Here is a 111,063-nt window from a genome sequence, read left to right as displayed (position 1 = left end):
TCGTCCGCGCTCATGTTCTCCTGGCCGGCCAGTCGTTCGAACTCCGTCTCGTTGGCGATGACGATATCCGCGAGCCGACCGAGGCGCGCCGCATCGTCGATCAGCGGCGCGAGGTTGAGAACCGATTGGACGCCTTTCGCCCTGGCCGCAGCGAGTGCCCGCTCGACCGCGGCAACCGGAACCTCCAGCTGTAGCATCAGGATATCGCCTTCGCTCATCGCGCCGACAGCTCTGTCGGCGTCGTCAGCCGTCACGGTGCCGTTCGCGCCCGGTACCACCGCGATCATGTTCTCGCCGTCGCCGCCGACGAGGATCAGTGCCGTCCCCGTGGGCTCATCGACCGTCTTGACGGTTTCAAGTTCCGTGCCGGCATCTTTCAACAGCGCGAGCGCCGGGACCGCGAAGCTATCCTTGCCGACCGCGCCGGCCATGCGGACACCACATCCCGCGCGACGAGCGGCGAGCGCCTGGTTGGCGCCCTTGCCGCCTGCGGCCGTCGAAAAGCCATTTCCCGCGACCGTCTCGCCGGGCTTCGGCAGCCGTTCGGTGGTGGCAATGAGGTCCATGTTGATGGAGCCGAAAACTGTGATCATGAAGGTGTCCCGTCCGATGCTTCTTTGGCGGCGACACTGCCCGAAGGGCTCACTCGTCGTCAACTACCCTGAGCTTGAGGAGACCGGTGCGGCTTTCGACGGATTTCGTCGCGGTCTCGCTGTCGCGATCAGGTTTGCCGCCGTCGCCGCCCTCGAATTCCAGCGCCTCGATCTTGGCGCCGCGCTTGTTGAGCTTGTCGGCCGAAGTGACGATCATGTCGACATCCTTCTGCGCCATAGCGAAATGGCCCTGCAGCTTGCGCACCCGCTCATCGAGCCGGCCCAGATCGTCCATCAGATTGGCGACTTCGCCCTGGATCACATGCGCCTGCGCCCGCATGCGCTGATCCTTCAGCACCGCCTGTATGACCTGGATCGACAGCATCAACAGCGATGGCGAGACGATGACGATCCGCGCACGGTGTGCCTTCTGCACGATCGCTTCGAAGTTTTCGTGAATTTCGGCGAAGATCGATTCCGACGGGACAAACATGAATGCCGTGTCCTGCGTCTCGCCCTGGATCAGGTATTTCTCCGAGATATCGCGGATATGCGTTTCCATGTCGCGGCGGAACTGCTGTGCTGCGACCTTTGCCTGGTCGGGACCACCCGCGTCACGAATGGCATTCCATGCCTCCAGGGGGAATTTCGCATCGATGACCAGAGGCGGCGCGCCATTCGGCATGCGAATGGTGCAGTCCGGGCGTGATCCATTGGAAAGCGTGTGCTGGAAGGTATAGACCCCCATCGGCAGGCCGTCCGCGACGATCGTTTCCATGCGCGACTGGCCGAAGGCGCCGCGCGTCTGCTTGTTCGACAAGATGGCCTGCAGACCGACCACGTCCTTGGCCAGCGTCTGGATGTTGTTTTGCGCGGCATCGATAACCGCCAGCCGCTCCTGCAGCCGCTGCAGGTTCTCGTGTGTCGACCTCGTCTGTTCGGTGATCGTCGTGCTGACCCGCTGCGACATTCCGTCCAGGCGCTGGTTGATCGCCTGATTGAGTTCCGCCTGGCGAGAGCCGAACACCTCCGCCATCGTCGACATGCGGCCGTGCATCTCGGCCTGGATCTTTAGAAGCTCGGCCATGCGGGCATCGGCCTCCATGGCGCGCTGGCTCGCTTCGTCAGCCTGCTCCCGCCGCAACTGGCTGCTGCGCATGAGGAAAACGAGCATCAGCACGATCACGGCGGCAATTGCGCCGCCAGCCAGCGCCAGCATGACAGGATTGATCTCTGAGAGGATGGCTGAAAACGAGTCGGGGGTAGCGTTCATGGCGTCAGCATAGCAAACTCGCCAGACTTGGCTAGATCAAAACGTGAACATTGAGCTGGTCCGATGATGGAAATCGTGAACCGAAGCAATCCACTAGTCGACAATTCGGATGCTTATTTAACGTTTGCGAAACTATATTCGGCAAAAGCTCTGCTCAAATTTCTCTTTCAGCACCAATCATAAAGCAGAGATATCATGAGCAGCCAGCCAGCCGACAACGCCCTCAAGCAACGCCTCGATTTCATCGAGCTGGATGATGGGGCCCGGGCGTCGTTGCGCGAAATGCGCCCGACGATCTCCGATCTGCTCAGCGGTGCACTCGACAAGTTCTACGGTAAGCTGGCAAAGACGCCGGCCGTCGCCAGCTTCTTCGCCGACAAGGCGCATATGAACCACGCCAAGAAGCGCCAGGAAGATCACTGGGCCAATCTGGCCGGTGGCAATTTCGATGAAGCCTATGTCAAGGGCGTCATGGCCGTCGGCCGCACGCATGCGCGCATCGGCCTCGAGCCCCGCTGGTATATCGGCGGTTATGCCCTGCTGATGAGTGATCTCATCAAGGGTTTGATGGAAAAGCAGTGGCCGTCGATGTTCGCGCGCCAGCAGGGCAAGATCCTTGCGGAAAAGCTCTCCGCCGTGGTCAAGGCCGCCATGCTCGACATGGATTACTCCATCTCCGTCTACCTCGAAACGCTGGAAGAAAAGCGCCTGAAGCTCGAGGAAGAGCGTGCGAAGGCGGAAGCGGACCAGGCACTGGCCCTGACGCATCTTCGTCGCGGCCTCGAGGCTCTGTCGAACGGTGATCTGGAGGCAACGCTGCCGGATCTGCCGGGCAACTTCAAGGACATGGCCGACGACTATAACCGCGCCGTTGCCGCATTGCGCACGTCGTTTGCCTCGGTTCGGGCAACGTCCGGTGAAATCCTGCAGGGAACCGACGCAATCGCCAAGGGATCGGACGATCTCGCCCTGCGTACGGCGCAGCAGGCGGCTGGCGTCGAGCAAAGCTCGGCTGCCCTGCAGCAGCTCTCCGTCAGCGTCGGCCAGACGGCCGCCAATGCCGAGAAGGCATCCGGCGCCGTGCGCGAGACGCAGCAGAAGGCCAAGAACTCCGGCGAACTCGTGACCAGCGCCGTCTCCGCGATGGCCGGTATCGAAAAGTCCTCGACCGAGATCGCCAAGATCATTGGCGTGATCGATGAAATCGCCTTCCAGACGAACCTGCTTGCCCTGAATGCCGGCGTCGAAGCAGCGCGCGCCGGGGAAGCCGGCAAAGGCTTTGCCGTTGTCGCGCAGGAAGTCCGCCAGCTGGCGCAGCGCACCGCCGACGCAGCCAAGGAGATCAAGAACCTGATCTCGGAAAGCTCGACCCAGGTCAACGAGGGCGTTGATATCGTCAGCAGCACCGGCGAGGCGCTGAACGACATGATCACACGCATCGATATCATCAACAGCTTCGTGGCCGATATCGCTGCCGCCGCCCGCGATCAGGCAACCGGTGTCAACGAAGTCAGCGTTGCCATCCGCAACATGGACACCATCACCCAGCAGAACTCCGGCATGGTCGAGCGCACCTCCGCCGAAACCCGCCGCCTGAGAAGCGAGGTGGAAAGCCTTGTCGGTCTGCTGCAGCGTTTCCGCACCGGCGACAGCACTCGTATGGGATCGGCACCCGCTCGCCGGGCCGCCTGATATAAAATGCGGTGAAATTCGGGAGGCAGCGCAAAAAAGCGCCGCCTCCTGCTTCCGGATAATTCCATCGGGCAAAAAGATGGGTTATGGGGAACGCCATGACCATCAAGCCACTCATCATTCTTCCCGACCCGCTGCTCCGTCAGGTTTCCAAGCCGATCGAACGCGTCGACAGCGATCTCCAGCGTCTTGCCGACGACATGCTTGAGACGATGTACGATGCCCCAGGCATCGGCCTTGCCGCGATCCAGATCGGCGTACCGCGCCGCATGCTGGTTATCGATGTCGCGCGCGAAGGCGAAGAGAAGCAGCCGCTCGTTTTCATCAATCCCGAGATCGTCAATTCGTCCGACGAGCGCTCGGTCTACGAAGAGGGTTGCCTCTCGATCCCGGACTACTATGCCGAAGTCGAGCGCCCAGCGACGGTGACCGTCAACTATCTCGATCGCGACGGCAAGGAGCAGACGGTCGAAGCCGACAGCCTCCTCGCCACCTGCCTGCAGCACGAGATCGACCACCTGAACGGCGTGCTCTTCATTGACCACATCTCGCGGCTCAAGCGAGAGATGGTAATCAAGAAGTTCACCAAGGCGGCGAAGTCCACCAAGGCTCTCTGAGCGGCCGGTTGAAAACACCCCATCGGCCATTCTATGATATCAGTGATATCAAATAGGAGGTGCCAATGGGTGATCTTCTGATCCGCAACATCTCGGACGCGATGAAGCGCGATATCGCGCTGCGCGCCGAGAAAAACGGCAACAGCCTTTCCGACGAGGCGAAGAGCCTCTTGCAGAAAGCGATATTCGATACGCCAGGCGCGGACGCGCCGGCTCGGTCGGCATGGGACGCCATGCGCGAAATCCTTGCACCGAAGAACGAGGCGGAAGCACGCGAAGCCGAGGAATACGCGAAAATCATGGACGAGATCGAAGCGGAGCGAAAGAAGAATTTCGGACGCCCGTTCGAAGGTCTCGAATGATTGTTCTGGATACGAACGTCATATCCGAGACGACCAAACCAAAGCCAAGCCTCTTCGTCGAAGCTTGGTTCGCGGCGCAAAGCGTGTCGTATCTCTACCTGACCGACGTGACCATCATGGAGCAATCCTTCGGCGCCGAGCGCTTTTGGCTTCGGTCCGGGTCATTGCGATATAAGAACATGCTCGACGAGTTGTTGGCCGCCTACAGCGGACGTACCCTTGCGCTCGAGCGGCAGATGATAATTGAAATAGGCAAACTCCTCGCCCGCCGGGAATCCGTCGGGCGGCCGATCTCGGTGCAGGACGCCATGATCGCCGCGATCTGCCTCGCGCATGGCGCCACGCTTGCCACGCGCAACACAAAAGACTTCGAAGGGCTTGATCTCAAGCTCGTAAACCCGTTTGAAGGCGGCTGATCTTCAAGGTTGGCCTCGAGCCAGGAATTGGCGGCATACAATGTCTCTTCGCATCATCTTCATGGGCACGCCCGAGTTCTCCGTTCCGACGCTGCGCATGCTCGCAGACGCCGGCCACACGATTCTGGCGGTCTATACCCAGCCACCGCGCCCGGGTGGGCGTCGGGGTCTCGATCTGCAGAAATCGCCGGTGCATCAGGCCGCCGAGCTTATGGGCATTCCTGTCTTCACCCCGGTCAACTTCAAGGATCCGGAAGAACGCGAGCGTTTTGCCGCGCACAAGGCCGATGTCGCCGTCGTCGTTGCCTACGGTCTACTCCTGCCCGAAACAGTCCTGAACGGTACCCGTTATGGCTGCTACAACGGTCATGCCTCGCTGCTGCCGCGTTGGCGCGGCGCCGCTCCCATCCAGCGGGCGATCATGGCGGGCGATGACAAGAGCGGCATCATGGTCATGAAGATGGACAAGGGGCTGGATACCGGCGCCGTCGCGCTGACTCGCGAAGTCGAGATCGCTCCGAACATGACGGGCGGCGAACTGCACGACAAGCTCATGCACACCGGCGCCAAGGCCATGGCCGAAGCGATGGTCGAGCTGGAAATGGGCACTCTCACGCTGACGCCCCAGCCGGACGAAGGCGCGCTCTACGCAGCCAAGATCGACAAGGGCGAGACGCGTATCGATTTTTCCAGGGATGCGGCCGCGGTTCACAATCATATCCGCGCACTAGCCCCATTCCCCGGCGCCTGGTTCGAGGTGGCCATCGGTGGCAAGCCGGAGCGCGTGAAGGTGCTCGGCTCCGAGCGGGCGGAAGGGACCGGTGTATCCGGTGAATTGCTGACGGATGATCTCGTGGTCGCCTGCGGCTCAGGCGCCGTTCGGCTGACGAAGCTGCAGAAGGCCGGCGGCAAGCCGTTGCCGGCAGCTGATTTCCTGCGTGGCACGCCGCTGCCGGCAGGCACGAGGCTGTCCTGATGCATCGCTATCGCATGATCGTCGAGTATGACGGCGGGCCCTATGTCGGTTGGCAGCGTCAGGACAATGGCGCCTCTGTCCAGGGGGCGATCGAGAAGGCCATCCTTGCGGCGAGCGGTGAAACCGTCTCGATCCGTGGCGCCGGACGAACCGATTCCGGCGTGCATGCGATGGGGCAGGTGATCCACGCCGACCTCGCCAAATCATGGGCGCCCTTCAAGCTGCAGAATGCGCTGAACGCGCATCTGAGGATGGCGCATGAGCGCGTATCGATCATCGATGTCGAGAGCGTCAGCGAGTTCTTCGATGCGCGCTTTTCCGCGCAGCGTCGCCACTATCTCTATCGGATCATCAGCCGCCGCGCGCCGCTGGCGCTGGAGGCCGGCAAGGCATGGTGGGTTCCAAAGCCCCTGGATCATGAGGCGATGCACGCCGCCGCGCAGACGCTGGTCGGCAATCATGACTTTACGACGTTCCGCTCCGCTCATTGCCAAGCCAACAGCCCCGTTCGCACGCTCGACCGGCTGGACGTCAGCCGCAGCGGCGAACTCATCGAAATCCGTGCCACGGCGCAGAGCTTCCTGCACAACCAGATCCGCTCGTTTGCCGGGACGCTGAAGCTCGCAGGCGAGGGCAAGTGGACGCCCGCTGATGTGCGCGCCGCGCTGGAAGCTCGCGACCGAAAGGCGTGCGGCCCTGTCGCGCCGCCCGACGGGCTCTATTTCATGCAGGTCGATTATCCCGAGGTGATCACCGATCGCCGCAGGGACGCGGAGGCACGCAATGACGACGACGATCTATCATAACCCCGCCTGTGGCACCTCGCGCAACACGCTTGCCATGATCCGCCAATCCGGCGAGGAGCCCGAGGTCATCGAGTACCTGAAGACCCCGCCGACACGCGAACGCTTGGTCGAGCTGGTCGCGGCGATGAATATCCCGGTCCGCGCGCTGCTCCGCCAGAAGGGTACGCCTTATGAGGAGCTCGGACTGGGCGATCCATCGCTCAGCGACGACGAACTGCTGGACGCGATGATCGCGCACCCGATCCTTATCAATCGCCCGATCGTCGTCACGGAAAAGGGCGTCCGGCTTTGCCGGCCATCGGAGGCGGTGCTGGATATCCTGCCGAATGCCACCATCGGCATCTTCACCAAGGAAGACGGCGAAATCGTCCACGGCAAATAGCTGGCAGAGGCTCAGACCGGATAGATGCCGAGGAAGCGCTGAAGATATTCCGAAAGCATCAGCGACGGCACCAGCAGCACCAGCGTCAGGGCGCCGACCATCAGGCCGTTGCCGAAGAAGATCATCCGCAGGATGCGGGCGATCGCAAAGACCTGGGCGAGCATGAAGGCAAGCAGCAGCAGCGAGACGAGGCCGACGAGGCCGGGCACGAAGAACACCAGCGCCAGCAGCAGCCCGTTGATATAGGCGAGTGGTACACCGAGCCAGTTGACGCTGACGATGACCGGCGCGAAGCGCTCCCCCTTCTTGAAGGCAAGCAGCAGTAATCCCGCAAGGATCAGCGGCACGACCCAGTTGACACCCTCGACAAGCCCAAGGCGGAAGTAGAAGAGCAGACCGACGTCGGTATTCGGCGGCATGGTCTGCAGGAAGGCCTGGCGCCACCAGAGCCACGAGATCCCCATCGGCGGCAGGCACCAGAAGATCGCCCAGAAGGAGCGATTGGCGCCGCGCTCGGACATGTCGAGAAAGCGGAAACCGCGCGGATCCATGCGGATCAGCAGCCAGATCCCGGCCAGATAATATTGTACTTCCCTAAAGCCCGGCATTCGCAAACCAGCGCTCGATGAACGTTTCGTAGATCACCGTCAGCCGCTCGAGATCGGATACGGCGACACGTTCGTCCACCATGTGCATGGTCTGGCCGACAAGGCCGAATTCCACGACGGGGCAGTATTCCTTGATGAAACGCGCGTCGGAGGTCCCGCCCGTGGTGGAAAGCTTCGGCGACTGGCCCGTCACGCCCTCGATTGCCGAAGAGAGCGAAGCGATCAGCGCATTGTTGCGCGTCAGGAAGACATGGCTTGGACGCTCGGCCCAGACCATGTCGTATTTGAGCGGCGCGCGACCGGGTCTCAGCGCGCCGTCGGCGGCTGCGGCATCGAGGCGGCGCAGGATCTCCTGCTGCACGCTGTCGGCCGTCCAGGTGTCGTTGAATCGGATGTTGAAGCTCGCCATCGCCTTCGCGGGTACGACGTTCGTCGCCGGATTGCCGACGTCGATGGTCGTCACTTCGAGATTGGACGGCTGGAAATTGTCGGTGCCGGTGTCGAATGGCGGGTCCATCAACGCCTGGGTCAGTTGCAGGATGCCGCGCACGGCATTGTCGGCGAGATGCGGATAGGCGGCATGTCCCTGCACACCGTGCACGGTGATCTTGCCAGACACCGAGCCGCGACGGCCGATCTTGATCATGTCGCCGAGCTTGTCGGGATTGGTCGGCTCGCCAACGAGGCAGGCATCCCAGCGCTCGCCGCGCTCGGCGGCCCACTTGAGCAGCTTGATGGTGCCGTTGACTGCAGGACCTTCCTCGTCACCGGTGATCAGGAACGAAATGGAGCCTTTGGGCGCGCCGTGCTTTTCGATGTGGCGCGCGACCGCCGCAACAAAGCAGGCAACGCCACCCTTCATGTCGACAGCACCGCGGCCGAACAGTTCGCCACCAGCGATCTCGGCGGCAAAGGGAGGATGGGTCCAGGCGGCTTCGTCGCCAACCGGAACCACGTCCGTATGCCCGGCAAACATCAGGTGCGGTCCGTCATTGCCGAGCCGGGCGTAAAGGTTTTCGATATCGGGGGTTCCCGCCTCCGTTTCCGTCACCTTGTCGACCTTAAAGCCGAGCGGCGACAGCATCGCGTCGAGCGCCGAAAGCGCGCCGCCTTCGGCTGGCGTGACGGACGGGCAGCGAATCAGGGTCTGCAGATTGGCGACGGGATCGGTAGCGGTCATGGCAGTGGAATTATCCGGCGGTAGTGGCAAAGAAAAGGCAAGGCGGCGCGGCCGCCCTGTTGGAATGTGCCGTCGATTTTGCCGGCACATCGTCCGGCTGTCAGCGACCGGCAACGCACATCCGTTGACGCGTCATCGCCGACCGTTCGAGCAGTATCAGTCGCGCAGCAGTTCGTTGATGCCGGTCTTCGAGCGGGTCTTCTCATCGACCGTCTTGACGATTACGGCGCAGTAGAGATGCGGCGCGGCAAGACCGTTCGGCATGGTGGCATTGCCCGACGGCATGGAGCCGGCGACGACGACCGAGTAAGGCGGTACTTCGCCGTAGAAGACTTCGCCGGTGGCGCGGTTGACGATCTTGGTCGACTTGCCGATGTAGACGCCCATGCCCAGCACCGAGCCCTCGCGGATGATGCAGCCTTCAACGACTTCCGAGCGGGCGCCGATGAAGCAGTTGTCTTCGATGATCGTCGGGCCGGCCTGCATCGGCTCAAGCACGCCGCCGATGCCGACGCCGCCCGAAAGATGCACATGCTTGCCGATCTGCGCGCAGGAGCCGACCGTCGCCCAGGTATCGACCATCGTGCCCTCGTCGACGAAGGCGCCGAGGTTGACGAAGGACGGCATCAGCACGACGTTCTTCGCGATGTATGCCGAGCGGCGCACGACGCAGTTCGGAACGGCGCGGAAGCCGGCGGAGCGGTACTCGCTCTCACCCCAGTTCTCGAACTTGGAAGGCACCTTGTCCCACCAGGTCGAGTTCCCCGAGCCGCCCTTGACGACTTCCATGTCGTTCAGTCGGAAGGACAGGAGAACGGCCTTCTTCAGCCACTGATTGACCTTCCAGACGCCGTCGCTGCCGCGTTCTGCAACGCGCGCCTTGCCGCCATCGAGAAGTTCGAGCGCGGTTTCGACCGCATCGCGAACTTCGCCCTTGGTCGAGGTGTTCACGTTGTCGCGGTTGTCGAATGCGGCTTCGAGGGTCTTTTCGAGGGAAGAAAGGTCGGTGGCGCTCATGGGAATTCCTTAAACTTCGATCTTTATCGTGGAGACCGAAGCCTCCGGGAATTGTGATAGGCGGGGTGCGATCTGCTCTATCGCATGCACGGGTAAAATGGAATGATTTTTCGGGACAGGATCACTCTCCCGATCAACGGCATGAAACGACATACCGGCAGAGGCTGCCGGCGGTACTGAAAGGCATTTCGACATGGCAAAGGGAAGGAACGGCAGGCTGAGGCGCAAGGATGGCGTCTGGGATCCGTTGAAGACGAGCGAAACCGACAGGCAGCGCGCCGAGGCGGTGCCGAAGACACCGCAGACGCTGTCGCCGGCCTATCGCCTTGCATATGCCGACGAAGATTTCCTCTGCCGGGAGGAGCTGCGCCCGATCCGGCTGCAGCTTGAATTGATGAAACCGGAAATGCTGCTGACGGAACGCGGCATCAAATCGACCGTCGTCATGTTCGGCGGTGCCCGTATCCCGGCACCCGGCCAGAGCGCCTGGGCCGCGCGCAACGAGACGCAGCGCGCCAATCTGGAAGCCGCATCGGTCTATTACGACGAAGCGCGCAAGTTCGCCCGGTTATGCTCGAAATATTCGGCCGGCTTCGATTTCCATGAGTATGTCGTCGTTACCGGCGGCGGTCCGGGCGTGATGGAAGCCGGCAACCGTGGTGCCGCCGACGAAGGCGCGCCGTCGATCGGTCTCAACATCGTGCTGCCGCACGAGCAGGCGCCGAACGTCTATGTGACGCCGGAGCTCAGCTTCAATTTCCACTATTTCGCCATCCGCAAGATGCACTTCATGGTGCGCGCCAAGGCGATTGCCGTCTTTCCCGGTGGCTTCGGCACGCTCGACGAGTTCTTCGAGTGCCTGACGCTGATCCAGACGGGCCGCATGGAGAAGATGCCGCTCATTCTCTTCGGGGAAAAATTCTGGCGCAGCATCATCAATTTCGAGGCGCTGGCCGAGTTCGGCACGATCGCGCCCGATGATGTCAATCTCATCAGCTTCGTCGATACGGCCGATGCAGCCTGGAAGATCATCCAGGACTTCTACGAGCATCACGAATAAGAAAAGCCCGCCGCGCTGGTCGCGGCGGGCTCCGTTTTCGGTAAGCGATTGCTTACGGGAACGGGCGATCGGGCATGTCGGCGATCGAAATCACGCCGTCCTTGTTGCGATCCATCCACGTAAAGAACTTCTCGAAGGCGGCTTCGGCTTCCTGCTTGGAAATCTGGCCGTTTTCGTCGGTATCGATGCGCTGCATCATCATCATTTCGCGCATCATGCCACCGCCGCGCATGCCGTGGCGGCCGGGGCCACCATCAGGTCCACCCGGAGGCGGGGCAGGCTGGGCAGTGTCGGCGTCGGCCGGCGGCGGCGCGGGTGCTCCGTCATCCGACGTCATGTCATCGTCGGGTGCCTTGGCCTTCGCCATCTGCGCTTCACGATACTTGCGGATTTCGCCGGGGGTCAGCGACCCGTCATTGTTGGTGTCGATCGCGGCAAAGATTGCTTCCATGCCGGTCTTCGCTTCATCCTTGGAAATCTGGCCGTCCTTGTTCGTGTCGAACTGCTGGAGCATGCGGACGAACACGACTTCACGGATCATGGGCAAGGGCGGTCCGCCGCCCATCATTCTCATATGATGCGGCTTCGGCGGATGCTTGTGCTTGTCGCCGGCCGCGGCAAAACTGCTGCCGGCTGCAGCACCGACAATCAAGACGGAGGAAAGTGCGGCCAGTATCAGCTTGTTCCGAGACATCTGAGTTCCTTTCAGTATGCAATCTCGTTGGGATCACAGACGAAAAGGTAGGGCCGATATCGTATTTTGCCCAATTAAAGATCGGTAAGCTGGGTGAACTTTCTGTAACTTAGCCGATAATCTTTCCAAGGAAATCAGCAAGATCGTCGGTGACGTAATCGACATGGTCGTCTTCGCCGCTGGTCTTTTCCCACCATTCGACGACAGTCTCCTCGAGGTTGTTCGGTACCAGCAGAACCGTCTGCATGCCGAGCGCCTTCGGAACCTTGAGGTTGCGTGGCAGATCCTCGAACATCGCAGCCTTGCCTGTTTCCACGCGCTTCAAGGCTGCAAACTTGTCATAAGTCGCCTGTGCCGGCTTCGGCACGAAATCGGCGGCAACGATATCGAAGATGTCGTCGAAGTGATCGAGAATGCCAAGAGCACCGGCCGTCATTTCGGCATGCTTGACACTGCCGTTGGTGAAGATGAACTTGCGGCCGGGAAGGGCCTTGATCGCAGCACCCAGTTCCGGCTGCGCGGTCAGGCTCGAATAATCGATTGCATGTGCCTTCTCGAGGAAGTCGTTGGGGTCGATGCCGTGATGGATCATCAGCCCCTGCAGCGTCGTTCCATGGTCGAGGTAATACTGCTTCTGCAGCTTGCGCGCCTCGTCCCGCTCCATCTGCAACAGCGTCGAGACATAGCTCGTCATGTTCTTGTCGATCTGCGCGAACAGATTGACGTGATGCGGGTAGAGCGTGTTGTCGAGATCGAAAACCCACTCGGTCACGTGAGAGAAATCTGTCTTGGATGGGGTGCGCTCAATCTTTGTCATGGCCGCGTTATGCCACGGCTTGCTGCGCAAGGAAATCGGCAAGAAAAAATAGACGCCCGATTTGCGGCGGACGCAGTCGGGAAGGGATGGTAGAACGCTTCATGCTCTTCGATCTGCCCAATGACGACGCGCTCTACGATGCGCTGATTGCCCGCAGCGCGGCCTATGAGGGCCGCGCCTATGTCTGCGTCAAGACAACAGGCATCTTCTGCCGTCTGACCTGCCCGGCCCGCAAGCCGAAGCGTGAGAATACGCTGTTCTACGATTCCATCTCCACCTGCATGCAGTCGGGATTTCGGCCCTGCCAACGGTGCCGGCCATTGGAAGAGGCGAGCAGAGAGCCGATCGTCGACCAGCTGCTCTCGGCGCTTGACGGCGATCCAGGTGCGCGATGGACGGAAGATGATCTGATCGCGCAGGGTTATGATCCCTCGACCGTACGGCGGGCGTTCAAGCGATCCCTCGGCATGACCTTTCTCGATATCGCCCGCTATCGGCGTCTCGGCGAGGCGGCCAGGCAACTGGCGAACGGCGCGCGCGTCATCGACGCGCAGATCGAGGCGGGCTATGAATCGGGCAGCGGCTTCCGCGCCGCGTTCCAGCGATTGATCGGCAAGGCGCCTGCCATGTCCCAGAACCGCGATCTTCTGTTGGCCGATTGGTTCGAAACGCCGCTTGGCCCGATGGTCGCCGTGGCCGATCAAACGCATCTGCATCTCCTTGAATTCCACGACCGGAAGGCGCTGCCTGCCGAACTGGGGAAGCTGCAGCGCAAGACGCGTTCCTCGGTTGCGGCTGGCCGCACGCCGGCGATCGATCAGATCGAAGCCGAGGTGACGGCCTATTTCGCGGGCAAATCGGCAATCTTCCGTACACCCCTCGCGCTCGGTTTCGGCACGTCGTTCGAACGCGAGGTCTGGTCGAAGCTGGTGGACATACCGGTTGGTGAGACGCGAGCCTATGGTGATATTGCACGCGGCATGAACAACCCGCAGATGGTGCGTGCTGTCGGCCGCGCCAATGGCGCAAACCAGATGGCGATCGTCATCCCCTGTCACCGGTTGATCGGCGCCGACGGGTCGCTGACCGGCTACGGTGGCGGCCTCTGGCGCAAGCAATGGCTTCTGCGACATGAAAATGAGATGAAAACCAGAACTTTGTTTATGGAGGAGATCCAATGAATCAGGCTGAAAAGGCGAGTGCGTTCGGCGCGCTGCACCAGAAGGGCAATCCTGTCGTTCTCTACAATGTGTGGGACGCTGGAACGGCAAAGGCCGTGACTGAGGCCGGCGCCAAGGCTCTGGCGACGGGAAGCTGGTCGGTCGCCGCGGCGCAGGGTTATGGCGATGGTGAGAAGATCCCGATGGAGGCATTGGTCGCCACGACGCGCCAGATCACCGCGGTCAACGATCTGCCGCTCTCTGTCGATTTCGAAGGCGCCTATTCCACCGATCCGGCGGGCGCTGCCGCCAATGTCGAAAAGCTGATCGACGCCGGCGCTATCGGTATCAATTTCGAAGATCAGGTGGTTGGCGGCGAAGGGCTGCACCCGGTCGAGAAACAGGCCGCCCGCATTCGCGCCATCCGCGAGATGGCGGACCGTCGCGGCGTGGCATTCTTCATCAACGCACGCACCGACCTGTTCTTGCGTGAAGGCGATCTTTCGAAGCACGCCGGTCTGGTTGAGGAAGCGATCGAGCGCGGCAATGCCTACGCTGCCGCCGGCGCCAACGGTTTCTTTGTCCCCTGGCTGATCGATGAGGGGCTGATCGAGAAGGTCTGCGCCGCGTCGCCGCTGCCTGTTAACATCATGATGCGGCCGGGTGCGCCTGACGTGAAGACGCTGGCGAAGCTCGGCGTCGCCCGTGTCAGCTACGGACCGGGACCATATCGGGCGATGATGGAGAAGCTGAAAGAGGCAGCGGCGGCGGTTTACGGGACGCTATGAAATAGTCCCCTCCCCAACCCCTCCCACAAGGGCGAGGGGCTAACTCGTGGCGCCCTCTGTGCCATCTCATACTATCAGCGTCTGTCGAGAGGCTTCGGTTTCGTGGAGAGGGTGCGCCCAGCAAGCCCCTCCCCCTTGTGGGGAGGGGTTGGGGAGGGGAATTCATCCCGTCCGAGAATGGCAAAGACCGCCGTTACGGAACGATCAGCGTTCCCGCGCCGTGCTCGGTGAAGATCTCGAGCAGGACCGAATGGGCGGTCTTGCCGTTCAGGATGACGACGCCCTGGACGCCCGCCTCGATCGCATCGATGCAGGTCTCGACCTTCGGGATCATGCCGCCGGAGATCGTGCCGTCGGCGATCAGTGCATGTGCCTGTGCGACGGAGAGTTCCTTGATCAGGTTGCCCTGCTTGTCGAGAACGCCTGGAACATCCGTCAGGAAAAGCAGGCGGGTGGCGTTCAGCGCACCGGCAATCGCGCCAGCAAAGGTGTCGGCGTTGATGTTGTAGGTCGCGCCGTCGCGGCCGGGAGCAACCGGAGCGATGACGGGGATCATTTCTGAACGGGCGAGCAGATCGAGCAGCGTGCGGTCGACTTCAACCACTTCGCCGACGAAGCCGAGATCGAGCACGCGCTCGATGTTGGAATCCGGGTCCTTGATCTTCTTCTGCGCCTTTTCGGCGAAGACCATATTGCCGTCCTTGCCGCAGAGGCCGATCGCCCATTCGCCCGTCTGGTTGATGAGCGCCACGATCTCCTTGTTGATCGAGCCGGCGAGCACCATTTCGACTATCTCGACAGTCTTGGCGTCGGTAACGCGCAAACCGCCTTCGAATTTCGATTCGATGCCCATCTTCGTCAGCATCGCGCCGATCTGCGGCCCGCCGCCGTGAACGACGATCGGATTGACGCCGGATTGCTTGAGAAGCGCGATGTCGCTTGCGAAAGCCTTGCCGAGTTCGGGGTTGCCCATGGCATGGCCGCCGTACTTCACGACGATGGTCTTGTTCTCGTAACGCTGCATGAAAGGCAGAGCCTGCGCAAGCAGACGTGCCTGGGTTTCGCTTTCGGACTGGTTCATGGGATACCCCGTGGAATTGTTCGCGGCCTTTTATCCCAAGTTTTTGACAGATGGAATAATCCACACTGCATTAGTTGCCGTATCTGATCGCATTCGAGCGCGTTGCCGGGCACGGCGATTCTCGTTTGGGTTGGTCGCATGGCAGGGAAGAGGCGCTGCATGGGGAGCGAAGACATTGCAGGGATGATCGGCCGCGTTGCGCTCGGCGATCGAAAAGCGTTCGCGTCGCTCTATCGCGACACCAGCCCGAAACTTTTTTCCATCTGTCTGCGTATCCTGAAAGACCGCGTGGAGGCGGAGGAGGCGTTGCAGGAAGTCTATATCAAGATCTGGCAGCGGGCTTCAGTCTTTGCGGTTGATACCGGCGCGCCGTCGCCATGGCTGGCGACAATTGCGCGCAATCAGGCAATTGACGCGCTGCGCAGTCGAAAGCCGGTGGCGGACGAATTGGACACGGCGTACGATCTTGCGGATGGCGATCTTGATCCCGAAGCGCAGACTGTGCTGCGCGATGAAGGAAGGCGGATTGACACCTGCATGGAAGAGTTGGAAGCTGAACGTGCGACGGCGGTCCGACAGGCCTATGTCGAAGGGCTGAGCTATCAGGAGCTCGCCGATCAGTTTGGCGTACCCTTGAATACGATGCGCACGTGGCTGCGACGCAGCCTCTTGAAGCTGAGAGAGTGCATGGAACGATGACATCATCGGATCAAAGCAAGGGAGGCCGCTCGCGCGACGAAGTACTCGCAGGCGAGTATGTGCTTGGTGTTCTCTCCTTCAAGGATCGGCGGGTAGTCGAAGAGCGAATGCGCCGCGACCGACAATTTGCCGCCATCGTCAGTCGCTGGGAAACAAATCTCTCAAGCTTCAATGAAGACTACGACGTCGTGTCTCCCACCCAGGAAACCTTCAAGCAGGTCGAAGCACGCCTGTTCGGCGTGCCGGAAGCGAGCGGCGCGCCTGCGTTGGGCCTCTGGAATTCGGTCGTGTTCTGGCGGTCGCTGACTGCCGCGTCGCTTCTGGTGGCGGCTGCGTCCCTGGTTCTTGCATTCGCGACGGTCTCCCCACCCAAACCGGGGGCGCCACTCGTCGCTGAACTGTCCGCGCCGAACAGCCAGATCAACCTGATGGCTTCATACGAGACGGCAAGCGGCCGGATGAAGATCATCCCGGTTGCTGCGGGCAAACCGGAAGAGAAGTCGCTCGAGCTCTGGATGGTGCCCGCCGATGGAGCGCCTAAATCGCTCGGCATATTCCCGCCGGGACAGGCCGGGGAACTTGTCATACCGGCCGATATGCGTGCGACCCTCGGGGAGGGCACCACGCTTGCGGTCAGCCTCGAACCGTTCGGTGGATCACGTACGGGCGCGCCGACCGGCCCGGTGGTTGCCAGCGGCGCTGCGCACAGGCCATAATTATTTCTGAAACTCTTTTTGCGGGCGCTCCGTAGATCCTCAAGTCCTCGCGGCATTCAGGCATTGGGCTTGGCCGACGTGGACGCAAGAGGAGAACAATTATGCTCAAGTCCGCATTGCGCATCGTCGCGCTTTCCACCGCCGTTTCCACGCTCGCCTTCGCCGCACAGGCAAAGAACCCGATGGTAGGCGGCGCCGCAATGTATCCGACGAAGAACATCGTCGAGAATGCCGTGAACTCCAAGGATCACACAACGCTGGTTGCTGCCGTCAAGGAAGCCGGGCTTGTCTCGACGCTCGAAGGCAAGGGCCCGTTCACAGTCTTTGCGCCGACCAACGAAGCTTTCGCGGCCTTGCCTGCCGGTACGGTCGATACGCTGCTGAAGCCTGAGAACAAGGCCAAGCTGACAAAGATCCTGACCTGTCATGTCGTTGCCGCTGATGCGATGGCCAAGACCGTCGCAAAGATGATCAAGGCAGATGGCGGCGAGCACGATATCAAGACCGTTGGCGGCTGCGTGCTGAAGGCCAGGGAGAGCATGGGCAAGATTACGCTCACCGACGAAAACGGTGACGTTGCACATGTGACCATCGCGGACGTCAAGCAGTCGAATGGCGTCATTCACGTGGTCGACAAGGTTCTGCTGCCAAAGATGTAAGCAAGTTCAGGCAGCCCCGAGAGGCGCCCTATTCCACCCCGGGGCGCCTTTCACTTCCAGTTGGCGACCCCGACCGTCTGGGCGATGGCAGCTCGGAGATCGTCCAACCCTTCGCTCTTTTCCGACGACGTTGCGATGATTTCAGGATAGGCCGCGGGGCGCTTCTTGATCTTCTCCGCTGTCTCGGCAAGCAGCTTCACGACAGCCGGCGGCTTGATCTTGTCCGTCTTGGTCAGGACGACCTGATAGGAAACGGCCGCCTTGTCGAGAAGGTCGAGGACTTCGTCGTCGTTCTTCTTGATGCCGTGGCGGCTGTCGATCAGCACGTAGACGCGCTTCAGCGTCGCGCGGCCGCGCAGATAGTCGAAGACCAGCTTGGTCCAGGCGTCCACGTGTTCCTTCGGCGCCTGCGCATAACCGTAGCCCGGCATGTCGACGAGCGCCATTGGCGGCAGGTCGCCGCCTTCGCCGGAATACCCGTCCGGAACGAAGTAGTTGAGTTCCTGCGTGCGGCCCGGCGTGTTCGATGTCCGCGCCAAGCCCTTGTGGCTGACAAGCGCATTGATCAGCGACGACTTGCCGACATTCGAACGGCCGGCAAAAGCCACTTCCGCTGGTCCTTCCGGCGGCAGGAATTTCAGGGAGGGCACGCCGCGGATGAAGATCCACGTGCGGCCGAAGAGCGGCTTGTCGTTGTTTTCGGTCATTCGGCCTTTTCCAGCACGTCCAAATCCAGTGAACCTATGGCATTCAGGTTTCGGGTCATTTTGTCAACCGGCCGCGCGAACACCGTCACCCCACGGGAGCAGGTAGGGTCGCGCAGCCATAAAAGAAAAGCCCCGCCGAAGCGGGGCTTTCCATCATTTCTCGGTGGGCGCCGGCTTTCGTTTGAAGAGCCCCTTCAGGTTGCTGAAGAGCTCGATCTTCACGCCATGGCGCTTCATGATCACCGACTGCTGGATCACCGATAGCGTGTTGTTCCAGGCCCAGTAGATAACGAGACCGGCCGGGAAGCTTGCCAGCATGAAGGTGAAGACCAGCGGCATCCAATTGAAGATCATCGCCTGCGTCGGATCCGGCGGTGTCGGGTTCATGCGCATCTGCAGGAACATCGTGACGCCCATGATCAGCGGCCAGACGCCGAGATGCAGGAAGGTCGGAGCGGCGAACGGCAGCAGGCCGAACAGGTTGATGAACGAGGTCGGATCGGGCGCCGAAAGGTCCTGGATCCAACCGAAGAACGGCGCGTGGCGCATCTCGATGGTGATGTAGATCACCTTGTAGAGCGAGAAGAAGATCGGGATCTGCAGCGCGATCGGCCAGCAACCGGCGATCGGGTTGATCTTCTCTTCCTTGTAAAGCGCCATGGTCGCCTGCTGCAGGCCCATGCGGTCGTCGCCGAACTTGGCCTTCAGCTCTTCCATCTTCGGCTGCACGCGCTTCATGTTCGCCATCGAGGCGTACTGCTTGCTGGCGAGCGGGAAGAACAGCGCCTTCACGACGATGGTGGTCAGAAGGATCGCCACGCCGAAGTTGCCGAAGTAACGGAAGAAGAAGTCCATCAGTTTGAACATCGGCTTCGTCAGGAAGTAGAACCAGCCCCAGTCGATCAGGCGATCGAAGCGCGGGATCTGGTAGCTATCCTTGTAGCCGTCGATGACGGGAACTTCCTTGGCGCCGGCGAACACGAGGTTCTTCAGCTCGAGCGACTGGCCTGGAGCGACGGTAACGGCGTTCTGCTTGTAGTCGGCCTGGAAACGCGGCTGACCATCCGTGAAGTGCGTGAAGCGCGCATCATACGGGGTCTGCTGCGGCGGAACGATCGTTGCCGCCCAGTACTTGTCGGTGATGCCGAGCCAGCCGCCGGTTGCCGTTGCCGGCGTCACGGCTTCCTTCTCGACAGCGGCGTACTTGCTCTCGAGCAGGCTGTCGCCGATCACGCCGATGAAGCCTTCGTGCAGCACGTAGGTCGAGGCGACTGCAGGCTTGTTGTAACGGGTGACACGGCCATAGGAAGACAGCGCCGCCGGAGCCTGGCCCGCATTGGTGACCTTGTCGGTGACCGTGAACATGTAGTGCTGATCGACCGAGATCGTGCGGGCGAAGGTGATGCCCTTGTCATTGGTATAGGTGAGCGTAACCGGCGTCGTTTCGGTCAGCTTGGCGCCTTCCGGTGCGGTCCAGACGGTCGAGGGACCCGGAACGTTGCCGGTGGCGGCGTCGCCAATGTAGCCGAGTTCGGCGAAGTAGCCGTCTTTCGTCTCAGACGGGCTGAAGAGCGTGATGATCGGGCTCGAGTCATCCACGGTCTCGTGGTAGCCCTTGAGCTTCAGGTCATCGAGGCGGGCGCCGACGAGGTTGATCGAGCCGGCAAGAGCGGCGGTATCGATCGTAACGCGCGGGTTCTTGGCAAGCGCGTCGGCGAGCGATGTCGTCGCGGCAGCCTGGCCGGAAGGAGCGGCACCGTTCGTCTGGGCCGTGCCCGCGCCGCCGGCGGCAGGCGTCTGCACCTGCTCGGTCTGCTGCTGGGCCTTCTGAGCCAGTTCGGCCTTCCGCTGCGCTTCGATGCGCGGATTCATATAAAGGAATTGCCAGCCGAGAACGATCAGCACCGAGAGGGCGATCGCAATGAAGTAGTTGCGGTTGTTTTGCATCATACGTTCCTGGAGCGTCCGTCTCCGGACCGCTTGTGTTTCGGCTTGGTCTCGACGCGAGCCTTGAGCTCTGCGGCTAATTCTTTGAAGGATGCCTGAAGCACGTCCCTTCGCGCGACAACCACATAGTCGTGTCCGGGCTGCATTGCAAACCCCGCATGAAGTCGCACTGCCTCTTTCAGGCGTCGCCTCATCCGGTTTCGTTCGACCGCATTGCCGTGTTTTTTGGTAACGGTGAAGCCGACGCGGGCTTCGGTGTCGGGTTCTTTCCGGTTGAGCACCTCAAGCAGGAAGAAACCACCCTTGCGTTTTTCGCCCTGGCGAACAGCAAGAAACTGCGGGCGGCTTTTCAGCCGCCCGGCAGTCATTTTTTCATTCTTGGTCGTCAATTCGCCCGCCATCACTTATCGGGCAATTCCGGCCTTAGGCCGAAAGACGCTTGCGGCCGCGACCGCGGCGAGCAACGATGACCTTACGGCCGCCCTTGGTAGCCATACGTGCACGGAAACCGTGGCGACGCTTGCGGACAAGCTTGGATGGTTGGTAGGTACGCTTCATTTATTTAAACACCGCGGAGTGCGGCCCTTCTTGAATTTGCATATTGCAAGGAGCGTTATTTTTCGAACGGGCGGGGGCTAAAAGCCACTATGACCGGACGTGCGGCGGCTTATACGGATGAAGATCCAATAAGTCAATTATCGCAGGCCGAATCCGCCAGTTTCGCCTATAGGATGCTAAATCTCGCGCGACCCGTTAAGGTTTGTGACAGTGCCTAAACCTTTGGCAGTCACAATTTTTTTCTCATGCTGCAATCTTTCCGCGCGGATATGGCGCGATCCGCTCGCATCTGCTGCAAAAATATACGCAGCAACCACTAAGCACGGGTAATTTATTATAGTTCTCCCGCCAACCATCCGAAATCTAACGTTAATTTATTTGAGCCAAATTTAGCTATCAGCCGGAGGAGTGCTTTTCGGCGCGTTGTGGCTAGTGGGGGTTTTCAGTGAAGATTAGTGGCAAGATCAATTTGCTCGTTTCGGCAATGTGCGGTGTCGCACTGCTGATCGGAGCGACGGCGCTTTATGCAGTTCATGAATATAACGACAACCTGTCGGCCTATGAAGATGCCGCCGCGCGCGCCTACTCCGGCGAGCGGTTGAACCGTTTCGTGACTGCGACCGTCATGGAGGCCCGCGGGATCTATGGCGCGCCGACGACGAAGGATGCCGGCGCATTCGCGAAAGGTCTGCTGGCGGACCTCGATCAGATCGATCAGGTCATTGCCTCCTGGCAGCCTCTCATTCCGGAAAGCCAGAAAGAGTCCTTCGGCAAGCTGATGGATCGCGCCAAGGAATTCCGCTCGTTCCGCGCCGAGACCGCACGGCTTGGCACCGAGGTCAGCCCGCAGGCTGCCAACGAGCAGGGCAACAACGACGCCAACCGCGCGAACCGCAAGGCCTTCCAGGCTGAGATCGATGCGATCGTGGCGACAGACAAGGCGACGCTTGATGCCGTCAACGCGCAGGTCGAGAGCTTCCGCTCGTCGATCCTGTGGCTGGTGCTTGGCATCACGGGTATCGGTATCGCCGTCGGTGTTGGCCTCGGTCTTTATATTGGCAGCGTGCAGCTCAGCCGTCCGATCAAGAAGGTCACGGATGCGATCAAGAACGTTGCCGATGGTAATTTTGATGCCGAAGTTCCGTTCGCCGGACGCCAGGATGAAATCGGCGAGATGGCAGCAGCCGTCGCCGTCTTCAAGGAAAACGGTCTGGCCGTTCGCCGCATGAACGCGCAGGAAGCCGCCATGCGCGCCAAGAGCGACGACCTGCAGTCCAGCATGTCGGTCGTGGTCGCAGCCGCTGCCGCCGGTGATTTCAGCCGCCGCATCGAAAAGGACTACGGCGACGAGAACCTCAACCAGTTCGCCGGCAACATCAACAACCTGCTGTCGGGCGTCGATGGCGGTGTCGGCGAAACCCGCCGCGTGATCGCCAGCCTTGCGGATGGCGACCTGACGCAGACGATGCATGGCAATTTCCAGGGTGCCTTTGCCGAGCTGCAGAAGAACGTCAACAGCACCTTTGCGACGCTGCAGACGACGATGCGCGAAGTTCGCGAAACTGCCGAAGCCTTCAACGGCAACACCAACGAACTGCGTTCGGCAAGCGACGATCTCTCCAAGCGCACCGAACAGCAGGCCGCTGCTCTCGAGGAAACCTCGGCAGCGCTCGACGAGATTACCGCCGTCGTTAACAACTCGACGGAACGTGCTCAGGAGGCCAGCGTGATGGTCACCGAAGCCAAGGATGATGCCGGCAAGTCGGGTGTGGTCGTGCGCAATGCCGTTGAGGCCATGGGCCGCATCGAGCAGGCATCCCGCGAGATCAGCCAGATCATCAACGTGATCGACGAAATCGCCTTCCAGACCAACCTGCTCGCACTGAACGCCGGTGTCGAAGCTGCGCGCGCTGGCGAAGCCGGCAAGGGCTTTGCGGTCGTTGCACAGGAAGTCCGAGAGCTGGCACAGCGCTCGGCGACGGCGGCCAAGGACATCAAGGGCCTGATCACCAAGTCGGGTGACGAGGTTCAGGTCGGCGTCAAGCTCGTCCAGGCGACCGGCGAGGCACTCTCGCAGATCGAGCGCCGCGTCAACGCGATCAACGATCACATCCATTCGATCGCAACGGCTGCCAAGGAACAGTCGACCGGCCTCAAGGAAGTCAACACCGCCGTCAACCAGATGGACCAGGTCACGCAGCAGAACGCCGCGATGGTGGAAGAAACCTCGGCTGCGACCCACAAGCTTTCGGCCGAAGCCGATGGCCTCGTACGCCTGATCTCGCGCTTCAAGGTCTCGAGCGGACATGCGGCAGCACCTGTGGCGGTCGCGCGTTATGAAGAGCACCGCCCCGTCGCTTCGCCTGCACGCCGCGCCATGAACAGCGTCGCCCGTGCATTCAACGGCAACGCCGCCGTCGCCGAGCAGAACTGGGAAGAATTCTGATTTCCGACGCGCCTGATTGGATAGAGAACGCCGCCTCCGGGCGGTGTTCGTGTTTTTGCTGTCAGGATCGCGCCACTTGCTCGCAAACATTTGAAAACGCGTCTCCATAGTTTATTATAGAAGACCGATCTGTGGCGCTGGACGCCGAGTGGACAAATGCGATGCCGGCCCCTGACGAAGCAGACAAACTTTCCGCAAGCACGACCGTCTCCGACGGCGGCAGCAATGCGCGCCGCCCCCTGGGCCTGTTCGGTGGTCTTTCCGGCAAGCTCCTCTGGCTGATCGTCGTCTGCATCATGCTGGCTGAAGTGCTGATCTTCTTCCCGTCGGTCAGCGCCATGCGCCTGCGCTGGCTGGACGAGCGGCTGAGTGCTGCTGCCGCAGCGGCCATCGTGATCGACGGCCTGCAGCCGGTGGAGCTCACGCGCGCGCTGCAGAAGGAAACGCTCGAAGCGACCGGGACGAAGGCGATCGTCCTGCGAAAGGACGGCACCTCGCGCCTCCTGGCGACTTCGGATATGCCGACCTCCGTCGATGAGCAGTATGACCTGACCAATGTACCGGCGCTGACGGCCATCGGCGACGCGCTCGATACGCTGATCTTCGGCGGTGACAGGATGATCCGCGTCTATGGCCCCGTCCAGGATACAAACACCGGCGTTGAAGTGGTGATGAAGGACAAGCATCTGCGCAATGCGATGCTGCTCTATTCCCGCAACGTCTTCCTGCTGTCGATCCTGATTTCGCTGTTTACCGCGACGCTGATCTTCTTCGCGCTCAACCGCATCCTGATTCATCCGATCCGCCGCCTGACCGGGAGCATGCAGGAATTCTCCTCCGATCCCGAGAAGCCGGAGCATGTTTTCGCGAGCGATGGCGGCCGCGACGAGCTCTCCGTTGCCGGCCGGCATCTGAGCGCCATGCAGCTGGAATTGCAAAAGACGCTGAAGCAGCAGAAAAATCTTGCCGCCCTCGGGCTGGCCGTCTCCAAGATCAATCACGACATGCGCAATATCCTCGCCTCGGCGCAGCTCATGTCCGACCGCCTCGTCGATGTCGACGATCCCATGGTGAAGCGTTTCGCGCCGAAGCTGCTGCGTACGATCGACCGCGCCGTCGGCTATACGACGGAGGTGCTCTCTTATGGTCAGGCAACCGAATCGGCCCCACGGCGACGCGCGGTCAGGCTCTCGGTGCTGATCGAGGATGTGAAGGACATGCTGGCGATCGACGTGCAGAGTGGCGTCGAGTTTGTCGAGCAGGTGGGCTTGGACCTTGAGGTGGACGCCGACAACGAGCAGCTCTTCCGCGTCATCCACAATCTCTGCCGCAACGCGCTGCAGGCGCTGACGGCCATGGGCGACGCCGGCAATGCCGAGTTGGTCAAGCGCATCACTGTTTCGGCGCAGCGCGTCGGCAGCGTTGTCAGCATCATCGTCGACGACACGGGCCCCGGCATGCCGCCAAAGGCCCGCCAGAACCTCTTTGCCGCGTTCCGTGGCTCGGCCCGTTCGGGCGGCACGGGACTGGGGCTGGCCATCGCGCGCGAACTCGTGCTGGCGCACGGGGGAACAATCGCGCTTGTGGAAAAACCATCGGTCGGAACCCAGTTCCGCATCGAGATTCCGGATCGCCCGGTTTCGCTGGAGGATTACCGCAGCCGCACCCTGCATGAAAAGTAATGCAATTTCCGGATTCCAGCCTCGTGTGACAAGAACTGTTATTTTTTGAAAAAGCCTATTGCAATCGCTCAAAGGACCCTTTAGAGAACCGCTCACGCCAGCGGGACACACCGCTGCAGACGCACCCGTAGCTCAGCTGGATAGAGCACCAGACTACGAATCTGGGGGTCAGGAGTTCGAATCTCTTCGGGTGCGCCATTTCTTCCAAACACTTAGCCAACAGCCTTGAAGTTCCCAAAAGGGCTGGCGCGCGCTGGGGCAGATTGAGTGTCTGAGACTGCTTCTACTAGCCCCCACCGTAGCCCGATTGGCTCAAGCAATATTCTTCTGCCATGATCGATGACGTGGACGAGGCGGCCGGTCTCGCGAAGGCCATCTTTTGGGCGCTAGCACTTGGGCCGTCTTTGACGCCAGGAAAGCAGGTCCGGCACCAAATCTATCCCACCTAGTTCTGGCGCGGCGGTGTAGCCTCAGATTTGGCCAAGAGCTTTCTAAGCAGCTGATACCTGTCTCTAAAACGTTTATGGTGATCGAGCTGCCCGCCAGCGTACTCTTGCCGACGAGGGTTCTACCAGGCGTCGCTCACTGCGCTTCGATTTCCCGGATTGCTGCAACGTGGCGCGATCCAAGTATCTGAATGTTTCACTGCCGCTCAAAGTCGAACTCTGACATCACGTTTCCTCTCAAACGAAAGGTGATTCCCCGATGTGCCGCGGGCGACTCGGGAGCGCGCCACAACGGATCGACAGGGTGGCCAGCGCTGGAAACGACCGAATGATTTTAGGCAATCGGCTGAGCGTCCGAGCTCACCATGCAGAACGGTCCCATCGCCATTTTAGACGTTAGCCGCGTTAGTTGCTTCGGACAGCGTTACGCGCTATCTCCCCGCAGCGCGTGTTCGACGGCGGCGCGCATTGCCGCGCGCCCGCGTTCCGATTCTGGATCGACGTTGTCATCCGAGCACCAACGACGAACAACATCGGCAACCGATTGGAAGTCGTCATCGTCCAAGTCAACGAAGTTAAGAAGTGACATCGTGCCGCTCCTGGCTTTGGGCAAAAGCGCGTCTAATCTCTCAAGCGGTCTCTGCCGGAGCAGTGTACGCTGATTTCGCCATCTAGCAATAAAACCGGTATTCGGGATGCTGGTCGCCGCTTTAAGCTGCTTGGAAGTACACGCCCGCTTCTACGGCTGCGAGAAGAAACGCCGCGCGCGCCTCTGGGAAGGAAACACCACCGCCCTCTGTGCCAGCGCACGCTTCCAGAGCTGATATATAGGCGATCCCTTCAAAGTTGGGCCAGTCCGAAATCAAAATGAGCAGCGCGTCTTGGGGAGAGCCAATCGAGTGTAGTTCACCATGCCGGTGGACGATGACCGTAACCCAATTCGATGATGGCACCACGCTCCCCAATTCAACTACTATTGATTGAGGTGAAACTGTTTCTGCGCTTGAAGGTTCCAGGGCCGTCAGAGTGTCGGGAGGCGGCACAAAAGAGCCCCGCTAGACATGCGGGGCAAAGTTACTACGTGCAAACTACGTCGGGGAAAGGCGCCGACGTGATGGTGATAGAACGCACGCGACCGCCAGCGGTTCCGTCACTCGAGTGCGTGTAAATCAATGTGATGAACGACCCTGCCGACGCCTGCAGAGGTCCGGCAGGGTCGCCGGCACTTGGACCTGAACCGAATGGTCTTGCGGGCATTCGATCGAGGCCAAGCTTGACCGCCCCCGCGCGGTCATACGGGTTGTCTGAATAACCGTTGTTTCGTTGGAGGAAGACCTCGGAAGAAAGTGGGAGTGGCAATCTGCCATCAAGGGATTTTACCGGTTAGCCGGTCGCGTTCTAGACGAAGTGCTCGTAGGTGACTGCTCTTCTCGTCGCGATTCGTCTTTTCACCGAGGGTTATCGCTTTTGAGATGACCGAAGTTTGATCTCGATTGGCTAAGCCGCGAGCAATAGTCTCCATGCGTGTAAGGCTTTTACGCCAGGCCATTTTGTTTCTCCGAGCGCCTTACCTTCACGTGACGCGTCTCTAGACCACGAATTGCATGCCGATGAAGTCCGCTCGAAGAGGCCAGCACTACCAATGGTTCTTGTCGCCCAAAACGGTGCTCCAGTTCTGCCGTGAAATTTCGTGGGTCCCTCATACCGTCGTGGAAGAGACGGACCAAAAGCGTGCCAGCTACATTCATCCTGGTACCGCACGGTAACAGGCCCCCCGTATATCCGGCATCAGCTAACACCTTCCGTAGAAGGTCGATATCCTTGGGCGTAAGTTGTTTGGATAGTAATTCGGAAGACATGAGTCCTCCTTTCAGTCGGGGCAGAGATATGGAGATCCCTAAGCAGTAGCGCCCTGAACATAGCTATCTGAAGAATTGACTATGCGCGCTCCTGCACAGATGCGCAACTAGAAACTAAGTGACGATGAATCTAGGAAATGTTCAGTCAATGCGAAGTATCCGACCGCCGTAGACACATATATCAATGACGTCGAAGCAACGATGGGCAGGGCTGTTGAGGGGGGATCCATGCCACGGCGCTTGGCGCTTTCGTATGAGCAGCCCTGGATTGCGCGCTTTGATCGCGGTTCTACTTTTGCGGAAATTTTTGATTAACTTTGCCTCGAGGAACTTCAGCACGTGGAAGTTGTTTCTTGTAGTAACCGTCGCCAGTTAGCAGAATACTGGGGAAGCGTGCATGTTGATGAAGACCAATACGTCAGGTGTTCTTGGCGATCGGGCAGATTTGTATCGTCCGGAAGTGGATGGCCTTCGGGCCGTTGCTGTTCTCCCGGTGATCCTTTTTCACGCGGGCGTTCCGTTGTTCAGCGGCGGCTTCATCGGCGTGGATATATTCTTCGTCATCAGTGGATTTCTCATCACCTCGATCATTGCCCGCGATATCGACAGCAACCGGTTTTCGATCGTCGATTTTTACGAGCGACGCGCCCGGCGCATTCTGCCCGCGCTGTTCGTGGTTATCCTTGCCTGCCTGCCGTTTGCATGGCTGTGGATGCTGCCCATGGCCTACAAGGATTTCTCGCAGAGCCTGATGGCCACGGTCAGCTATGCGTCGAACATCCTCTTCTACATAGAGACCGGCTACTTCGACGTGACGTCGGCACAAAAGCCGTTGTTGCATACCTGGAGCTTGTCGGTCGAAGAGCAGTTCTACGTCGTCTTTCCGCTGCTGCTGCTCGCCATCCGCACTTTCGGCCGGCGGCTGACCCTTCCGCTGCTGGCGGGCCTGACGCTTGCGAGCATCCTCTGTTCGCAATGGCTGCAATCGATCGATCCGGAAGCCGGTTTCTACATGATCGTTTCGCGTGCCTGGGAGCTTCTTGCCGGAGCGATCGGCGCGCTCGCGCTGCGCAATCGCTCCGCCGACGCGCCCTCCAGACATGGTGACTGGTTGTCGCTCGCGGGCCTCGTCCTGATCGTCGGATCGCTGGCATTCTTCCCCGCTGGCGGGCAGACGCCGAGCCTGCTGGTCCTGCCCTGCGTTATCGGTACGGTGCTGGTGCTGATGTACGCACGCTCGGGCTCGCTCGCCGGTCGTCTGCTCAGCCTCAGGCCGCTGGTATGGGTGGGCCTGATCAGCTACAGCGCCTATCTCTGGCACCAGCCGCTGCTCGCATTCCTGCGGCTCAGAATGTTGAACGAACCGCCGGTTTGGCTAAGTCTTGCCGTCGCGCTGATCTCCTTGCCGATCGCATGGGCGAGCTGGCGTTATGTCGAGCGCCCCTTCCGGGATCGCAGCAGGGTGAGCCGCAGGACGATCTTTGCCGGCGCGGTTGCCGCAAGCACGGTGATTTTCGTGGTCGGCGCGGCAGGTCAGCTCAAGCAGGGCTTCCCTGGACGGCTTTCGGACGAGGCGCTGAATACCGCGGCGATCTTCAAGGAAGAGAGTGCGATGTTCCAGCCATGCCTGAGCACGGAAAGGAACTATATCGAACCGCAGGATACCTGCCGGCACAACACGACGCTGCCGGAAACCGTGATGATCTACGGCGATAGCCATGGCGCGGCGATTTCGTTGGAGATGGCCAAGGTCCTCGCTGCGCGAGGCGCGGGCGTCCGGCAGTTCACCCATGCCGGCTGCATGCCGGTTCCGGGGCTGGAAAGCTCGATCCCGGGCGAAAGCTGCCTGCGCTTCAACACCGACGCGATGAGCTACCTCGACAGCCACCCGGCGATCGACACCGTAGTGTTGGCGTCACGCTGGACGGCGCATCTCGGCGGCTATCTGTTTAACAACGAAGAGGGTGGCAACGAGGGCACGATCGTTCGCTACATGCAGCCGGTCGCCGGAGATGCGCGGCAAGACAATTCTGGCGCCCGTATCCGGTCGGTCGCTGGCCTTGTGCAGCAGCATATCAAGGACCTGCTTGCGCGCGGCAAGAAGGTTGTGCTGGTCTATCAGATCCCTGAAGCTGGCTGGGACGTGCCGGCCTACCTGTCCAAGGAAATGTATTTCGGCCTGAAGCACGACGTCGATCTTTCCACGGCTTCGGCAGTCAACAAGAGGCGCAACGCCGGCTCCGATGCCATGCTCGACGGCATCGGCACTCACCCCAATCTGCTCCGGATCAAGCCGAGGGAGCTGTTCTGCGACACGCTGCGTCAAGGCCGTTGCCTCCTTCAGATGGAAGGCCGCGCTCTCTATATCGATGACGATCACGTGAGCCAGCTGGGCGCCAGCATCATTGCGGGCCGCCTATCCACTGTCGTCGCCTCAAGCCTGTAGCCGCAATCGCTGACAAGTACCCTCCGGAAGTGCAGGTGTGCGACTTGGCAGTCTTGATTTACAAAGCTCTTTGTAAATCGGTAGAGAGACGGACTTGATGGGTGAAAATCTGAAAATTGCATATCTCGTTCCACAATTTCCTGGGCAGACCCACATCTTCTTCTGGCGTGAAATCAACGAACTGAGGAAACGCGGTGTCGATCTCAGTGTGCTGAGCACGCGTCCGCCTCCGCCCGGTCTGATTTCGCACAGCTGGTCCGCCGAGGCGATGGCGAACACCAAATATCTGGGCCAGCCCGCGCCGATCGCAACCCTGCAGGCACTCTTCTCGCTGCCGTTGCGTAGCCTGATGACCGAGATCAGAAGCGAAGGCGCGGCCGTGGTTCAGGATGCCGTGCTGTGCCTTTCCTCGGCACGGCGGCTGGCCAGACATTGTGCCGCCAACGGTATCGACCACGTGCATGTTCATTCGTGCGGGCGAGCCGCCTTGATCGCGGCGCTCGCCAATCGCATGACTGGTCTTTCCTATAGCCTGACGTTGCATGGACCGATTGCCGATTATGGCGCGGGGCAGGGCTTCAAATGGCGTCGTGCCGCCTTTGCTTCTGTGATCACCAAGACCCTGCTTGACCAGGCACGCCAGGCGCTAGGGCGCGATATGCCTGCCGAGGTGGTAGTGCAGTCCATGGGTGTCGATACCGATAGCTTTGCCCGCACATCGGCCTACCGGCCGGCTGCGCTCGGCGAGCGAGTGATGATCTTCTCGTGTGGGCGCCTGAATGCCGCCAAGGGTCATCAGGATTTGCTGCAGGCCGTTCGCCAACTGGTCAATGAAGGCATGGATGTCGGGCTGGAGATCGCCGGTGAAGACGACGTGGGCGGGCAGGGATTCCGCGCAGTTATAGAGGCAACCATCCGCGATCTTCAGCTCACCGATCGTGTGAAGCTGCTTGGCGCCGTGAACGAGGCAGAGGTGCGGCGCAGGTTGATGGAGGCGCACATCTTTGCGCTTGCAAGCTGGCAGGAGCCGCTTGGGGTTGCCTATATGGAGGCAATGAGCTGCGAAGTGCCGACAATCGGCACCGACGCCGGCGGTGTCCGCGAGCTTATTACTGACGGTGAAGACGGCATTCTCGTCCCGCCAAGGGATCCTGTGGCACTCGCCGGCGCCATCCGCACCCTTGTCGAGCAGCCTGAACTGGCGAAAAAAATCAGCCTGGCCGGACGAGAACGAGTTGTCGCCGCCTTCCGCTCCAGCCTTGGCGCTGAAACTCTGATTGCCGAGATCGGACGATTGCGTTCGCGCGGACGCGTTCGCTAGCGACAATTCTACCTGCCATCGTAGCATCTTGGAGCTCGCCGCTAGGCTGGCGCAATGTTGTTGCGCGATTGTCGCCTCGCGCTGCCCCGCGGGCGGTGCGCTATCGTATGAAATGGTGCAAGGCCGGAGGGAATATCGTGGGTAAGTTTGCTCGGGCGCTTGTTCTTGGCGGATCGGTCGCCGTGCTTGCGAGTTGCGTCGACAATATGCCTGTCCTGACACCGGTCAACACGCTTGATCCGCCGCTTAATCTGCCCGGCGTCGCACACGCCATCTGCGCCACCGACGGCAATTTCATGTACGAGGAAGCGCGCAGGCAGTACGAGTTGCGGGCGCATATGGCAAACCGCCCGATCGACGCCGCCAATGAGGAGGCGCAAACGAGAGCCGCCGCGCGCCGCCAGTATGTCGCTTGCCTCTCGAGCCAGGGTTATCGCATCGTCTATGATCGCTGAGGGGCCGATCTCGCCCTGAAAGGCTCCCTTCGACATGCTGCCCGAACAGCGTGGTGGCATCGCGATCCGCAAGCGCTTGCCGGCTGCAATCACGCCCAGTCGCCGCCGATCACAAGTGCTGGAGGTCGCGTGTGATCGCGGAACTTTACAAGGAAAGAACGCATTTTCTTCATGTAAATCCGAAAGGAGGGTTTATCATGAAAATGCTCAGTTCTGCTTCTCTTGCCCTGCCGCTTGGCGCACTTCTCGCGCTGTCCTTTGCGCCTGCGCAGGCCGCTCCCCTCCAGCAACTTCCGCTACCGAGCACCACAAACGTCGAGTTGGTGCAGTACAACCCGCATGCTGTCTACTGGCACGGCTATCGTGGTTCTCGTGTGGAAAAACCCGGAATGCGGCGCCATTCTGACGGCTATTGGTACCCGCTGGCCGCCTTTGGCGTCGATACCGGCACCACAGGGTCTATCGGTGTTCGGGCACCCGCCCCAGTGGCACCGCGGCACACCTACTGCCAGAGCACCTTCGGCGGCACGAATGGTGACGGCAGCATGCCTTGCGGCGACGAATGGTGACGGTAGCCGTGTGGCGACGGCTATTGAACGGCAGCTTACGAGAGAAAGGGCGGCGGTGTGCCGCCCTTTCTCTGGATCATCCTCAAAACCTTCCTGGATGATTCTTTTGTCGGGATAACGCGCGGGCCTCGGTGGGAGGGAAGCGCAAAAATCTACGTGATGTCGACACGTAGGAGCTGATTTTTGCCCATGGAATTGACCGATTGATCAAAAATGCTGCAAAAATGAGCGGGCGTGGAAAAGTATCGACCATAGCCTTGCGCTAAGTGCATTGCTGCATTGCGGTAATCTCCCTATTCCTGATCGAAACGATGGGTTATCTATGTTCTCGAAGGCAGCGCACTCCTCCTCCCAGCGCTCCTTCATCGGACTGGCAACACTCCTCCTCCCAGTTGTCAGTCAGGATCAAGAGCCCGGTGCACCTCCTCCCGCACCGGGCTCTTTTCTATTCAGCGCACGTCTTCCCAGCTACTGCTTGCCAAACGCCACGGTCGTTGCGACCGCGAAATTCTGTCGCTCCGGTTTCGGGTCCGCGGCTTCTTACGCGTGCAACATCGTCTCCACAAAATTCCGATAGGCAATCGCCGCCATTCTGATATATCAGCTGTCAGGGCGACGACGGTTTTGTTGCCGAGCGATGGGCGAAGACATGGTGGATGAACAGAAACGGACGGTCGCGGTTGTCGGCGCTGGCGTGATAGGCGCCGCGATCGCCTTCGAACTGCAGCGGCGCGGCTTTCAGGTGACCCTGATCGACAAGGGGGAACCGGGGCGCGGGACCTCTTATGGGAACATGGCCAGCATCGCGCTCGATTTTGCCGCCGGTTCCGGCCCGACCACCTGGCGCAAGATCCCCGGCTGGCTGCTTGATCCGGAAGGGCCGGTCTGGCTGCGTCCTTCCTATGCGCCGAAGATGTTTCCCTGGTTCCTCCGCTTCATCGCCGCGGGAAGACCATCCCGTCTGCGCCAGATCGAAGACGCCGGGATGAGCCTGTCGCGGCGTGCGCTGGCTGATTTCCGAGAAATGCTCTCTGCGATCGGCGCGCCGGACCTGATGACCGAAGAAGGTTGCCTGGCGATCTATGAGACGGAAGCCGAATTCGCCGGTGATCGCGGCCATATCGAGATGATGCGCCGCTATGGCTTTGATTTCGAGGTGCTGTCAGGCGCCGCCATCCGCGACCTGGAGCCGACGCTGTCGCCATCGATCGCCAAGGCGGTCTTGCTGCCTGACAATAAGTCGATCCGCAATCCTTATGACCTTGTGGTCAAGCTCGCCGATGCGGCATTCGCACTTGGCGCAGGCTTTCTCTCGGGCGCGGTGCGCAATGTCGAGAAGAGCGACGCCGGAACGGTCGTGCTCCTTGATAACGGTCAGCGCCTGACCGTGGATTCCGTCGTCTTTGCGGCGGGTGTCCAGACCCGCGTCCTGGCGCAAAAGCTCGGCGAGCCGATTCCGCTCGAAACGGAGCGAGGTTATCATACGCAGATCATGAAGCCCGGCGTCTCGATGCGCTACTCGGTGATCTGGCCGCATCGTGCCTTCATGATCACCCCGACAGCGGGCGGCATTCGCGTCGGCGGCAATGTCGAGCTCGCGGGCCTTGATGCGCCGCCCGATTTTCGTCGTCCGCGCGTCCTTGTTCGTCACGCGCAGCGTGCCGTACCGGGGCTGCAGGTCGAGGAAACGACCGAATGGATGGGCCATCGCCCGGCGCTGCCGGACACGATCCCGATCATCTCCGCATCGTCGAAGATGCCCGGCATCTGGTACGCCACCGGCCATGGCCATCTTGGCCTCACCTATTGCGCGACGACGGCGCAGCTAGTCGCAGACATGATGACTGGCGCCAAGCCCGGCGTCGACATGGTTCCGTTCCGTATCGACCGCTATTGAGATCGTCGGCGAAGCGCCGTACGGCAATTTTTATGGGAGTTGACCGATGAGATGGAAACGCACAATCCAGCTGCTGGATGTCCACGCGGAAGGTGAAATCGGCAAGGTCGCCATCGGCGGCGTTCCGAAGATTCCGGGTGAGACGGTTGCCGAGCAGCTTCGTTGGCTGAACACGGACCCGAAGGGGCAGGAGTTGCGGCGGTTTCTATGCCTCGAGCCGCGTGGCGCCCCGATCGGCTCTGTCAACCTGTTGCTGCCACCCAAGCATCCGGATGCTGACGCAGCCTTCATCATCCTCCAGCCGGATCAGGCCCACGCGAGCTCCGGTTCGAACTCGATCTGCGTGACGACGGCGCTGCTTGAATCCGGCATCGTGGAAATGCACGAGCCGGAAACCATCGTCACGCTGGAAACGGCCGCCGGCCTCGTCAAGGCGACGGCAACGTGCCGCGACGGCCGATGCGAAAAAGTGAAGCTCACCATGGTCCCGTCCTTCGTTCACGAGTTGGACGTCGAGATCGATACGCCGCAGTGGGGCAAGATCCAGGCAGACCTTTGCTATGGCGGCATCTTCTACGCGCTTGTCGATGTCGGCCAGATCAATCTCAAGATAGAGAAGTCGAATGCCGCAGCGCTGGTTCAGGCGGGCATGGTCCTCAAGGATCTGATCAACCGCAGCGTCTCGGTCGTTCACCCGGAGATCCCAGCAATTTCGGGTGTCGCCTATGTGATGTTCCGCGATATCGAGGCGGACGGCACGGTGCGCACCTGCACGACGATGTGGCCCGGTCGCGCCGATCGCTCGCCCTGCGGCACTGGCAACTCGGCCAATCTCGCGACGCTGCACGCGCGCGGCAAGGCCAAGGTCGGCGACGTCTTCAAGTCGCGTTCGATCATCGATTCCGAGTTCGAAGTTGGCCTGCTGGCGGAAACGACCGTTGCGGGACGCCCGGCGATCATCCCGACGATCACGGGCCGCGGCTTCACCTTTGGCCTGTCGCAGGTCGCCCTTGATCCATTCGATCCGCATCCGGGCGGTTTTGCCCTGACGGACGTCTGGGGTCCGTCGGCCGGCGAGATCTGACGGTCAGTAGCCGAACGGGTCGATCTCATCCTTTCCAAGGGAGTGGTCGCCCGTCGCCTTGGGATAGATAACGCCCTTGCGCAGAATGATATTGGCGTAGAGCCGTGGCTCGCTGGTCTGGACAAGGGCGTGCGCGGCGCGGACGCGCCCGTAGAACTCCTGCCCGACGAGCGGTACCACCTGGCGATGCGGCTCGTAGTGGGCACAGCAGTCGATCATTTCCTCATGGACGGGATCGAGCTTGTCGCGGTCCGCCTTCACGGTGGAGCGGAAGATCGCTTCCTGCACGAAGTCGTCGATCGGAAGGACGCTCAGGATCGCATCGAGAACGGGAATGATGCGGTGCCCGTCAAGCCGGATCAGCCGCCGTGCGTCCTCGACGCCGGGATAATTGCCGTCGACAATCGCGATTTCGTCGCCGTGCCCCATGCTGCGCAGCGTCGATAGCAATTCCGGGCTCAGCAGGGGGTTAAGTCCCTTCAGCATTGTCGACCTCCTTGAAGAGTACGTTCTGGTCCGTGAGATAGCGCGCAAAGATCGGCAGGCTGGCGCCACCGATGGCGCGCGCTTGCGCGCCGACCGCCCCCTCGATGATGTCGGGCATCACGACGCCCTGCAGGTCGAGCTTGTCGGCTTCGGCAATCGTCGCCCGCACGATGCGCTCGCGCACCCAGGCGGGAAAGCCGCCGTCGATGACCGCGGCGCTGAAGTCGATGATGGAGGCTGCCGCGACGATCCCCTGTGCCAGCGCCTTCGCAGCATCCTGGATCCACTCTTCCAGTGGCTCGCCGAAATCGACCCAGTCGTCGGCCGAATACCACAGCGGCTGCGGATCGATCCCGCGCTCGCGAAGCATGTTTTCGAGCACGAAGATGGAGGCGACCTCGAGAAGCTGCAGCGTTTCGCCGTTCTTGCCGCGAACGGGCAGGGGGCCGATGGCGCCTGCCGTGCCGGTGCGGCCTGAAAAGATCGCCGAGTTGAGAACGATGCCGCCGCCGATGAACGAGCCGATGAAGAAATAGACGAAGTCGGGGTAAGAGGGGCCGACGCCGAACACCAGCTCCGCGCCGCAGGCGCTGGTCGCGTCGTTCTGCAGGAAGACAGGATGGGCAATGCGCGATGCGACCTCGGTCTGCAGGTCGACGTCGCGCCAGACGTCCATCGCGCCCTTGGGTGAGCCGACCTCTTCTTCCCAGTTCCAGAGTTCGAAGGGGGCCGCGATGCCCACCCCGGCAATGCGGCTGCGCTGGCCTTCGTCGAGGCGGGCCTCCAGCTCCTGAATCCCCGTCGTGATGAAGTTCAGAAACTCTTCGGGCAGCGGATAGGAATAGGTCTGGCGCTTTTGCATCCTTATGCGGCCGACGAAGTCCATCAGCACGAGATCGGCGCTGCGGCGTCCCATCTTCACGCCGAAGGAGTAGACGGCATCGGGATTGAGCCGCATCGGAATCGAGGGCTGGCCGACACGGCCGCGCACCGGCTCACCGCGCGAAAGCAGCCCTTCCTTCTCAAGCGCCCGCATGATCACCGATACGGTCTGCGCCGAAAGACCCGTACGACGTGCGATATCCGCCTTCGACTGGGAGCCGTAAAGGCGCACCAGCGACAGCACAAGCCGTTCGTTGTAGGCGCGCACCCTGATCTGGTTCGCGCCGCCGGCCGGACTGAGAATCGGCAGCTGGGCCGGTGTCTGAACCGGAGCCCCTATGGACGACATTGGCCACTCCTCCCGTTTATTGGCCTATGCGCTATTTTCGACGAGCATGCCACAGCGAATTAATAATTCAATTGGATTTATTTATTGACAAGCCAAATTCTTTTGCCCTTAATTAGCCCTGTCAACGGCGCGGACCGGGTCAGGAGAGGCCACCGGCGAAGTCCGAATACCGGTTCGCGCTCGTGAAATTGCGGTTTGCCATGGGGCGGCCGATATAACTCTGGGAGGAGTCAATGAAGAAATCAGTGCTTTCCGCAGCGCTCGGCGCGCTGGCCCTCGGTGTCGCATTCTCGGCACCGGCAATGGCGGCCGATGTTTCCGCCTGCCTGATCACCAAGACTGATACGAACCCCTTCTTCGTCAAGATGAAGGAAGGCGCGACGGCCAAGGCCAAGGAGCTGGGCGTTAACCTCAAGGCCTACGCCGGCAAGATCGATGGCGACAGCGAAAGCCAGGTTGCCGCGATTGAAAGCTGCATCGCCGATGGCGCGAAAGGCATTCTGATCACTGCGTCCGACACCAAGGGTATCGTCCCGACCGTCAAGAAGGCACGCGATGCGGGTCTCCTCGTGATCGCTCTCGACACGCCCCTTGATCCGGCGGATGCCGCCGATGCGACCTTCGCTACCGACAACCTGCTCGCCGGCAAGCTGATCGGCCAGTGGGCCAAGGAAACCATGGGCGACAAGGCCAAGGATGCCAAGGTCGGCTTCCTCGATCTGACGCCATCGCAGCCGACCGTCGACGTTCTGCGCGACCAGGGCTTCATGATCGGTTTCGGCATCGACCCCAAGGATCCGAACAAGATCGGTGACGAAGATGATCCGCGTATCGTTGGTCACGACGTAACCAACGGCAACGAAGAAGGCGGCCGCAAGGCCATGGAAAACCTTCTCCAGAAGGATCCGAGCATCAACGTCATCCACACGATCAACGAGCCAGCCGCGGTTGGTGCCTATCAGGCGCTGAAGGCCGTCGGCATGGAAAAGAACGTGCTGATCGTCTCGGTTGACGGCGGCTGCCCGGGCGTCAAGTCCGTCGCTGATGGCGTCATCGGTGCGACCTCGCAGCAATATCCGCTGATGATGGCCGCTCTCGGCGTCGAAGCGATCAAGAAGTTCGCCGACAGCGGCGAAAAGCCGAAGCCGACGGAAGGCAAGTCCTTCTTCGACACCGGCGTATCCCTCGTCACCGACAAGCCGGTTTCCGGCGTCAAGTCGATCGACGTCAAGGAAGGCACTGCGAAGTGCTGGGGCTAAGCCCCGCGATCTAGCATCACTGCCGGCCGGGGCTTGACCCCGGCCGTTCTCGACCCGACCATCAGCTGTTGTCTCAAGAACCGGCGTAGCAAGACCGGAATGGAAGAGCGCACCAGCTTCCGCGCGCGGTTCGGCGCGAAAGCGGAGGAGGAAAAATGACCGGAGCACAAGAATTCGAGCGGGTTCTCGACGGCAGCGACAAGAACGTCGCGTCGTTCGATCATCAGGACGTCTCACTTTTAAAGCGCGCCCAGCACTTCCTGCATTCGACCCCGGCGGCGGTGCCGCTGATCGTGCTGGTGCTATCAATCATCATCTTCGGCATCGCGATCGGCGGGCGGTTCTTCTCGTCCTATACGTTGACGCTTATCCTGCAGCAGATCGCCATCGTCGGTATTCTCGGCGCGGCCCAGACACTGGTTATTCTGACGGCGGGCATCGACCTGTCGATCGGCGTCATCATGGTGATCTCGGCCGTCATCATGGGCAACTGTGCCATCACCTACGGCATTCCCACGCCGATTGCCGTGCTCCTCGGGATGGTCGTCGGCGGCCTGTGCGGCCTGCTCAACGGCTTCCTCGTCGCCTACATGCGATTGCCGCCGTTCATCGTGACGCTCGGCACCTGGAACATCGTCATGGCGACGAACTTCATCTATTCGGCCAATGAGACGATACGCGATACCGACGTCGACGCGCAGGCGCCGATGCTCCACCTTTTTGCGATCAGCTTCCGGGTTGGCAGCGCGGTTCTGACGCTTGGCGTCATCGCCATGGTGCTGCTGGTTCTCGGTCTCTGGTACATCCTCAATCACACGGCTTGGGGAAGGCATGTCTATGCCGTCGGCGATGATCCGGAAGCCGCGAAGCTGTCCGGTATCCAGACAAAGACCGTGTTGCTGACGGTTTATACGATTTCGGGCGTCATCGCCGCCTTCGCCGCCTGGGTCTCGATCGGCCGCAACGGTTCGATTTCGCCGTCATCCGCCGTCACCGACTATAACCTCCAGGCAATCACCGCGACCGTGATCGGCGGCATCTCGCTCTTCGGTGGCCGCGGTTCCATCTTGGGTACTCTCTTCGGCGCCATGATCGTCGGCGTCGTCTCCATGGGTCTCAACATGCTGGGCGCGGATCCGCAGTGGAAGGTGCTGCTGACCGGCGTGCTTATCATCGCCGCAGTCGCGATCGACCAGTGGATCAGAAAGGTGTCGGTGTAATCATGGCAAACGAACCCATCCTTTACGCACGCGGACTGGTCAAGCGTTACGGCCGCGTCACGGCGCTCGACAATGCCGACTTCGATCTCTACCCGGGCGAAATCCTGGCGGTGATCGGCGACAACGGCGCCGGCAAGTCATCGTTGATCAAGGCGATTTCGGGCGCGATCACGCCTGATGATGGCGAGATCAGGCTTCAGGGCAAGCAGGTGCAATTCAAGTCTCCGATGGAAGCCCGTGAGGCCGGCATCGAGACTGTGTACCAGAACCTTGCCCTGTCTCCGGCTCTGTCGATCGCGGACAACATGTTCCTCGGTCGCGAGATCCGCAAACCCGGTGTGCTCGGCAGCGTCTTCCGTATGCTCGATCGCCCCGAGATGGAAAAACGCGCCCGAACGAAGCTGTCGGAATTGGGCCTGATGACCATCCAGAACATCAATCAGGCGGTCGAAACGCTCTCTGGCGGCCAGCGCCAGGGTGTCGCCGTGGCGCGTGCCGCTGCGTTCGGTTCCAAGGTCATCATCCTCGACGAGCCGACGGCGGCCCTCGGGGTGAAGGAGAGCCGCAAGGTTCTCGAGCTGATCCTCGATGTCCGCTCTCGCGGCATTCCGATCGTGCTGATCTCGCACAACATGCCGCATGTCTTCGAAGTGGCGGACCGCATCCACATCCACCGGCTGGGGCGTCGCTTGACGGTCATCGATCCCAAGGAATACACCATGTCGGACGCCGTCGCGTTCATGACCGGCGCCAAGTCTGTTCCAACGGAGCCGGTTGCTGCATGAGCGACAACATCAAGGATATCGCCGGCGAGGTTGTGACCCGCGCCGGCGACGCGAAGCGCTTTCTCGTCGCCATTGCCGGTCCGCCCGGCGCCGGCAAATCCACCATGGCTGACAATCTCGCCGACGCGCTGCGCGCCGTTGGCCAGAGTGCGGAAGTCCTGCCCATGGATGGCTTCCACATGGACAATGCGATCCTGATCGAGCGCGGCATGCTGGCGCGCAAGGGCGTGCCCGAAAGCTTCGACGTCAGGGGGTTTCTGGATATCATTCGCGCCGTGCAGCGTGCCGATCAGGAAGTACTGGTGCCGGTTTTCGATCGGTCCCGCGAGCTTGCCATTGCCTCTGCCCGCTCCGTCTCGCCCGAGCACCGCTTTATCATCGTCGAGGGCAACTACCTGCTTTTCAGCCAGGGAAAATGGGCGGAACTGGAAGGTGTGTTCGGGTACTCGATCATGCTCGCGCCGCCGATCGAGGTTCTCGAAGAGCGCCTGTGGGCGCGTTGGCGAGGCTACAAGCTCAGCGAGGAAGAGGCGAGCGCCAAGGTTTATGACAACGATCTTCCGAACGGGCGTCTGATCCTCGGTAATCGCCGCCCTGCGGATGTAACGCTCGAAATCGCCTGATTTCCCCCAACATTGCAAGCGCCAGCGAATCGTTGCAAGCTTCACCATCTGCAACTTTGAATTTTGTTACCTTGGGGGAAGCTGATGGATTTCACGGAAGCCGTTACGTCCGTTTTCTCGAACTATGCGGTGTTCAAAGGCCGCGCCCGGCGCTCTGAATTCTGGTGGTTCACACTTTTCAGCGTCCTCGCCTCCTTCGTTCTGGCGTTTGTCGATTACCTTCTGTTCGGTCACGAGATCCTCAGCACCCTGTTCGCACTCGGAACACTGCTGCCGATGCTGGCGGTCACCGTTCGACGTCTCCATGATGTCGATCGGTCCGGCTGGTGGATCTTCATTGGCCTGATCCCGCTCATCGGCGCCATCATACTTCTCTACTGGTACATCAGCGAAGGCACCCCCGGCGCGAACCAGTTCGGGCCCCCGGCCTGACTTTTTGCTGGCAAACTGTTTGCCAGAAGAGGTGGCGGAGTGATAATGCCGCGGGCGAGCCTTACAGGTCAGCCTTGCCGGAGTTACAGCCATGCAATCGATCACCATCCGCCGCCCTGATGACTGGCACCTTCACCTGCGCGATGGCGCGATGCTCGAAGGCGTGATCGGCGACACAAGCCGCGATTTCGCCCGCGCGATCATCATGCCGAACCTGGTTCCGCCTGTCGTCACCACCGCGGACGCGGAAGCCTATCGCAGCCGCATCATGGCGGCGCTGTCGGAGGGCGATCGTTTCCAGCCTTTGATGACGCTTTACCTCACCGAACACACCAACCCCGACGACGTCGAGGCGGGCAAGACGAGTGGATTGATCACCGCAGTCAAGCTCTACCCGGCCGGCGCAACCACGAACTCGCATGGCGGCGTGCGCGATATCGAAAAGGCAATGCCGGTTCTGGAGCGTATGGCGAAGATCGGTCTTCCGCTCTGTGTCCACGGGGAAGTGACCACGCCGGAGGTCGATATCTTCGATCGCGAGGCGGTCTTCATCGACACGGTGCTCGATCCGCTGCGCAAGCGGTTGCCGGAACTCAAGGTGACAATGGAACACGTCACGACGGCCGATGGCATCGACTACATCAAGTCGGCAAAGGCCAATCTCGCCGGTTCGATCACCACGCATCACCTGATCATCAACCGCAACGCCATCCTGGTTGGCGGCATCCGCCCGCATTACTACTGCCTGCCTGTCGCCAAGCGGGAAAATCATCGCCTGGCTCTTCGCGCCGCAGCCGTCAGCGGCGATAGCCGCTTCTTCCTCGGAACCGATTCCGCGCCGCATGTCGATCCGCTGAAGGAATGCGGTTGCGGTTGTGCTGGCATCTATACGTCGATCAATACGATGAGCTGCCTTGCGCATGTCTTCGAACAGGACAATGCGCTCGACAAGCTTGAGGCTTTCGCATCGCTGAACGGCCCTGCCTGGTATGGCCTGCCGGCCAACGAAGAACGGATCACGCTCGTCAAGCATGCCGAGCCTCTGGTACTTCCCACGAAGAGAGAAACGGGCGCCGGTCCCGTGACTGTTTTCGATCCGATGTTCCCGCTGCACTGGGATATCGAACGTTAGTATATATTTATACTCGACGATTTTGACTGTGTTATTCATCCATTGCAGCAAGGAAAACTTCTTGCTGCAAAACTTATGCTTTAAATACATGATTTCTTAACGGAATTCGTAAGACATTCGTTTTGGGGGCGTAAACTGTTTCCAATAACGAGGGCGCGGCAGAAGCCGCGGGTTTGAAGCATGACGCTTGATTACAATTCCCTGCTGATCGCGCTGGCAGTATCGGCGGCATGTCTTGCAGTAACATTGCTCGGAAGCTGGTTCGCGCGGCGCACCGAAACATTCCTGCTCACCTGCACGATCGGCCTCGTTTTGATTGTCAGCGGCATATTTGCCTATGGGCTCTACGTCGGTACGCCCACGAAGCTGCTGGGCATCACGGCCTTCGTTTTCTTCTTTCCCGGTTTTGCTGCCGCCGTGGGCGCCGGCTACCAGTTCCGGACGGGACGTCTGCCGTGCCGCATGATGGTCGCAGCCGCGCTTGCCGGATATGCCGTCACCATCCCTCCGATGGCAATCGGTTACGACGGGTTTGCCTTCATTGCCGAGAACACCGTCATCGCCTCACTGCTTTTCGTAACCGCCTATCAGTATTGGCTGGCGCGCGCGGAGGCGCCGGTGCCGCTGACAGGTATTACGGCGCTCTACATCCTGACAGCCATATCCTTCGTCCTGTGTGCCAGCGTTCTGCTGGCGGACGGCAAGGTGGTCCTTGGCGCCGCACCGAGCAACTGGGCCGAGGATCTGAGCCTGGCGATCTGCATCGCCAGCATGACCGGCATTGGCGCGCTATCGCTTGCGCTGCACCAGTGGCGCCTGGCGGCCCGCCACCGCATTGAAGCGACCACCGATTCCCTGACCGGCTTGCTCAATCGTCGAGCGCTCTTCGACCAGTATGGCAGCGGCGAGATGGGCTCGACCTCCGCGGTCGTCGTCTTCGACATTGATCATTTCAAGTCGATCAACGATACGTTCGGCCATGCCGGCGGCGACCGGATGCTCAGACTGTTCGCCGATGAACTGCGGGCCAACTGCAGGGCGGGCGACGTCGCGGCCCGGCTCGGCGGCGAGGAGTTCGCAATGGTTTTGCGGGATGTCACGCCCGGCCAGACGGAACTCGTGGCCGAACGCATTCGCAGGGCGTTCGAGCAACGCCAGATCGTATTCGACGGCGCGATCGCAACATGCACCGTGAGCGCCGGCGTTGCGCCCGGCCGCCCCACGCCGGTGCCGTTCGACGCATTGCTGCGGGCGGCCGACAAGGCGCTCTATGCCGCCAAGCGCGCCGGCCGAAACCGCGTGGAGCTCGCCAGCCACCTGCACGCCGTTCCCATGGAAACGGTGCGCACCGGCTCCTGAGCGGAGCCACTCTGCTTCAGCCTTGTTAGAGGACCATCATCGCCCTGACGAAGCTTGCCGAGGCAAGCAGGCAGGCCACTGTCCGGACGTGGTTCCACCATGTCCAATCCTTCAGATATGTCGCCCAAAGCGCGGTCGCATCAGGGCCGCTGCCGCTGACTTTCGCGAGCGCGTCGTTCAGCGGCACGTTGAAGGCGATGGTCGAGATGAAGGATGCGACGACGTAGAGCGCCCCACCAGCCAGCATCCACATGGCCGGCGGTGTGCGCCAGTTCAGGAGTGCGAATACCGCAATCACGACACAGAGGATCGCGGTGGGAACGAAGAGCATCATGAACGGCGATCGGACGATCGTGACGTTGATCGAGTTCATCGCCGCAATTCCCTGCTCTGTCGGAAGGCGCTCGAGTGCGGCCATCACAAACGTCGAAAAGGCAAAGAAGACCCCGGCAATTAGCCCGCTGCCGACAGCCGCAGCCACAAGCGCGATAGCAAGAAAGACCGTCATACTCATCCCCTCCATTGTTTTACAAAGCAGAGAAACTCTCTCATTTGTAAAATGAGATAAACTCTCTTATTTCTGTCGTCAACGATAAATCGGAGCGTCTCATGCCGGGCATGCCGAATGGCGGATCAGGAAATTCACCGGAACAGATCGGCCAGCTGCGCCGGGTGCCGGTCCAGCAGCGCGGGCGCGAGCGGTTCGAAAAGATCCTGTCTGTCGCGGCCGAATTGATCGAAGCCCATGGCAGCGACGCGCTGAAAATGAGCGAGATTGTCGAACGAGCGGGCCTGTCCTTTGGCGCGCTCTATCAGTATTTCCCGGACAAGAGCGCCGTCATCCGTACCCTCGCCGAACGCTTCAACGAACAGGGAAGGCGCTGCGTCGAGGCGGAGTTGGCAGGCGTCGCAGACCCGGTCGCTCTTCGACAGGCGCTGTGCACCATTGCCGACGAGTATTACGCCTTCTTCCGCAGCGAGCCTGTCATGCGCGACATATGGTTTGCAGCGCAGGCCGATCGGCTGCTGCAACAGATCGATGCCGACGATATGGAGTTTCACGCCCAGGTGCTGTTGTCGGTCCTCGCAAGACTGTGGCCGACCCAGCCGCCGGGCCAGCTATTGGCAATCGCGAGGCTCACCATGCAGCTTCTCGCGGCTGCTGTCCGATATGCCGCCTCGCTCGAGGATGATGAAGGGCGGGCTGCGATCGCGCTCTACAAGAAGATGCTCCCCACCGATTTCAGCCAACTCGTGCAGGGATGACTAGGCCCTGATCGCTCCCTGCTCGGCCGACCGCGCGATCGCCCAGTGCACCGCATTGCGTCCACCATTCTTGGCGGAATAGAGCTTTCGGTCGGCCGCCGTCATCATCGTCTTCAAGCTTTCCTCGGTAGGATCGCCGCAATAGACGCCAAAGCTCGCCGTCACCCGACCGACAGGCAGAGGGCCGACCGCCTTCGCCTCAAGCTGCCTGCGCAACCGGTCCGCAATTGTGACAGCTGCGTCGACGCCGGTGCGCGGCAGGACCAGGCAGAATTCCTCGCCACCGATCCTGGCGGCTATGTCATAAGGGCGAAGGCTGTGCTGGATGGTGGCGCCTGCCATCATCAGCACCTGATCGCCGACATCATGGCCGAACTGGTCGTTGATCGACTTGAAGTGATCGAGATCGAAGACGACGACCGAGATCGGCGCCCGATCGCGGGCGGCGCGGGAAATCTCCATGGAGCCGATCTCCTTCAGCCAGCGGCGATTGCCGAGCCCGGTCAGCACGTCCGTCGTCGCCTGCCGCCGCAGCTGGGACAGCGTTGCATCGAGTTCGGTGATCAGCGCGGATATGCCGTTTGCAACGACGCCGACCTCGTCCTTGCGCTGGCTGCGGATGGATTTGACGGCACCGGTCGAACGATAGGTCTCGATCACGGCTGCAACATCCCGCAATGGGCGGATCAACACCCACAAGGAAGCAAGGCAGAAGACGGTGCCGCCAAGCGTGGCCGCAAGCACGGTCGCCAATACGGGAAGAGCGGCACTCTGGAAGCCCGCGGCGAGATATACGCTCAGCGTCAGCAGAGGCACGTGTGTTGCAAGAAAGCAGACGGCGAAGATCTTGAATGTAAGCGAGGTGCTGAAGGTTTTACGAACAGTGGACATCGACAGGCGCATTCTGGACTCCCTCATGGCGTCTTTTGCGGCCGCGAAAATGGAATCCAGTCCCTCACTTCAATCCTAACGGAAACGTTAAAATTCGACGCTTTCTGTCCTCGAAAGGTATCACAGTCCTGGGGAGGGCCTGCAATCCAGTGCTTGTAAGTGCGATCTAAAACAGTATTCCAGCTGTGGAAAAATGCCGTTGCCGGCGCGGTTGGTACCCGCCAAGGGCGGTGTCGCCACGCGCACCACACTCGTTGCGCGGCACAATTCGTGTTATCGTTTTACGGAATTCTGGCCACAGGGGGCCTCCGTGACAGCTTGCGAGACAATCATCGTCGGCGCGGGGCCTGCAGGACTGGCATGCGCTGCGGCCCTTAGTGCGCGGGGACGCGCGGCGTTGGTGCTGGAGCGGGAGGATCGCGTCGCCGCCTCCTGGCACAGGCACTATGACAGGCTTCATCTGCATACGCACAAGATGCATTCGGGCCTGCCCGGAATGCCCATGTCCCGCCGCTTTCCGAAATACCCGTCGCGGCTTGAGGTCATCGAGTATCTCGACGAGTACGCCCGTTTCAACGACATCGACATACGCTTCGGCGCACGCGTCACGGCGATAGGAAAAGCAGATCGCTGGGCGGTCGAGACATCAGGCGGCATATTCCACGCCAGCAATGTGGTCGTCGCAACCGGCCGTTCAAATGTGCCTTCGCTCCCGCTTTGGGAAGGCCAGGAACGGTTCACGGGCAAGCTTCTTCATTCGTCCGAATTCAGGAATGCAGCTGACCTTGCGGCAGAGCGTGTCCTAATCGTCGGCTTCGGAAACTCGGCCGGCGAAATTGCGCTCGAATGCGCCGAAGCCGGGCTCCATGTCGGCTTGTCGGTGCGCGGCCCGGTGAACGTCATTCCGCTTGAACTCTTCGGATTGCCTGCCGTCAGCATCGCCATTGCCCAGCAGTACCTTCCCACCCGCCTAGCAGACCTCATGAACACGCCGTTCCTGCGCCTGCGCTTTGGGGATCTCGAAAGGTTCGGCCTCCAACGGGCGCGCGAGGGGCCGTTGACGACGATCAGGGAAAGGGGCCGCACGCCGTTGATCAACATCGGTACCATCGAGCGGATCCGATCGGGTGACATCAAGATCTTTGGTGGTATTTCGACAACCGAGGGGAGGGACGTGCAGTTCGCCGACGGTCGACGCGACCAGTTCGATGCCATCATCCTGGCGACCGGTTACCTGCCCGCACTCGATGCGCTGCTGCCGGATTTCCAGCAAAGGTTCGGCGGTGCCGACGGCCCGGGGCGGGGCCAGCTTCAGCCGGCGGGCGATGGCTTGTATTTTTGCGGCTTCACGGTCGTCGCAACCGGCCTGCTTCGCGAGATCGGCATCGAGGCGCAGCAGATCGCCGCGTCTATCGCCGCAAGGCCGTCGGTCACGCCGGCATGAAGGTGCGGAAGGCCAGATAAACAATGGCGCCGAGCGCGATCGCCGCCGCGGTCGCCTGTGCCAGGGCCACGCCGTATTCCTTCCGGCCTGCCCCGAACGCGAGAATGACCTTGGTCACCATATTGACCCCGACAGCGATGAGGATGACGTCGGCGGCCGTCTGTACGCTGATGGTCGTGCCGGCGAGCCGTGCCGTGGACAGGGTGATCGCATCCACGTCCACGATGCCGGAGATGGCGGCGACGATGAACAGGGCCGATGCTCCGATATAGACGATCGCCATCTTCGAAATCAGGCTGATGATACCAAGGAGAGCGGCGAAGGAGACGACTGTCTGAATTTCGAACGGGTTTTGCAACTCGACCTGTGGCACGTCGGCCGACGCGCTCGACAGCGATACCCAGGCAAAGGCAGCGCCGACGAATACGATGATCGCCGGCAGCAGGCCGGCGGCAAGCGGCGCCACAATGCCGGGATACAGCGCGCCGGCAATGACGAGGACGCGCCCGAACGAGAGCGCGCCGGCAATCGCCGCTCCTGCCGCCAGATAGCGCGCCCCTTGAGGCGCTTCCTTGGAATAGCGGGCGAATGAAAGCGTGAGCGCGGTCGAAGAGACCAGGCCGCCGGCGGCGCCGGCCAGCAATATTCCCCGGCTCGTGCCCATGAGCCGGATCGCGACGTAGCCTGCAAAAGACAGCGCAGCGATGGTGATGGTCAGCAGCCACAGCGAGAAGGGATTGAGCGCTCCCCACGGATCCAGCGTCTTATCGGGCAGCAGCGGCAGCACGATCGCGGTCATGGCAAGCAGCATCAATGCCGAACGCAATTCGACCCAGGTCAGTTGCTGGAGAAACCCGTGCAGGCTGGTGCGCGATGCCAGCACCACCGTCATCACGACGGCACCGGCGCCTGCCGTGACGACGTCGCCAACGGCCGCAAGAGCGCCAAGCGCAAAGACCAGAAGGGCGGCGACCAGCGAGGTGACGCTGTAATCCTTGTCTTCGTCCGCTTCGCGCCATTTTGCAGCGATGTAGGCAATGCCGAGGATGGCTGCGATCGTCGACGGCAGAAATGGGCCAGTCAGCGGCAGCAGTGTTCCGACCACGCCGCCGAGAAAGCCGGTCAGGCCGAAGGTCCGGATGCCGGCCGTCCTGCCACCCGGCCGGATATCACGCTCCTGCCAGCCGCGCTCGACGCCAACGAGCAGGCCTATGGCAAGTGCGACACCGAGGCGGTGGAAGACATCATAGTGATCCATGGCGAGACGATATCTCGCTATTGCCGCCGCGCAAGTCCAACGCGTTGAAAAAATGAGAGATTATCGGACGCCCTTGTCGCTGGAGCGATGGGCGTCCTGCGGAGCCTGCTGATTACGCCGCTGGGTGGGACGCATTTTCGTCGGCATTCTCGACGCGGAAACCGCCGCTGTTCTGGAAACTTGTCGCGCTTGCTGCTATTGGCCGATAAATTTGACCAAAGGAGAGAGCGATGATCCAGGCAACATTCACCGACCGCGCAGTCATGGCCGAACTGGTCGCGAAGATGCTCTGGGAGATCAAGGCGGTGCATTTCAATGCCGCCCAGCCCTACAAGTTTGCGTCCGGCATGGCGAGCCCCGTCTATATCGACTGCCGCAAGCTGCTCTCGTTCCCCCGCGTGCGCTCGACGGTCATGGACTTCGCCGCCAGCGTTGTCCTGCGCGAGGCCGGCTTCGAGAAGTTCGATTGCATTGCCGGCGGCGAGACCGCGGGCATCCCCTTTGCAGCCCTGCTGGCCGATCGCCTCAGCCTGCCGATGATCTATGTCCGCAAGCAGCCGAAGGGCCACGGCCGCAACGCGCAGATCGAAGGCAACATGCCGGAAGGCTCGCGCGTCCTCGTCATCGAAGACCTGACGACCGCAGGCGGCAGCATGTTCAAATTCATCGATGCCGTCCGCGCGGCTGGCGGTGTGGTCGATCACGGCATCGCCCTGTTCTACTATGGCATTTTCGACGAAGGCGCGCTGCGTTTTGCCGATGGCAAGGTGAAGCTGCATTACATCGCGACTTGGCGCGATGTGCTCGCCGTAGCCAAGGCACAGAAGCTGTTCGACGAGACGACCTTGAACGAGGTCGAAGCCTTCCTCGATGCGCCGCTCGCCTGGTCTGGGCGCAATGGCGGTATTTCATCACTTTGAATGAAGAATTGCGTCGCGGCGCTTTGCTTTTGCCATGAAATTATCTAATCGATTTGAATATCGATGGATTGCAATGCTTGGGAGGCCGGAATGATTTTGTGCTGTGGCGAAGCGCTGATTGACATGCTGCCGCGGGAGACGACCCTTGGCGAGAAGGGCTTTGCCCCATACGCCGGGGGAGCGATCTTCAACACCGCGATCGCGCTCGGGCGTCTCGGCGTTCCAACGGCCTTCTTCACCGGCCTCGCCGACGACATGATGGGCGAGATCCTGCGCGATACGCTGAAGGCGAGCAACGTCGATTTCAGCCTCTGCGCGATCACGCCGCGCCCGTCCACGGTCGCTTTCGTCAAGCTCGTCAATGGCCACGCGACCTACGCCTTCTATGACGAGGGCACGGCCGGACGCATGATCACAACGGACGATCTTCCGGCTCTTGGCGACGATTGCGAAGCGCTGCACTTTGGCGCCATCAGCCTCATCCCCAGCCCCTGTGGCGAGACCTACGAGGCGCTGCTCCATCGTGAAGCCGACAAGCGGGTGATCTCGCTCGATCCGAACATCCGCCCGGGCTTCATCAAGGACAAGCAGGCCCACATCGCCCGCATCAGCCGTATGGCCGCCAAGTCCGACATTCTCAAATTCTCCGACGAGGATCTGGAGTATTTCGGCCTCGAAGGCAGCCATGACGATCTGGCCGCCTACTGGCTGAAGCATGGCGCCAAGCTCGTCGTCATCACAAAGGGTGCCGAAGGCGCATCGGGCTATACAGCCGAGCGCAAGGTCACCGTGCCGAGCGAACGTGTCACCGTGGTCGATACGGTCGGCGCCGGCGATACCTTTGATGCCGGCGTTCTGGCGTCCCTGAAGATGGACAATCTGCTGACCAAGGCACAGGTCGCGTCCCTCGACGAGAAGGCGCTTCAGAACGCCCTGTCGCTGGGCGCGAAGGCTGCCGCCGTCACCGTGTCGCGCGCCGGCGCGAACCCACCATGGGCACACGAAATCGGTCTCTGAGACCTAGATCCGGTCAAGAAATCCGAGCACTTCGCGATTGAACTGCTCGGGTCTCTGTAGCGGCGCAAAGTGGCTGACGCCTTGCATGGTGATTGGCTGCGCCGCTGGCAGCGTGCGCGCGAGATAGGCCATGTGCTCCGGTTTGATGAATTCGTCCCGGTCGCCGAGCACGGTCGCGACCGGCACGGTGATGCCGGCAAGATCCTCGGCGGAATAATTGGGTTCGGTCGCCATCATCCGGCTCACGTCTTCCACAAAGCTATCGAATTGATCGGGCGTCGCCGATAGCGCGGCATAGTCCTTTCTGTGGCGGCTGAAGCACCGGTCGATCACTGGTGTCGCTACGAAGGGCTTGGCGCCGCTCGGGTCCATGCAGCACGCGAAGAAGAAGACGCCGGAGACGCGCTCGGGTTTCTGGTCGGCAAGGATGAGGGCCGTACATGCACCGTCGCTCCAGCCGACGAATGCCGCCTTCTCGATCCGCAGCCGATCCATCACGGCAAGAACGTCCGAGGCCATCAGTTCGTACTTGAAGGACTGTTGGTCGCGCGTGCTCCGGCCATGCCCGCGGCTGTCGATGACCACGACTTGTCGACCGGCCCCAACCAGCGCAGGAACCTGATAGCCCCAGTTGCCGCTGTTCCCGAGACCGCCGTGCAGCAGGATGACGGTGGGGCCTGTGCCATAGGCCGCATACCAGATCCGCGCACCATCGTGATCGACGAAGGCAGTGTTTGCGGTGGCGGGCAACGGCGCCGCGCCATGCGCATCGAATTTCAAAAGCTCATCGTCCGTCTCGTTCATCCGACATCTCCCTGGAGTGATCGATAGCATGACGATCAACGGGGCCCAGTTTCGACACCAACCATATAAAAATGCAGCCAGGCGGCAACGGCCTTGTGAGCTAATTAATTAGTATTGACTATTCAATTAGTCTGCACTAATTGTTTTGGCATGATCGAAACCAGTGAGATTTCTTCCGTGATGCGTGCTCTCGCCGATCCAACAAGGCGTGCGGTCTACGAGCGCATCGTCGGTGCCCGGGAAATTACTGTCGTCGAACTGACGCGCGGCAGTGGCGTCACCCAGGGCGCCATTTCCCAGCACCTCAAGTCACTGAAGCAGGCGCGTCTCGTCGTGGAGCGGCCGGAGGGGCGAAACGTCTACTACCGCGCAGAACCGAAAGGGCTTGCGCCGCTTTTCGACTGGATGAGCCACTACGGCCTCTTCTGGCAGGAACGCTTCGATAGCCTGCGAACCCTATTGAAAGAGGTCGATCCATGACGAAGGCAATGCTGCAACAGGATGCCCAGGATATCGTCGTTGACGAGGTCTTTCCGCATGCGCCGGAGACGATCTGGCGAACATTGACGTCGGGCGACATGATCGCGCGGTTTTTGATGAAGCCGAATGGCTTCGAACCCGTCGTAGGCAACCGCTTCACCTTCCAAACAACCCCCGCCGGCGAATGGGATGGAGTCATTCACTGCGAAGTGGTCGATGTCGAGCCGAACAGGCATTTCGGCTACACCTGGAAAGGGGGGCATGCGACGAATGTGGGCTACGGCTCGCTTCTGGACACCGTGGTCAGCTGGTCGCTTAGCGCCGTCGACGGCGGCACGCGACTGCGCCTTGTCCATTCCGGCTTTGTCACGCCGAAGAACGATACCGCCTTCAGGAACATGAGCGAGGGCTGGAAAAAGGTCGTCCCACGTATCGGTCCCATCATCGGTGAATAAATTCGCACCATCGATCATCAGTGTCATCCCAGAGGAGGAAAACATGAGTGAGCCATATACTGGCGGCTGTGCATGTGGCGCGATCCGCTACAAGGTCTCCGCCGAACCGATCGTGATGCTTGATTGCCAATGCCGCCAATGCCAGCGCGAGAGCGGCACGGGCCACGCATCGCACCTCACCTTCGAATGTGAACCGGTCGTCGAAGGCAAGGCGACGCATTGGGACGCGGTTGGAGACGGCGGCGTTGTCAAACGACGCGCCTTCTGCCCCACCTGCGGCGCCCCCGTCTATATGACATTTCCCGATATTCCCGGCTATTTCGTTGTCCGCGCCGCTAGCCTGGATGATCCCACGCGCTACAAGCCACAGCTGATCTGCTGGACAGCCAGCGGCCAGCCATGGGATCAAGTTGATCCACACCTGCCAAAGTTCGAAAAGATGCCGCCGCGCTGAACCGTCAGATGACGTGTCGAACTTCGGTCCAGCCGTTCGTCTTGATGGTGAGGGCAGGACACTCGCCCCGCCGAAACCTACGGAGGAAAAGCCATGACGCAGTACCTTGTCGCCATTCACCATCCAGACGACTACGACCCCGCCGTTGCCGAAGACGATGCGATGGACCGCGATATCGACGTGCTCAATGACGAAATGGTGGCGGCCGGCGTCAGGGTCTTCGTCGGCGGTCTGCAATCGGCAAGCCGCGCCAAGTCGGTGCGGGTGCAACCCAGTGGCAAGATCTCCGTCACCGACGGGCCATACCTCGAGACTAAGGAGCACATTGGCGGCTTTTGGGTGCTGGAAGCCGCTGATATGGAAGAGGCGCTGGCGTGGGGGCGCAAGGCGGCGGTGGCCTGCCGGGCACCGGTCGAAGTTCGTCCGTTTCACTAGAGCGGGCGACGCTGCGCGAGAGCTTTGCATCGAAGCATCGCACTACCCGGACCCTGCCAAACCGGACCATTTACGGCATTGTTACCGTTACGTACTTCTCGTTGTGACAATGTTGCGCGACCTTTCACCTCCATTCATTGGAGGAATGTCATGCCAAGCAAGCTGTCGATTTCGTGCAGACCGTTCATCCACGCCACTGCAGTCGGACTTGCGGTGGTGACGGGGGCCCTTGCGGCACATGCGGCAGAGCCGGTGACAGTGGACAATTTCATCCGCGCCGAGAGCGATCTCTATTTCAGCAACTTCGCCAAGGACGGCGGCTTCGGTAAATTCAACCATCGCCGCGAGCCGGCAACAATCGACAACCAGACGGTCATACGACTGAACCGTGACACTCTCTACTCGGCGGCAGTCTTCGATCTGGATGCCGGACCGGTTACTGTCACGCTGCCTGACGCCGGAAAGCGGTTCATGTCCCTGATGGCGATAAACGAAGACCATTATATCCCGACAGTATCGTATGGCGGCGCAAGTACCTTCACCAAGGATCAGGTCGGTACCCGGTACATGGCCATTGGTATCCGAACATTTGTCGATCCAACCGATCCGAAGGACGTCGAACAGGTTCACGCATTGCAGGACGCGATCAAGGTCGAGCAGGCGGGCGGACCCGGTAAGTTCGAAATCCCGCATTGGGATCCGGCCAGCCAGAAGAAGGTGCGTGATGCGCTTCTCGTCCTGGCGACGACAATGCCCGACTTCAACAGGGCATTTGGTTCCAAGGATGCGGTCGATCCCGTTCGTCATCTGGTCGCAAGCGCCGCGGCGTGGGGCGGAAACCCCGACAAGGATGCGACCTATCTTAACATCACGCCCGCCAAGAACGACGGCAAGACGGCGTACAAGCTGACGGTAAAGGACGTTCCCGTTGATGGCTTCTGGTCCATCAGTCTCTATAACGCCAAAGGCTATTTCCAGAAAAACAAGTATAATGCCTATTCGCTCAACAACGTGACGGCGAAAAAGGGTGACGACGGCTCGATAGAGGTCCAGTTCGGTGGCTGCGACGGCAAGATCGCGAACTGCCTGCCCATCGTGTCTGGCTGGAACTATACAGTTCGGCTCTACCGCCCGCGTGAGGCAATCCTCGACGGATCGTGGAAATTTCCCGAGCCGCAGCCGCTGAAATGATCGCAATCGACAGCATTGGCGCACGAAGCAATCCGGGAGAAGACGCATGCAGCTGACAAAACGCGAGTTCACCAAGGGACTGGTGGTGGCGGCGGGCCTGGCGAGCCTCAATGCGGGGAGAGCTACCGCCGCCGAGCTTGGCGCGGCCGAAGTGCGCGCCATCGCCAAAGAGGCTTATATCTACGGCTTCCCGATCATCGACAATTATCGCATCCAGTACGCCTATTTCGTCGATGCAAAGGACCCCGAGTACAAGGGGCCATGGAATCAGCTGGTGAACATTCCACGCGTCTATACGCCAGCCGACACCGCGATCCAGACGCCGAATTCGGATACGCCGTACTCGATGCTGGGCTTGGATCTGCGCGCCGAGCCTATCGTCTTGACGGTCCCACCGATCGAGAAGGATCGGTATTTCAGCATCCAGCTGATTGACGCCTACACATTCAATTTCGACTACATCGGCAGTCGTGCAACCGGTAACGGAGGCGGAAGCTTCCTGATCGTGGGGCCGAATTGGAAGGGCGAGGCGCCGAAAGGCATCGCTAAGGTCATCCGCTCGGAAACCGAGTTGGTGCTCGCCATCTACCGAACGCAACTCTTCAATCCGGAGGACCTTGAGAACGTCAAGAAGATCCAATCGGCATACCGAGCAGAGCCGCTCTCGAAATTCATTGCGCAACCCGCGCCGACAGCCGCAGCCGCGATTGATTTCATCACGCCGCTAACGGCAAGTGACGAAAAGACGTCCCTCGAGTCTTTCAATATTCTCAACTTTGTCCTGCAGTTCTGCCCCACCGATCCATCGGAGACCGAACTGATGCAGCGGTTCGCCAAGATTGGTATTGGGGCTGGCAAGACCTTCGACCCGACCAAGATTTCGCCAGAGACGAGGGACGCCTTGCAGCAGGGCATAGCCGATGCTTGGGCTGACCTGGAAGCGCTGAAAAAACGCTTCGATAGCGGTGAGGTCACATCTGGCGATATGTTCGGCACACGCGAATATCTGAAGAACAACTATCTTTATCGGATGACCGCCGCTGTCCTCGGCATCTACGGAAATTCCAAGCAGGAGGCGATATATCCCGCCTATGCCATCGATTCAGAGGGCAAGCATCTAGATGGCGCAAACCGGTATACGATCCACTTCGCAGCCGACAAGCTGCCACCGGTCAATGCATTCTGGTCGTTGACCATGTACGAAATGCCGCAGAGCCTCCTCGTCGCTAATCCGATCAATCGGTACCTCCTGAATTCGCCGATGTTGTCGCAGTTCGTTAGGGATGCCGACGGTGGCTTGACGTTCTATGTTCAAAACGAATCCCCGGGGACGGACAAGGAGCCCAACTGGCTACCGGCGCCGAAGGGACCGTTTGTTGTTGCGATGCGTCTCTATTGGCCCAAACCGGAAGCACTGGACGCCACATGGACAAAGCCAGCGATGGTCAAGGCTACATGAGGTTGCTCGGCAACCAGAATCCCGGTGGCCGATCCGTAGGTTAATCAGCTCGGATCGATGCTGGCGATCACTTGCTCCGCTGGCGGCATTGGCTCGGCTTTAACTTGTCGATGCGGCTATAGCGGCCGTTCGAGACGTGAACCTTTGCGCAGGTCCCGCTTGCGGCGTTCCACCAGGTATTGTTGCCGCCGACATCCTCGTAGCCGCGCGCCTGCATCTCCGATTCAGCACCGGCGGCACGCGCGCCCACTAGATCGGATATGTCGGACGGTGGCGCGGCGCGTGCTGTCGCCGCCGAGAGGACAATCGCTGCTGCTACGATGACTGAAGCTTTCATGTGAACCTCACGCGTTGGATGGATCGGTGCGTTCCGGCTTTGCTCGTATTGCTAGGCCGGTTGTCCCGAAGGGACCTTTTCGAAGGCGCTGGACTGGAAATGCTGCACGGTGTTCCAGGGAGTGGTGTGCTCGTGCTGGCGGGTCGCGATGAGTTTGAATTGCGCTCCAAGGACCGCCTGAAGGCTTGCGGCATCGTAGCGCATGACGGGCAGACCGCTGCACTTCTCGGGTCCGTTCAAGGCGAAGGTGCCGATCACCGCTTTCCCGCCGTCCTTGAGGGTCTGCACGAGCACGCGGACATAGGCTTGCTGATCCGTCGTCGCCGTCAGGAAATGAAACGCCGCGCGGTCATGCCAAAGGTCGTACTGTCGGTCAGGCGTCCATAAGGTGATATCGGAGACAAACGCTTCCACCGGCGCGCCGCTGCCAAGCCGGGACTTCGCCGTCTCAAGCGCTGCCGCTGACAGATCGAGGATGCCGACATGGGCTGCCCCATAGGCCACCAGCGCGTCCACCAGATGTGACGCACCGCTGCCGATATCGATGATTGACATGCCCGGCTGCAGCCCTGCATCTCGAAGCAGTGCCATCGAGATTTCAGGAGTATCCTCATACCAGCTGACGTCGGTTTCCGCTTTGCTGGTGTAGACGCCTTGCCAGTGATCGCGTCGGTCGGCTTCGGCCATCAGACATCCTCCCCGAGAGGGCCGTCACGCTCCCGCGATTGCGGAAGCGTGACATGGTGCGTTGTGGCTTACTTGGCGAGCTTCGCCAGTGCCGCGACGAGTCCCTGTGTCGAGGAGTCGTGGCCAGCCGCGCTCTCCTTGCCCTCGATCACAGGCAGCAGGCCAGTGGCCAGTTCCTTGCCGAGCTCGACGCCCCACTGGTCGAAGGAATTGATGCGGAAGAGCACGCCTTCGACGAACACGCGGTGTTCGTAGAGCGCGATCAGGCGTCCCAGCGCATAGGGCGTCAGCTTGTCGTAGACGAAGGTGATCGACGGACGGTTGCCGGTGAATACACGGTGCGGCGCGATGAAGTCGGCCTGCTTGTCGTCCATGCCCTTGTCGGTCAGCTGCTTCTTCGCCTCTGCGAAGGTGCGGCCTTTCATCAGTGCCTCCGACTGGGCGATGACGTTGGCCATCAGCAGCTGGTGCTGGTGGCGAAGCTCCGGTTCGAAGGCATTGGCTGCGATCATGAATTCCGCCGGGATCACGCTCGTGCCCTGGTGGATCAGCTGATAGAAGGCGTGCTGGCCATTGGTGCCGGGCTCACCCCAGACAACCGGGCCGGAATTGCCCTCGACCGGCGTGCCGTCGACGGTGACGCCCTTGCCGTTCGATTCCATGTCCAGCTGCTGCAGATAGGCCGGGAAGCGCGACAGGCGCTGGTCGTAGGGCAGGATCGCGCGCGTGGCGTAACCCAGGACGTTGCGGTGGTAGTAGCCGATCAAGCCAAGCAGCATCGGCAGGTTCTTGGTAATTGGCGCCTGACGGAAGTGGTTGTCGACGGCATGCGCGCCATCGAGGAACTTGCCGAAGTTCTCGGGCCCGACAGCGATCATCAGCGGCAGGCCGATCGCCGACCAGATCGAATAGCGTCCGCCGACCCAATCCCAGAAACCGAAGACGCGCGCGCTGTCGATACCGAAGGTCGCGACCTTGTCCAGCGCGGTGGAAACTGCTGCGAAGTGATGCTGGACCGCTGCCTCGCCCAGCGCATCGGCAATGAATTTACGCGCGGTCTGCGCGTTCGTCATCGTCTCGATCGTCGTGAAGGTCTTCGAGGCGACGATGAACAGTGTGGTCTCGGGCTTCACCAGCTTAAGGATGTCGGCAATATGCGCGCTGTCGATGTTGGAAACGAAATGCGCACGCGGACCGTCGTGGAATGGCGCAAGCGCAAGCGTCGCCATCACCGGGCCGAGATCGGAGCCGCCGATGCCGATGTTGATGACGTCTGTGATCGCCTTGCCAGTCGCGCCCTTCAGCGTGCCGGAGCGAATGCCGTCGGCGAATTTGCCCATTGCGGCCAGCACGGCGTTGACGTCTGGCATCACGTCCTTGCCGTCTACGAGGACCGGCGTGTTTGCGCGGTTGCGCAGGGCGGTATGGAGGACGGCGCGGTTTTCCGTGAAATTGATCGCCTTGCCGGAGAACATCTCGTCACGCTTGGCTTCGACGCCGCCGGTTTCGGCGAGCTTCACCAGCAGAGCCAGAATCTCGTCGTTCACGGCGGTCTTGGAATAGTCCATCAGCAGGTCGTCGAGAGACGCGGTGAAGCGCGCAAAGCGCTGCGGATCGGCGGCGAAGGCAGCGCGGATATCGGTGGCCTTGGTGGCGGCCGCGGTGCTCTTCAGTTGTTCGACGATGGCATTCATGGGAGGCTCCTTTGCAGGGCGAGAGGGTCGCGGAAACTATTCGCTTTGTAGGGCGCAAATCAAGTTCGAGCGGTCATCACATTGCAAAAAACACTGCCCCCCAAACACAGCCCGTGATCAGAGCCGGACGCGATTGCCGCGAATTTACCGTTGCGCACTTCAATTTCATCCTGACACGGCGGACAACGGATCTGTTTTCGGGAGAAAGGCAATCCGATGTCTCGTTCATTCCTAATGACCTCTGCCGCGACCCTGTGCATGACCTTGCCATGCTTGGCATTCGCGGATCAGTCACGCTTTGACCAACTGGCCAACGCCCCTTTCCAGCAGAACCGTCCAACGCCCGCGACGGCGACTGAGCTGTTGCAGGAACTCAAGTTCCAACAGGCAACCCAAGCTTACCTGTGGGCGCTGCCGTTGATCAATACGCTTGGCATGAAGTTCGGCTCGGAGAAGACCTTTGGCGCTGGGTACAACATCCTGCCCATCTGGAAAGAGCGCCTCGATCCCAAGACGCTTGTCACGACGCCCAACTCGGACGTGATCTATGCGATGAGCTATGTCGACATGGGCAAGACCGGCCCTGTCGTTTTCGAAGCGCCGCCAAACCTCCAGGGCATTCTTCTCGATTTCTGGCAGCGTCCTATTCCTGTCGACGGCGGCAAGTTCGCCGGCGATGTCGGTCTGCCTGGTCCAGATGCGGGCAAGGGTGGAAAGTTCCTGGTCCTGCCGCCCGGCTACAAGGGGCACGTGCCAAAGGGTTACTTTGTCTACCGCTCGGGAACCAACAACCTCTTTATCTTTCTCAGGGCGTTCTATACCGATCCCAACGACCTCAAGCCAGCCGTGTCATTGATGGAGAAGGCCAAAGTTTATCCGCTGAACGTCCCAAAGGCGGAGCGCAAGCCAATGCAGTTCCCCAATGCGTCGGGCGTTCCTGCAAACATGCTTCCACGCTCCGACTTCGAGGCATTTGAGCAATTGAAGTGGCTGGTCGATAGCGAAGGGAAAAATCTGGCGGACGCTGATGGTCTGGGCATCCTGGCGAAAATGGGCCTGATTGCGGGGGGGGGCGTTCGATCCTGACGCGGCAACCAAAGCAATCCTCGATGCGGCTGCAAAGACCGGCTACAAGATGAGCCGCGCGATCGGCATGATGCCGACGGTTGGCAGTCGCGACTACCGCGTCTGGAGTGATCGCCAATGGTTGAACCCCGTCAACAATGCCGCCGAGCCGGGGCCGGACAAGACCATGGACCTCAGTTTCCGCAACAGGGAGGCCGGCTACACCGAGGTCGCGCCCCGTGCTTGGTTCTCTACGGACTACTACTCCATCAGTCCCGGCATGGTATCGCAGACGCCCGGTAGAGGTGCCGCCTACGCGTTTAACGACGCCGACGGCAGCCCCTTGAGCGGGGACGCTTCCTACAAGCTGACGCTGCCTGCCGGCGAAACTATTCTGGTCACTCACACTGTATGAAGCTGAAAATGCTTCTGGTCTGGCGACGGATGCGCGGCGGTTCCCCTCTCTCGGGTCGCGGGACAAACCCACGGTGAATGCCGACGGGACAATCGACCTCTACATCGGACCAAAGGCACCGGCTGGCAAGGAAGCAAACTGGCTGCCCACTGCGCCAACGCGTGGTTTCTTTGCCATCCTTCGCCTGTATGGACCGGAACAGGCGGCAATCGATTACAGCTGGAAGCCTGGTGACTTGGAGAAGGCGAAGTAGAACCGCTCGCACGAAGGGGCGGTGCTCGCTGCCTCCTCGCGATGGCTGCCACGGCTCGTGCTTCAGTAGTAAGACCATTCGTGGCTACTGGACGGCTTCAGGTGAATGCCTGAAGTCACCTAGCTCCGCAGATCCTTTCGCAGGATCTTGCCCACCGGTGATTTCGGCAGTTCTGTGCGAAATTCGACGAAGCGCGGGCGCTTGTAGTTAGTGAGGTTCGCCGCGCAGTGGGCCTTCACATCGGCTTCCGTCAACGCCTGGTCCTTCCTGACGACAAACAGCTTCACCGCCTCGCCGGAATGTCCGTCCGCGACGCCGACCGCAGCCGCCTCCATGATGCCGGGGTGCATGGCGGCCACTTCCTCGATCTCGTTCGGATAGACGTTGAAGCCGGAAACCAGGATCATGTCCTTCTTCCGGTCAACGATCTTGGTGTAGCCGCGGGCATCCATGAAGCCCATGTCGCCTGTCCGGAAATAGCCATCCGGCGTCATTGCGCGGGCTGTCTCCTCCGGCTTGTTCCAATAGCCGGCCATCACCTGCGGGCCGCGGATGCAGATCTCCCCAACCTCGCCGAGCGGCAGCGAGGTGCAGTCCTCGGCGCGGATGTCGAGCTCGGTGGACGGGATCGGCAGTCCGATCGAGCCGGTGAATTCGGGAGAATCGAAGCGATTGGCGGTGGCCACCGGCGAGGTCTCGGAGAGCCCATAGCCCTCGGTGATGTGCGTGCCGGTCACCTTCAGCCAGCGTTCGGCAACCGGCCGCTGGACCGCCATGCCGCCGCCCAGCGAAATCACCAGGGAGGAGAAATCGACCTTGGCGAAATCGGCATTGTTCATCAGCGCATTGAAGAGTGTGTTCAAGCCGGGGAACACGTGCACCTTCGACTTTGAAAACTCCTTCACCAGTGCCGGAATATCGCGCGGGTTGGCGACCAGAATATTATGCGCTCCAAGCGACATGCCCATCAGCGAATTCACCGTGAGCGCGAAGATATGGTAGAGCGGCAAGGCGCAAAGAAAGTTCAATACCTCGGGCCGCTGCCTTTTCTCGAAGGCGGACTTCAGCCAGAGTTCTAGCTGCAATTTGTTCGACAGCAGGTTCCTGTGGGTGAGCACCGCGCCCTTGGCGACGCCGGTGGTGCCACCGGTGTATTGCAGGAATGCGATATCGCCGACCGTCAGTTCTGCTGGCCTGTAGGTCTTGCCAGCTCCTGCGTTTAGAACTTGCCTGAAGGTCTTGTGCTGCGGGATCGACCAGGAGGGGACGAGCTTTTTCACCTTTCGGACCAAGAGGTTGACGATCAGCCCTTTGGCGCCCAGCATTTCGCCGAGTGAGCTCACGACCACGTGCCGCACATCGGTCCTTGCCAGCACCTGCTCGACCGTGCGCGCAAAGTTCTCCAGCACGAAGATCGCCTTGGCGCCGGAATCACGGAGCTGGTGCTCCAGTTCGCGCGGCGTATAGAGCGGGTTGACGTTCACGACGACCATGCCGGCGCGCAGAATGCCGTAAACAGCAACGGGGTTCTGCAGCACGTTGGGCATCATCACCGCAACGCGGTCGCCCTTCTGAAGGCCGCTGCCCTGCAGCCACGCCGCAACCTTGCGCGTCTGGCTCTCCAGTTCGCGGTAGCTCAGCCTTTTGCCCATGCTGGAGAAAGCGATTCGGTCGGCATAGCGCGCGCAGGATTTTTCCAACAGTTCCGCCAGCGATGCATATTCCAGCGGCGGAAGCTCCGCGGGAACAATCGTGGGATAGGCGGCAAGCCAAGGCTTTTCGGGTTTGGCGCCGTCCGGATAGACGGAAATGCTGTTCATCGTGTCTCTCTCCCTTTCGCTGCCGACCGGTGTCCCGGCAAGCCGATTGGATGATCCTCCATCTTCCAATGCAGCAGCTTATGTCATTGCCTGAACGGTTCAAGCCGAGATTGAAGCTATCCTAACCTTAACGTAAACGTCAATATTTCAGGAGGTAGGCACTCTCGGCGAGAAATTCGGAACCTTGAGCAACGGGGGGCGTTTTCAAAGCGCAGACCAAAGACGAGGAAACACTAAAAAGGAGGTGCACAATGCTGCATCAGGACGCTGACAAGAACCGCCGTGACCCCAACGTCAAGGATACGCCGACGCTGATTGCCAGCGACCGCGTCGAAGGCACCCGCGTTTATGGTGCCGACGGCAAGCACATCGGGTCGATCGAGCGCCTCATTCTCGGCAAGCAGGATGGCCGTGTGGCCTATGCGGTGCTGAGCTTTGGCGGCTTCATGGGGATTGGCCACGATCACTATCCGCTGCCGTGGGAAAAACTCACCTACGACACGCAGCTGGATGGATATCGGATCGATCTGACGAAGGAACAGATCGAAGGTGCGCCGAGCTATTCGGACGACGACGACAGCTGGTACACCGACAATGGCCGCCGGGTCTATGACTACTATGGCGTGCCGCCCTACTGGATGTAACGTCGTTCGCGAGGCGAAAACGGACAGGCCCGTCTCGGCGGGCCACCGTCGAGCCTTAGCCACTAAAACCTCCGGCGGAAGCCGGAGGTTTCTGATTCAAGGCTGACCTGGCAGGCGGGTGGTGACTATTTGTCCTCGTCGCAGTCCTGTATTTCGCAAATCTCGTCTGTGCGTGCGGTGCACTCGTTCAGCGCGCGATCTTCCGCATCGCCTCTCCGGTCGAAATCATAGCTATAGCCATAGGCGCTGCCGCTATCGGAGATGGCGATGCATCCCCACGCAAAGGCATTGGAGACGGGAGCAGCCACGCAAAGCGCGCAGGCAGCAGCGAGTAGAGTCATTCTCATTGGCGGTCCTCTGGAGCATTTATATCGGGCCCCAGTAGCAGCTTCAGTCTTAAGCCATCAGCAACAGGATCGACCCCTATCGACCCATTTTTGGGGTCAATCGGGCTTCAGAGGAAGGACTTGCCCTCAGCCTTTCGTGACGAGGTCGTTGGCGCACCGCAGTATGGTTCCGGGCGTGATATCCGCGGCCGAGAGGCTCCTTGCCGTAGTGACCCGGAACAGATGGCTTTCGCCCGGCAGCAACGTGACCAGCATCGAATCCACGACGGCATCAGGATCGAGACGGTCCACCATCAGGCAAAGGTCCTTCAGGAAGGACACCGCCGTCACCGCAATATCGCAACCCTCACGAGTTTTGCTCACGGAAACCGTAAACTCGGGCTTGGGCAGCTTGAGATCGATATCCTCGACGAAGTAATGGAACGCGCGCCGGTCCAGCATCTGCACCACGACAACTTCGTCGCGGCTGTTGTCCGGCGTCGCGATATCGCCTGGGAGCGGAAACGCCTTTGCCTCGAAGCGGTCGCAGAGAAGCCGCCAGAACTCGAACTCCGCAAGGACCGTGCCATCGAGTTTCAGCCGCTGGCCACTGATCTTGGCACGCCAGAACAGCGTCCGTTCGTTGACCGCCACGGCAGAAAGGCCGTTGTCGCGCGGCTGGATCGTCAGGAGCCGCGGGTCGAATGCCTGTTGCATGGCATACCACAGCGGCTTTCGCCGGCCGGCTGAATCGAGCGCCGCCCAGGACGTCACCGGCCAGCAATCGTTGAACTGCCAGACGATCGCACCCTTGCACACCGCCCGATGCGAGCGCATGTGCTCGATGGCAAAGCGGATCGCCCGCGCCTGGTTGAGCTGCGTGGCGAAATGCCAGTCGTCCATGGTCGTTGGTTCGGGCAGATGTCCGCTGAGCCCACGGATCAGCTTGTCGTTGCCCTGCGTGGCCTTCTGGTGGTGGAACACGCCGTTCGAAACAGGTGTCAGCGGCGCATCGTGCACGCTCTCCTCGAGCGTCGCCCAGTTCGGCGGCGCCTGCCAGCCGAATTCCGAGCAGAAGCGCGGGATATAGTTGCGATAGACCTCGTAGCCGACGTCGTTCCAAACATCCCAGATATGCTTGCACCCATGCTCATCGGCATTGGGCGCGATCTCCATGGTCCCGGAATAGGGGCTGCCGGGATAGTAGGGGCGCGCCGGGTCGAGTTCCGCGCAGAGTTTCGGCAGCAGATCGAGGTAATAGCCGAGACCCCAGCTCTCGCCATCCTTGATGATCGGCCGCCAGCCCCACTCGTCAAAGCCCCAGATGTTCTCGTTGTTGCCGTTCCAGACGATGAGCGACGGATGCGGCATCAGCCGCACGACGTTGTCGCGTACCTCCGCCTCGACCTCGCCGCGCAGCGGCTCCTCTTCAGGATAGGCCGCGCAGGCAAAGAGGAAGTCCTGCCAGACCAGCATGCCGGCGCGATCGCACTCTTCGTAGAATTCGTCACGTTCGAAGATCCCGCCGCCCCAGACGCGCAGCAGGTTGATATTGGCAGCCTTTGCCTCCTCGATGCGGGACACATAGCGTTCCGCGGTCACCCGAGAGGGGAAGCAGTCATCGGGAATCCAGTTGGCGCCGCAGAGGAACAGCGGTACATCGTTGATGACGAAGGTAAACGCCGAGCCGTGCTCATCCGGGGCGGTGTCGAGGCGGACCGAGCGAAAGCCGATCTCTTTCGAATAGCGATCACGTAAGTCGTTGCTGACGGCATCGCGCAGCTCGATATCCAGCGTGTAGAGCGGTTGCGCGCCGAGATGGTGCGGCCACCAGATTTGCGGCGAGGGGACCCGCAGCTCGAAACTGATCTCGTCCGTCCCTGCGATTTCGATGGCTTGGCTGATCCCGGCGATACCGGCCGTGATCCGGCATCCGGCAGTCGCATCCTGCCGCGCGATCTTTGCATGAACGGAAACCACGCCATCGCCGCCGGCAAGCGTGGCCGAAACACGCGTTTCCGCCAGCCGGGTTCGCGCCCAGCTTTCCAGCCGCACCGGTTTCCAGATGCCCGCCGTTACCAGCGTCGGGCCCCAGTCCCAGCCGAAGTTGCACGCCATCTTGCGCATCAGATTTCCGGGGCCGGGGTAGTTGTTGGGCCGATAACCGTAGTGCTCCTCCATCTCGGCGCCATAGGCATAGGCAGAGCGGAAGGTGACGCTGAGCTCGTTCGCGCCGGCCTTCAGCCGGTTCGACACGTCGAACCGATAGCTGCGGTGCATGTTGTAGGTGCGACCGATCTCCTCGCCATTGAGCGAGATGGTTGCGATGGTATCAAGCCCGTCGAAAACCAGTTCTTGTATCCGGTCGGGATCGGGCGACGCTTCGAAACTGCAGCGATAGGTCCAGTCTTCACGCCCGACCCAGTCGTTGGTGATCTCGTTGACGTCGATATAGGGATCGGGGATCAGGCGGTGTGCGAGAAGGTCGAGGTGCACGCAGCCGGGAACGGCCGCGGCAATGCTAGAGGGAAGATCAGGCCTTCCTGCAACGTTACAGATAAGGGTCCAGCCGCTGTTCAGGTCAGTCTTTTCGATCATCGTGTAAGCTCTTTAGAGGTAGCGGCCGTGGCGCTGCAGGACTTCGATCTTGTAACCATCAGGATCGGTGATGAAGAAGAACAGCGCGAGCAATTTGCCGTCGCGATTGAGTTCGACCAGCTTGCCTGGATTGAGGCCCGCCTCGGTCAGCCGCTGATGCTCGACGGCGACTTCCTCAACCGATACCGCCAGGTGGCCATAGCCGTCCCCAAGGACGTAGGGCTCGACCCGGCCTTTGTTGACCGTCAGCTCCAGCTCGAACCCGGTCTCGCGGTTGCTGAGATAGATCAGCGTGAAGGTCTCGAAGTCGATGCGGTCGGCGATCTCCAGACCGAGAACCTTGCCGTAGAACTCGACCGAACGCGCCTCATCGAGAACGCGGATCATGGAGTGGATCATCTTGGCCAAGGTTGCCTCCCATTGCCGATATCACGGCAGCCTTGGTAGCCGCACGCTCACGCCGCGCGCAAGCCCATTCTTCGCGTAATCGTGCTTTCGATCAGACCCATCGCGTCGTAGATCAGCACCGCCATCAGGCCGACGATCAGGCCTCCCTGCAGGATGAAGGCGGTATTGTCGGAAATCAGTCCGGCGATGATCACCTCGCCGAGACCTTTGGCCGCAACGGTCGAGCCGATCGTCGCCGTGCCGATGTTGATGACCGTTGCAACCTTCAGCCCCTCGAGGATCAGCGGTAATGCCAACGGCAGCTCGACGCGAAACAGCCGCTGCGTCGCGTTCATCCCCATGCCATCGGCGGCATCGAGCACCGATGGGGAAACCTGCCGCAGGCCTGAAACAGTATTCTCGAAGATTGGCAACAGGCCGTAGAGAAACAGCGCAATCAGCGTCGGCGCGGCGCCGAAGCCCGTGGCGGGAACGGCAAGCGCGAGGACCGCGACGGGCGGAAAGGTCTGGCCGGCATTGGCGATCGCGCGCGATAGCGGCAGGAAGTCCTCGCCGCTTTTCCGGGTCACGAAGATGCCGCCGAGAATGGCGAGCACGGCGCTGCCTGCGATGGAGATCGCGACGAGATAGAGATGCGCCGCGGCAAGCGCCGGCAGGCTGTTCTGCGCGTAGACCGCAGGCGCGTTGTTGCTGGTCAGCGGCACAAGCAGGAATGAAAGCCACTCTGTCCTGAAGAGCAGGATCAAGAGCACCACAAGCGCCGTCACACGGAAGAGATTGGCGACGATCAGCTTCATGCCTTGCGGCCCAGTTCCAGCAGCCGCGCCATCGAGATCGAACCGACGGGCGTCTTCTCAGTGTTCTGGACGGCGGCTTCGTCCACGCCTTGCCAGATCATTTCCGCCAGCGCATCGCGCAGGCTGAGCGATTGCTGGAGTGCATAGGGCAGGTCGCTTTTCGCCGGTTCCATGCTGTCCTTCAGCGATAGCAGCGACATCAGTTTCAGCGCCCGATCCGAGGTGCCCGTCAGCTGCTGCACGAAGGGATCGGCCGGCTCGGTGAGGATTTTCTCTGGCGTCGAACATTGCAGGAGCTTGCCCTCGCTCATCACCGCAATCTGGTTGCCGAGATGGAACGCCTCGTCCATGTCGTGGGTCACGAGAATGACGGTGGTGCCGAACTGTTTCTGGATGGCCAGAAGATCATCCTGCGCCTTGCCGCGAATGACGGGATCGAGCGCGCCGAATGGTTCGTCCATCAAGAGCAGCTCCGGTTCCGCCGCCAGCGCGCGTGCCACGCCGACACGCTGCTGCTGGCCGCCGGAGAGCTGATGCGGGTATTTGTCGGCGAAGGTCGCGGGGTCGAGGTTGAACAGGCCCAGCAATTCGGTGACCCGGTTGTTGGTCTTTGTCGTATCCCAGCCGAGAAGCTGCGGCACGGTTGCGATGTTCTGCGCCACCGTCCGATGTGGGAAAAGACCGTGGCCCTGGATGGCATAGCCGATCTTGCGGCGCAGCTCCGTCACCGGGACGTCCATGACGTTCTGACCGTTGACGAAAATCTGGCCCTCGGTGATCGGCACCAGCCTGTTGATCATGCGCATCAGCGTGGACTTGCCTGAACCGGAAGTGCCGACGATGACGGTGATCGAGCCCTTCTCGACGCTCATCGAGACGTTGCCGACGACGGTTGCCTCGCCGTAGCGCTTGGTGACGTTGCGGATCTCGATCATGCTCATGCGGCGGTTCCCCGTATGCTGTCGATGACCGCATCGAGGATGACGGCCGAGGAAAAGGCGAAGAAGACTGTCGGCACGGCGCCGAGCAATACAAGGTCCATGGCCGTCTGGCCGAGGCCCTGGAAGATGAAGATACCGAAGCCGCCGCCGCCGATCAGCGCCGCGACCGTGACAAGGCCGATCGCCTGCACGAGCACGATGCGGATGCCGGTCAGGATGACAGGGAAGGCAAGCGGCAAGTCGATCCGTGTCAGCACCTGCCGGCGCGTCAGGCCCATGCCGGCCGCGACATCGCGTACCGACGGATCGACGCCTTGCAGGCCGACGACGGTATTGGCGACGATCGGCAGCAGCGAGTAGAGCACCAGGGCGATCAGCGCCGGCGCCGCGCCGATACCGCGGATGCCGATCGAGGCTGCGGCGGGCACATGCGTCGCGAGGTAGCCGAGCGGCAGCATCAGGATGCCGAAGAGTGCAAGGCTTGGGATCGTCTGGATCAGGCTCAAGCCCTGCAGCACTGCGGCGCGCAGCTTCGGAACCCAGAAGCAGAAGATGCCAAGAGGAAGTCCGATGACGATCGCGATGGCAAGCGAACCGAGCGCGAGGAGCAGGTGCGACAAGGCCTCCGTCCAGAACTGATCGGATCGCGTCGCAAATTCCTTCATGATCGAAAGGCTGTCGAGCAGGCCGGATGAGAGGAAGAGCCAGAGAAGGGCGGTATAGGCCGCCAACGCCGCGATCCGCATCCATGGCGTGAGTTTGATCTTCACCAGCGCATCCGAAACGATGAGGCCGATCACGGCGAAAAGCACCCAGAAACCGCCGCCAGGCGTCATGCGTGCGGCGTTGCTGCCGGGTGGCGTAAACGCAGTGGCGGCCAAGCCCATCGCCGCAAGCAAGGCGGCAAGGCACAGCGTTGCTGTGACAAGCCGTATGTATGCATTTTGCAGGAAGAAAGCCGCAAACGCCGTTGCAAGAAGCAGCAGGGTCAGGATGATGACGGATGGCTGATTGAGAAGCTGCGGCAGCAGCATCGCCTTGCCGGCCGCAATCCGGTTTGCCTTGACGTATATGAAGGGCAGAAGCGCCGTCGCAATGACGCCAACAACAACGAGAACCACGCCGAGTCGGTCCAGTTTGCGGACCGCTAAGGTTTCTTCCATCGATCCATCCCTGTCCGGAAAGAAAGGCTGCTCCGCCCCTCGCGAGGCGGAGCGTCCGTCTGTTACTTCAGGAAGCCTTTTTCTTTCAGGTAGCCTTCGGCAACCGACTTTGCCGGCTCGCCGTCAACCTGGATCTTGCCGTTCAGCTTGCGCAGCTCGTCGGCGGTCAGGCTTTTGAAGATCGGGGCAAGCACTTCCTCGATCTTCGGGTTGGCCTTCAGCACGTCTTCTCGGATGATCGGCGTCGGTGCGTAAACCTGCTGAACGCTCTTGTCGTCCTCGAGAACCGTGAGTTCCGCAGCCTGGATCGCACCGTCGGTGCCGTAGACCATGGCGGTGTTGGCGCCGTTGGTCTGGTCTGCTGCAGCCTTGATCGTAGCGGCCGTGTCACCGCCCGAAAGCACGATTTCCTGCTCCGGCTTGAGCGCGAAGCCATAGGTCGTCTGGAACGCAGGCAGTGCGCCGGCGGAGTTTACGAATTCAGCAGAGGCCACGAGCTTGGCAGCGCCGCCACCGGCAACCCATTTGCCGAAATCGGACATGGTCTTCAGGTTGTTCGGGCCGGCCACGTCGTTGCGCACGGCAATGGCCCATGTGTTGTTGGCAGGCGATGGCGCCAGCCAGACGATCTTGTTGGCATCATAGTCGAGCTTCTTGGCCAGCTCATAGCCCTGGTCGATGTTCTTCCACGCGGCATCATCGGCCTTGTTGAAGAAGAAGCCGGCATTGCCGGTGTATTCGGGATAGATGTCGATCTCGCCAGCAGTGATCGCCTTGCGCAGAACCGGCGTCGTGCCGAGCGCGACGCGATCCTGCGTCTTGATGCCGTTTGCATTGAGCGCGAGCACGATGACGTTGCCGAGCAGCGTGCCTTCGGTATCGATCTTCGACGAAACGACGACGTCTGCGGCATGAGCCGCGCCAACCGCGAAGGCGGAGAGCGAGGCGGCAAGTGCGAATGTCTTCAGCATGGAATGTCCCCTTGATTTACACCGTTAAATCTCGCGGGAAGCCCTGGCGGGGAGCCTCCCACGTATAAAATCGCCAGCGAGGGCAGCAAGCTGCAATCGCCCGGAAATACGTGCGTCATGGAAATAGCGTGCGCGCTCGAAAAATCGATGCAAGCCCCTCCAGTTTTGCGGTCGCGGCGAGATTATGGCTTCGAATGCAATCGCTTGCGCGCAATCGCATTCCGTTTTCCATCGCCGCCGCGATTTGTTTTTGTTCCCTTGCGTGTTTCCACGGTTGTCGGATGCTCTTTCGCGGCTGGCGTGCCGCTGTCCCGATCTATTCTTGACAAGAACGATAGCCTTCTCATTTCCCGGCAGGGATATCTTTTTTCGCGAACACACCATATCGTTCGGTTTTTCAGTCCGTTACGGGAGAATTGATTGCAGCTCGGCACCTTGTTCATCGCCAGCCACGTTTTGTCCTCCGGCTCGGTGCGCGAAACCGCGCGTCAGCTTTCGATGGCGGCGTCGACGGTGTCGGCGGCGATCCGCGGTCTGGAAACGGAGCTGGCTATCAAGCTCACGGAGCGCGGTTCCGGCGAGCTCGTTGTATTGCTCGCCAGTGGCAAGGTGCGGGACGGCTTGCAGCCGATCGTCCGTTCGGTCGAGCAGCTTTCGGAGTGGATCGGAAACGCCCAAAGCAATCCCGCCCGCATCGCCATCAAGATCGCGACCATGGAGCGTTTTCTCGAGGTGGCGGACCAGGGGAGCATAAACCGCGCGGCACGGCGGCTGAAACTCGGCCAGCCCCAGTTGTCACTGCAGATTGCGACGCTCGAGAAGCTGATCGGGCATCAGCTCTTTGCCCGTCAGGCTCAGGGCTCGACGCTGACCGACGAGGGACAGCGCGCCTACGCGATATTCTCCACCGTCGTCCAGGCGTGGAACGACCTCAAGTCGCAAGCTGATGAACGGTATCAGCGCAGCGCACGCGCGCTCAGGATCGGTTCGATCATTCCAACCGGTTCCGAAAGCTGGGTCGCCCGTTGCCTCGGGACCCTCGTCTCGCAATGGAACGCCAGCCGCAGCAAGAACGCGATTTCGCTGGTGCTGATGACAGCGGATGATCTTCGCGAAGCGCTGAAGTCCGGCCGCATCGATGTCGCCATTCTCGATTCCGTTTTCGGCCTGGAGCGCTTTCAGCACCGGGAACTCTTGCAAACCGACATGGTGATGATCGCTCCGCGGGCGAGCCGTGACACAACCGTGCGGGCACTCGTCGAAAACCACCCGATCTGCACCCCAAGTTCGCGCACCGGCCTCGGGCACGCCGTCATGGCGTTGAGCCACGAGCGCGCTGTCAATCGCCGGTTCCGCAATCAGGACATAACGGCTGCCGATTCTCTGCCGGTCATTGTCGATCTCGTTGCCAATCACGGCTACGTGTCGTTCCTCGGGCGTGTCAGCGCGCTGCCCATCGCCGACAGGGTTCGTCTCGTGGAGCTCGGTACCCATGTGGCGATGTCCTATTACGTCGCCTTCAATCACCGCAAAGCGGCAGCCGATGCCAGCGCCATGATCATCGAGACCGTGGCGGCAATTATCGGTGAGCCTGTCGCGCCGGCAGCGATGTTGGCTTAAGGAAGAACGTCGACGATAGGGGAGATTCGGAAGTGACAATCTTGCTGGAAGTGTGTGTGGACAGCCCGCGGGGCCTCGCCGCCGCAATCGAGGGCGGTGCTGATCGCATCGAGCTTTGCTCGGCGCTCGAAGTCGGCGGCCTCACGCCACTGGCCGGCCTGATGAAAGCGGCAGCCGCGGCGCCCATCCCCGTCTACGCGATGATCCGCCCACATGCCGGCCCGTTCATCTTCGATGCGGCGGACGAGGTGGCGATGATGGCGGATATCGACGCCGTCAGGGCGTTCGGCCTTGCCGGCGTCGTCATCGGCGCCAATCGGCCGGATGGGACGCTCGATATGCCGATGATCCATCGGCTGAAAGCCCACGCGGCCGGGCTCGGCTCGACCCTTCACCGGGCGTTCGATCTGGTGCCCGACCCGGACGCGGCACTGGAACAGGCCATCGAACTCGGCTGCGAACGCGTCCTGACGTCGGGCTGCATCCCCAAGGCGATTGATGGATTGGAAACGCTGGCCCGCCTTTCGAAAAAGGCGGCAGGCCGCATTTCGATCATGCCGGGCAGCGGCGTGCGACCGACGAACGCGGCCGAGATATTGCGTGCGACGGGCGCGCGGGAAATCCACGGCTCCTGCAGCTCTCCTGTTGCAAGCGTGGATCCGCGCGCGGTCGCCTTCGGCTTCGAGGCGTCGTCTGCTATCAGGACGGACGCCGCCGTGATTCGTCGGATGCGCCAGACGATCGACGCGCTCTAGGCGACCTTGATGACAGCCTTGATCAACCCGCTCTTCTCGTGCGCCCAGCGCGCGAGATCGCGCGGTGCGTTAGCGAGCGTCGTGCGGTGCGTGATCAGCTGATCGACCGGCACGAGGCCGCCCGCGATCGACGCCGCGACATGCTCGAAATCGACGCGCGTCGCATTGCGGCTGCCCACCACCATCATTTCCCGCTTGTGGAACTCGGGGTCGGAAAAGCGAATGTCGTCCTTGACGACGCTGACCAGAACCAGCGCCCCGCCATGCGCGACGAAGCTGAAGGCCTTCTCCATCGACGGGCCATAGCCGGTGGCATCGAAAACCACGTCGAAACCGTCACCGTCCGTCTTTGCCTTCACGGCATCGGCGGTGCCATCGTTTGCGACGATGCCTGAGGTGAAGCCGAAGCGTTCAGCAGCCATGTCGAGGCGCTCGGCGCTTGTATCTAGCAAGGTAACGTCATGCCCAGCGATCCGCGAGAAGACCGCAGCGCCGAGACCGATCGGGCCTGCGCCGATCACCAGCGCGCGCGAGCCTGCGGGCGCCATCGAGCGGCGGACGGCATGGGCGCCGATGGCCAGGAACTCGACCGTGGCTGCAGCCTCGAGGCTCAGCCCCTTTGCGGCATAAAGATTGCCGGCCGGAACTGTAATTTCCTCGCAGAAGGCGCCGTCGGTGTGCACACCCAGAACCTTGATGTTGGTGCAGCAGTTCGGCTTGCCCTGGCGGCAGGCGACGCAGGTTCCGCACGACAGGTAGGGATTGACGATGACGGGCGTGCCGACGGCCATGGCGACGCCTTCACCCGCCTCGACGACCGTTGCCGAGATCTCGTGCCCCATCACCCGAGGATATTCGAGGAACGGATGCTTGCCCTCGAAGATATGGTAGTCAGTGCCGCAGATACCGACATGGCTCACCGCAAGGCGTACCCAGCCGGCTTCAGGCGTGCCGGGGGAGGGGCGCTCGACCACTTCGAGGACGCCTGGTTGTTGGCAGAGCACGGCTTTCATGATGGTCTCGCATTCCTGAAATGCGGAAGCCGGTTCATGGACCGGCTTCCAAGGTAAGTGCTTACGAACCGCGGCGACGGCGCAGCTGGTCGAAGTAGACGATGACGATGATCAGCAGGCCGGTGATGATACGCTGCCAGAACGAGTTGACGTTGAGCAGGTTCGCACCGTTGTTGATGGTCGCCAGAATGAAGGCGCCGATCAGCGGGCCATGGACGGAGCCCACCGCGCCGAAGAGGCTGGTACCGCCGATAACCGATGAAGCGATCGCCTGCAATTCCCAACCGTCCGCCTGCGTCGCATTACCGATCGCGATACGCGAGGCAAGCAGCACGCCGACGAAGGCAGCGAAGGTCGCTGACAGGATGTAGGCCATGTAGATGATGGCATTGATCCGCACGCCGGAGAGGCGGGCCGCTTCGCTGTTGGAGCCGACGGCGAAGAGATAGCGACCCCAGCGGCTGAGATGCAGCAGCACATAGGATGGTATCGCCACGAGGATCACCATCCAGAAAAGGCTAGGTACTCCAAGGAAATCGGCGCGCGAGAAGTTGGAGAAGGCTTCGTTGGTGATGTTGATCGACGAGCCGTTGGTAATGAGGAGACCGAAGCCGCGCAGCGCCGTCAACGTCGCCAGCGTAATGATGAACGGCGGCAGGCCCATGTGCACGATGCCGAAGCCATGGAATGCGCCGATTGCCACGCCGAAGGCGAGCGTGAGGAGGATCGCGGCCCAGACGGGAACTCCGGCCTGCAGCAGCCACGCTATGATGACGCCTGCAAAGCCGACGATCGCGCCGACGGAGAGGTCGATGCCGGCAGTGATGATGACAAAGGTTTCACCAAGGGCGAGGATCGCTGTCATGGAGCCCTGGCGCAGCAGGTTGCTGATGTTCAGCGGCGTCCAGAAGCTGTTGGTCACGAGCCCGAGCGCGACCCAGAGTGCCACCAGCAGGCCGATCAGCGTGAGCCCGAACAGAATGTTTACTTTCCGGCGTTGCGTCGGCGCGGCGACTTCGGTGGGGGTTACGGTCATGGTCTCTCTCCCTCTTGTTATTTCTCAGACGCCGATCGCTTCGCTGAGGACTTGTTCATGTGACGCTGCATGGAACTTGTGACTTGCGACAAGTTTACCGGTCCGGAAGACATGCAGGTCGTCTGCCAGTTCGTAGACTTCGGGCAGGTAGGAGGAGATCAGGATGATGCCCGCCCCCTGTTTCAGAAGCCGTGCGAACAGCCTGTAGATTTCAGCCTTGGTGCCGACGTCGACGCCGACGGTCGGCTCGTCGAAGATGAAGAGCCGTGCGCCATGGCTCAGCCACTTGCCGATGACGACCTTCTGCTGGTTACCGCCCGACATGGCCGATACCAGCACGCGGCGGCTCGGCGTCTTGATCGACAGATCGCGGATCTGCTGATCTGCGTTCTTCGCCTCCTCGGCCAGGCTGATGACCGGCCCCTTGCTCAGTCGCTTGAACACCGGCAGGTTGATGTTGAGGCCGATCGGCAGATTGAGGCAAAGGCCCTGGTCGCGACGGCTTTCCGGCGCAAGCGCGATGCCCAGTTCCATCGCCGTGCGCTCGTTCTTGATATCGACCTTCTTGCCCATCCAGTGGATTTCGCCCGCCGTCGTCTTTTCGCGGCCGTAGAGGCCCAGCGCGAACTCGCTACGCCCGGCGCCGATGAGGCCGTAGAGCCCGACGATCTGTCCGGCCTTCACCGACAGCGAAATATCCTCGAAGCCCGGGCCGGAAAGCCCGCGTACGTCGACGATCGTCTCGCCGATGGCGATGTCTTCCTTATGGTAGATCTGTTCGATCGTGCGGTTGATCATCAGCGCGATCAGCTCGGCTTCGTTCGTTTCGCCGATCGGGCGGGTGCCCACATGCGTCCCGTCTCGCAGCACCGAAACCCGGTCGGCCAGCTCGAAGACTTCTTCCATGCGGTGGCTGATGTAGACGATCGTGACGCCTTCGCTCTGCAGTCGGCGGATCAGCTTGAAGAGCTGCGCCGATTCCTGGCGGGTGAGGTAGGCCGTGGGTTCGTCGAAAATCAGGAACTGCGTGCCGCGCATCGCCGCGCGAGCGGTTGCGACGAGCTGCTGCTGACCGATCGTGAGCTCGCTCAGCAGTGCGGCGGCCGGCAGGCCGAAGCCGAGATCATCGAGCACGGCCTGGGCCATGCTCACCATCTGTTTCTTGCGCATCAGGCCGAACTGCTTGACTTCATCGCCCAGGAACATGTTGGCGGCGACGGTCAGATGCGGGCAGAGCACGACTTCCTGGTGGACGGCGTTGATACCGCGCGCAATCGCCTCGTTCGGCGTGCCCAGCGCGACCGGCTGGCCACACCACAGAATCTCGCCCGCCGTGCGGTTGATGACACCCGTCAGCAATTTGATGAGCGTCGATTTCCCGGCGCCGTTCTCTCCGACGATCGCGTGGATCTCGCCAGCAAGGAAGGTGATCGTCGCCGGCTTGAGCGCCTGGACGAAGCCGTAATTCTTCTGTAATCCCTTGAGTTCGAGGATGGGCGAGCCCGCCGGAACGCGGTTTGCCTCTTTCAGCGTGGGGCTGTCATCATGGCGATGACTGATCTCTTCCAGGCTCATGGATATGTTCTCCTCCTCGCAAATTCCTGTCTCTGCCAGTCGTCCGCTCTCCCCGGCAGACGATACCACAGGCAAAGAAAAGGCCGCGCGGGATTCCTCGCGCGCGGCCCTGTCGAAGATTACTTGATCTTCGGGTTCAGCAGCGCGTCGATCTTCGGCTCGGCCATGTTGGCCTTGGTCACCAGGTTGGCGCCCGTATCGACGTTCTGTTCGACCTTCTCGCCCTTGGATACGGCAAGCGCGGTCTTCACGCCGTCGTAACCCATGCGGTAAGGATCCTGAACGACGAGGCCGGCCAGCGCGCCGTCCTTGAGGAAGCCGATCGTCTTGTCGTCGCTGTCGAAGCCGATGACCTTGACCTTGTCGCCGAGCTTGTTTTCAGCGATCGCCTGGCCAACGCCCTGCGCCATGATCAGGTTGGAGGCGAAGACGCCGACGAGATCAGGGTTGGCGGTGATGAGGTCGGTCATCATGTTCAGGCCGGTCGTTGCCTGGCCGTCTGCATACTTGTCGGCGATGACAGTCAGACCCGGATACTTGGTCTTGACCTGATCGAGGAAGCCTTCGCGGCGCTGTTCGAGCGAGCCTGCGCCCGGAAGAGCGGTGATGATGGCAACCTTGCCTTCATCCTTGCCGGTTGCTGCCTTGACAGCGGCTGCGAGGCCGTCTGCGGCGATGCGGCCGCCCTGGACGTTATCGGTGGTCAGGAACGACTTGAAGGCCTTGGAATCCGCACCCGAGTCGATGCCGATGATCGGAACGGACTTGGCGGCTTCGTCGATCGGCTTGCCGAGTGCCTTGAACTCGGTCGGCGAGATCACGATGGCCGCCGGCTTGCCGGCAACGGCGTTTTCAAGAATGCTGATCTGGCCGTTGACGTCGGTTTCGGCCTGCGCGCCGAGTTCCGGAACGTTGACGCCGAGATCCTTGCCAGCGGCGCGGGCGCCGGCCAGAACGATCTGCCAGTAGAAGGATGTCGTGTCCTTGACGATGATCGGGATCGTGACGTCAGCCGCAAAAGACGGCATCGGCATCGCGGTCGCGATCACCGCAGCGCCCGCAAGAGCGGTAAAGGCTCGGCGGGACAGGATGGATTTCATGCGCATGTGGGTTCTCCTCTCAGGTGCGTTCTCCTCCAGGAAATCTCTCGCGAACGCGGACGAGAGATTTTTATCGATAAAAAACATTTTCAAATTGGAAGCTAGCCGAGCCTTGGCCCAATTGCAAGTCTATGCGCTTAAGCCGTTTGGCGCGGTTTCAGTCATGCTTGGGAGTGCAACAGCAGCGACCGAGGCGCCGAACGCCACGATCAGACCTCCCTTATTTTGCCCTCTCTCGAACCGTCTCCTCCACGTTCGATCACAAGGCAGCTTTACGCCAGTGAATGAAATAACGGTTCCGTGTTAATGTCAATACGGAATGTATATTCCATTTCATCTCTCCGTGTCCTGAGGTTACCCCCAGAACACCTCACCCGGATGCACCACGCCCTTCTTCAGGATCAGGTTGCCGTACAGACGAAATTCCGTGGTCGCGACGATATAGGCCGCGGTCCGAGCCCGGTCGTAGAAAGCAAAGCGCTCGAGCGATGCGACGGCAAAATTGCCGGCGCGCGCCGAAACGATCGCCTGGAATTCGCTGCAGACCTCGGGCGTTGCCTCGGGATCGCCGACCACCTGCATGCGCCAGGCCGTTTCCGGCACGAAGGTATCGAGCGGCATGTGGGTCAGGATGGCTTCGGCCATGGCCGTTGCGCTGACACCATCGGCGCGGATCACTTCAGGCCCCATCGTGCTGGATGGGAAATTCGCATCGGCGATCACGATTTCGTCGCCGTGACCCATGCGCGCAATGGCGCGGAGCAGATCGGGGTTCAGGACGGGGTGGATTCCCTTGAGCATTCCTCAGTTCCTCATACGCGGACGGCTTCTGCGCCAAGTGGCGGGGCGACAAGCGTAAAGCTGTCGAATTCGGGGAAGATCGCCTCCGCCAGCGGCGGGTCGAAGAGTTCCATGTTGCGGTTCAGGCTGGATGCTTTCGCCGTGCCGATCAGAACGGAGGCGACAAGCGGGTCACGCAGCGCAAACTGCAATGCCGGTGCGGCCAGCGGGACACCGTGCTTCTTCGCAACCGCCTCCATGCCGGAAACCTTGGCGAGCACCTCCTCCGTTGCCGGCATGTAGTCGAAGTTCGAGCCGGGCACTGCCCCTGTCGCCAGGATGCCAGAATTGAAGACGCCTCCAACCACAAGCGAGGTTCCCTTTGCCCGGCAGAGCGGCAGAAGATCTGCGACGGCCGAACGATCGAGCAGCGTGTAGCGCCCTGCCATCAGGATGCAGTCGATATCGGCGTTGTGCATGACGTCGAGGCAGACCGGGACCTCGTTGACGCCAAGCCCGAAGGCCTTGATCGCTCCCGAAGACTTCAGCTCCTCGAGCGCCTTGATACCGCTATCCAGAAGCTGCCTGAGGTAGACGGCATTCTTGGCGGCGCCATGGGTGTAGCCGCCGATATCGTGGACATACAGCATATCGATGCGGTTCAGCCCCAGCCGGGCATAGCTGAATTCGACCGAGCGCATGATACCGTCATAGGAATAGTCGTAGTCCGCATCGAAGGAGAGCGGGTCCACGTAGCTGTAATCCGGCACGGTGCCGGTCGGCACGGGCCGCAGCAGGCGGCCGACCTTGGTCGACAGCACCCATTCCGCTTCCGGTTTGCTTCTCAGGAAATCGCCGACATAGCGCTCGGCCAGGCCGAGCCCGTACCACGGCGCCACATCGAAGTAACGAATGCCGGCATCCCACGCCGCATTGAGCGTCTCCATCGCCTGCTCACGGGGGCAGGCGCGATACAGGCCGCCAAGCGCGGCGGCGCCGAAGCTCACTTCGGTCACCTCCAGTCCGGTCTTGCCGATCCTCCTCGTCTTCATCATTCCTCCTCGGAAGATACGAATTAGCTTGATCTAGAGCGTTGCTCCGAGATGCCACGGCACGAATTCGTTATCGCCGTAGCCGAACTCTTCGCTCTTGGTTTTCTTGCCCGAAGCCGTGTCGATGATCAGGTCGAAGATCTCGCGGCCCTTGGCGCTGATCGTGGCGTCGCCGGTGGCGATGGTGCCGCAATCGATGTCCATGTCCTCCTCCATCGACGCGTAGAGTGCCGAGTTGCTCGACAGCTTGATCGACGGCGCCGGGCGACAGCCGAAGCAGCTGCCACGGCCGGTGGTGAAGGCGATCATGTTGGCGCCGCCGGCGACCTGGCCGGTTGCCGAAACCGGATCGTAGCCGGGCGTATCCATGAAAACGAGCCCCGGCGCGGTCACACGTTCGGCGTAGCCGTAAACAGCCGTCAGCGGCGAGCGCCCGCCCTTGGCGACTGCGCCGAGCGACTTTTCCAGGATCGTCGTGAGGCCGCCGCGCTTGTTGCCGGGGGAGGGGTTGTTGTCCAGCGAAGCGCCGTGCAGCGCCACATATTTCTCCCACCATGCGATCTTGTCGTCGAGCTTTCTGGCAACCTCGTCGCTGACAGCCCGGCTGCGCAACAGGTGCTCGGCGCCGTAGATCTCGGAGGTTTCCGACAGGATGGCTGTGCCGCCAGCCGCGGCCAGCAGGTCGGCCGCAACGCCGAGCGCCGGATTGGCGGTGATGCCGGAAAAGCCATCCGAGCCGCCGCATTGCAGGCCGATGATGATCTCGCTGATCGGCAGCGCCATGCGCCGCTCCTTGCCGACGTCGTCGGCGATTTCCTTGAGCATGCCCATCGCGCGCTCGACGGCGCGCCGCGAGCCGCCGGCATCCTGAATGTTGAAATGGCGCTTGGAGTTTCCGGCGCCGCTCTGGCCGTAGAGCGTCAGCTGGTTGACCTCGCAGCCGAGGCCGATCATCAGCACACCGCCGAAGTTAACGTGTCTGGTGTAGCCGGCCAGCGTCCGGTGCAGCACGGCCATGCCGTCGCCGGTGGAACTCATGCCGCAGCCCTGGTCGTGCACGATCGGCACGAAGCCGTCGATCCCTTCGTAGTGCGGCAGGATCGTACGGTTCGCCTGGTCTGCGATCGCGCGACAGACCGTGGTGGAACAGTTCACGCTCGCGATGATGCCGATGTAGTTGCGCGTCGCCGCGCGGCCGTCGGCGCGTCGATACCCCATGAAGGTCCGGGCACGGTCGGCAGCGCTTGCTTCCTCAGGGGCCGAATTCGCCGTCGCGGCAAGACGGTCGTTCTCGAAGTGCAGGTTGTGGCTATGAATGTGATCGCCAGCCTTGACGTCTGCGGTTGTGCGGCCGATCGCTTGGCCGTATTTCACCACGGGCTCGCCAAGCGCGATATCGGTCAGCGCGATCTTGTGGCCGGGGTCGATCTTCTCGCGGGTCTGGATGCCTGCGACTGTCTCACCGGCGGCGATCGCAGCCGTTGCGACAGCAACATTGTCGCCTGCAGACAGGATGATCCAGGGGTCTTTTCTCAACAAACTTCTCCCTAAGGAAACACTCGCTGCATCGGCGAATGCGCATTGATTTTGTTTTTTATCTACAATAAACATTTTCAAGTCAACGGGATTGTTGATCCTGTGGACGAGGGAGGCGAACAGCCGCACGCGATCCAAAATAAGATAAGGATTGCTGATAGATAAGCTTCTGCCATGCACCGAAGTCCGTTGGTCGCGGGCCTTCGGGCCATGTCGCAGCAGAACAAGGCAGGGTGCGCATGGCTAGGCAAAATACGGTCTTCAAGGAGGCGTACAATCGTTATGCCGCGGCGTTGCGTGCAGACGAAGCCTTGCCGTCGGAGCCGGAAATAGCCGCCCAGCTCGGTATCAGCCGCAGCACCGCACGCGCGATCCTCACTCGGCTCAGCGAGGAGGGGATCATCCGCTGGAACAAGCGGCAGAAAGTCGTTCTGCGTGCCCCGAGCGACGCGGATTTCTTTCCGTCCGAGGAAACGGATTCGCTTCACGACATCATCGAACGCAGCTTCATGCAGCGCATCCTGTCGGACGATGCGGCACCCGGGATGCAGATCAATGAGCTCGAGCTCGCCCGCGAGATCGGCACCGGCACCACAAGCGTGCGCGAGTTTCTCATCCGCTTTTCCCGTTTCGGGCTGATTGAAAAGCGTCCGAACAGCCACTGGATATTGAAGGGGTTCACTCGCGATTTCGCGCTTGAGCTCGCCGATGTGCGCGAGATGTTCGAGCTGCATTCGGCAGCCGAGTTCGGCAAGCTTTCCGCCGAGCATGACGCCTGGCGCGCGCTGGCGGAGATCAAGGCCGAGCATCAGGAAATATTGAAGGACCTCGACACGCGCTACAAGGAGTTCTCGGCCCTCGATGAGCGCTTCCACCTGCTGATCCATGGCGCGGCCAAGAACCGCTTCATCGCCGATTTCTACGACGCGATCGCCATCATCTTTCACTATCACTACCAGTGGAACAAGGCCTTCGCCCGGCAGCGCAACGAGCGGGCGATTCACGAGCATCTCGACTACATCGCCGCGCTGGAATCGCGCGACCCTGTCGCCATCGACTTTTCTTGCCGGCTGCATCTGCGGTCGGCGCGACAGACCTTGCTCCAGTCGCTTCCGCAGACAGGAGAGGGTGCTGCGGAATGAGTCCGTCTATTCCGTGACGGTCGGCTTGGCCGTGCGTCCGATGCTTTTTACCCTCTCCCGGGACCATTGGAAGATCACGTAGAGTACCGGGATCAAGAAGATCCCGACCATCGCCGCTCCCAGCATCCCGCCGAACACGGCAGTGCCGACGCCGCGGCGGCTGAGCATGCCCGCGCCCTCGGCGATCACCAGGGGAACGAGGCCGGCTATGAAGGCGAAACTGGTCATCATCACCGCTCTGAACCGTTCCTTTGCGCCTTCGACGGCCGCCTCGGAAATGCCCAGGCCATGCTTGCGCCGCTCCATCGCGAACTCGACGATCAGGATGCCGTTCTTGGCCGCTAGCGCGATCAGCACCACGAGTCCGATCTGGGCGTAGAGGTTGTTGTCGAGGCCAGCGATCTTCAGCGCGAGCATTGCGCCGGCAATCCCTGCCGTGACCGACAGCAGCACCGCGACGGGAATGCTCCAGCTCTCGTAAAGCCCGACCAGAAACAGGTAGGCGAAGAGCACCGCAAGGCCAAGGATGACGGTCGTCTTGCCGCTCGCCTCGATTTCCTGCAGGGCGGTTCCGGTCCATTCGTAGCTGTAGCCGGGTGGAAGCGTCTTGGCTGATACGGCATCCATCGCGGCAATCGCTTCACCCGAACTGCGGCCCGGTGCCGGACCGCCGTTGATCGTGGCGCTGGCATAGTTGTTGTAGCGAACGATCAGCTGCGGCCCGAGGATCAGGCGCGCCTGCGCAAACGCCCTGACCGGCACCATCTCGCCGCTGCTGTTGCGGACATTGATGCGATAGATGTCGTCGATGCGGGCGCGGGCCGATGCCTCGCCCTGGACGGTCACCTGCCAGGTGCGGCCGAACAGGTTGAAGTCGTTGACATAGGTGCTGCCGAGAACCGACTGGAGCGCATTGAACACGTCAGCGACCTGGACGCCGAGCGTCTGCACCTTTTCGCGATCGATATCGAGATAGAGCTGTGGCGTGTTGGCGCTGAAGGTCGTGTAGACGCGGTTGAGCACCGGATCCTGGTTGGCTGCGAAAACGAGGCCACGGGCCGCCTGGGCAACTTCCGTAGCACTTCCGCCGCTGAGACTGAGCAGCTGGTATTCAAAGCCGCTGCCCGTTCCCAGTCCGATGATCGGCGGCAGGTTATAGACGATGACATTGGCGCCTTGGATCGACTGCAACTGATTGGTGAGCTTGTTGATGAGGCCGTTGACCGACAGCGCCGGCGTCGTTCGTTCCGCGAAGGGCTTCAGCGTCATCACCAGCAGGGCCGAGTTGGATTTCACCTGGCCGTCGAGCAGGCTGTAGCCGACGACGGACATGACGCCCTGAATGCCTTCGGTCTTGCGAAGAATGTCTTCCACGCCCTTCGCGGCTGCATCCGTGCGGTTGACGGATGCGCCCTCCGGCAGAATGATTTCACCGAAGATGGCGCCCTGATCCTCTGACGGAAGAAAGCCGGTCGGCGTCGTCTTGAACAGCCAACCTGTCGCGACGGCAAGCCCGACCAAGAGGACCAGACCAAGCACCGCGAACCGTACGAGACGCTTGACGATGGACGCATAGCCATCGCGTGCGTGGTCGATGCCTCTCAATATGTACCCCATCGGGCCACGGCGCGGACCGTGATGCGCCTTCAGGAACACCGCGCACAGCGCCGGTGAGAGCGAGAGCGCGTTGATCGCGGAAATCACCATCGACACCGAGACGGCCACGGCGAACTGACGGAAGAGTTCGCCGGAAATCCCGGGAATGAACGCCACCGGCACGAAGACCGATAGCAGGACCAGGGTGATGGCAACGATCGGCGCGGTAATCTCGGCCATGGCGCGCCGCGCCGCCTCGGCCGCCGAGATGGTCGGATCCTTCTCGAGATGGGCCTCGACCGCTTCGACGACGACGATCGCGTCATCGACCACGATGCCGATTGCAAGAACCAGCGCCAGCAGCGAAACCGTGTTTGCAGAGAAGCCGAGGGCCATCATCACGGCAAATGTGCCGATCAGCGAAACTGGCACGGCGATGAGCGGGATCAACGTCGCGCGAACGCTGCCGAGGAAGATGAAGACGACGATGACGACGAGAACAAAGGCTTCCAGCAACGTCTTGACGACTTCGTGGATGCTTTCTTCGACGAACTTCGTGGTGTCATAGGTGATCTTGTAGCTCACGCCATCGGGAAACGACGGCTTGAGTTTCTCAAGCAGCTGGCCGATCGCCGCAGCCGTCGCGATGGCGTTGCCGCCGGGCGACTGGTAGATGCCGAGCACCGCTGCCGGTGTTCCATCCTGGCGGCCAATCTGCTCTGCTCCCTTCGGGGCAAGCTCGACACGCGCCACATCGCGGACCCGCACGAAGGAGCCGTCGGGCTCGGCGCGCAGCACGACAGCTCCGAATTCGTCGGTCGTGGTGAGCCGGCCCTTGGTCTGGATCGTCAGCTGGAATTGCTGGTCGGGCAGCGCCGGCTGCGAGCCTATGCGTCCGATCGCTGCCTGTATGTTCTGGCCCTTCAAGGCGGTGACGATATCATTCGGCGTCATGCCGTATTTGGTCAGGCGCTCCGGCGTGATCCAGATCCGCATGCTGTAGTCCCAGGGGGTCAGCAGAGAGACGTCGCCCACACCCTTGATCCGCTTCAGGCCGTCGATGATGTTGATCGTCGCGTAGTTCGAGAGGAACAGCTGGTCGTGCTCGCCCTTCTCCGAGGTCAGCGCGATCAGCTGCATCAGGGCCGAGGACTTTTTCTTGACGCTGATGCCCTGCGAGCGCGCCTCCTGCGGCAATTGCGCCTCGGCTAGGTTCACGCGGTTCTGCACGTTGACGGTATTGATGTCGGGATCGGTGCCCACGGCGAAGCTGACGGTCAGCGTGTAGCTGCCGTCATTGCCGCTGGTCGACTTCATGTAGATCATGTTGTCGACGCCGACGACGCGAGACTCGATCGGCTGCGCGATCGATTGCTGAACCACCTCCGCGCTAGCGCCCGGATAAGTGACCGTCACCGATACCTGCGGCGGTACGATGTCGGGAAACTGGGCAATGGGAATAAGCGTGAGGGCCACAAGGCCGGCTATGGTGATGACAAGCGAAATGACGACCGCAAGCCGTGGCCGATCGATGAAAATTCCCGAGAGCATGAGCTACGACCCCGATTTGGCTTCGGTCGGCGCGACGACCTGTCCCGGACGAACCTTCTGTATCCCTTCAGTGACGACCAGATCGCCAACCGCCAGACCCTTGGTGACGGTGGCGTCGGATCCCTCCATCCGCCCCGGCACGATATAGCGCACCTCGATCTTGTTTTCCTTGTTCACGACCAGCGTGAAAGGACCGCCCTGGTCGATCTGAATGGCCGATTGCGGCACCACCAGCGCCGATTCCGGCTTGTCGCCCTGAACGATGACGTTGACGAGCTGGCCGTCGATGAGGATGCGGTCGGGATTGGCAAACGTCGCCCGGACGGGGACCGCGTCTGTGCCCTGGTTGACGGTCACATCGACGAAATCGATCTTCCCCGGTTGCGAATAGCGGCTGCCATCGGCGAGCTCGACCAGAACCACGGCCGCATGGATCATGTCTCCGAGTTTGCCCGTACTGCCGAGTTTCTCCCGAATCCCGAGAATTTCCCGCTGCGATACGGAGAATGAGACATAGATTGGATCCTGGCTGACGACGGTCGCCAGCACGTTGCTGGATGGACCAATGAAATTGCCGACGGAGTATTGGGAGCGACCGATGCGCCCGGCAATGGGTGAGCGGATATCCGTGTAGCTGAGGTTCAGCTCGGCCTGGGTAAGCGCCGCCTTGAGCTGGTCAAGCTGTCCCACCGCCTGTTGTTGCTTGGCCCGCGCCAGATCCAGCTGCGACTGTGGTGCAGCACTCCGGCTGACCAGTTCGGTCTGTCGTTTGACCTCCACCTCGGCCAGCGTCAGCAGCGCCTGTGACGCTTCTATGTTCCCCTTGGCTTGGGCAACGGCCGCTTCATACTGGCCTTTTTCCATGACGAAGAGCAGGTCTCCGGCCTTCACGTCCTGCCCCTCGGTAAACAGCTTCTTTTCGAGGAACCCATCGACGCGGGCGCGCAGATCCACCTTGTCTATCGCTTCGACGCGGCCGGTGAAGGAAACGGAGGGGCGAATGTCCTTCTCCGTCACTTTCATCACTGTCACGTTGGGTGGCGGGGGCGCAGCCGTCCCGGCGTCCTGGCCGACCGCCCCTCTGGCGGTTGCAATCATGGCAAGGGCAAAAATAGCCAGAGCAAAGGTTCGAGCGACGCCATTCCCCATTGCTTCCTCCAAAATCAAGAGTTTAGCCAAGACTGTATTAGCTTGGTCTGTCTCGCGGCGACTGTCAATCGCTAGCTTTTCTCGCCTCATGGTCGCATCAAGGCGATCGTTCCGGCAGGATATGCGCGCCGATGGTGTTGTCGGGCGATGCAATCACTCGCCTTGGAAGATTTCGCAAAGGACCCGCCCGATGCCTTCGCCGGTGCCACTGCGAACTTCGCGCCCGTTGCTCAAAAAACCGCTTGCATTTGGATTCGTTTGGGCGGCCCCATAGGCTGCCGCCACCATCGTCGATGTGGCCCAACCAGGGAGGAGTCTTCAAAATGGCAAAGGGTCAAATCAGAGGAAATCGCGAAGTACGCAAACCCAAGAAGGACAAGGCGTCGGCAAAAACCGCGCCTCATCTCGGCGCACAGGTTCGCCACGCCGCCGGCTTCGCGCCAGCGGGAAAAGTCGCCAAGTAAGTGCTGGGTCCTACGCCCGCTGCGCACAGTGGCGGGCTGGCCCATGGCGCGCAACGATCAACCAGCGTTTTGATTTTGAAGTGGAGAATGGTGCCGCTTGCAGGACTCGAACCTGCGACCCCATCATTACGAATGATGTGCTCTACCACCTGAGCTAAAGCGGCAATCCCGAGGTGCCGAACGATGCGGCCCGCGATTTGCATGGCGCTGATACAAGCATTGGCTGGAGATTTCAAGCGCCCTGTTACGTGTTTGGCAAAAAAGAAGGACGCTGTGGAAATTCGTGCCGGTTTCGTCAGAGGGCCAGTCTGGCGCGGGCGGCCAGATACTGCTGCTCCAACCGGTCGACGAGCGTGCCGACCGACTCGATCGCCTTGATGGCGCCGATGCCTTGGCCGCTGCCCCAGATGTCCTTCCAGGCCTTGGCGCCGCCGACCGCCTGCTCGAAATCCATCTTCGAAGGATCTGCCTCAGGCAGGTTGTCCGGGTCGAGCCCGACGGCCTGGATGGAGGGCTTCAGATAGTTGCCATGCACGCCGGTGAAATAGTTCGAATAGACGATGTCGTTTGCAACGCCCTCGACGATCGCCTGCTTGTAGTCGTCGGAGGCGCGGGCCTCTTGCGTCGCGATGAACGGCGAGCCGATATAGGCCATGTCAGCGCCCATTGCCTGCGCCGCGAGAATGGCGCCGCCATTGGCGATCGCGCCGGCCAAAAGCAGCGGCCCGTCGAACCACTCGCGAATTTCCTGCACCAGCGCGAAGGGGGACAGCGTTCCGGCATGGCCGCCTGCGCCGGCGGCCACCGCGATCAGCCCGTCGGCACCCTTGCGGATGGCGGAGTTGGCATGACGGTTGTTGATCACGTCATGCAGGACGATGCCACCATAGGAATGCACGGCCGCGTTCACCTCGGGCACCGCGCCGAGCGAGGAGATGACGATCGGCACCTTGTATTTGACGCAAAGGCCGAGATCGTGCTCCAGCCGCTTGTTCGACATGTGAACGATCTGGTTGACCGCGAAGGGAGCGGCAGGTCGCTCCGGGTGCGCTGCGTTGTGCGCCGCCAGCTCTTCGGTGATCATCGCCAGCCATTCGTCCAGCTGGCTTGCCGGGCGCGCGTTGAGCGCCGGAAAGGCGCCGACGATCCCCGCCTTGCATTGGGCAAGCGTCAGATCAGGGTGTGATATGATGAACAGTGGCGATGCAACGACCGGCAGTCTGAGATTTTGCGTCAGGATCGGGGGCAGGGCCATGGGTCACCGTAGAAATTGACGTTTACGAAAACGTCAATTGAATAGCAGAGAGTTTCGCCGAGGAAAAGGCTGCTCTATCCGTTCGTCAAATATCGGCTATTGTTGTGTCCGGCGGTGCCGTCCTGCCGTTATCCCCTGCCTGCGCGTGGTTGAATGCGGTGCAAGGCTTGCGGTTTGTTGCGCTAGCGGTTACCGGATTTACCTATTGTTAAGGACTATGCCCAGTCTCAGAGTAAAGGACCGGACGTGAGCGGATTAGAAACGGCAATCAGAACGGCACTCAACAGCGCCGATCGCAACAATCCCGAAGTCCGAGCCAAGATCTATCAATCGGCGCGCCAAGCGCTGGAAGCGGGGCTGCGAAAGCAGGATATTACCGACGCGCAGGCGATAACGCACCATCGCCACCGTCTCGAGGCCACGATCCATATGATCGAGGCCGAGGAGCGGGAGCGCATTCATCCCCGCCAGGGCCCGCCTGAAGTTCCGGTGCCGCCGGTGGTGGACGTGCCGCCGCCGGTCGCCCATCGTCCGCGCCCTGATGCCGACAGCGTCTCGATATCGGGTGAGACCCGGGAATTTGCCAGCACCGATCCGCGTTTCGAAGACGAAGCCAGCCTTGCCGGCGTCCATGCAGAAGATGCCGACCATCTGGCGGCTGCTCCCGCCCGTGATGAGATTTTTGCCGCCGCGCCGAAGCCGGCTGCAGGCATGGATTTCCGTCCGGAGCGCGCGGCTGGTCGCCGCAAGCCGCGAAAGTTTTTCTCAAGGCTCCTCGTGTGGTGCGTGCTGCTTGCCTTTGTCGGCATGGGCGCGTGGTGGGCGCATACCTCAGGTCTGCTGATGAGTGCGGCCGAACGCGATACCAGCGTGGCCAATCCGCCTGCGACAACGCAGCCCGAGGACTTCGACGGTTCCGCCGGTGAAGCCGCCAACGCGGGCGGCAACGCCACGCCGGTCACAATCGATCCGCAGAATTCCTTCTCTGCCGATTGGATCGAGATCTTCAAGCCGTCGGATGCGGACAAGATCGCCAAGGGCGCAAAGTCGCGCACGGAGAACGTTGCGGAAAACGACGGCCCGGCCATGCGCCTGACGTCGCAGAGCGGTGACGCGGACGGCAATATTGCCATCAGCGTTCCGGCCGACGTGCTGCAGCAGCTGGCGGGCAAGTCCTCGACCATCGCCATCACGCTGCAATCGACCTCGGACGAGCCGACGCAGATCACCGTCGAATGCGATTTCCAGTCGCTTGGCGACTGCGCACGCCATCGCTTCACCGTGAACCGCGAGAAGTCGGACGTGCTGCTGCAGGTCAAGTTCGATCGCTCGCTGGCGCCGAGTTCCGCAGGCAGTCTGCTGATCAACAGCGATCTCGATGGAAAGGCGCGCGGCATCAACCTCTACGCCGTTCGCATCCTTCCCGGCCAATAGGCTATTTCAGGAAGCCCGGTCCCGAGCCGATGATCTTGTCGTCGAGCTTGCCGATGGCTTCCTTGTCCTTGCCATCATAGTCGATCGTCTTCAGCATGTGCCGGATGAGGTTCAGCCGCGCGCGGCGCTTGTCGTTGCCATGGATGACCGTCCAGGGCGCGAAATCCGTGTGCGTTTCCTTCAGCATGCGGTCGCGCTTCTCGCTGTAGTCGCCCCACTTGGTCAGGGCGGCGATATCCATCGATGACAGCTTCCAGACTTTCAGCGGATCATGCCGCCGGTCGTGGAAGCGCTTCAGCTGCATTTCCCGGCCGATATCGAGATAGAATTTGAAGAAGAAGATGCCTTCGTGCGCGATGGCCTTCTCGACTTGCGGTGCCTGCACGAGGAAGTCTTCGTATTGTTTCGGCGTGCAGAACCCCATGACAGGCTCGACGCCGGCGCGGTTGTACCAGGAACGGTCGAAGAGGACGAATTCGCCTGACGTCGGAAACTGGGTGACATAGCGCTGGAAATACCATTGCCCGGCTTCCCGCTCGGTCGGTTTCGTCAAGGCGACGGCGCGCGCGAGGCGGGGGTTCATGTGCGCCGAGGAGGCGGAGATCGCGCCGCCCTTGCCAGCGGCATCGCGGCCTTCAAAGAGAGCCATCACGCGCTTGCCAGTCGCTTGCAGCCAGAATTGCACCTTGATCAATTCGATCTGCAGTTTCCGGAGGTCCTCCAGATACTCTTCTTCCTTCAGCTTCTTGTTGTAGGGAAAGCCTCCAGATTTGAGCGCTTCTTCGTCCACCCAGTCCGGCAGAACAGGATCGTCGACGTCAAAAACGCGTGCCTTGCCGCGAATATCCAGTTCGACTGCTCTGCTTTCGACATCATCGGCCATGACGATCCTCCTGGGCTATGTTGCCGCAGGCGAACATATTTTCCGTTGAAAATCAAATAACTTGCCGCTTGGCGCAGAATTCTGTGTGTTGTTTGCCAATCAACGTCGATCGCTGGCCCGGGTCGAAAATATCTGTCACGAATCGCAGCTATCAGGCAAAGTTTCAGGTCAGCGAAAAGCGCGTCGGCGTTTGCGAGGGGCAGTTGGAATACGAAAGACCATGGATACGAGGCTCGCTTGAACGCGTCCGTCGCGGGCGGCTCGCCTTGCTGGTGGCGCTGGTGATTGCGTTTGTTGCGTTGGTCGCCGGCATCAACGCGTGGGCCGTGCTTGGTCTGTTGCTGCTCCTGCTGATCGCGATCCTGTCACCCGCCAAGGCGGTTTCGAGGGTGCCGCTCCCGGTGCCTGTCGCAGAGATCGAGGCGCCGGTTGGTCGCAGCCTGCTGCCGGAGGTCTCGGCGACCCTCTCGGCACTCGATGTTCCGGTCATGGTGCTGTCAGGTGACGCATCGGTGCTCTTTCAGAACCGCGCGGCTGAAAAGGCGTTTGGTGAAGTGGCGCTCGGCGCGCACATTTCTGCAAGCCTGCGTTCCCCCGGCATACTGGATATGGTGCGCGAGACGATCGCCACCAATGCGCCGAACCAGATCGAACATTCGGAGCGCCTGCCGTCCGAGCGCGTCTATATTGTCCGAAGTTCGCCGGTCGAGCTTGACGAAAGCGCGGGCGAGCGTCTGTTCGTACTGTCGTTCCGCGACATCTCTGAAGTCCGGCGCATCGATCGTATGCGCTCGGATTTCGTTGCTAATGCCAGCCACGAACTGCGCACGCCGCTCGCCTCCCTGCGCGGGTTCATCGAAACCATTCAAGGGCCTGCAAAGAGTGACTTCAAGGCACAGGAGCGGTTTCTGGGCATCATGTTCGACCAGACGACGCGCATGAGCCGTCTGGTCGATGATCTGCTCTCCCTGTCGCGGCTGGAGCTGAAGTCACACATCGCGCCGGACCAGAAGGTCGACCTTGTGCCGCTGCTCGGCCACGTCAAGGACGCGCTCTTGCCGCTGGCGAAGGACGTTGGCGTCGAGATTGCCTTGCATCTTCCCGAAGGCAAGGCGGAAGTCATGGGCGACCGTGACGAGCTCGTTCAGGTCTTTGAAAACCTGATCGAGAACGCCTGCAAATACGGTCAGGAAGGAAAGTCCGTCGATGTCTTCCTGAAAAGCCAGCAGGGCGAGCCGGTGGAGGTGACTGTTGTGGACAAGGGTCCCGGAATTCCGGCCGAACACGTGCCGCGCCTGACGGAGCGTTTCTACCGTGTCAACATCGAGGATAGCCGCTCGAAAAAGGGTACGGGGCTTGGTCTTGCCATCGTCAAGCACATCCTCACGCGCCATCGTGCACGCCTGATCGTGAAGTCCGAAGTGGGCAAGGGAACGAGCTTTACCGTGCGGTTTTGACATAAAACCGCAATGCGGCTGCAGCGGCAGATATTTTTATAAAGTAAAAACAGTGACATAATCTGTCACAAATGTTTCACCAAACTGACATAAAAGCTCTATGCATCGGGGGCTAAAGAGAGCGTGCCGCTGAACAAAACGGCGCCGCCCAGGGGCCGTTCCAGGCCACACCCATACCGCTATATGCCCGGGAGATTGATATGAACGCTTTTAAACTTACGGTCGCCGCATTGGCTGCTTCCGCCGCTTTCGCAGGCGCGGCTGTTGCTCGCGACCAGGTCCAGGTCAGTGGTTCTTCCACCGTTCTGCCTTACGCAAAGATCGTTGCCGAAACCTTCGGCGAAACCTTCAAGGACTTCAAAACGCCGGTCGTCGAATCTGGCGGCACCGGCGCTGGCCTCAAGGAATTCTGCAAGGGCGTAGGCCCTGACACGATTGACGTTGCCAACGCTTCGCGTCCGATCAACGCCAAGGAACTGGAAGCCTGCAAGGCTGCTGGCGTAACCGACATCCAGGAAGTCAAGATCGGCTACGACGGCATCGTCTTCGCAACCGACGCTTCGAACCCTGACGTTGCTTACGTTCCGGCCGACATCTACAAGGCTCTGGCTGCTCAGGTCGTTGTTGACGGCAAGCTCGTCGACAATCCTTACAAGAAGTGGTCGGAAGTAAACCCGGCTCTCCCGGCTGTTGATATCGCTGCCTACATCCCGGGCGAAAAGCACGGCACCCGCGAAGTCTTCGAACAGAACGTTCTGGCTGCTGGCTGCAAGGCTTCCGGCGCTCTCGACGTCATCAAGGCTTCGATCTCTGACGCTGCTGCCCAGACCAAGGCTTGCGTTGCAGTTCGCAAGGACGGCGCTGCTGTCGACATCGACGGCGACTATCCGGAAACGCTGGCGCGCATCGCTGCCAACAAGACCGGCGTTGGCGTCTTCGGCCTTTCCTTCTATGAAAACAACGCCGACAAGCTGAAGGTTGCGACCGTCAACGGTATCGTTCCGTCGACCGAAACCATCTCCAACGGCGCGTACCCGGTTTCCCGCCCGCTGTTCTTCTACGTCAAGAAGGCACATCTCGGCGTCATCCCGGGCCTGAAGGAATACGTCAACTTCTTCGTTTCCGAGCAGATGATCGGCCCTGACAGCCCGCTCGTCGAATACGGCCTCGTTGCCGCTCCGGACGCTGAGCGCGACCAGATCCGCAAGTCTGTTGAAGACGGCAAGACCATGTAATTGACTTTGCCGGCGCGACCTAGGTCGCGCCGGCATTGCCTTGTCGGTGCCTCGGCCCGGTAAGGCTGAAATTCTCCATCGTTGGAAGCCGGATCGGCCCGCCCGCCGTTCTGGTTTTTTGGGGCCACGGGCCTGGGGACCTTATCGAATGAGTACATCCGTCATACTCTTGTGCCTCGTGGTGCTGGGCGCCGTTGCCTTCGTGGCAGCACGCAGCCGCGCTACGGCACTCGCCGGAGGCAAGTCCTCGGCATTGCATTCCAGACCCGGTTACTATGGCGCCTATGCCGCCATCTGGGCGATCCTGCCGGCGTTGATCGTCCTGTGCGCCTGGCTCGCCATCAGCCCATCCATCATCGAATCGTCCGTCCGCGGCGGGTTCCCAGATGACATCAAGGCTCAGCCTGCGGCCCAGCAGAACCTGAACTACGGCATGGTCAGCGCGATTGCTCGCGGTCTGCCGGCGTTGACGCAGGAGGAAATCGGCGCGGGTGCCAGCGATCCGGCAGGCCTTCAGGCGAAGCTCGCCGCAAAGGGTGTTCCGCTCGCCGGCGAACCGCAGCCTTACATGATCGAAGCCGCCCAGAAGCTGAACGCGGAAAGTGGCGCCAGCCGCGCCGTGATGACCGCGATCGTTCTGGTCCTGGCCGTTGCCGGCGGTTTCTACGCCCTGCGCGAGGTCGCACCTCGCTTCCGTGCTCGCAACCGTGTCGAGCGCGTCATGCTCTGGGGCCTGCTGCTGGCATCGTCGATCGCGATCCTCACGACCATCGGCATCGTATTGTCGATGCTGTCCGAGGCCGCCCACTTCTTCGCGGCCGTTCCGGCCGCCGACTTCTTCTTTGGCACTGTCTGGGATCCGCGCTTTGCTGGCGCCGGCAGCTCGTCCTTCGGTCAGTTCGGCCTGATCCCGCTGCTGCTCGGCACGCTCTATATCGGTTTCGTGGCCATGCTGGTAGCTGTTCCGGTCGGCCTGTTTGCCGCGATCTACATGGCGGAATATGCGGCTCCCAAGGTTCGCTCGCTGGCCAAGCCGCTTCTCGAAGTGTTGGCTGGTATCCCGACCATCGTCTACGGCTTCTTCGCCCTCGTCACCGTTGGTCCCTTCCTGCGCGACCTCTCCTCGCAGGTGAACGGCCTTCTGACCGGTAACTATACCAATTTCATCCAGGCGCAGAGCGTTCTGACCGCCGGTATCGTCATGGGCATCATGCTGATCCCGTACGTTTCCTCGCTGTCCGACGACATCATCACCGCCGTGCCGCGCGCTCTGCGTGACGGTTCTCTCGGCCTCGGCGCCACGCGTTCGGAAACGATCAAGAAGGTCGTTCTCCCTGCCGCCCTGCCGGGTATCGTCGGCGCTCTTCTGATGACCGCCTCGCGCGCCATCGGCGAGACCATGATCGTCGTGCTTGCGGCCGGTGTTGCCGCCCGCATCCAGATCAACCCCTTCGAGCCGATGACGACAGTGACGGTCAAGATCGTCAACCAGCTGACAGGCGACCTTGAGTTCACCTCTCCGCAGACGCTGGTTGCCTTCGCGCTCGGCATCACGCTGTTCTTCATCACGCTTTGCCTCAACATCTACGCGCTCTACATCGTGCGCAAATACCGGGAGCAGTACGAATGACGGATATTGTTTCCCCCGCAGGCGCAATCGTCTCCAAGGCACCGGCTCGCCGCGATATCGGCATCAAGCGCCGCTACGCCGCCGAGCGTCGGTTCCAGGCCTACGGCATCGCCGCCATCTCCTTCGGCCTGATCTTCCTCGCGATCCTGCTGACCACCGTAATCAGCAAGGGCTACACGTCCTTCCTGCAGACGGCGATCACGCTGCCGATCGAGTTCAGCGAAAAGACGCTGGACCCCAATAACAAGCGCGCCACCGATCCGTCGGTGCTGGTGGCCGCGAACTATCCCGTCCTGATCCGCGATGCGATGATCAAGACGCTCGGGATCAATGCCTCCAGCCGCCCTGACGTGCGCGACGCTTCGGCAATGATCTCCAAGGGCGCTCCGATCGTTCTCCGCGACATGGTGGTGGCTGATCCGTCGCTGATCGGCAAGACGGTCAATGTCACGCTGCTGGCCGACGCCAACATCGACTCTGCCAACAAGGGCCAGATCGATCTCAAGGTCGACGAGAAGAACCGCAAGGTGAACGACAAGCAGGTTGGCTGGATGCAGCAGCTCACGGCAAGCGGCACCCTGCACAAGCAGTTCAACACCGGCCTCTTCGTCAATGGCAACTCGAGCCGTCCTGAGGCAGCCGGCCTCGGCGTTGCTCTGATCGGCTCGCTCTATCTGATGCTGATCGTTCTCGTTCTTGCGCTGCCGATCGGTGTCGCCGCTTCGATCTACCTCGAAGAATTCGCGCCGAAGAACAAGCTGACCGACCTGATCGAGGTCAACATCAACAACCTCGCGGCCGTTCCCTCGATCGTCTACGGCCTGCTCGGCCTCGCCGTCTTCATCAACTTCGCAGGCCTGCCGCGCTCCGCGTCGCTGGTCGGTGGTCTGGTGCTGACGCTGATGACGTTGCCGACGATCATCATTGCGACCCGCGCCGCGCTGCGCGCCGTGCCGCCGTCGATCCGCGCGGCAGCCCTTGGTCTCGGTGCCTCTAAGATGCAGATGGTGTTCCACCATGTCCTGCCGCTGGCAATGCCTGGCATCTTGACCGGCACCATCATCGGCCTGGCCCATGCGCTCGGCGAAACCGCACCGCTGCTTTTGATCGGCATGGTCGCCTTCGTCGCCAATGCACCGGCCACCCCCATGGATCCTTCCACGGCACTGCCCGTGCAGGTCTACATGTGGGCCAACGAAGCCGAGCGCGCTTTTGTCGAGCGCACCTCCGGCGCCATCATCGTCCTGCTCCTGTTCCTGATCGTCATGAACCTCGGAGCTATCCTTCTGCGTCGTCGCTTTGAGCGCCGCTGGTAAACGGAGTAAACATCATGAACATGTTGACGGAAGCAGCAGTCGAGAAAGCGCTGGACCAGAAGATGAATACCATTCCGTATAAAATGATTGGCCAGGACGTATCGGTTTACTACGGCGAGAAGCGCGCGCTCTTCGACGTCAAGCTGAACATCCGCGAAAATACCGTGACGGCGCTCATCGGCCCGTCCGGTTGCGGCAAGTCCACGTTCCTGCGCAGCCTGAACCGCATGAACGACACGATCGACAATTGCCGCGTCACCGGCAAGATCACGCTCGACGGCGATGATATCTACGATCCGGATATCGACGTGGTCGAACTGCGCGCCCGTGTCGGCATGGTGTTCCAGAAGCCGAACCCGTTCCCGAAGACGATCTACGAGAACGTCGCTTACGGCCCGCGTATCCACGGCCTCGCAAAGAGCAAGGCTGACATGGACCAGATCGTCGAACACAGCCTGCAGCGTGCCGGCCTGTGGAACGAAGTGAAGGATCGCGTTCACGAGTCCGGCACCGGCCTCTCCGGCGGTCAGCAGCAGCGCCTTTGCATTGCTCGCGCCGTTGCGGTCAGCCCTGAAGTCATCCTGATGGACGAGCCGTGCTCCGCGCTTGACCCGATCGCCACCGCCAAGGTCGAGGAGCTCATCCACGAACTGCGCGAAAGCTACACCATCGTCATCGTCACACACTCGATGCAGCAGGCGGCTCGCGTTTCGCAGCGTACCGCCATGTTCCACCTCGGCAACCTCGTCGAGGAAAACGACACAGACAAGATGTTCACCAACCCGGATGACCCGCGCACCCAGGACTACATCATGGGCCGCTTCGGTTGATCTCCGGCAACGGTAACCCTCAGGACATTCAAGGATAAGCCCCATGGCATCGACACATATCTATTCCGCCTACGACGACGACCTGAAGTTCCTGTCCCGCCGTATTTCGGAAATGGGCGGTCTTGCAGAACAGATGGTTTCAGACGCTGTCCGCGCCCTGGTGAACGGCGACACGGCGCTGGCCCAGAAGGTCATTTCCGACGACGTGATCCTCGACCACGCCGAGCGCGAGATCGGCGACAAGGCGATCATCACCATTGCACGTCGTCAGCCCATGGCCGCCGACCTTCGCGAAATCATGGGTTCGATCCGCATCGCGGCCGACCTCGAGCGCGTTGGCGATCTTGGCAAGAACACTGCAAAGCGCGTCATCGCCGTGCAGAGCAGCGGCGTTCCCCGCAAGCTCGCTCGCGGCCTCGAGCACCTCTCGGAGCTGGCGCTTGTCCAGCTCAAGGAAGTTCTCGACGTTTACACGAGCCGTGCTGCGGACCGCGCCAAGTCGATCCGTGAGCGCGACGAGGAAATCGACGCGATGTACACCTCGCTGTTTCGCGAGCTGCTCACCTACATGATGGAAGATCCGCGCAACATCACCAGCTGCACGCATCTTCTCTTCTGCGCCAAGAACATCGAGCGCATCGGCGACCATGCGACCAACATTGCCGAAACCATCTACTACATGGCCACCGGTGCCCAGCCGGAAGGCGAACGTCCGAAGGACGATACCGCCAACACCGTCGGCGCAGTCACTGAATAATCGTTCCGCGACCGCGCCCCCAGGAGACCGAAACGAATGATACCTAAAGTAGCTGTCGTTGAAGACGAAGAGGCCCTGAGCGTGCTTCTTCGCTATAACCTTGAGGCCGAAGGCTTCGAGGTCGACACCATCCTGCGCGGCGACGAGGCCGAGATCCGGCTGCAGGAGCGCACGCCCGACCTTCTGATCCTCGATTGGATGCTGCCTGGCGTGTCCGGCATCGAGCTCTGCCGTCGCCTGCGCATGCGGCCGGAAACCGAACGTCTGCCGATCATCATGTTGACGGCCCGTGGCGAGGAGAGCGAACGCGTTCGCGGCCTGTCCACCGGCGCCGACGATTACGTGGTCAAGCCGTTCTCGACACCCGAGCTGGTTGCCCGCGTCAAGGCGATGCTGCGCCGCGCCAAGCCGGAAGTTCTCTCGTCGCTCCTCAAGTGCGGCGATATCGAACTCGATCGCGAAACCCACCGCGTTCATCGCAAGAGCCGCGAAGTCCGCCTGGGGCCCACGGAATTCCGCCTGCTGGAATTCCTCATGGCCTCGCCAGGCCGGGTCTTCTCGCGTTCGCAGCTTCTGGACGGCGTCTGGGGCCACGACATCTATGTCGACGAACGGACCGTCGACGTCCATGTCGGGCGTCTGCGCAAGGCGCTGAACTTCTCCAACATGCAGGATGTGATCCGTACCGTTCGCGGCGCCGGATACTCAATGGAAGCCTAGGCTTCCATCGAGCCGCCAGCAGAGCGGGCCGCTGGGGGCGTCCTGCGGGCATAGGGAACGAGCCGCCGGTGTCAGGCGTCTCGCGAAACGCTTGCCACAGCGGCGGCCAGGCCCGCCGCTGGACTGCTAAGGGGTTTGGGACCATCCTTGACCAGATCGGCAGCGCCCGCCATCGACGCCTGGGCGAGAGCAACGGCCGCGGCCCCCTCGCGGTAAGCGGCATCTGCCGCCTCGGCAATGACCGCCAGATATCCATCACGATTGCCGGCCTTGAAGAGATTCCATGCCCCCGGCACCAAGCGCACTTCGAACGCCGTTTGCGTTGCCTCGGCTGCCGTGGCGAAGAGTTGCGCCGTTGGTTCCACGGTGGTTTGAACCGCGCAAAGAACGACGACCCGGCCTCCAGCCTGAACTGCCTGTTCCGCCAAGGCAGCGTCGACGCGAAGGGTGGGAATGGACACGGTGTCGCCCAATGCGTCCACCGACGGCCCAAGGGTCGAGCATGTGAGGATAACGGCATCAGCCGTTCGACCGAGCGATCGCAACAGCGAAGCGGTTTCATGAGCAATGTCACGGGTGAGCCCACCCGAGCGTTCGGCGTCTGCGAGCAGATCGGGCCGGACCGTATGGGCAAGCGTTCCCTCGGCGAGGCCGATCTCTCGTGCCGCGGCCTCGAATACAGCAATGTTGCTGTCGGCCGTATGTAGGCAGGATATTTTCACCGCATGCTCCAGTGCGCGCGAACGCCGAACGCAACACGCATCCCCCTACAGAAACGCAGCGCGCCCGGTATGGCATGCGAGCGCTGTCCGCGTTGCGCAGTCAACAAAAAACGGGCCCGCGAAGGCCCGTTTTGCATTCCTTATCCGGCTTCCGGATCAAGCGACCCGGTTTGCAGCCTTCCGGCGCTCGTTCACCGGCTGGTATGCCATGCGCTGGTGATAGGTGCAGTAAGGCGAGGAATCCGGGGATTCACAGCCGCAGAAGTGAAAGTCGTCCTTCAGCGGATCGCCGACCGGCCACTTGCAGGTGCGTTCCGTGAGTTCCGTCAGGCCAAGGCGGCGCGAGATCGGTACGACCACGTTGGCAGCAGGACGGTAGCTGACTTCTTCGATCGCATCGATGTCGATCTCTTCCTTCAGCATCGTCGCGCCCTGCTGGCGGGTGACGGTGCGGGTGGCGGTGATCCGGGATGCATAATTCGGAGCGCGTGGTGCCGACGTGGCGCGCTTCGGCGTTCTTGTCGCCGTCGACGTGCCGCCGGCCTTGGCCCGGCCCGGCAGGCTCAAGCGGTGAACTTTGCCAATGACGGCATTGCGGCTTACACCGCCAAGTTGTGCCGCGATCTGGCTGGCGCTCAGGCCTTCGGACCACAGCTTCTTCAGTTTTTCAACGCGCTCGTCTGTCCAGTTCATGCCCCTGTCTCCGCCTTATTAGCGTTGGTGTAGGCAGAATCCTTCACCGTTGCCCCGGACGTGTCCGAGGCAAGAAACGCTTGCTCGATTTTGGTGACTAGTTCCGCCGCATGCAGTCTAGTAATTGAGTTTTAACCTAGTGTGAGGCTGACTCCGTGACAAGAGTCGGTTGAATCGCGGAGAATCGAATTTCAAGTTTTCCCCAACTTGCTGGGGCGGAGAGTCATTTATGCAACATTAATTGTTGATAGATTTAGGCGCCCTGATTGCCAGCTTGACGCATGCACTAAAACCTCAGTTTTGTTGACATTGCAGTGCGAAAAGTAAATAGTGCTGCTTGCCGCCGAAAGGCGGCATTTTTAATTTTCTGGACCCCCTTTTTAGCCGGAGTCCGATGTAGCCAATGACAGGAGATCGCGCCATGGCTGAAGCCGCGCCGCTTTATGATACCTACTCTCGTGCCCCTTTGCGGTTCGAGCGAGGAGAGGGCGTGTGGCTGATCACTGAAACTGGCGAGCGATATCTTGATTTTGGTGCCGGCGTTGCCGTGACCTCGGTTGGTCATGGGCATCCCCATGTCGTTGGTGCGCTGAAGGCGCAGGCAGACAAGGTCTGGCACCTGTCCAACATCTATGAAATCCCGGGCCAGGAAACATTCGCAAAGCGCCTGACGCAGGCGACCTTCGCGGACAAGGTGTTCTTCACCAATTCCGGCGCAGAGGCACTCGAGTGCGCGATCAAGACGGCGCGCCGCTACCAGTTCTCCAAGGGGCACCCCGAGCGTTTCCATATCATCACCTTCGAAGGCGCATTCCACGGCCGGACACTGGCAACCATCGCCGCCGGCGGACAGGAAAAGTACCTGGAAGGCTTTGGCCCCAAGGCGCCGGGCTTCGACCAGGTGACGTTCGGCGATGTCGAAGCGGTGAAGGCCGCGATCACAGCGGAAACGGCAGCCATCCTGATCGAGCCCGTTCAGGGCGAGGGCGGCATCCGTCCCGCGACCACAGAATTCATGAAGGCGCTGCGCCAGATCTGCGATGAAAACGGCCTGCTGCTGATCCTCGACGAGGTTCAGAGCGGTGTCGGACGCACGGGCAAGCTTTTTGCGCATGAGTGGTCGGGTGTGACGCCTGACATCATGGCTGTCGCCAAGGGCATCGGTGGCGGCTTCCCGCTCGGCGCCTGCCTGGCGACTGCTGAGGCGGCGTCTGGTATGAAGGCCGGTACTCACGGCTCGACCTACGGCGGCAATCCGCTCGCCATGGCGGTCGGCAATGCCGTGTTAGACGTTATTCTCGAAGACGGCTTCCTGCAGCATGTGCGTGACGTCTCGCTGGTGTTCCGCCAGGGGCTCGCCTCGCTCAAGGATCGCTATCCCGACGTCATCGAGGATGTTCGTGGCGAAGGGCTGATGCTCGGCGTCAAGGCCGCCGTGCCATCGTCTGAATTGCTGCAGGCGATCCGCGCAGCGCAACTGCTGGCGATCCCCGCCGGCGACAATGTCATTCGTCTTCTCCCGCCGCTGGTGGTCACCGCCGATGAAGCCCGAGAAGGCCTCGCCCGACTGGAGCGTGCCGCCGAAAGCGTTCGCGCTTCCAAGATCAAGAAGACGGCTTGAACGGATAGGTGCCCGGCCTGACGGCGGGCGTAATAGGTAACGACAATGGCTTCCCCCAAACACTTCCTCGATCTCTCCGCGGTATCGTCCTCCGACCTGCGGGTGATCATGAACGACGCTATTTCCCGCAAGCAGGCATTCAAGGCAGGCCAGGGCGACAAGCCGCTGGCAGGTAAGATGCTGGCGATGATCTTCGAAAAGCCCTCGACCCGTACGCGCGTCTCCTTCGACGTCGGCATGCGCCAGCTCGGCGGCGAAACCCTGTTCCTTTCCGGCACCGAAATGCAGCTCGGCCGCGCTGAAACCATCGGCGATACGGCCAAGGTTCTGTCGCGCTACGTTGATGCGATCATGATCCGCACGACGGAGCATTCCCGGCTGCTGGAGCTTGCCGAACATGCGACCGTTCCCGTGATCAATGCGCTGACGGACGACACGCATCCCTGCCAGATCATGGCCGATATCATGACCTTCGAAGAGCATCGGGGCCCGATCAAGGGCAAGACCGTTGCATGGACGGGCGACGGCAACAACGTGCTCCATTCGTTGATCGAAGGGGCTGCGCGGTTCGGCTATCGCATGAACATGGCCGTACCCCTTGGTTCCGAGCCGAAGGATCACTATCTGAACTGGGCCCGCAATGAGGGCGCCGAAATCATGCTTGGTCACGATGCTGACCGCGCGGTTGCCGGCGTCGATTGCGTGGTGACCGATACCTGGGTCTCCATGAATCAGGAACATCGGGCCCGGGGTCACAACGTCTTCCAGCCTTATCAGGTCAATTCGGCTTTGATGGCGCAGGCCGGCAAGGATGCATTGTTCATGCATTGCCTGCCCGCCCATCGTGGTGAGGAAGTCACGGACGAGGTGATCGACGGTCCGCAATCCGTGGTCTTCGATGAAGCGGAAAACCGCCTTCATGCGCAGAAGTCGATTCTTGCTTGGTGCCTGGGCGCGATCTGAACCATACTGGATGCCACATTCGGCCGAAAAGGCCTGTGGCCGCGCGAGCGGATGGGCACCTTTGTCCGCCGCTCACAGACTAGGAGAAGACCATGGCAGAACCTGCAGCCACGCTCGGCGAGTTCGATTTCGCCGGCGATGATCACGTCGTTCCCTTTCAGGTCGAAGGCCTGGATGTGCGCGGTCGCGCCGTCCAGCTCGGCCCGATGCTCGATGCCATTCTTGAGCGCCACAATTATCCGGCGCCGGTCGCCCGGCTGCTGGCCGAAGTCATCGCGCTGACGGTGCTGCTCGGAACGTCGTTGAAGTTCGAAGGCAAATTCACGGTCCAGACGAAGAGCGACGGTCCGGTCGACCTGCTCGTCGCCGACTTCTCGACGCCGGAAAACGTGCGCGCCTATGCCCGCTTCGATCAAGGCCTTCTCGACGCCGCCATCGCGGCCGGCGAGACCGAGCCTGAGCAACTGCTTGGTAAGGGCATGCTGGCCTTCACCATCGATCAGGGCAAGTTCAGCCAGCCATACCAGGGCATCGTCGCGCTCGACGGCGCCACGTTGGAGGATATCGCCGGCACCTATTTCCGCCAGTCCGAGCAGATCCCGACGCGCGTTCGCCTTGCGGCGGCCGAGCTGTTTGATCGCGACGAGAAGGGCAAGGCGCGCCACCGCTGGCGGGCAGGGGGGCTTGTCGCCCAGTTCCTGCCGGAGGCGCCGGAGCGCATGCGCCAGTCCGATCTGCATGGCGGCGATGGCGACACCGGCACCAGCCAACACCGGGAAGACGACGCCTGGGCAGAGGCTCGTTCGCTCGTCGAGACGATCCATGCCGACGAGCTGACGGATCCGCAGGTCGGAACCGAGCGGCTGCTCTTTCGCCTGTTCCACGAACGCGGCGTACGCGTCTACGAACCGCGCGCGGTTTTCGACCGCTGCTCCTGTTCGCGCGAAAAGATCAAGGGCGTACTGAAGGGCTTCTCGGCGGATGAAATCGAAGCCAGCCAGGAAGACGGCCAGATCGCGGTTACCTGCGAATTCTGCTCCACGACCTATCGCTATGAGGTCGAGGAAGTGACCGAGGCTGCAGAGTGATCAGTTCAGGACTCTGAGCAGTCCTGGCGAATCCAGGGAGAAGGCGGGGATCTCGACATCGAAGAGCTCGCCTTTTTCCGTTTCCATCTGGTAATGGCCGAACATCAGGCCCGACGGCGTATCGAGCGGGCAGCCCGACGAATACTCGTAGGTATCGCCCGGTTCCAGGCGCGGCTGTTCGCCCACCACGCCCGCTCCGGTCACCTCATCGACGATGCCGTTCTGGTCGGTAATGTTCCAATAGCGGTTGACGAGGCGAACGGTCAGATCGGAATTGTTGCTGATGACGATCCGGTAGCCCCAGACATAGCGATCGTCGTCCGGGTCGGATTGCTCCTCCAGATAAAAGGGCTCCACCACCACTTCAATGTCTCGTGTCAGCGCGCGGTACATGCCTTACACCTTAGCCGCAATACGTTACTGGTATCTTATAAGAGCCCTGATACGTCAATAAACGGTACTTCGAACATCCCTTAAATGCGTCTAAATGCTCGGAATCGCGACTTTTTCGTGTGTTAAGACTAATATCTTGCCCGCCTGGCGCGAGCGGCGGCAGGGTTGCCATGCCGGAAGATGGCCGGATCGAAGGCGACCCGGCCACCTGAGTTGTGATCAGGCCTTCACTTTGGCGAGCGCCTGGGCGAAATCCTCGATCAGGTCGTCGCCATCCTCGATGCCTGCCGACAGGCGCAGCGTACCCGGCGAGATGCCGAGTTCGGCGCGTGCCTCATCCGTCAGGTTCTTGTGCGTCGTCGTCGCCGGATGCGTGATCAGGCTCTTGGCGTCGCCGAGGTTGTTGGAGATCTTCACGATCTCAAGCGCATTCTGCAGCGCGAATGCGGCTTCCTTGCCGCCCTTCAGTTCGAGCGCGACCAGTGTCGAGCCGCCCTTCATCTGCTTGGCAACGATATCGGCCTGCGGATGGTCCTTGCGGCCGGGATAGATGATCTTGGCGATCTGCTTCTGCTCTGCCAGGAAATCGGCGATCTTGGCCGCATTCTCGGTCTGCTGCTTGACGCGCAGCGGCAGTGTTTCCAGGCCCTTCAGCAAGGTCCAGGCCGTGAAGGGCGACATCGCCGGGCCGGTGTGGCGGTAGTAGTCCTGCAGGTGCTCGGTAACCCATTCCTTGTCGGAAAGGATCACGCCGCCGAGGCTGCGGCCCTGGCCGTCGATATGCTTGGTCGCCGAATAGACGACGACGTGAGCGCCGAGTTCCAGAGGCTTCTGGAAGAGTGGCGTCGCAAAGACGTTGTCGACGACCACCTTTGCGCCGATCTGGTTGGCAAGCTTGGCAACGCCCGCAATATCGACCACCTCGAGCGTCGGATTGGTCGGGCTCTCCAGGAAGAAGACCTTGGTATTCGGGCGGATCGCCTTTTCCCAGTTCTCGAGATAGCGTCCGTCGACCAGCGTGCACTCGATTCCGTATTTCGGCGCAAGCGTCTCGACAACCCAGCGGCAGGAGCCGAACAGGGCGCGGGCGGCAACGATATGATCGCCCGCCTTGACCTGGCAGAGAATGGCAGCAGCGACGGCAGCCATGCCCGACGCCGTCGCGCGGGCTTCCTCGGCGCCTTCCATTGCGCACATGCGCTTTTCGAACATGTCGTTGGTCGGGCTGCCGTAGCGGGCGTAAATGTAGCCTTCGGTCTCACCCTTGAAACGCGCTTCGGCGGCTTCCGCCGTTTCGTAGACGAAGCCCTGCGTGAGGTAGATCGCTTCGGACGTCTCGCCATACTGCGAGCGGAGCGCTCCGCCGTGGACGAGTTGGGTTGCCGGGCGCCAAGTCTTGCTCATGCCATCACCACTTTCAAACACAAAAAAACCGGCCGCAAATGCAGACCGGTTTCAACCCGGTCTATTTAGCCACTTGTTTAACGTGGCTGCAAGCCGACCGGCCAAATCACCACGGGATAAAGCTGCAATACTGCCGTTGCGTGCTTGCGTCAATTCCTCGATTTTGGTTTTGTCTGCGGCAAATTATGGATGGGGCATGATGGCTCGCGAAACAGGTATTTTGGCGGATCGCGCGATAGCGGCGCTGTTCGAAGCAGGGCGGCTCATTTCCGAGCGCGATCTGGATCATGATCAGATCCAGCCGGCGAGCCTCGATCTTCGGTTGGGTGCGAAGGCGTTCCGCGTCCGCGCGAGCTTCATGCCGGGCCCGTCGCATCTCGTTTCAGACAAGCTGGACCGTCTCAGCCTCCATGTCGTCGATCTCAGCGAAGGCGCTGTGCTCGAAACCGGCTGCGTCTATATCGTGCCGTTGATGGAGCGCCTCGACCTGCCGGTCGACATGTCGGCCTCGGCCAATCCGAAAAGCTCGACCGGCCGTCTCGACATCTTCACCCGCGTCATCACCGACTACGCGCAGGAATTCGACAAGATCCCGGCAGGCTACTCCGGTCCGCTCTATCTCGAGATCAGCCCGCGCACCTTCCCGATCGTCGTTCGCCGCGGTTCGCGTCTGTCGCAGATCCGTTTTCGCGTCGGCCAGGCCCTGCTCGGCGAGCCGGAGTTGCTGGCGCTGCACGATGCCGAGACGCTGGTCGCCAGCAAGCAGCCGAACGTATCGGGCGGTGGTATCGCACTGTCGATCGACCTTGCCGGCGACAAGGACGGCCTGATCGGCTATCGCGGTAAGCACCACACCGCCGTCGTCGACGTCGACAAGAAGGCACAGCACGACATCTTCGATTTCTGGGAGCCGCTCTACAGCCGCGGCCGCAACGAACTCATTCTTGATCCGGATGAATTCTATATCCTGGTGTCGCGCGAGGCGGTCCACGTGCCGCCGAACTACGCAGCCGAAATGACGCCCTTCGATCCGCTCGTCGGCGAATTCCGCGTGCACTACGCGGGCTTCTTCGACCCCGGTTTCGGCCACGCGCCCGCTGGCGGCCGTGGCAGCCGCGCGGTGCTCGAGGTGCGCAGCCACGAGGTCCCCTTCATCCTCGAAGACGGCCAGATCGTCGGTCGCCTCGTCTATGAACACATGCAGGAACAGCCATCCAGCCTCTACGGATCCGGCCTCGGTTCCAACTACCAGGCGCAGGGCCTGAAGCTCTCCAAGCACTTCCGCCTGTGACCTCTCCACGCCCCGCTTGACAGAAACCACCTTCTGTTGGAAAGGTCGCGATAACGCGGGTGTAGCTCAATGGTAGAGCAGCAGCTTCCCAAGCTGAATACGAGGGTTCGATTCCCTTCACCCGCTCCAGCTATCACCCACCATCCGGCTTTGTGCATCACCCACCGCTCCTGGGTTTGCAAGGATGAATCCGGCGGCTGGCGCACACTCGGGGGCGTCAGACGCTCAAGAGGCAGCGCGTGGTTTTTTGCCGGGTTTTGCCGGAGGCGGTGTGATCTTGGTCACTGGAGGCACGCCGTCGGCAAAGCAGTAGCCCGCGACCCATCCACCGGAGGCGAAGAGGCCCCAGCCGCCTTCGGCATGCCATTGGCATGTGAGGAAGGTCGGTCCCCATTCTGTGACGCTGACGTCGTAGACGCCCTTGCCGGCATAGCTTGCGCTCGGATTGCCCGCCAGCGTCCAGCCGGGCGGCGTTTCCACTCGCCAGGAAATGCGCTCACCCTTCCATCGGTCTTCGCGCAGTCCCCATTGCGGCGTTCGGCATTTGTTGGTCACGCTGTCGCAGGTCATTTTAACGGCTGAAACCTTGGTCGGGGCATCCTGCACCACTGTTGCGCACCCCACCAGACCAATCGCCATGGCTATTCCAGTCATCCCCCCACGAGACAGCATAGTTCGACCTCCCTCGGCACTTTGCTGTTTGCGATAGTACTACGGTTCCGCGCCCCCCGCGCTTCACCGTTAGGCTGAACATGACGCCACCGGATGTGGATCGGGCAGGGGTTCGTTCGCTGATCCGGCCGAGGACCAATCATTCCGATGATCCGAAATGATGATAGGCAGACGCACGGGCCGCCCTTCGTCGATTTTTTGGCAAAGATGGCTTCGATCCGCTGCTACTTATTGACGATCCTCTAATGTTTATAGTTAATTTTTAACTATTCTCCGCTAGGACGGAACCGAGACGCTATCGACGTCGTTGTCTGCACGATCAGGAGGAGTAGCTGAATGCTTTTGAAAATCTTCACGGCCAAACGCGAAACCCCGGACTATGGCGATACCGGAACCTATGCAGACGGCTATCTGGCGCCGGAAACGGAAGGTGCCGCCAAGCGCGAGGATAAGCGCTCCTCCTACGAGCGTGATTATGGCCGTGGCCGCACGCTGGAGAACATACCGCTCGGCTTTGCTTGAGCGTAACGCGGATCAACGAAAACGGGCCCGGCACGATAATGCCGGGCCCGTTTTCGTTCTGGCGAGGTGGAAGACCTTCAAGGACTCTACGTCGCACGCATCAGAGCGATAAAAAAAGGGCGGCTTGTCGGCCGCCCTTTTTCATTTCTATTGGCTGATACCCGATCAGAACTCTGTCCAATCCGCATCGTTGCTGGCGCTGGAGGAGCCGCCGCCGAAGGCGCTGGCGAGCTTCTGGCCCAGCGCGCGTGCAGGTGAGGAGCTTGGCCGGGAGAGGCCAGGCGTTGCGACCCGGACAGGGGCCTTGCGGGTCACGACCGGCTGCGAAGCCGCCCGCGGAGCTGCCTGGACAGGACTTGAATGGACGCTGGCAACGCCGGCCACAAAGCCGCCCGTGCCCGTCAGCTTGAACTGGTCGAGGAGGTTGGTGAGCGTTGCTGCCTCCGTTGCGAGCTTATGGCCCGCAGCGGTGCTTTCTTCGACCATGGCCGCATTCTGCTGCGTTCCCTGGTCCATCGTGTTCACGGCCGTGTTGATCTCCTGGAGCCCGGTCGATTGCTCTCTCGCGGCTTCGGCGATCGCATGGACGTGCTGATTGATCTCCTGCACCTCGTGAACGATGGCGTCGAGCGCCTGCCCGGTTTCACCGACGAGAGCGACGCCCGTCTGCACGTGATCACCGGAGGTGGTGATGAGAGATTTGATCTCCTTGGCGGCATTGGCGGAACGTTGAGCCAGCTCACGAACTTCCTGGGCGACGACGGCAAAGCCCTTGCCGGCTTCACCGGCACGCGCAGCCTCCACGCCGGCGTTCAGCGCCAGCAGGTTGGTCTGGAAGGCGATATCGTCGATGACGCCGATGATGTTGCCGATTTCGACCGACGACTGCTCGATCTGCTGCATGGCATTGACGGCCTTGCGGACGACGTTGCCGGACTTTTCGGCGCCGGTGCGCGTCCGCGTCACGAGCTCGCGGGCCTCTTCGGCGCGTTTTGCAGCATCGCGGACCGTCGTGGTGATCTGCTCGAGCGCGGCAGCGGTTTCCTCCACGGAGGCGGCCTGCTGCTCGGTGCGCTTGGAGAGTTCATCGGCCGACGAACGGATTTCGTTGGCGCCGGCGCTAATGGCGCGGGCATTGGCGCCCACGGTCTGCATCGTCTCGTTCAGCTTGTAGATCGAGTTGTTGAAATCCTGGCGCAGGGCGTCGAGGTCGCCGACGAAGGGCGTGTTGATCTGCGAGGCAAGATCGCCGGCTGCCAGGCGGCGCAGGCCATCGCCGAGTGCGTCGACGGCGCGCGCAAGATCGGCGGCTTCGGTCGCCTTCTGGGCTTCGCGTTCGCGGCGTTCGCTGTCGCTGAGATTGCGGTTGCGCTCGGCTTCGCCTTCGAGGCGGACACGTGCAATGGCGCTGTCGCGGAACACAGCGACGGCTTCCGCCATCTGGCCCACTTCGTCGCGACGATCGAGGCCGTCGACCGGGCTTGCCGTCTCACCCTGGGCGAGCTTGGTCATCCGTTCGCGCAGACGTGCCATCGGGGTCGAAATACCTGCCTGGGCGATCCAGACGCTCAGGCCGACGGCGGCGAGGACGGCAAGGCCGATGAGGATGAAACAGAACTCGATCCGCTGGTTCACGGTAGCCGACAGCGCATCGCCGCCATCGTTGAGCAGCGACATCAAGGCATCATTGTTGGCAATGAGCTTCGGCGTGATGGCATTGAGCTGGGAGTTCAGCATGCCGACGGCAAGCTGCGCGCCGGTGGTGTCGCCGGCCTTGGCAAGATCCGTGGCCTTGTTGGAGGTGGCCTGCATCTCGTCGATGTTTGCCAGCAATTCATCGATCGCCTGCCGGCGGCTGGGAACCAGATCCACTGCTTGCTGAAGGCGCTCACGGGCCTGCGTAAACCGGTTCGGGGCGGCAAGTGCTGCGTCGAAGGCAGGCGTGCCCGCCTTCAGGCCGCCGATGACAGTCGTCTGCAGAACGGCGGCGTTGACCGAGGCGCTGGCACGCGATGCCTGCATAGCCGCAAGGGCCTCGTGGTCGATGAAGGCGCTATAGGCCGCGTCCGCGCCACGAAATTCGGTGACGATGTAGATCAGCCCGGCGAGTGCGATCACCCCGAGAAGCGCGACAACGGATATGATTTTGGTCCGAATTTTAAGGTGTTTCAGCATGGGGTAGGTCCACTCGTGGGCGGTATTGCACCGGCTTGGGGGAGGCAGTTGAGAAGCGGAGGGCGAGGTTCTGTTCGTGAACGAACGATGCCTGGGAAGGCTCGACATGCGCATCATGCATTCGGCCGGGAGCCGGTGTCGTCGGGCCTGACTAGAATGGTAAATTGCTTAATGCCGGGCTAACAGCGAGCTGCTGTCCCCGGAAAATTTTCGCCCCTTCACTTGTAGTCGCCGGTCGCTAACGATTGTGCAACTTGTGTGCGGTGTCGGAAGGCAGATGCGGTGTCTTGTCCCAGAAAAATGGCTTGAGGGGCAACTCCAGGACAGCCCGCCAGGCCGCCGCCGAGATCATCAGCCAGTAGAGCGGAATATAGGCCCAGACCCGCCCCATTCGCCTCTTCTCGTCGCGCAGCATCGCCGTTGTTCCCAAGAGCAGAAACAGGCCGTAGCTTGCCAGCATGTTGGCGATATCGAGGACGAAGAGCGCGCCGTCACTGCTGCCGAGGGACGGCAGACCCAGCATAATGTAGGTGGCCGTCGTCAGAAGAAGCGCAATGAGCCACGGATGGGCAAGCGAGGAAATCAGCATCCCGCCGATGAGCAGCTGAAAGACGATGAAGCCGCCGATGCCCATTTCCCTGACCAGCGCGACCGGCGCACGCATCATCACCAGCCAAGTCTGCAGCCAGCCCTTGAACCAGCGTGTGCGCTGGTTAAGCCAGATGCGAAAGGTCGTCGGCGCGTCTTCATAGGTCGGGCAGCTGATAACGCCGCTCCTGTAGCCGAGCCGATGCAGCCGCATCCCGAGATCGGCGTCCTCCGTGACATTGTAGGGGTCCCAGCCGCCGCAGCTCCTGAGATCGGAAAGCCGAAGATGATTGGAGGTGCCGCCCAGAGGCAGCGGCAGGCGATAGCGCGCCAGCATCGGCAGCAGCATTCGAAACAGTGCCGCATATTCCAGCGCAAATGCGGCACTGATCCAGGAGGCGGAGCCATTGGAAACGACAAGCGGCGCCTGCAGGCAGGCGACATCCGAAGGCCCGGCCAGGAATTGCGCATAGGCGGCGCGCAACTGGTCCGGATGCGGGCGATCCTCGGCATCGTAGATCGCCACGAATTCACCCCTCGCACCAGCAAGCGCATAATTGAGCGCTTTCGGCTTGGTGCGCGGATGCGCGGCCGGCACGGCGACGATCTCGAACTGCGGACCAAGGTTTTGCGCGCGGAAGGCTGCGATCGTGTCATGGTCGTCCGCCTCGCACACCAGCTTGATATCGAGCTTCGACGCCGGCCAGTTCAGGCGTTTCAGCGCATCCACGAGCTGGCTTGCAATCCCCGCCTCCTTGTAGGCGGCGACGAGCACCGTGTAGACGGGCAGGCGATGGGGCGCGATGGGATGCGCCGTCGGTCGATGGCGGCAGAAGAGGGCGCAGGCACGGACCAGGATCGCCGCCATGTACAGGACCGAAATGGCAGCGTGGATGATGGTCAGCGTAAGGGCACTGGATGCAATGGCAAAGCCAAGCGCGCACAGGCCGGCTCCCGCCAGGAAGCCCTGCTTCCCCGAAAGAACAATGCGGGCGCTGAAGCGCGCGCCCTTGTCGAAGAGCGTGCTGATGCTCTGCCGTAATCGGCGCTCGGATCCCGACTGCCAGATCGCCGCGCGCAAGGCCGACGGCGTCGTGACGAGCATCCTGTCAGCAATATCGGGCCGCCGTTCGAATGCCTGCGCAAGCGCGGCCAGCTTTCTCGCTTCGGGAACGATCGCAAACATCGACTTACTGGCGTAGTTCAGCCGGACCGTCTTGATTTCGACGAGCTGCGTATCGAGTGCAATGTCATCGGTGACGAGCGAGGCATCGATGGCAGAAAGAAACGGAAGCGTCAGCCCGCGTGCGAG

Annotated in this window: 108 protein-coding genes, 3 tRNA genes and 1 riboswitch (2 of these 112 running past the window's edge); of the genes, 61 read left to right on the top strand and 50 right to left on the bottom strand. The window is 61.1% G+C overall.

Annotated features, from left to right (window positions below):
* A protein-coding gene (locus QTL94_RS02850; protein WP_289800524.1) for a ribokinase crosses the window boundary here: on the bottom strand, window positions 1-593 show its 5' portion. Its footprint begins 307 nt before the window's first position; the window shows 593 of its 900 coding nt (coding positions 1-593); its start codon is at window positions 591-593; the stop codon falls past the left edge of the window.
* Between the two features lie 49 nt (window positions 594-642).
* Complete coding sequence (locus tag QTL94_RS02845; RefSeq protein ID WP_289800523.1) at window positions 643-1,866, bottom strand: DNA recombination protein RmuC; 1,224 nt, start codon at window positions 1,864-1,866, stop codon at window positions 643-645.
* Between the two features lie 195 nt (window positions 1,867-2,061).
* On the opposite strand from QTL94_RS02845, the gene QTL94_RS02840 reads away from it, so the two are divergent.
* The 7 genes from QTL94_RS02840 (at window position 2,062) to arsC (ending at window position 7,117) form a co-directional block, all read left to right on the top strand.
* Window positions 2,062-3,558, top strand: coding sequence for a globin-coupled sensor protein (locus QTL94_RS02840; protein WP_065689312.1), 1,497 nt, complete (start codon window positions 2,062-2,064; stop codon window positions 3,556-3,558).
* Between the two features lie 98 nt (window positions 3,559-3,656).
* Window positions 3,657-4,175, top strand: a complete 519-nt coding sequence (gene def, locus QTL94_RS02835) for a peptide deformylase (RefSeq protein WP_065690186.1) — start codon at window positions 3,657-3,659, stop codon at window positions 4,173-4,175.
* Window positions 4,176-4,240: 65 nt separating this feature from the next.
* A complete protein-coding gene (locus QTL94_RS02830) occupies window positions 4,241-4,537 on the top strand; it encodes a FitA-like ribbon-helix-helix domain-containing protein (RefSeq protein WP_065689313.1) in 297 nt (98 codons plus the stop codon).
* Window positions 4,534-4,953 (top strand): type II toxin-antitoxin system VapC family toxin, encoded by a 420-nt coding sequence (locus QTL94_RS02825; protein ID WP_065689314.1) that lies wholly within the window; start codon window positions 4,534-4,536, stop codon window positions 4,951-4,953. The genes QTL94_RS02830 and QTL94_RS02825 overlap by 4 nt, the downstream gene beginning before the upstream one ends.
* 40 nt (window positions 4,954-4,993) lie before the next feature.
* Complete coding sequence (gene fmt / locus QTL94_RS02820) at window positions 4,994-5,929, top strand: methionyl-tRNA formyltransferase (RefSeq protein ID WP_065689315.1); 936 nt, start codon at window positions 4,994-4,996, stop codon at window positions 5,927-5,929.
* Window positions 5,929-6,735, top strand: a complete 807-nt coding sequence (gene truA, locus QTL94_RS02815; RefSeq protein WP_065689316.1) for a tRNA pseudouridine(38-40) synthase TruA — start codon at window positions 5,929-5,931, stop codon at window positions 6,733-6,735. The genes fmt and truA overlap by 1 nt, the downstream gene beginning before the upstream one ends.
* Window positions 6,713-7,117, top strand: coding sequence for an arsenate reductase (glutaredoxin) (arsC, locus tag QTL94_RS02810; protein ID WP_065689317.1), 405 nt, complete (start codon window positions 6,713-6,715; stop codon window positions 7,115-7,117). Before truA ends, arsC begins: the two co-directional genes overlap by 23 nt.
* A gap of 11 nt (window positions 7,118-7,128) precedes the next feature.
* On the opposite strand, the gene QTL94_RS02805 is transcribed toward arsC, so the two are convergent.
* The 3 genes from QTL94_RS02805 to dapD all read right to left on the bottom strand — a co-directional run bounded on the left by QTL94_RS02805 (window position 7,129) and on the right by dapD (window position 9,922).
* Window positions 7,129-7,725, bottom strand: a complete 597-nt coding sequence (locus QTL94_RS02805; protein WP_289800522.1) for a hypothetical protein — start codon at window positions 7,723-7,725, stop codon at window positions 7,129-7,131.
* Window positions 7,712-8,905, bottom strand: coding sequence for a succinyl-diaminopimelate desuccinylase (gene dapE / locus QTL94_RS02800; RefSeq protein WP_289800521.1), 1,194 nt, complete (start codon window positions 8,903-8,905; stop codon window positions 7,712-7,714). Before dapE ends, QTL94_RS02805 begins: the two co-directional genes overlap by 14 nt.
* A gap of 156 nt (window positions 8,906-9,061) precedes the next feature.
* A complete protein-coding gene (gene dapD, locus QTL94_RS02795) occupies window positions 9,062-9,922 on the bottom strand; it encodes a 2,3,4,5-tetrahydropyridine-2,6-dicarboxylate N-succinyltransferase (RefSeq protein WP_289800520.1) in 861 nt (286 codons plus the stop codon).
* Window positions 9,923-10,115: 193 nt separating this feature from the next.
* Between dapD and QTL94_RS02790 the strand changes: the two genes are divergently transcribed.
* Window positions 10,116-10,982 carry an LOG family protein gene (locus QTL94_RS02790; protein WP_289800519.1) on the top strand — a complete coding sequence of 289 codons (867 nt, stop codon included), beginning with the start codon at window positions 10,116-10,118 and terminating at the stop codon, window positions 10,980-10,982.
* A gap of 52 nt (window positions 10,983-11,034) precedes the next feature.
* Here QTL94_RS02790 and QTL94_RS02785 read toward each other — a convergent pair whose 3' ends face one another.
* Both QTL94_RS02785 and QTL94_RS02780 read right to left on the bottom strand, forming a co-directional pair.
* Window positions 11,035-11,676, bottom strand: a complete 642-nt coding sequence (locus tag QTL94_RS02785) for an EF-hand domain-containing protein (protein WP_289800518.1) — start codon at window positions 11,674-11,676, stop codon at window positions 11,035-11,037.
* Window positions 11,677-11,785: 109 nt separating this feature from the next.
* Entirely contained in the window at window positions 11,786-12,493 is a 708-nt protein-coding gene (locus QTL94_RS02780) for a pyrimidine 5'-nucleotidase (protein ID WP_113520349.1), read from the bottom strand.
* A 101-nt stretch (window positions 12,494-12,594) separates the two neighbouring features.
* On the opposite strand from QTL94_RS02780, the gene QTL94_RS02775 reads away from it, so the two are divergent.
* Window positions 12,595-13,674 carry a bifunctional transcriptional activator/DNA repair enzyme AdaA gene (locus QTL94_RS02775; protein WP_289800766.1) on the top strand — a complete coding sequence of 360 codons (1,080 nt, stop codon included), beginning with the start codon at window positions 12,595-12,597 and terminating at the stop codon, window positions 13,672-13,674.
* Window positions 13,671-14,441: an isocitrate lyase/PEP mutase family protein gene (locus QTL94_RS02770; protein WP_289800517.1), complete on the top strand. Its 771-nt coding sequence runs from the start codon at window positions 13,671-13,673 to the stop codon at window positions 14,439-14,441. Before QTL94_RS02775 ends, QTL94_RS02770 begins: the two co-directional genes overlap by 4 nt.
* A 193-nt stretch (window positions 14,442-14,634) precedes the next feature.
* Here QTL94_RS02770 and argB read toward each other — a convergent pair whose 3' ends face one another.
* Window positions 14,635-15,522 carry an acetylglutamate kinase gene (gene argB, locus QTL94_RS02765; RefSeq protein ID WP_289800516.1) on the bottom strand — a complete coding sequence of 296 codons (888 nt, stop codon included), beginning with the start codon at window positions 15,520-15,522 and terminating at the stop codon, window positions 14,635-14,637.
* Between the two features lie 159 nt (window positions 15,523-15,681).
* Here argB and QTL94_RS02760 point away from each other — a divergent pair, with 159 nt between their 5' ends.
* From QTL94_RS02760 to QTL94_RS02750, 3 genes are all read left to right on the top strand, one after another.
* Window positions 15,682-16,221, top strand: a complete 540-nt coding sequence (locus QTL94_RS02760) for a sigma-70 family RNA polymerase sigma factor (RefSeq protein ID WP_289800515.1) — start codon at window positions 15,682-15,684, stop codon at window positions 16,219-16,221.
* Window positions 16,218-16,937 (top strand): anti-sigma factor, encoded by a 720-nt coding sequence (locus tag QTL94_RS02755; RefSeq protein WP_289800514.1) that lies wholly within the window; start codon window positions 16,218-16,220, stop codon window positions 16,935-16,937. The genes QTL94_RS02760 and QTL94_RS02755 overlap by 4 nt, the downstream gene beginning before the upstream one ends.
* A gap of 101 nt (window positions 16,938-17,038) precedes the next feature.
* Window positions 17,039-17,596: a fasciclin domain-containing protein gene (locus QTL94_RS02750; RefSeq protein WP_289800513.1), complete on the top strand. Its 558-nt coding sequence runs from the start codon at window positions 17,039-17,041 to the stop codon at window positions 17,594-17,596.
* Window positions 17,597-17,646: 50 nt separating this feature from the next.
* Here QTL94_RS02750 and yihA read toward each other — a convergent pair whose 3' ends face one another.
* The 4 genes from yihA to rpmH all read right to left on the bottom strand — a co-directional run bounded on the left by yihA (window position 17,647) and on the right by rpmH (window position 20,808).
* Window positions 17,647-18,303 (bottom strand): ribosome biogenesis GTP-binding protein YihA/YsxC, encoded by a 657-nt coding sequence (yihA, locus tag QTL94_RS02745; RefSeq protein ID WP_065689328.1) that lies wholly within the window; start codon window positions 18,301-18,303, stop codon window positions 17,647-17,649.
* Between the two features lie 153 nt (window positions 18,304-18,456).
* Window positions 18,457-20,250, bottom strand: coding sequence for a membrane protein insertase YidC (gene yidC / locus QTL94_RS02740; RefSeq protein WP_065689329.1), 1,794 nt, complete (start codon window positions 20,248-20,250; stop codon window positions 18,457-18,459).
* The gene (gene rnpA / locus QTL94_RS02735; RefSeq protein ID WP_289800512.1) at window positions 20,250-20,651 is read right to left on the bottom strand and encodes a ribonuclease P protein component; all 402 of its coding nucleotides are present in this window, start codon (window positions 20,649-20,651) and stop codon (window positions 20,250-20,252) included. Before rnpA ends, yidC begins: the two co-directional genes overlap by 1 nt.
* 22 nt (window positions 20,652-20,673) lie before the next feature.
* A complete protein-coding gene (rpmH, locus tag QTL94_RS02730; RefSeq protein ID WP_065689331.1) occupies window positions 20,674-20,808 on the bottom strand; it encodes a 50S ribosomal protein L34 in 135 nt (44 codons plus the stop codon).
* Window positions 20,809-21,253: 445 nt separating this feature from the next.
* On the opposite strand from rpmH, the gene QTL94_RS02725 reads away from it, so the two are divergent.
* From QTL94_RS02725 to QTL94_RS02715, 3 genes are all read left to right on the top strand, one after another.
* The gene (locus QTL94_RS02725) at window positions 21,254-23,254 is read left to right on the top strand and encodes a methyl-accepting chemotaxis protein (protein WP_289800511.1); all 2,001 of its coding nucleotides are present in this window, start codon (window positions 21,254-21,256) and stop codon (window positions 23,252-23,254) included.
* Window positions 23,255-23,415: 161 nt separating this feature from the next.
* The gene (locus QTL94_RS02720; protein WP_289800510.1) at window positions 23,416-24,936 is read left to right on the top strand and encodes an ATP-binding protein; all 1,521 of its coding nucleotides are present in this window, start codon (window positions 23,416-23,418) and stop codon (window positions 24,934-24,936) included.
* A 121-nt stretch (window positions 24,937-25,057) separates the two neighbouring features.
* Window positions 25,058-25,134, top strand: a tRNA-Arg gene (locus QTL94_RS02715).
* A gap of 672 nt (window positions 25,135-25,806) precedes the next feature.
* Here the strand turns inward: QTL94_RS02715 and QTL94_RS02710 are convergent.
* Together QTL94_RS02710 and QTL94_RS02705 are read right to left on the bottom strand one after the other, a co-directional pair.
* On the bottom strand, window positions 25,807-25,971 hold the full coding sequence (locus QTL94_RS02710; RefSeq protein ID WP_289800509.1) for a hypothetical protein: 165 nt from the start codon (window positions 25,969-25,971) through the stop codon (window positions 25,807-25,809).
* A gap of 121 nt (window positions 25,972-26,092) precedes the next feature.
* Complete coding sequence (locus QTL94_RS02705; RefSeq protein WP_289800508.1) at window positions 26,093-26,335, bottom strand: DUF982 domain-containing protein; 243 nt, start codon at window positions 26,333-26,335, stop codon at window positions 26,093-26,095.
* A gap of 1,303 nt (window positions 26,336-27,638) precedes the next feature.
* Between QTL94_RS02705 and QTL94_RS02700 the strand changes: the two genes are divergently transcribed.
* From QTL94_RS02700 to QTL94_RS02675, 6 genes are all read left to right on the top strand, one after another.
* Complete coding sequence (locus QTL94_RS02700; protein WP_289800507.1) at window positions 27,639-29,687, top strand: acyltransferase family protein; 2,049 nt, start codon at window positions 27,639-27,641, stop codon at window positions 29,685-29,687.
* A gap of 97 nt (window positions 29,688-29,784) precedes the next feature.
* Window positions 29,785-31,008 carry an exopolysaccharide biosynthesis GT4 family glycosyltransferase EpsE gene (gene epsE / locus QTL94_RS02695; protein ID WP_289800506.1) on the top strand — a complete coding sequence of 408 codons (1,224 nt, stop codon included), beginning with the start codon at window positions 29,785-29,787 and terminating at the stop codon, window positions 31,006-31,008.
* 107 nt (window positions 31,009-31,115) lie between these two features.
* Window positions 31,116-31,463, top strand: coding sequence for a hypothetical protein (locus tag QTL94_RS02690; protein ID WP_502944094.1), 348 nt, complete (start codon window positions 31,116-31,118; stop codon window positions 31,461-31,463).
* Between the two features lie 197 nt (window positions 31,464-31,660).
* Window positions 31,661-32,032 carry a surface protein gene (locus QTL94_RS02685; RefSeq protein ID WP_065690190.1) on the top strand — a complete coding sequence of 124 codons (372 nt, stop codon included), beginning with the start codon at window positions 31,661-31,663 and terminating at the stop codon, window positions 32,030-32,032.
* A gap of 649 nt (window positions 32,033-32,681) precedes the next feature.
* Window positions 32,682-33,929, top strand: coding sequence for an NAD(P)/FAD-dependent oxidoreductase (locus QTL94_RS02680; RefSeq protein WP_065690191.1), 1,248 nt, complete (start codon window positions 32,682-32,684; stop codon window positions 33,927-33,929).
* 46 nt (window positions 33,930-33,975) lie between these two features.
* Window positions 33,976-35,013, top strand: a complete 1,038-nt coding sequence (locus QTL94_RS02675) for a 4-hydroxyproline epimerase (protein WP_289800505.1) — start codon at window positions 33,976-33,978, stop codon at window positions 35,011-35,013.
* Window positions 35,014-35,016: 3 nt separating this feature from the next.
* Here the strand turns inward: QTL94_RS02675 and QTL94_RS02670 are convergent, their stop codons facing one another.
* Complete coding sequence (locus tag QTL94_RS02670; RefSeq protein WP_065689336.1) at window positions 35,017-35,499, bottom strand: RbsD/FucU family protein; 483 nt, start codon at window positions 35,497-35,499, stop codon at window positions 35,017-35,019.
* Complete coding sequence (locus QTL94_RS02665; protein WP_065689337.1) at window positions 35,483-36,730, bottom strand: ROK family transcriptional regulator; 1,248 nt, start codon at window positions 36,728-36,730, stop codon at window positions 35,483-35,485. Before QTL94_RS02665 ends, QTL94_RS02670 begins: the two co-directional genes overlap by 17 nt.
* Before the next feature lie 233 nt (window positions 36,731-36,963).
* Here QTL94_RS02665 and QTL94_RS02660 point away from each other — a divergent pair, with 233 nt between their 5' ends.
* The 7 genes from QTL94_RS02660 to QTL94_RS02630 all read left to right on the top strand — a co-directional run bounded on the left by QTL94_RS02660 (window position 36,964) and on the right by QTL94_RS02630 (window position 43,540).
* Entirely contained in the window at window positions 36,964-37,989 is a 1,026-nt protein-coding gene (locus QTL94_RS02660) for a sugar ABC transporter substrate-binding protein (RefSeq protein WP_065689338.1), read from the top strand.
* A gap of 155 nt (window positions 37,990-38,144) precedes the next feature.
* Window positions 38,145-39,209, top strand: coding sequence for an ABC transporter permease (locus QTL94_RS02655; protein ID WP_065689339.1), 1,065 nt, complete (start codon window positions 38,145-38,147; stop codon window positions 39,207-39,209).
* Window positions 39,210-39,211: 2 nt separating this feature from the next.
* On the top strand, window positions 39,212-39,994 hold the full coding sequence (locus tag QTL94_RS02650; RefSeq protein WP_065689340.1) for an ATP-binding cassette domain-containing protein: 783 nt from the start codon (window positions 39,212-39,214) through the stop codon (window positions 39,992-39,994).
* On the top strand, window positions 39,991-40,617 hold the full coding sequence (locus QTL94_RS02645) for a nucleoside triphosphate hydrolase (protein ID WP_289800504.1): 627 nt from the start codon (window positions 39,991-39,993) through the stop codon (window positions 40,615-40,617). Before QTL94_RS02650 ends, QTL94_RS02645 begins: the two co-directional genes overlap by 4 nt.
* Before the next feature lie 84 nt (window positions 40,618-40,701).
* Entirely contained in the window at window positions 40,702-41,049 is a 348-nt protein-coding gene (locus tag QTL94_RS02640) for a DUF805 domain-containing protein (protein WP_065689342.1), read from the top strand.
* Between the two features lie 91 nt (window positions 41,050-41,140).
* Window positions 41,141-42,181 (top strand): dihydroorotase, encoded by a 1,041-nt coding sequence (gene pyrC, locus QTL94_RS02635; RefSeq protein ID WP_065689343.1) that lies wholly within the window; start codon window positions 41,141-41,143, stop codon window positions 42,179-42,181.
* A gap of 180 nt (window positions 42,182-42,361) precedes the next feature.
* Window positions 42,362-43,540 (top strand): GGDEF domain-containing protein, encoded by a 1,179-nt coding sequence (locus QTL94_RS02630; protein ID WP_289800503.1) that lies wholly within the window; start codon window positions 42,362-42,364, stop codon window positions 43,538-43,540.
* A gap of 25 nt (window positions 43,541-43,565) precedes the next feature.
* Here QTL94_RS02630 and QTL94_RS02625 read toward each other — a convergent pair whose 3' ends face one another.
* Window positions 43,566-44,048 carry an anthrone oxygenase family protein gene (locus QTL94_RS02625; RefSeq protein WP_289800502.1) on the bottom strand — a complete coding sequence of 161 codons (483 nt, stop codon included), beginning with the start codon at window positions 44,046-44,048 and terminating at the stop codon, window positions 43,566-43,568.
* A 101-nt stretch (window positions 44,049-44,149) separates the two neighbouring features.
* On the opposite strand from QTL94_RS02625, the gene QTL94_RS02620 reads away from it, so the two are divergent.
* Window positions 44,150-44,806, top strand: coding sequence for a TetR/AcrR family transcriptional regulator (locus QTL94_RS02620; protein ID WP_289800501.1), 657 nt, complete (start codon window positions 44,150-44,152; stop codon window positions 44,804-44,806).
* Here QTL94_RS02620 and QTL94_RS02615 read toward each other — a convergent pair whose 3' ends face one another.
* Window positions 44,807-45,709 carry a GGDEF domain-containing protein gene (locus QTL94_RS02615; protein WP_289800500.1) on the bottom strand — a complete coding sequence of 301 codons (903 nt, stop codon included), beginning with the start codon at window positions 45,707-45,709 and terminating at the stop codon, window positions 44,807-44,809. It abuts the gene before it with no gap.
* A 298-nt stretch (window positions 45,710-46,007) separates the two neighbouring features.
* Between QTL94_RS02615 and QTL94_RS02610 the strand changes: the two genes are divergently transcribed.
* Window positions 46,008-47,141 carry a flavin-containing monooxygenase gene (locus QTL94_RS02610; RefSeq protein ID WP_289800499.1) on the top strand — a complete coding sequence of 378 codons (1,134 nt, stop codon included), beginning with the start codon at window positions 46,008-46,010 and terminating at the stop codon, window positions 47,139-47,141.
* Here QTL94_RS02610 and QTL94_RS02605 read toward each other — a convergent pair.
* Window positions 47,128-48,399: an MgtC/SapB family protein gene (locus tag QTL94_RS02605; protein ID WP_289800498.1), complete on the bottom strand. Its 1,272-nt coding sequence runs from the start codon at window positions 48,397-48,399 to the stop codon at window positions 47,128-47,130. The two genes, QTL94_RS02610 and QTL94_RS02605, sit on opposite strands and share 14 nt — an antisense overlap.
* Before the next feature lie 230 nt (window positions 48,400-48,629).
* On the opposite strand from QTL94_RS02605, the gene QTL94_RS02600 reads away from it, so the two are divergent.
* Both QTL94_RS02600 and QTL94_RS02595 read left to right on the top strand, forming a co-directional pair.
* A complete protein-coding gene (locus tag QTL94_RS02600) occupies window positions 48,630-49,319 on the top strand; it encodes an orotate phosphoribosyltransferase (protein WP_113520328.1) in 690 nt (229 codons plus the stop codon).
* 90 nt (window positions 49,320-49,409) lie between these two features.
* Window positions 49,410-50,336, top strand: coding sequence for a carbohydrate kinase family protein (locus QTL94_RS02595; RefSeq protein ID WP_289800497.1), 927 nt, complete (start codon window positions 49,410-49,412; stop codon window positions 50,334-50,336).
* A 3-nt stretch (window positions 50,337-50,339) separates the two neighbouring features.
* Here the strand turns inward: QTL94_RS02595 and QTL94_RS02590 are convergent, their stop codons facing one another.
* The gene (locus tag QTL94_RS02590) at window positions 50,340-51,140 is read right to left on the bottom strand and encodes an alpha/beta fold hydrolase (RefSeq protein WP_289800496.1); all 801 of its coding nucleotides are present in this window, start codon (window positions 51,138-51,140) and stop codon (window positions 50,340-50,342) included.
* A 150-nt stretch (window positions 51,141-51,290) separates the two neighbouring features.
* Here QTL94_RS02590 and QTL94_RS02585 point away from each other — a divergent pair, with 150 nt between their 5' ends.
* The 6 genes from QTL94_RS02585 to QTL94_RS02560 all read left to right on the top strand — a co-directional run bounded on the left by QTL94_RS02585 (window position 51,291) and on the right by QTL94_RS02560 (window position 55,614).
* Window positions 51,291-51,620: an ArsR/SmtB family transcription factor gene (locus QTL94_RS02585; protein ID WP_113520325.1), complete on the top strand. Its 330-nt coding sequence runs from the start codon at window positions 51,291-51,293 to the stop codon at window positions 51,618-51,620.
* Entirely contained in the window at window positions 51,617-52,075 is a 459-nt protein-coding gene (locus QTL94_RS02580; protein WP_289800495.1) for an SRPBCC family protein, read from the top strand. Before QTL94_RS02585 ends, QTL94_RS02580 begins: the two co-directional genes overlap by 4 nt.
* Before the next feature lie 43 nt (window positions 52,076-52,118).
* Complete coding sequence (locus tag QTL94_RS02575; RefSeq protein ID WP_065689355.1) at window positions 52,119-52,529, top strand: GFA family protein; 411 nt, start codon at window positions 52,119-52,121, stop codon at window positions 52,527-52,529.
* Window positions 52,530-52,622: 93 nt separating this feature from the next.
* A complete protein-coding gene (locus tag QTL94_RS02570; protein ID WP_289800494.1) occupies window positions 52,623-52,964 on the top strand; it encodes a YciI family protein in 342 nt (113 codons plus the stop codon).
* 150 nt (window positions 52,965-53,114) lie between these two features.
* The gene (locus QTL94_RS02565) at window positions 53,115-54,155 is read left to right on the top strand and encodes a DUF1254 domain-containing protein (RefSeq protein WP_289800493.1); all 1,041 of its coding nucleotides are present in this window, start codon (window positions 53,115-53,117) and stop codon (window positions 54,153-54,155) included.
* A gap of 46 nt (window positions 54,156-54,201) precedes the next feature.
* The gene (locus tag QTL94_RS02560) at window positions 54,202-55,614 is read left to right on the top strand and encodes a DUF1254 domain-containing protein (RefSeq protein WP_289800492.1); all 1,413 of its coding nucleotides are present in this window, start codon (window positions 54,202-54,204) and stop codon (window positions 55,612-55,614) included.
* Window positions 55,615-55,681: 67 nt separating this feature from the next.
* Here the strand turns inward: QTL94_RS02560 and QTL94_RS02555 are convergent, their stop codons facing one another.
* From QTL94_RS02555 to pgi, 3 genes are all read right to left on the bottom strand, one after another.
* Entirely contained in the window at window positions 55,682-55,951 is a 270-nt protein-coding gene (locus QTL94_RS02555; RefSeq protein ID WP_289800491.1) for a hypothetical protein, read from the bottom strand.
* A gap of 51 nt (window positions 55,952-56,002) precedes the next feature.
* Complete coding sequence (locus tag QTL94_RS02550; RefSeq protein WP_289800490.1) at window positions 56,003-56,638, bottom strand: class I SAM-dependent methyltransferase; 636 nt, start codon at window positions 56,636-56,638, stop codon at window positions 56,003-56,005.
* A gap of 68 nt (window positions 56,639-56,706) precedes the next feature.
* On the bottom strand, window positions 56,707-58,332 hold the full coding sequence (gene pgi / locus QTL94_RS02545) for a glucose-6-phosphate isomerase (RefSeq protein ID WP_289800489.1): 1,626 nt from the start codon (window positions 58,330-58,332) through the stop codon (window positions 56,707-56,709).
* A 216-nt stretch (window positions 58,333-58,548) separates the two neighbouring features.
* On the opposite strand from pgi, the gene QTL94_RS02540 reads away from it, so the two are divergent.
* From QTL94_RS02540 to QTL94_RS02530, 3 genes are read left to right on the top strand one after another with little or no spacing between them, the layout of a single operon-like run.
* Window positions 58,549-59,418, top strand: coding sequence for a DUF1254 domain-containing protein (locus QTL94_RS02540; RefSeq protein ID WP_289800488.1), 870 nt, complete (start codon window positions 58,549-58,551; stop codon window positions 59,416-59,418).
* Window positions 59,393-59,812, top strand: coding sequence for a DUF1254 domain-containing protein (locus tag QTL94_RS02535; protein WP_289800487.1), 420 nt, complete (start codon window positions 59,393-59,395; stop codon window positions 59,810-59,812). The genes QTL94_RS02540 and QTL94_RS02535 overlap by 26 nt, the downstream gene beginning before the upstream one ends.
* A complete protein-coding gene (locus tag QTL94_RS02530; protein WP_354666049.1) occupies window positions 59,775-60,065 on the top strand; it encodes a DUF1214 domain-containing protein in 291 nt (96 codons plus the stop codon). Before QTL94_RS02535 ends, QTL94_RS02530 begins: the two co-directional genes overlap by 38 nt.
* A gap of 119 nt (window positions 60,066-60,184) precedes the next feature.
* Here the strand turns inward: QTL94_RS02530 and QTL94_RS02525 are convergent, their stop codons facing one another.
* On the bottom strand, window positions 60,185-61,885 hold the full coding sequence (locus QTL94_RS02525) for a long-chain fatty acid--CoA ligase (protein ID WP_289800486.1): 1,701 nt from the start codon (window positions 61,883-61,885) through the stop codon (window positions 60,185-60,187).
* A gap of 251 nt (window positions 61,886-62,136) precedes the next feature.
* On the opposite strand from QTL94_RS02525, the gene QTL94_RS02520 reads away from it, so the two are divergent.
* Window positions 62,137-62,529 carry a PRC-barrel domain-containing protein gene (locus tag QTL94_RS02520; protein ID WP_289800485.1) on the top strand — a complete coding sequence of 131 codons (393 nt, stop codon included), beginning with the start codon at window positions 62,137-62,139 and terminating at the stop codon, window positions 62,527-62,529.
* A 125-nt stretch (window positions 62,530-62,654) separates the two neighbouring features.
* On the opposite strand, the gene QTL94_RS02515 is transcribed toward QTL94_RS02520, so the two are convergent.
* The 7 genes from QTL94_RS02515 to osmF form a co-directional block, all read right to left on the bottom strand.
* Window positions 62,655-62,876 (bottom strand): DUF4189 domain-containing protein, encoded by a 222-nt coding sequence (locus tag QTL94_RS02515; RefSeq protein ID WP_289800484.1) that lies wholly within the window; start codon window positions 62,874-62,876, stop codon window positions 62,655-62,657.
* A gap of 126 nt (window positions 62,877-63,002) precedes the next feature.
* Window positions 63,003-65,453, bottom strand: a complete 2,451-nt coding sequence (locus tag QTL94_RS02510) for a glycoside hydrolase family 2 protein (RefSeq protein WP_289800483.1) — start codon at window positions 65,451-65,453, stop codon at window positions 63,003-63,005.
* 12 nt (window positions 65,454-65,465) lie between these two features.
* Window positions 65,466-65,861 (bottom strand): VOC family protein, encoded by a 396-nt coding sequence (locus QTL94_RS02505; RefSeq protein WP_289800482.1) that lies wholly within the window; start codon window positions 65,859-65,861, stop codon window positions 65,466-65,468.
* A 47-nt stretch (window positions 65,862-65,908) separates the two neighbouring features.
* The gene (locus tag QTL94_RS02500; protein WP_113520314.1) at window positions 65,909-66,658 is read right to left on the bottom strand and encodes an ABC transporter permease; all 750 of its coding nucleotides are present in this window, start codon (window positions 66,656-66,658) and stop codon (window positions 65,909-65,911) included.
* Window positions 66,655-67,599, bottom strand: a complete 945-nt coding sequence (locus QTL94_RS02495; RefSeq protein WP_289800481.1) for an ABC transporter ATP-binding protein — start codon at window positions 67,597-67,599, stop codon at window positions 66,655-66,657. The genes QTL94_RS02500 and QTL94_RS02495 overlap by 4 nt, the downstream gene beginning before the upstream one ends.
* The gene (locus tag QTL94_RS02490; RefSeq protein ID WP_289800480.1) at window positions 67,596-68,762 is read right to left on the bottom strand and encodes an ABC transporter permease; all 1,167 of its coding nucleotides are present in this window, start codon (window positions 68,760-68,762) and stop codon (window positions 67,596-67,598) included. Before QTL94_RS02490 ends, QTL94_RS02495 begins: the two co-directional genes overlap by 4 nt.
* A 62-nt stretch (window positions 68,763-68,824) precedes the next feature.
* Window positions 68,825-69,733 carry a glycine betaine ABC transporter substrate-binding protein OsmF gene (gene osmF / locus QTL94_RS02485; RefSeq protein WP_065689369.1) on the bottom strand — a complete coding sequence of 303 codons (909 nt, stop codon included), beginning with the start codon at window positions 69,731-69,733 and terminating at the stop codon, window positions 68,825-68,827.
* A gap of 420 nt (window positions 69,734-70,153) precedes the next feature.
* On the opposite strand from osmF, the gene QTL94_RS02480 reads away from it, so the two are divergent.
* Together QTL94_RS02480 and QTL94_RS02475 are read left to right on the top strand one after the other, a co-directional pair.
* Window positions 70,154-71,353 carry a LysR family transcriptional regulator gene (locus tag QTL94_RS02480; RefSeq protein WP_289800479.1) on the top strand — a complete coding sequence of 400 codons (1,200 nt, stop codon included), beginning with the start codon at window positions 70,154-70,156 and terminating at the stop codon, window positions 71,351-71,353.
* 32 nt (window positions 71,354-71,385) lie between these two features.
* Window positions 71,386-72,108 (top strand): copper homeostasis protein CutC, encoded by a 723-nt coding sequence (locus tag QTL94_RS02475; RefSeq protein ID WP_289800478.1) that lies wholly within the window; start codon window positions 71,386-71,388, stop codon window positions 72,106-72,108.
* Here the strand turns inward: QTL94_RS02475 and QTL94_RS02470 are convergent.
* The 7 genes from QTL94_RS02470 to QTL94_RS02440 form a co-directional block, all read right to left on the bottom strand.
* Window positions 72,105-73,121: a zinc-binding alcohol dehydrogenase family protein gene (locus tag QTL94_RS02470; RefSeq protein WP_289800477.1), complete on the bottom strand. Its 1,017-nt coding sequence runs from the start codon at window positions 73,119-73,121 to the stop codon at window positions 72,105-72,107. The genes QTL94_RS02475 and QTL94_RS02470 overlap by 4 nt on opposite strands.
* Window positions 73,122-73,182: 61 nt before the next feature.
* Complete coding sequence (locus QTL94_RS02465) at window positions 73,183-74,157, bottom strand: ABC transporter permease (protein WP_065689373.1); 975 nt, start codon at window positions 74,155-74,157, stop codon at window positions 73,183-73,185.
* Window positions 74,158-74,181: 24 nt separating this feature from the next.
* Window positions 74,182-75,732, bottom strand: coding sequence for a sugar ABC transporter ATP-binding protein (locus tag QTL94_RS02460; protein WP_065689374.1), 1,551 nt, complete (start codon window positions 75,730-75,732; stop codon window positions 74,182-74,184).
* A 119-nt stretch (window positions 75,733-75,851) separates the two neighbouring features.
* Window positions 75,852-76,838, bottom strand: coding sequence for an ABC transporter substrate-binding protein (locus QTL94_RS02455; RefSeq protein WP_065689375.1), 987 nt, complete (start codon window positions 76,836-76,838; stop codon window positions 75,852-75,854).
* A 348-nt stretch (window positions 76,839-77,186) separates the two neighbouring features.
* Window positions 77,187-77,633 (bottom strand): RbsD/FucU family protein, encoded by a 447-nt coding sequence (locus QTL94_RS02450; protein ID WP_289800476.1) that lies wholly within the window; start codon window positions 77,631-77,633, stop codon window positions 77,187-77,189.
* An 11-nt stretch (window positions 77,634-77,644) separates the two neighbouring features.
* A complete protein-coding gene (locus QTL94_RS02445) occupies window positions 77,645-78,664 on the bottom strand; it encodes an aldo/keto reductase (protein WP_289800475.1) in 1,020 nt (339 codons plus the stop codon).
* A 33-nt stretch (window positions 78,665-78,697) separates the two neighbouring features.
* The gene (locus QTL94_RS02440) at window positions 78,698-80,200 is read right to left on the bottom strand and encodes a UxaA family hydrolase (protein ID WP_289800474.1); all 1,503 of its coding nucleotides are present in this window, start codon (window positions 80,198-80,200) and stop codon (window positions 78,698-78,700) included.
* A 239-nt stretch (window positions 80,201-80,439) separates the two neighbouring features.
* On the opposite strand from QTL94_RS02440, the gene QTL94_RS02435 reads away from it, so the two are divergent.
* Window positions 80,440-81,342 (top strand): GntR family transcriptional regulator, encoded by a 903-nt coding sequence (locus QTL94_RS02435; RefSeq protein WP_289800473.1) that lies wholly within the window; start codon window positions 80,440-80,442, stop codon window positions 81,340-81,342.
* 6 nt (window positions 81,343-81,348) lie between these two features.
* On the opposite strand, the gene QTL94_RS02430 is transcribed toward QTL94_RS02435, so the two are convergent.
* Both QTL94_RS02430 and QTL94_RS02425 read right to left on the bottom strand, forming a co-directional pair.
* The gene (locus QTL94_RS02430; RefSeq protein WP_289800472.1) at window positions 81,349-84,489 is read right to left on the bottom strand and encodes an efflux RND transporter permease subunit; all 3,141 of its coding nucleotides are present in this window, start codon (window positions 84,487-84,489) and stop codon (window positions 81,349-81,351) included.
* Between the two features lie 3 nt (window positions 84,490-84,492).
* Window positions 84,493-85,638 carry an efflux RND transporter periplasmic adaptor subunit gene (locus QTL94_RS02425; protein ID WP_289800471.1) on the bottom strand — a complete coding sequence of 382 codons (1,146 nt, stop codon included), beginning with the start codon at window positions 85,636-85,638 and terminating at the stop codon, window positions 84,493-84,495.
* Between the two features lie 323 nt (window positions 85,639-85,961).
* Between QTL94_RS02425 and QTL94_RS02420 the strand changes: the two genes are divergently transcribed.
* Window positions 85,962-86,102, top strand: coding sequence for a hypothetical protein (locus tag QTL94_RS02420; RefSeq protein WP_198928647.1), 141 nt, complete (start codon window positions 85,962-85,964; stop codon window positions 86,100-86,102).
* Between the two features lie 88 nt (window positions 86,103-86,190).
* On the opposite strand, the gene QTL94_RS02415 is transcribed toward QTL94_RS02420, so the two are convergent.
* Both QTL94_RS02415 and QTL94_RS02410 read right to left on the bottom strand, forming a co-directional pair.
* Window positions 86,191-86,266, bottom strand: a tRNA-Thr gene (locus QTL94_RS02415).
* Between the two features lie 131 nt (window positions 86,267-86,397).
* Complete coding sequence (locus tag QTL94_RS02410) at window positions 86,398-87,357, bottom strand: NAD(P)H-dependent flavin oxidoreductase (protein ID WP_289800470.1); 960 nt, start codon at window positions 87,355-87,357, stop codon at window positions 86,398-86,400.
* 246 nt (window positions 87,358-87,603) lie between these two features.
* Between QTL94_RS02410 and QTL94_RS02405 the strand changes: the two genes are divergently transcribed.
* On the top strand, window positions 87,604-88,791 hold the full coding sequence (locus QTL94_RS02405; protein WP_289800469.1) for a hypothetical protein: 1,188 nt from the start codon (window positions 87,604-87,606) through the stop codon (window positions 88,789-88,791).
* Between the two features lies 1 nt (window position 88,792).
* Here QTL94_RS02405 and ppk2 read toward each other — a convergent pair whose 3' ends face one another.
* Window positions 88,793-89,674 (bottom strand): polyphosphate kinase 2, encoded by an 882-nt coding sequence (gene ppk2 / locus QTL94_RS02400; protein ID WP_289800468.1) that lies wholly within the window; start codon window positions 89,672-89,674, stop codon window positions 88,793-88,795.
* 203 nt (window positions 89,675-89,877) lie between these two features.
* Between ppk2 and phoR the strand changes: the two genes are divergently transcribed.
* From phoR to phoB, 7 genes are all read left to right on the top strand, one after another.
* Window positions 89,878-91,131, top strand: coding sequence for a phosphate regulon sensor histidine kinase PhoR (phoR, locus tag QTL94_RS02395; protein WP_289800467.1), 1,254 nt, complete (start codon window positions 89,878-89,880; stop codon window positions 91,129-91,131).
* Between the two features lie 200 nt (window positions 91,132-91,331).
* A complete protein-coding gene (locus tag QTL94_RS02390) occupies window positions 91,332-92,366 on the top strand; it encodes a substrate-binding domain-containing protein (protein WP_289800466.1) in 1,035 nt (344 codons plus the stop codon).
* Window positions 92,367-92,514: 148 nt separating this feature from the next.
* On the top strand, window positions 92,515-93,996 hold the full coding sequence (pstC, locus tag QTL94_RS02385) for a phosphate ABC transporter permease subunit PstC (RefSeq protein WP_065689386.1): 1,482 nt from the start codon (window positions 92,515-92,517) through the stop codon (window positions 93,994-93,996).
* Window positions 93,993-95,312: a phosphate ABC transporter permease PstA gene (gene pstA, locus QTL94_RS02380; protein WP_289800465.1), complete on the top strand. Its 1,320-nt coding sequence runs from the start codon at window positions 93,993-93,995 to the stop codon at window positions 95,310-95,312. The genes pstC and pstA overlap by 4 nt, the downstream gene beginning before the upstream one ends.
* A 14-nt stretch (window positions 95,313-95,326) precedes the next feature.
* Complete coding sequence (gene pstB, locus QTL94_RS02375; protein ID WP_289800464.1) at window positions 95,327-96,142, top strand: phosphate ABC transporter ATP-binding protein PstB; 816 nt, start codon at window positions 95,327-95,329, stop codon at window positions 96,140-96,142.
* A 43-nt stretch (window positions 96,143-96,185) separates the two neighbouring features.
* Entirely contained in the window at window positions 96,186-96,899 is a 714-nt protein-coding gene (gene phoU / locus QTL94_RS02370) for a phosphate signaling complex protein PhoU (protein WP_065689389.1), read from the top strand.
* Between the two features lie 36 nt (window positions 96,900-96,935).
* Window positions 96,936-97,619, top strand: a complete 684-nt coding sequence (gene phoB, locus QTL94_RS02365; protein WP_065689390.1) for a phosphate regulon transcriptional regulator PhoB — start codon at window positions 96,936-96,938, stop codon at window positions 97,617-97,619.
* Window positions 97,620-97,690: 71 nt separating this feature from the next.
* Here the strand turns inward: phoB and QTL94_RS02360 are convergent, their stop codons facing one another.
* Complete coding sequence (locus QTL94_RS02360; protein WP_289800463.1) at window positions 97,691-98,341, bottom strand: aspartate/glutamate racemase family protein; 651 nt, start codon at window positions 98,339-98,341, stop codon at window positions 97,691-97,693.
* Between the two features lie 156 nt (window positions 98,342-98,497).
* Complete coding sequence (locus QTL94_RS02355; protein WP_065689392.1) at window positions 98,498-99,034, bottom strand: GcrA family cell cycle regulator; 537 nt, start codon at window positions 99,032-99,034, stop codon at window positions 98,498-98,500.
* 421 nt (window positions 99,035-99,455) lie between these two features.
* Here QTL94_RS02355 and QTL94_RS02350 point away from each other — a divergent pair, with 421 nt between their 5' ends.
* From QTL94_RS02350 to QTL94_RS02340, 3 genes are all read left to right on the top strand, one after another.
* Complete coding sequence (locus tag QTL94_RS02350) at window positions 99,456-100,655, top strand: aspartate aminotransferase family protein (protein WP_289800462.1); 1,200 nt, start codon at window positions 99,456-99,458, stop codon at window positions 100,653-100,655.
* Between the two features lie 45 nt (window positions 100,656-100,700).
* Window positions 100,701-101,618 (top strand): ornithine carbamoyltransferase, encoded by a 918-nt coding sequence (argF, locus tag QTL94_RS02345; protein WP_065689394.1) that lies wholly within the window; start codon window positions 100,701-100,703, stop codon window positions 101,616-101,618.
* 92 nt (window positions 101,619-101,710) lie between these two features.
* Window positions 101,711-102,706: an Hsp33 family molecular chaperone gene (locus tag QTL94_RS02340; RefSeq protein WP_289800461.1), complete on the top strand. Its 996-nt coding sequence runs from the start codon at window positions 101,711-101,713 to the stop codon at window positions 102,704-102,706.
* On the opposite strand, the gene apaG is transcribed toward QTL94_RS02340, so the two are convergent.
* Together apaG and QTL94_RS02330 are read right to left on the bottom strand one after the other, a co-directional pair.
* Entirely contained in the window at window positions 102,707-103,099 is a 393-nt protein-coding gene (gene apaG, locus QTL94_RS02335) for a Co2+/Mg2+ efflux facilitator ApaG/CorD (RefSeq protein WP_065689396.1), read from the bottom strand. It abuts the gene before it with no gap.
* A 219-nt stretch (window positions 103,100-103,318) separates the two neighbouring features.
* Window positions 103,319-104,503, bottom strand: coding sequence for an O-succinylhomoserine sulfhydrylase (locus tag QTL94_RS02330; protein ID WP_065689397.1), 1,185 nt, complete (start codon window positions 104,501-104,503; stop codon window positions 103,319-103,321).
* A 44-nt stretch (window positions 104,504-104,547) separates the two neighbouring features.
* A riboswitch (SAM riboswitch) is annotated at window positions 104,548-104,626 on the bottom strand.
* 73 nt (window positions 104,627-104,699) lie between these two features.
* Here QTL94_RS02330 and QTL94_RS02325 point away from each other — a divergent pair.
* Window positions 104,700-105,794, top strand: coding sequence for a 2'-deoxycytidine 5'-triphosphate deaminase (locus tag QTL94_RS02325; RefSeq protein ID WP_289800460.1), 1,095 nt, complete (start codon window positions 104,700-104,702; stop codon window positions 105,792-105,794).
* A gap of 55 nt (window positions 105,795-105,849) precedes the next feature.
* Window positions 105,850-105,923 (top strand) — tRNA-Gly (locus tag QTL94_RS02320).
* Between the two features lie 96 nt (window positions 105,924-106,019).
* Here QTL94_RS02320 and QTL94_RS02315 read toward each other — a convergent pair.
* Entirely contained in the window at window positions 106,020-106,433 is a 414-nt protein-coding gene (locus QTL94_RS02315) for a hypothetical protein (RefSeq protein WP_065689399.1), read from the bottom strand.
* A 369-nt stretch (window positions 106,434-106,802) separates the two neighbouring features.
* Here QTL94_RS02315 and QTL94_RS02310 point away from each other — a divergent pair, with 369 nt between their 5' ends.
* Window positions 106,803-106,988 (top strand): hypothetical protein, encoded by a 186-nt coding sequence (locus tag QTL94_RS02310; protein WP_065689400.1) that lies wholly within the window; start codon window positions 106,803-106,805, stop codon window positions 106,986-106,988.
* Between the two features lie 165 nt (window positions 106,989-107,153).
* Here QTL94_RS02310 and QTL94_RS02305 read toward each other — a convergent pair whose 3' ends face one another.
* Together QTL94_RS02305 and QTL94_RS02300 are read right to left on the bottom strand one after the other, a co-directional pair.
* A complete protein-coding gene (locus QTL94_RS02305; protein WP_289800459.1) occupies window positions 107,154-109,163 on the bottom strand; it encodes a methyl-accepting chemotaxis protein in 2,010 nt (669 codons plus the stop codon).
* 238 nt (window positions 109,164-109,401) lie between these two features.
* Window positions 109,402-111,063, bottom strand: the 3' portion of a protein-coding gene (locus QTL94_RS02300) for a glycosyltransferase family 2 protein (RefSeq protein ID WP_289800458.1). Its footprint extends 258 nt past the window's final position; 1,662 of the gene's 1,920 nt are visible here — the last part of the coding sequence; its start codon lies beyond the right edge, outside the window; the stop codon is at window positions 109,402-109,404.

It is taken from the genome of Rhizobium sp. S96, from assembly GCF_030382195.1.
Classification (GTDB): Bacteria; Pseudomonadota; Alphaproteobacteria; order Rhizobiales; family Rhizobiaceae; genus Rhizobium.
Note: the sequence above shows the minus strand (reverse complement) of the source record. Positions and strands in the feature narration are given on the sequence as shown.

What these genes read in the sequence shown, in the direction of transcription:
- QTL94_RS02845 (WP_289800523.1), bottom strand. Translation starts at nt 1,866, where the DNA reads ATGAACGCTACCCCCGACTCGTTTTCAGCCATCCTCTCAGAGATCAAT.
- QTL94_RS02840 (WP_065689312.1), top strand. Translation starts at nt 2,062, where the DNA reads ATGAGCAGCCAGCCAGCCGACAACGCCCTCAAGCAACGCCTCGATTTC.
- def (WP_065690186.1), top strand. Translation starts at nt 3,657, where the DNA reads ATGACCATCAAGCCACTCATCATTCTTCCCGACCCGCTGCTCCGTCAG.
- QTL94_RS02830 (WP_065689313.1), top strand. Translation starts at nt 4,241, where the DNA reads ATGGGTGATCTTCTGATCCGCAACATCTCGGACGCGATGAAGCGCGAT.
- QTL94_RS02825 (WP_065689314.1), top strand. Translation starts at nt 4,534, where the DNA reads ATGATTGTTCTGGATACGAACGTCATATCCGAGACGACCAAACCAAAG.
- fmt (WP_065689315.1), top strand. Translation starts at nt 4,994, where the DNA reads ATGTCTCTTCGCATCATCTTCATGGGCACGCCCGAGTTCTCCGTTCCG.
- truA (WP_065689316.1), top strand. Translation starts at nt 5,929, where the DNA reads ATGCATCGCTATCGCATGATCGTCGAGTATGACGGCGGGCCCTATGTC.
- arsC (WP_065689317.1), top strand. Translation starts at nt 6,713, where the DNA reads ATGACGACGACGATCTATCATAACCCCGCCTGTGGCACCTCGCGCAAC.
- QTL94_RS02805 (WP_289800522.1), bottom strand. Translation starts at nt 7,725, where the DNA reads ATGCCGGGCTTTAGGGAAGTACAATATTATCTGGCCGGGATCTGGCTG.
- dapE (WP_289800521.1), bottom strand. Translation starts at nt 8,905, where the DNA reads ATGACCGCTACCGATCCCGTCGCCAATCTGCAGACCCTGATTCGCTGC.
- dapD (WP_289800520.1), bottom strand. Translation starts at nt 9,922, where the DNA reads ATGAGCGCCACCGACCTTTCTTCCCTCGAAAAGACCCTCGAAGCCGCA.
- QTL94_RS02790 (WP_289800519.1), top strand. Translation starts at nt 10,116, where the DNA reads ATGGCAAAGGGAAGGAACGGCAGGCTGAGGCGCAAGGATGGCGTCTGG.
- QTL94_RS02785 (WP_289800518.1), bottom strand. Translation starts at nt 11,676, where the DNA reads ATGTCTCGGAACAAGCTGATACTGGCCGCACTTTCCTCCGTCTTGATT.
- QTL94_RS02780 (WP_113520349.1), bottom strand. Translation starts at nt 12,493, where the DNA reads ATGACAAAGATTGAGCGCACCCCATCCAAGACAGATTTCTCTCACGTG.
- QTL94_RS02775 (WP_289800766.1), top strand. Translation starts at nt 12,595, where the DNA reads ATGCTCTTCGATCTGCCCAATGACGACGCGCTCTACGATGCGCTGATT.
- QTL94_RS02770 (WP_289800517.1), top strand. Translation starts at nt 13,671, where the DNA reads ATGAATCAGGCTGAAAAGGCGAGTGCGTTCGGCGCGCTGCACCAGAAG.
- argB (WP_289800516.1), bottom strand. Translation starts at nt 15,522, where the DNA reads ATGAACCAGTCCGAAAGCGAAACCCAGGCACGTCTGCTTGCGCAGGCT.
- QTL94_RS02760 (WP_289800515.1), top strand. Translation starts at nt 15,682, where the DNA reads ATGGGGAGCGAAGACATTGCAGGGATGATCGGCCGCGTTGCGCTCGGC.
- QTL94_RS02755 (WP_289800514.1), top strand. Translation starts at nt 16,218, where the DNA reads ATGACATCATCGGATCAAAGCAAGGGAGGCCGCTCGCGCGACGAAGTA.
- QTL94_RS02750 (WP_289800513.1), top strand. Translation starts at nt 17,039, where the DNA reads ATGCTCAAGTCCGCATTGCGCATCGTCGCGCTTTCCACCGCCGTTTCC.
- yihA (WP_065689328.1), bottom strand. Translation starts at nt 18,303, where the DNA reads ATGACCGAAAACAACGACAAGCCGCTCTTCGGCCGCACGTGGATCTTC.
- yidC (WP_065689329.1), bottom strand. Translation starts at nt 20,250, where the DNA reads ATGCAAAACAACCGCAACTACTTCATTGCGATCGCCCTCTCGGTGCTG.
- rnpA (WP_289800512.1), bottom strand. Translation starts at nt 20,651, where the DNA reads ATGGCGGGCGAATTGACGACCAAGAATGAAAAAATGACTGCCGGGCGG.
- rpmH (WP_065689331.1), bottom strand. Translation starts at nt 20,808, where the DNA reads ATGAAGCGTACCTACCAACCATCCAAGCTTGTCCGCAAGCGTCGCCAC.
- QTL94_RS02720 (WP_289800510.1), top strand. Translation starts at nt 23,416, where the DNA reads ATGCCGGCCCCTGACGAAGCAGACAAACTTTCCGCAAGCACGACCGTC.
- QTL94_RS02710 (WP_289800509.1), bottom strand. Translation starts at nt 25,971, where the DNA reads ATGTCACTTCTTAACTTCGTTGACTTGGACGATGACGACTTCCAATCG.
- QTL94_RS02700 (WP_289800507.1), top strand. Translation starts at nt 27,639, where the DNA reads ATGTTGATGAAGACCAATACGTCAGGTGTTCTTGGCGATCGGGCAGAT.
- epsE (WP_289800506.1), top strand. Translation starts at nt 29,785, where the DNA reads ATGGGTGAAAATCTGAAAATTGCATATCTCGTTCCACAATTTCCTGGG.
- QTL94_RS02690 (WP_502944094.1), top strand. Translation starts at nt 31,116, where the DNA reads ATGAAATGGTGCAAGGCCGGAGGGAATATCGTGGGTAAGTTTGCTCGG.
- QTL94_RS02685 (WP_065690190.1), top strand. Translation starts at nt 31,661, where the DNA reads ATGAAAATGCTCAGTTCTGCTTCTCTTGCCCTGCCGCTTGGCGCACTT.
- QTL94_RS02680 (WP_065690191.1), top strand. Translation starts at nt 32,682, where the DNA reads ATGGTGGATGAACAGAAACGGACGGTCGCGGTTGTCGGCGCTGGCGTG.
- QTL94_RS02675 (WP_289800505.1), top strand. Translation starts at nt 33,976, where the DNA reads ATGAGATGGAAACGCACAATCCAGCTGCTGGATGTCCACGCGGAAGGT.
- QTL94_RS02670 (WP_065689336.1), bottom strand. Translation starts at nt 35,499, where the DNA reads ATGCTGAAGGGACTTAACCCCCTGCTGAGCCCGGAATTGCTATCGACG.
- QTL94_RS02665 (WP_065689337.1), bottom strand. Translation starts at nt 36,730, where the DNA reads ATGTCGTCCATAGGGGCTCCGGTTCAGACACCGGCCCAGCTGCCGATT.
- QTL94_RS02660 (WP_065689338.1), top strand. Translation starts at nt 36,964, where the DNA reads ATGAAGAAATCAGTGCTTTCCGCAGCGCTCGGCGCGCTGGCCCTCGGT.
- QTL94_RS02655 (WP_065689339.1), top strand. Translation starts at nt 38,145, where the DNA reads ATGACCGGAGCACAAGAATTCGAGCGGGTTCTCGACGGCAGCGACAAG.
- QTL94_RS02650 (WP_065689340.1), top strand. Translation starts at nt 39,212, where the DNA reads ATGGCAAACGAACCCATCCTTTACGCACGCGGACTGGTCAAGCGTTAC.
- QTL94_RS02645 (WP_289800504.1), top strand. Translation starts at nt 39,991, where the DNA reads ATGAGCGACAACATCAAGGATATCGCCGGCGAGGTTGTGACCCGCGCC.
- QTL94_RS02640 (WP_065689342.1), top strand. Translation starts at nt 40,702, where the DNA reads ATGGATTTCACGGAAGCCGTTACGTCCGTTTTCTCGAACTATGCGGTG.
- pyrC (WP_065689343.1), top strand. Translation starts at nt 41,141, where the DNA reads ATGCAATCGATCACCATCCGCCGCCCTGATGACTGGCACCTTCACCTG.
- QTL94_RS02630 (WP_289800503.1), top strand. Translation starts at nt 42,362, where the DNA reads ATGACGCTTGATTACAATTCCCTGCTGATCGCGCTGGCAGTATCGGCG.
- QTL94_RS02625 (WP_289800502.1), bottom strand. Translation starts at nt 44,048, where the DNA reads ATGACGGTCTTTCTTGCTATCGCGCTTGTGGCTGCGGCTGTCGGCAGC.
- QTL94_RS02620 (WP_289800501.1), top strand. Translation starts at nt 44,150, where the DNA reads ATGCCGGGCATGCCGAATGGCGGATCAGGAAATTCACCGGAACAGATC.
- QTL94_RS02615 (WP_289800500.1), bottom strand. Translation starts at nt 45,709, where the DNA reads ATGCGCCTGTCGATGTCCACTGTTCGTAAAACCTTCAGCACCTCGCTT.
- QTL94_RS02605 (WP_289800498.1), bottom strand. Translation starts at nt 48,399, where the DNA reads ATGGATCACTATGATGTCTTCCACCGCCTCGGTGTCGCACTTGCCATA.
- QTL94_RS02600 (WP_113520328.1), top strand. Translation starts at nt 48,630, where the DNA reads ATGATCCAGGCAACATTCACCGACCGCGCAGTCATGGCCGAACTGGTC.
- QTL94_RS02595 (WP_289800497.1), top strand. Translation starts at nt 49,410, where the DNA reads ATGATTTTGTGCTGTGGCGAAGCGCTGATTGACATGCTGCCGCGGGAG.
- QTL94_RS02590 (WP_289800496.1), bottom strand. Translation starts at nt 51,140, where the DNA reads ATGAACGAGACGGACGATGAGCTTTTGAAATTCGATGCGCATGGCGCG.
- QTL94_RS02585 (WP_113520325.1), top strand. Translation starts at nt 51,291, where the DNA reads ATGATCGAAACCAGTGAGATTTCTTCCGTGATGCGTGCTCTCGCCGAT.
- QTL94_RS02580 (WP_289800495.1), top strand. Translation starts at nt 51,617, where the DNA reads ATGACGAAGGCAATGCTGCAACAGGATGCCCAGGATATCGTCGTTGAC.
- QTL94_RS02575 (WP_065689355.1), top strand. Translation starts at nt 52,119, where the DNA reads ATGAGTGAGCCATATACTGGCGGCTGTGCATGTGGCGCGATCCGCTAC.
- QTL94_RS02570 (WP_289800494.1), top strand. Translation starts at nt 52,623, where the DNA reads ATGACGCAGTACCTTGTCGCCATTCACCATCCAGACGACTACGACCCC.
- QTL94_RS02565 (WP_289800493.1), top strand. Translation starts at nt 53,115, where the DNA reads ATGCCAAGCAAGCTGTCGATTTCGTGCAGACCGTTCATCCACGCCACT.
- QTL94_RS02560 (WP_289800492.1), top strand. Translation starts at nt 54,202, where the DNA reads ATGCAGCTGACAAAACGCGAGTTCACCAAGGGACTGGTGGTGGCGGCG.
- QTL94_RS02555 (WP_289800491.1), bottom strand. Translation starts at nt 55,951, where the DNA reads ATGAAAGCTTCAGTCATCGTAGCAGCAGCGATTGTCCTCTCGGCGGCG.
- QTL94_RS02550 (WP_289800490.1), bottom strand. Translation starts at nt 56,638, where the DNA reads ATGGCCGAAGCCGACCGACGCGATCACTGGCAAGGCGTCTACACCAGC.
- pgi (WP_289800489.1), bottom strand. Translation starts at nt 58,332, where the DNA reads ATGAATGCCATCGTCGAACAACTGAAGAGCACCGCGGCCGCCACCAAG.
- QTL94_RS02540 (WP_289800488.1), top strand. Translation starts at nt 58,549, where the DNA reads ATGTCTCGTTCATTCCTAATGACCTCTGCCGCGACCCTGTGCATGACC.
- QTL94_RS02525 (WP_289800486.1), bottom strand. Translation starts at nt 61,885, where the DNA reads ATGAACAGCATTTCCGTCTATCCGGACGGCGCCAAACCCGAAAAGCCT.
- QTL94_RS02520 (WP_289800485.1), top strand. Translation starts at nt 62,137, where the DNA reads ATGCTGCATCAGGACGCTGACAAGAACCGCCGTGACCCCAACGTCAAG.
- QTL94_RS02515 (WP_289800484.1), bottom strand. Translation starts at nt 62,876, where the DNA reads ATGAGAATGACTCTACTCGCTGCTGCCTGCGCGCTTTGCGTGGCTGCT.
- QTL94_RS02510 (WP_289800483.1), bottom strand. Translation starts at nt 65,453, where the DNA reads ATGATCGAAAAGACTGACCTGAACAGCGGCTGGACCCTTATCTGTAAC.
- QTL94_RS02500 (WP_113520314.1), bottom strand. Translation starts at nt 66,658, where the DNA reads ATGAAGCTGATCGTCGCCAATCTCTTCCGTGTGACGGCGCTTGTGGTG.
- QTL94_RS02495 (WP_289800481.1), bottom strand. Translation starts at nt 67,599, where the DNA reads ATGAGCATGATCGAGATCCGCAACGTCACCAAGCGCTACGGCGAGGCA.
- QTL94_RS02490 (WP_289800480.1), bottom strand. Translation starts at nt 68,762, where the DNA reads ATGGAAGAAACCTTAGCGGTCCGCAAACTGGACCGACTCGGCGTGGTT.
- osmF (WP_065689369.1), bottom strand. Translation starts at nt 69,733, where the DNA reads ATGCTGAAGACATTCGCACTTGCCGCCTCGCTCTCCGCCTTCGCGGTT.
- QTL94_RS02470 (WP_289800477.1), bottom strand. Translation starts at nt 73,121, where the DNA reads ATGAAAGCCGTGCTCTGCCAACAACCAGGCGTCCTCGAAGTGGTCGAG.
- QTL94_RS02465 (WP_065689373.1), bottom strand. Translation starts at nt 74,157, where the DNA reads ATGACCGTAACCCCCACCGAAGTCGCCGCGCCGACGCAACGCCGGAAA.
- QTL94_RS02460 (WP_065689374.1), bottom strand. Translation starts at nt 75,732, where the DNA reads ATGAGCCTGGAAGAGATCAGTCATCGCCATGATGACAGCCCCACGCTG.
- QTL94_RS02455 (WP_065689375.1), bottom strand. Translation starts at nt 76,838, where the DNA reads ATGCGCATGAAATCCATCCTGTCCCGCCGAGCCTTTACCGCTCTTGCG.
- QTL94_RS02450 (WP_289800476.1), bottom strand. Translation starts at nt 77,633, where the DNA reads ATGCTCAAGGGAATCCACCCCGTCCTGAACCCCGATCTGCTCCGCGCC.
- QTL94_RS02445 (WP_289800475.1), bottom strand. Translation starts at nt 78,664, where the DNA reads ATGAAGACGAGGAGGATCGGCAAGACCGGACTGGAGGTGACCGAAGTG.
- QTL94_RS02435 (WP_289800473.1), top strand. Translation starts at nt 80,440, where the DNA reads ATGGCTAGGCAAAATACGGTCTTCAAGGAGGCGTACAATCGTTATGCC.
- QTL94_RS02430 (WP_289800472.1), bottom strand. Translation starts at nt 84,489, where the DNA reads ATGCTCTCGGGAATTTTCATCGATCGGCCACGGCTTGCGGTCGTCATT.
- QTL94_RS02425 (WP_289800471.1), bottom strand. Translation starts at nt 85,638, where the DNA reads ATGGGGAATGGCGTCGCTCGAACCTTTGCTCTGGCTATTTTTGCCCTT.
- QTL94_RS02420 (WP_198928647.1), top strand. Translation starts at nt 85,962, where the DNA reads ATGGCAAAGGGTCAAATCAGAGGAAATCGCGAAGTACGCAAACCCAAG.
- QTL94_RS02410 (WP_289800470.1), bottom strand. Translation starts at nt 87,357, where the DNA reads ATGGCCCTGCCCCCGATCCTGACGCAAAATCTCAGACTGCCGGTCGTT.
- ppk2 (WP_289800468.1), bottom strand. Translation starts at nt 89,674, where the DNA reads ATGGCCGATGATGTCGAAAGCAGAGCAGTCGAACTGGATATTCGCGGC.
- QTL94_RS02390 (WP_289800466.1), top strand. Translation starts at nt 91,332, where the DNA reads ATGAACGCTTTTAAACTTACGGTCGCCGCATTGGCTGCTTCCGCCGCT.
- pstC (WP_065689386.1), top strand. Translation starts at nt 92,515, where the DNA reads ATGAGTACATCCGTCATACTCTTGTGCCTCGTGGTGCTGGGCGCCGTT.
- pstA (WP_289800465.1), top strand. Translation starts at nt 93,993, where the DNA reads ATGACGGATATTGTTTCCCCCGCAGGCGCAATCGTCTCCAAGGCACCG.
- pstB (WP_289800464.1), top strand. Translation starts at nt 95,327, where the DNA reads ATGAACATGTTGACGGAAGCAGCAGTCGAGAAAGCGCTGGACCAGAAG.
- phoU (WP_065689389.1), top strand. Translation starts at nt 96,186, where the DNA reads ATGGCATCGACACATATCTATTCCGCCTACGACGACGACCTGAAGTTC.
- phoB (WP_065689390.1), top strand. Translation starts at nt 96,936, where the DNA reads ATGATACCTAAAGTAGCTGTCGTTGAAGACGAAGAGGCCCTGAGCGTG.
- QTL94_RS02355 (WP_065689392.1), bottom strand. Translation starts at nt 99,034, where the DNA reads ATGAACTGGACAGACGAGCGCGTTGAAAAACTGAAGAAGCTGTGGTCC.
- QTL94_RS02350 (WP_289800462.1), top strand. Translation starts at nt 99,456, where the DNA reads ATGGCTGAAGCCGCGCCGCTTTATGATACCTACTCTCGTGCCCCTTTG.
- argF (WP_065689394.1), top strand. Translation starts at nt 100,701, where the DNA reads ATGGCTTCCCCCAAACACTTCCTCGATCTCTCCGCGGTATCGTCCTCC.
- QTL94_RS02340 (WP_289800461.1), top strand. Translation starts at nt 101,711, where the DNA reads ATGGCAGAACCTGCAGCCACGCTCGGCGAGTTCGATTTCGCCGGCGAT.
- apaG (WP_065689396.1), bottom strand. Translation starts at nt 103,099, where the DNA reads ATGTACCGCGCGCTGACACGAGACATTGAAGTGGTGGTGGAGCCCTTT.
- QTL94_RS02330 (WP_065689397.1), bottom strand. Translation starts at nt 104,503, where the DNA reads ATGAGCAAGACTTGGCGCCCGGCAACCCAACTCGTCCACGGCGGAGCG.
- QTL94_RS02325 (WP_289800460.1), top strand. Translation starts at nt 104,700, where the DNA reads ATGATGGCTCGCGAAACAGGTATTTTGGCGGATCGCGCGATAGCGGCG.
- QTL94_RS02315 (WP_065689399.1), bottom strand. Translation starts at nt 106,433, where the DNA reads ATGGCGATTGGTCTGGTGGGGTGCGCAACAGTGGTGCAGGATGCCCCG.
- QTL94_RS02310 (WP_065689400.1), top strand. Translation starts at nt 106,803, where the DNA reads ATGCTTTTGAAAATCTTCACGGCCAAACGCGAAACCCCGGACTATGGC.
- QTL94_RS02305 (WP_289800459.1), bottom strand. Translation starts at nt 109,163, where the DNA reads ATGCTGAAACACCTTAAAATTCGGACCAAAATCATATCCGTTGTCGCG.